This is a genomic window from Luteolibacter rhizosphaerae (assembly GCF_025950095.1).
GTDB lineage: Bacteria > Verrucomicrobiota > Verrucomicrobiia > Verrucomicrobiales > Akkermansiaceae > Haloferula > Haloferula rhizosphaerae.
Map to the genome: position 1 here is coordinate 227,181 of NZ_JAPDDR010000004.1, position 115,343 is coordinate 342,523.

General features: G+C 62.9%; 95 protein-coding genes, 2 tRNA genes and 1 pseudogene (2 of these 98 cut by a window edge). 32 read left to right on the forward strand and 66 right to left on the reverse strand.

Going from position 1 to position 115,343, the window contains the following annotated elements; genetic code table 11:
• Window positions 1-161: the 5' end (the start) of a phosphoglycerate dehydrogenase gene (gene serA / locus OJ996_RS09240; protein WP_264513262.1), read on the reverse strand. Its footprint begins 1,444 nt before the window's first position; 161 of the gene's 1,605 nt are visible here — the first part of the coding sequence; the start codon lies at window positions 159-161; its stop codon lies beyond the left edge, outside the window.
• A gap of 423 nt (window positions 162-584) precedes the next feature.
• Between serA and ilvD the strand changes: the two genes are divergently transcribed.
• Window positions 585-2,285, forward strand: coding sequence for a dihydroxy-acid dehydratase (ilvD, locus tag OJ996_RS09245; protein WP_264513263.1), 1,701 nt, complete (start codon window positions 585-587; stop codon window positions 2,283-2,285).
• 384 nt (window positions 2,286-2,669) lie between these two features.
• On the opposite strand, the gene OJ996_RS09250 is transcribed toward ilvD, so the two are convergent.
• The 11 genes and pseudogenes from OJ996_RS09250 to OJ996_RS09300 form a co-directional block, all read right to left on the reverse strand.
• Window positions 2,670-3,455 carry a DUF3108 domain-containing protein gene (locus OJ996_RS09250; protein ID WP_264513264.1) on the reverse strand — a complete coding sequence of 262 codons (786 nt, stop codon included), beginning with the start codon at window positions 3,453-3,455 and terminating at the stop codon, window positions 2,670-2,672.
• Window positions 3,456-3,919: 464 nt separating this feature from the next.
• Complete coding sequence (gene bioB / locus OJ996_RS09255; protein WP_264513265.1) at window positions 3,920-4,924, reverse strand: biotin synthase BioB; 1,005 nt, start codon at window positions 4,922-4,924, stop codon at window positions 3,920-3,922.
• A 61-nt stretch (window positions 4,925-4,985) separates the two neighbouring features.
• The gene (locus tag OJ996_RS09260; RefSeq protein ID WP_264513266.1) at window positions 4,986-5,666 is read right to left on the reverse strand and encodes a hypothetical protein; all 681 of its coding nucleotides are present in this window, start codon (window positions 5,664-5,666) and stop codon (window positions 4,986-4,988) included.
• Between the two features lie 197 nt (window positions 5,667-5,863).
• The gene (locus OJ996_RS09265; RefSeq protein WP_264513267.1) at window positions 5,864-6,535 is read right to left on the reverse strand and encodes a hypothetical protein; all 672 of its coding nucleotides are present in this window, start codon (window positions 6,533-6,535) and stop codon (window positions 5,864-5,866) included.
• Between the two features lie 102 nt (window positions 6,536-6,637).
• A complete protein-coding gene (locus OJ996_RS09270) occupies window positions 6,638-7,189 on the reverse strand; it encodes a dihydrofolate reductase family protein (protein ID WP_264513268.1) in 552 nt (183 codons plus the stop codon).
• Window positions 7,186-8,325, reverse strand: coding sequence for a MalY/PatB family protein (locus OJ996_RS09275; RefSeq protein ID WP_264513269.1), 1,140 nt, complete (start codon window positions 8,323-8,325; stop codon window positions 7,186-7,188). The genes OJ996_RS09270 and OJ996_RS09275 overlap by 4 nt, the downstream gene beginning before the upstream one ends.
• Window positions 8,326-8,387: 62 nt before the next feature.
• On the reverse strand, window positions 8,388-8,882 hold the full coding sequence (locus OJ996_RS09280; protein WP_264513270.1) for a hypothetical protein: 495 nt from the start codon (window positions 8,880-8,882) through the stop codon (window positions 8,388-8,390).
• 86 nt (window positions 8,883-8,968) lie between these two features.
• Window positions 8,969-10,294 carry a DUF4340 domain-containing protein gene (locus OJ996_RS09285; RefSeq protein WP_264513271.1) on the reverse strand — a complete coding sequence of 442 codons (1,326 nt, stop codon included), beginning with the start codon at window positions 10,292-10,294 and terminating at the stop codon, window positions 8,969-8,971.
• Between the two features lie 31 nt (window positions 10,295-10,325).
• Entirely contained in the window at window positions 10,326-12,260 is a 1,935-nt protein-coding gene (locus OJ996_RS09290; RefSeq protein WP_264513272.1) for a Gldg family protein, read from the reverse strand.
• A 24-nt stretch (window positions 12,261-12,284) separates the two neighbouring features.
• Window positions 12,285-13,016: an ABC transporter permease gene (locus tag OJ996_RS09295; RefSeq protein ID WP_264513273.1), complete on the reverse strand. Its 732-nt coding sequence runs from the start codon at window positions 13,014-13,016 to the stop codon at window positions 12,285-12,287.
• An 85-nt stretch (window positions 13,017-13,101) separates the two neighbouring features.
• Window positions 13,102-13,767, reverse strand: a pseudogene (locus OJ996_RS09300) (ABC transporter ATP-binding protein); the annotation flags it as partial.
• Between the two features lie 170 nt (window positions 13,768-13,937).
• On the opposite strand from OJ996_RS09300, the gene OJ996_RS09305 reads away from it, so the two are divergent.
• From OJ996_RS09305 to ybeY, 3 genes are all read left to right on the forward strand, one after another.
• Window positions 13,938-14,909: a PhoH family protein gene (locus OJ996_RS09305; protein ID WP_264513275.1), complete on the forward strand. Its 972-nt coding sequence runs from the start codon at window positions 13,938-13,940 to the stop codon at window positions 14,907-14,909.
• 188 nt (window positions 14,910-15,097) lie between these two features.
• Window positions 15,098-16,858, forward strand: a complete 1,761-nt coding sequence (locus tag OJ996_RS09310; protein WP_264513276.1) for an HDIG domain-containing metalloprotein — start codon at window positions 15,098-15,100, stop codon at window positions 16,856-16,858.
• A gap of 5 nt (window positions 16,859-16,863) precedes the next feature.
• Window positions 16,864-17,322 (forward strand): rRNA maturation RNase YbeY, encoded by a 459-nt coding sequence (gene ybeY, locus OJ996_RS09315; RefSeq protein WP_264513277.1) that lies wholly within the window; start codon window positions 16,864-16,866, stop codon window positions 17,320-17,322.
• A gap of 73 nt (window positions 17,323-17,395) precedes the next feature.
• Here the strand turns inward: ybeY and OJ996_RS09320 are convergent, their stop codons facing one another.
• The 3 genes from OJ996_RS09320 to ychF all read right to left on the reverse strand — a co-directional run bounded on the left by OJ996_RS09320 (window position 17,396) and on the right by ychF (window position 21,928).
• On the reverse strand, window positions 17,396-18,703 hold the full coding sequence (locus OJ996_RS09320) for a hypothetical protein (protein WP_264513278.1): 1,308 nt from the start codon (window positions 18,701-18,703) through the stop codon (window positions 17,396-17,398).
• Between the two features lie 256 nt (window positions 18,704-18,959).
• Entirely contained in the window at window positions 18,960-20,765 is a 1,806-nt protein-coding gene (locus OJ996_RS09325) for an acyltransferase family protein (protein WP_264513279.1), read from the reverse strand.
• A gap of 41 nt (window positions 20,766-20,806) precedes the next feature.
• Entirely contained in the window at window positions 20,807-21,928 is a 1,122-nt protein-coding gene (gene ychF / locus OJ996_RS09330) for a redox-regulated ATPase YchF (RefSeq protein WP_264513280.1), read from the reverse strand.
• 110 nt (window positions 21,929-22,038) lie between these two features.
• Between ychF and OJ996_RS09335 the strand changes: the two genes are divergently transcribed.
• Complete coding sequence (locus OJ996_RS09335; RefSeq protein WP_264513281.1) at window positions 22,039-24,306, forward strand: hypothetical protein; 2,268 nt, start codon at window positions 22,039-22,041, stop codon at window positions 24,304-24,306.
• 129 nt (window positions 24,307-24,435) lie between these two features.
• Here OJ996_RS09335 and OJ996_RS09340 read toward each other — a convergent pair whose 3' ends face one another.
• From OJ996_RS09340 to OJ996_RS09365, 6 genes are all read right to left on the reverse strand, one after another.
• Entirely contained in the window at window positions 24,436-24,735 is a 300-nt protein-coding gene (locus tag OJ996_RS09340) for a hypothetical protein (RefSeq protein ID WP_264513282.1), read from the reverse strand.
• A 58-nt stretch (window positions 24,736-24,793) separates the two neighbouring features.
• Window positions 24,794-25,399, reverse strand: coding sequence for a hypothetical protein (locus tag OJ996_RS09345; protein WP_264513283.1), 606 nt, complete (start codon window positions 25,397-25,399; stop codon window positions 24,794-24,796).
• 82 nt (window positions 25,400-25,481) lie between these two features.
• Window positions 25,482-25,847 carry a hypothetical protein gene (locus OJ996_RS09350; protein WP_264513284.1) on the reverse strand — a complete coding sequence of 122 codons (366 nt, stop codon included), beginning with the start codon at window positions 25,845-25,847 and terminating at the stop codon, window positions 25,482-25,484.
• 87 nt (window positions 25,848-25,934) lie between these two features.
• Window positions 25,935-26,672, reverse strand: a complete 738-nt coding sequence (locus tag OJ996_RS09355; protein WP_264513285.1) for a phosphodiester glycosidase family protein — start codon at window positions 26,670-26,672, stop codon at window positions 25,935-25,937.
• Between the two features lie 4 nt (window positions 26,673-26,676).
• On the reverse strand, window positions 26,677-27,510 hold the full coding sequence (locus tag OJ996_RS09360; RefSeq protein WP_264513286.1) for a phosphodiester glycosidase family protein: 834 nt from the start codon (window positions 27,508-27,510) through the stop codon (window positions 26,677-26,679).
• Between the two features lie 39 nt (window positions 27,511-27,549).
• Entirely contained in the window at window positions 27,550-28,470 is a 921-nt protein-coding gene (locus OJ996_RS09365; RefSeq protein WP_264513287.1) for an ArsR/SmtB family transcription factor, read from the reverse strand.
• A 57-nt stretch (window positions 28,471-28,527) separates the two neighbouring features.
• On the opposite strand from OJ996_RS09365, the gene metK reads away from it, so the two are divergent.
• The 3 genes from metK (at window position 28,528) to OJ996_RS09380 (ending at window position 32,101) form a co-directional block, all read left to right on the forward strand.
• Window positions 28,528-29,697 (forward strand): methionine adenosyltransferase, encoded by a 1,170-nt coding sequence (gene metK / locus OJ996_RS09370; protein WP_264513288.1) that lies wholly within the window; start codon window positions 28,528-28,530, stop codon window positions 29,695-29,697.
• A gap of 11 nt (window positions 29,698-29,708) precedes the next feature.
• The gene (ahcY, locus tag OJ996_RS09375; protein ID WP_264513289.1) at window positions 29,709-31,127 is read left to right on the forward strand and encodes an adenosylhomocysteinase; all 1,419 of its coding nucleotides are present in this window, start codon (window positions 29,709-29,711) and stop codon (window positions 31,125-31,127) included.
• Window positions 31,128-31,279: 152 nt separating this feature from the next.
• The gene (locus OJ996_RS09380) at window positions 31,280-32,101 is read left to right on the forward strand and encodes a hypothetical protein (RefSeq protein ID WP_264513290.1); all 822 of its coding nucleotides are present in this window, start codon (window positions 31,280-31,282) and stop codon (window positions 32,099-32,101) included.
• A 12-nt stretch (window positions 32,102-32,113) separates the two neighbouring features.
• Here the strand turns inward: OJ996_RS09380 and OJ996_RS09385 are convergent, their stop codons facing one another.
• Together OJ996_RS09385 and OJ996_RS09390 are read right to left on the reverse strand one after the other, a co-directional pair.
• Window positions 32,114-32,617 carry a hypothetical protein gene (locus OJ996_RS09385; RefSeq protein WP_264513291.1) on the reverse strand — a complete coding sequence of 168 codons (504 nt, stop codon included), beginning with the start codon at window positions 32,615-32,617 and terminating at the stop codon, window positions 32,114-32,116.
• A 55-nt stretch (window positions 32,618-32,672) separates the two neighbouring features.
• Window positions 32,673-33,728, reverse strand: a complete 1,056-nt coding sequence (locus OJ996_RS09390; protein ID WP_264513292.1) for a Ca2+-dependent phosphoinositide-specific phospholipase C — start codon at window positions 33,726-33,728, stop codon at window positions 32,673-32,675.
• A 126-nt stretch (window positions 33,729-33,854) separates the two neighbouring features.
• Between OJ996_RS09390 and OJ996_RS09395 the strand changes: the two genes are divergently transcribed.
• Complete coding sequence (locus OJ996_RS09395; RefSeq protein WP_264513293.1) at window positions 33,855-36,425, forward strand: c-type cytochrome; 2,571 nt, start codon at window positions 33,855-33,857, stop codon at window positions 36,423-36,425.
• 6 nt (window positions 36,426-36,431) lie between these two features.
• On the opposite strand, the gene OJ996_RS09400 is transcribed toward OJ996_RS09395, so the two are convergent.
• Window positions 36,432-37,769, reverse strand: coding sequence for a hypothetical protein (locus tag OJ996_RS09400; RefSeq protein ID WP_264513294.1), 1,338 nt, complete (start codon window positions 37,767-37,769; stop codon window positions 36,432-36,434).
• 298 nt (window positions 37,770-38,067) lie between these two features.
• Between OJ996_RS09400 and OJ996_RS09405 the strand changes: the two genes are divergently transcribed.
• Window positions 38,068-39,255, forward strand: a complete 1,188-nt coding sequence (locus OJ996_RS09405; RefSeq protein WP_264513295.1) for an autotransporter outer membrane beta-barrel domain-containing protein — start codon at window positions 38,068-38,070, stop codon at window positions 39,253-39,255.
• Between the two features lie 67 nt (window positions 39,256-39,322).
• Here the strand turns inward: OJ996_RS09405 and OJ996_RS09410 are convergent, their stop codons facing one another.
• From OJ996_RS09410 to OJ996_RS09425, 4 genes are all read right to left on the reverse strand, one after another.
• On the reverse strand, window positions 39,323-41,560 hold the full coding sequence (locus OJ996_RS09410) for a hypothetical protein (RefSeq protein ID WP_264513296.1): 2,238 nt from the start codon (window positions 41,558-41,560) through the stop codon (window positions 39,323-39,325).
• A gap of 127 nt (window positions 41,561-41,687) precedes the next feature.
• Complete coding sequence (locus OJ996_RS09415; protein ID WP_264513297.1) at window positions 41,688-42,920, reverse strand: 4-hydroxy-3-methylbut-2-enyl diphosphate reductase; 1,233 nt, start codon at window positions 42,918-42,920, stop codon at window positions 41,688-41,690.
• Between the two features lie 38 nt (window positions 42,921-42,958).
• Window positions 42,959-43,672, reverse strand: coding sequence for a YwaF family protein (locus OJ996_RS09420; protein WP_264513298.1), 714 nt, complete (start codon window positions 43,670-43,672; stop codon window positions 42,959-42,961).
• A 42-nt stretch (window positions 43,673-43,714) separates the two neighbouring features.
• Window positions 43,715-43,888 (reverse strand): hypothetical protein, encoded by a 174-nt coding sequence (locus OJ996_RS09425; RefSeq protein WP_264513299.1) that lies wholly within the window; start codon window positions 43,886-43,888, stop codon window positions 43,715-43,717.
• A 241-nt stretch (window positions 43,889-44,129) separates the two neighbouring features.
• Between OJ996_RS09425 and OJ996_RS09430 the strand changes: the two genes are divergently transcribed.
• Together OJ996_RS09430 and OJ996_RS09435 are read left to right on the forward strand one after the other, a co-directional pair.
• Window positions 44,130-45,302 carry an aminotransferase class I/II-fold pyridoxal phosphate-dependent enzyme gene (locus OJ996_RS09430; protein ID WP_264513300.1) on the forward strand — a complete coding sequence of 391 codons (1,173 nt, stop codon included), beginning with the start codon at window positions 44,130-44,132 and terminating at the stop codon, window positions 45,300-45,302.
• Between the two features lie 33 nt (window positions 45,303-45,335).
• Window positions 45,336-46,133 (forward strand): CAAX prenyl protease-related protein, encoded by a 798-nt coding sequence (locus OJ996_RS09435; protein ID WP_264513301.1) that lies wholly within the window; start codon window positions 45,336-45,338, stop codon window positions 46,131-46,133.
• A gap of 72 nt (window positions 46,134-46,205) precedes the next feature.
• Here the strand turns inward: OJ996_RS09435 and OJ996_RS09440 are convergent, their stop codons facing one another.
• The 3 genes from OJ996_RS09440 to OJ996_RS09450 all read right to left on the reverse strand — a co-directional run bounded on the left by OJ996_RS09440 (window position 46,206) and on the right by OJ996_RS09450 (window position 54,760).
• Window positions 46,206-49,511 (reverse strand): discoidin domain-containing protein, encoded by a 3,306-nt coding sequence (locus tag OJ996_RS09440; protein ID WP_264513302.1) that lies wholly within the window; start codon window positions 49,509-49,511, stop codon window positions 46,206-46,208.
• Window positions 49,512-50,003: 492 nt separating this feature from the next.
• On the reverse strand, window positions 50,004-53,264 hold the full coding sequence (locus OJ996_RS09445; RefSeq protein WP_264513303.1) for an autotransporter-associated beta strand repeat-containing protein: 3,261 nt from the start codon (window positions 53,262-53,264) through the stop codon (window positions 50,004-50,006).
• A gap of 308 nt (window positions 53,265-53,572) precedes the next feature.
• Window positions 53,573-54,760: a BaiN/RdsA family NAD(P)/FAD-dependent oxidoreductase gene (locus OJ996_RS09450; protein ID WP_264513304.1), complete on the reverse strand. Its 1,188-nt coding sequence runs from the start codon at window positions 54,758-54,760 to the stop codon at window positions 53,573-53,575.
• Between the two features lie 11 nt (window positions 54,761-54,771).
• Here OJ996_RS09450 and OJ996_RS09455 point away from each other — a divergent pair, with 11 nt between their 5' ends.
• Together OJ996_RS09455 and OJ996_RS09460 are read left to right on the forward strand one after the other, a co-directional pair.
• Entirely contained in the window at window positions 54,772-55,020 is a 249-nt protein-coding gene (locus tag OJ996_RS09455; RefSeq protein WP_264513305.1) for a hypothetical protein, read from the forward strand.
• Window positions 55,021-55,086: 66 nt separating this feature from the next.
• Window positions 55,087-55,479, forward strand: coding sequence for a hypothetical protein (locus tag OJ996_RS09460; protein WP_264513306.1), 393 nt, complete (start codon window positions 55,087-55,089; stop codon window positions 55,477-55,479).
• Between the two features lie 12 nt (window positions 55,480-55,491).
• Here OJ996_RS09460 and pyrG read toward each other — a convergent pair whose 3' ends face one another.
• The 4 genes from pyrG to OJ996_RS09480 all read right to left on the reverse strand — a co-directional run bounded on the left by pyrG (window position 55,492) and on the right by OJ996_RS09480 (window position 59,840).
• Window positions 55,492-57,108 carry a CTP synthase gene (gene pyrG / locus OJ996_RS09465; RefSeq protein ID WP_264513307.1) on the reverse strand — a complete coding sequence of 539 codons (1,617 nt, stop codon included), beginning with the start codon at window positions 57,106-57,108 and terminating at the stop codon, window positions 55,492-55,494.
• Window positions 57,105-57,872 carry a 3-deoxy-manno-octulosonate cytidylyltransferase gene (gene kdsB, locus OJ996_RS09470; protein ID WP_264513308.1) on the reverse strand — a complete coding sequence of 256 codons (768 nt, stop codon included), beginning with the start codon at window positions 57,870-57,872 and terminating at the stop codon, window positions 57,105-57,107. Before kdsB ends, pyrG begins: the two co-directional genes overlap by 4 nt.
• Before the next feature lie 112 nt (window positions 57,873-57,984).
• A complete protein-coding gene (locus OJ996_RS09475) occupies window positions 57,985-58,227 on the reverse strand; it encodes a hypothetical protein (protein WP_264513309.1) in 243 nt (80 codons plus the stop codon).
• A gap of 2 nt (window positions 58,228-58,229) precedes the next feature.
• On the reverse strand, window positions 58,230-59,840 hold the full coding sequence (locus OJ996_RS09480) for a sodium:solute symporter (RefSeq protein WP_264513310.1): 1,611 nt from the start codon (window positions 59,838-59,840) through the stop codon (window positions 58,230-58,232).
• Between the two features lie 414 nt (window positions 59,841-60,254).
• Here OJ996_RS09480 and dnaA point away from each other — a divergent pair, with 414 nt between their 5' ends.
• From dnaA to OJ996_RS09495, 3 genes are all read left to right on the forward strand, one after another.
• A complete protein-coding gene (gene dnaA / locus OJ996_RS09485) occupies window positions 60,255-61,691 on the forward strand; it encodes a chromosomal replication initiator protein DnaA (RefSeq protein ID WP_264513311.1) in 1,437 nt (478 codons plus the stop codon).
• Between the two features lie 144 nt (window positions 61,692-61,835).
• Window positions 61,836-62,933: a DNA polymerase III subunit beta gene (gene dnaN / locus OJ996_RS09490; RefSeq protein WP_264513312.1), complete on the forward strand. Its 1,098-nt coding sequence runs from the start codon at window positions 61,836-61,838 to the stop codon at window positions 62,931-62,933.
• A gap of 250 nt (window positions 62,934-63,183) precedes the next feature.
• Window positions 63,184-63,525 (forward strand): hypothetical protein, encoded by a 342-nt coding sequence (locus tag OJ996_RS09495; protein WP_264513313.1) that lies wholly within the window; start codon window positions 63,184-63,186, stop codon window positions 63,523-63,525.
• An 11-nt stretch (window positions 63,526-63,536) separates the two neighbouring features.
• Here OJ996_RS09495 and OJ996_RS09500 read toward each other — a convergent pair whose 3' ends face one another.
• From OJ996_RS09500 to OJ996_RS09510, 3 genes are all read right to left on the reverse strand, one after another.
• Entirely contained in the window at window positions 63,537-64,514 is a 978-nt protein-coding gene (locus tag OJ996_RS09500; RefSeq protein ID WP_264513314.1) for an ABC transporter ATP-binding protein, read from the reverse strand.
• Window positions 64,515-64,612: 98 nt separating this feature from the next.
• A complete protein-coding gene (gene der, locus OJ996_RS09505; protein ID WP_264513315.1) occupies window positions 64,613-66,139 on the reverse strand; it encodes a ribosome biogenesis GTPase Der in 1,527 nt (508 codons plus the stop codon).
• A 40-nt stretch (window positions 66,140-66,179) separates the two neighbouring features.
• Window positions 66,180-66,767 (reverse strand): CDP-alcohol phosphatidyltransferase family protein, encoded by a 588-nt coding sequence (locus OJ996_RS09510; RefSeq protein ID WP_264513317.1) that lies wholly within the window; start codon window positions 66,765-66,767, stop codon window positions 66,180-66,182.
• 105 nt (window positions 66,768-66,872) lie between these two features.
• Between OJ996_RS09510 and OJ996_RS09515 the strand changes: the two genes are divergently transcribed.
• Window positions 66,873-67,631: an endonuclease/exonuclease/phosphatase family protein gene (locus OJ996_RS09515; RefSeq protein ID WP_264513318.1), complete on the forward strand. Its 759-nt coding sequence runs from the start codon at window positions 66,873-66,875 to the stop codon at window positions 67,629-67,631.
• A 220-nt stretch (window positions 67,632-67,851) separates the two neighbouring features.
• On the opposite strand, the gene OJ996_RS09520 is transcribed toward OJ996_RS09515, so the two are convergent.
• Both OJ996_RS09520 and OJ996_RS09525 read right to left on the reverse strand, forming a co-directional pair.
• Entirely contained in the window at window positions 67,852-68,994 is a 1,143-nt protein-coding gene (locus OJ996_RS09520) for an aminotransferase class I/II-fold pyridoxal phosphate-dependent enzyme (protein ID WP_264513319.1), read from the reverse strand.
• Entirely contained in the window at window positions 68,991-69,884 is an 894-nt protein-coding gene (locus OJ996_RS09525; RefSeq protein ID WP_264513320.1) for a D-alanyl-D-alanine carboxypeptidase family protein, read from the reverse strand. The genes OJ996_RS09520 and OJ996_RS09525 overlap by 4 nt, the downstream gene beginning before the upstream one ends.
• Window positions 69,885-69,998: 114 nt before the next feature.
• On the opposite strand from OJ996_RS09525, the gene lexA reads away from it, so the two are divergent.
• Window positions 69,999-70,613: a transcriptional repressor LexA gene (gene lexA, locus OJ996_RS09530; protein WP_264513322.1), complete on the forward strand. Its 615-nt coding sequence runs from the start codon at window positions 69,999-70,001 to the stop codon at window positions 70,611-70,613.
• A gap of 78 nt (window positions 70,614-70,691) precedes the next feature.
• Here the strand turns inward: lexA and OJ996_RS09535 are convergent, their stop codons facing one another.
• The gene (locus OJ996_RS09535) at window positions 70,692-71,432 is read right to left on the reverse strand and encodes a hypothetical protein (RefSeq protein WP_264513323.1); all 741 of its coding nucleotides are present in this window, start codon (window positions 71,430-71,432) and stop codon (window positions 70,692-70,694) included.
• A gap of 94 nt (window positions 71,433-71,526) precedes the next feature.
• Between OJ996_RS09535 and tsaA the strand changes: the two genes are divergently transcribed.
• The 3 genes from tsaA to OJ996_RS09550 are packed head-to-tail and all read left to right on the forward strand — an operon-like array spanning window position 71,527 to window position 74,163.
• Window positions 71,527-72,222, forward strand: coding sequence for a tRNA (N6-threonylcarbamoyladenosine(37)-N6)-methyltransferase TrmO (gene tsaA / locus OJ996_RS09540; RefSeq protein ID WP_345783780.1), 696 nt, complete (start codon window positions 71,527-71,529; stop codon window positions 72,220-72,222).
• A gap of 24 nt (window positions 72,223-72,246) precedes the next feature.
• Window positions 72,247-73,692, forward strand: a complete 1,446-nt coding sequence (locus OJ996_RS09545; RefSeq protein WP_264513325.1) for an ankyrin repeat domain-containing protein — start codon at window positions 72,247-72,249, stop codon at window positions 73,690-73,692.
• Between the two features lie 15 nt (window positions 73,693-73,707).
• Window positions 73,708-74,163 (forward strand): ACT domain-containing protein, encoded by a 456-nt coding sequence (locus OJ996_RS09550; protein ID WP_264513326.1) that lies wholly within the window; start codon window positions 73,708-73,710, stop codon window positions 74,161-74,163.
• Here OJ996_RS09550 and OJ996_RS09555 read toward each other — a convergent pair.
• Both OJ996_RS09555 and OJ996_RS09560 read right to left on the reverse strand, forming a co-directional pair.
• Window positions 74,160-75,086: a glycoside hydrolase N-terminal domain-containing protein gene (locus OJ996_RS09555; protein WP_264513327.1), complete on the reverse strand. Its 927-nt coding sequence runs from the start codon at window positions 75,084-75,086 to the stop codon at window positions 74,160-74,162. The genes OJ996_RS09550 and OJ996_RS09555 overlap by 4 nt on opposite strands.
• A gap of 43 nt (window positions 75,087-75,129) precedes the next feature.
• A complete protein-coding gene (locus OJ996_RS09560) occupies window positions 75,130-75,597 on the reverse strand; it encodes a hypothetical protein (protein WP_264513328.1) in 468 nt (155 codons plus the stop codon).
• Between the two features lie 172 nt (window positions 75,598-75,769).
• Between OJ996_RS09560 and OJ996_RS09565 the strand changes: the two genes are divergently transcribed.
• The 3 genes from OJ996_RS09565 (at window position 75,770) to OJ996_RS09575 (ending at window position 83,137) form a co-directional block, all read left to right on the forward strand.
• Window positions 75,770-76,639, forward strand: coding sequence for a phosphoenolpyruvate hydrolase family protein (locus tag OJ996_RS09565; RefSeq protein WP_264513329.1), 870 nt, complete (start codon window positions 75,770-75,772; stop codon window positions 76,637-76,639).
• Window positions 76,640-76,702: 63 nt separating this feature from the next.
• Window positions 76,703-77,902, forward strand: coding sequence for a Tm-1-like ATP-binding domain-containing protein (locus OJ996_RS09570; protein WP_264513330.1), 1,200 nt, complete (start codon window positions 76,703-76,705; stop codon window positions 77,900-77,902).
• 93 nt (window positions 77,903-77,995) lie between these two features.
• Window positions 77,996-83,137, forward strand: a complete 5,142-nt coding sequence (locus OJ996_RS09575) for a PVC-type heme-binding CxxCH protein (protein WP_264513331.1) — start codon at window positions 77,996-77,998, stop codon at window positions 83,135-83,137.
• 347 nt (window positions 83,138-83,484) lie between these two features.
• Here OJ996_RS09575 and OJ996_RS09580 read toward each other — a convergent pair whose 3' ends face one another.
• A complete protein-coding gene (locus tag OJ996_RS09580) occupies window positions 83,485-85,356 on the reverse strand; it encodes a SulP family inorganic anion transporter (RefSeq protein WP_264513332.1) in 1,872 nt (623 codons plus the stop codon).
• Window positions 85,357-85,372: 16 nt separating this feature from the next.
• Complete coding sequence (locus OJ996_RS09585; protein ID WP_264513333.1) at window positions 85,373-86,482, reverse strand: LptF/LptG family permease; 1,110 nt, start codon at window positions 86,480-86,482, stop codon at window positions 85,373-85,375.
• A gap of 244 nt (window positions 86,483-86,726) precedes the next feature.
• Between OJ996_RS09585 and OJ996_RS09590 the strand changes: the two genes are divergently transcribed.
• Window positions 86,727-87,413, forward strand: a complete 687-nt coding sequence (locus tag OJ996_RS09590) for a D-Ala-D-Ala carboxypeptidase family metallohydrolase (protein WP_264513334.1) — start codon at window positions 86,727-86,729, stop codon at window positions 87,411-87,413.
• A 48-nt stretch (window positions 87,414-87,461) separates the two neighbouring features.
• On the opposite strand, the gene OJ996_RS09595 is transcribed toward OJ996_RS09590, so the two are convergent.
• From OJ996_RS09595 to OJ996_RS09635, 9 genes are all read right to left on the reverse strand, one after another.
• Window positions 87,462-88,700 (reverse strand): hypothetical protein, encoded by a 1,239-nt coding sequence (locus OJ996_RS09595; protein WP_264513335.1) that lies wholly within the window; start codon window positions 88,698-88,700, stop codon window positions 87,462-87,464.
• Window positions 88,697-89,713: a hypothetical protein gene (locus OJ996_RS09600; protein WP_264513336.1), complete on the reverse strand. Its 1,017-nt coding sequence runs from the start codon at window positions 89,711-89,713 to the stop codon at window positions 88,697-88,699. The genes OJ996_RS09595 and OJ996_RS09600 overlap by 4 nt, the downstream gene beginning before the upstream one ends.
• Before the next feature lie 53 nt (window positions 89,714-89,766).
• Window positions 89,767-90,498 (reverse strand): esterase/lipase family protein, encoded by a 732-nt coding sequence (locus tag OJ996_RS09605; RefSeq protein ID WP_264513337.1) that lies wholly within the window; start codon window positions 90,496-90,498, stop codon window positions 89,767-89,769.
• Between the two features lie 43 nt (window positions 90,499-90,541).
• Window positions 90,542-90,886: a histidine triad nucleotide-binding protein gene (locus OJ996_RS09610; protein ID WP_264513338.1), complete on the reverse strand. Its 345-nt coding sequence runs from the start codon at window positions 90,884-90,886 to the stop codon at window positions 90,542-90,544.
• A 17-nt stretch (window positions 90,887-90,903) separates the two neighbouring features.
• Window positions 90,904-91,476 (reverse strand): hypothetical protein, encoded by a 573-nt coding sequence (locus OJ996_RS09615; RefSeq protein ID WP_264513339.1) that lies wholly within the window; start codon window positions 91,474-91,476, stop codon window positions 90,904-90,906.
• A gap of 79 nt (window positions 91,477-91,555) precedes the next feature.
• On the reverse strand, window positions 91,556-92,047 hold the full coding sequence (gene nrdR / locus OJ996_RS09620) for a transcriptional regulator NrdR (RefSeq protein WP_035616205.1): 492 nt from the start codon (window positions 92,045-92,047) through the stop codon (window positions 91,556-91,558).
• A gap of 219 nt (window positions 92,048-92,266) precedes the next feature.
• On the reverse strand, window positions 92,267-93,247 hold the full coding sequence (locus OJ996_RS09625) for a ThuA domain-containing protein (protein WP_264513340.1): 981 nt from the start codon (window positions 93,245-93,247) through the stop codon (window positions 92,267-92,269).
• A 96-nt stretch (window positions 93,248-93,343) separates the two neighbouring features.
• Entirely contained in the window at window positions 93,344-94,201 is an 858-nt protein-coding gene (locus tag OJ996_RS09630) for an endonuclease/exonuclease/phosphatase family protein (RefSeq protein ID WP_264513341.1), read from the reverse strand.
• A 187-nt stretch (window positions 94,202-94,388) separates the two neighbouring features.
• The gene (locus tag OJ996_RS09635) at window positions 94,389-95,594 is read right to left on the reverse strand and encodes a L,D-transpeptidase (RefSeq protein ID WP_264513342.1); all 1,206 of its coding nucleotides are present in this window, start codon (window positions 95,592-95,594) and stop codon (window positions 94,389-94,391) included.
• A gap of 192 nt (window positions 95,595-95,786) precedes the next feature.
• On the opposite strand from OJ996_RS09635, the gene OJ996_RS09640 reads away from it, so the two are divergent.
• From OJ996_RS09640 to OJ996_RS09650, 3 genes are all read left to right on the forward strand, one after another.
• Window positions 95,787-95,857, forward strand: a tRNA-Gln gene (locus tag OJ996_RS09640).
• Window positions 95,858-95,886: 29 nt separating this feature from the next.
• Window positions 95,887-95,960: transfer RNA gene (locus tag OJ996_RS09645), tRNA-Gln, on the forward strand.
• Window positions 95,961-96,130: 170 nt separating this feature from the next.
• The gene (locus tag OJ996_RS09650) at window positions 96,131-96,547 is read left to right on the forward strand and encodes a hypothetical protein (protein ID WP_264513343.1); all 417 of its coding nucleotides are present in this window, start codon (window positions 96,131-96,133) and stop codon (window positions 96,545-96,547) included.
• Between the two features lie 42 nt (window positions 96,548-96,589).
• Here the strand turns inward: OJ996_RS09650 and OJ996_RS09655 are convergent, their stop codons facing one another.
• Window positions 96,590-97,099, reverse strand: coding sequence for a hypothetical protein (locus OJ996_RS09655; RefSeq protein WP_264513344.1), 510 nt, complete (start codon window positions 97,097-97,099; stop codon window positions 96,590-96,592).
• Between the two features lie 804 nt (window positions 97,100-97,903).
• On the opposite strand from OJ996_RS09655, the gene OJ996_RS09660 reads away from it, so the two are divergent.
• Complete coding sequence (locus OJ996_RS09660; RefSeq protein ID WP_264513345.1) at window positions 97,904-98,320, forward strand: DUF4431 domain-containing protein; 417 nt, start codon at window positions 97,904-97,906, stop codon at window positions 98,318-98,320.
• Between the two features lie 221 nt (window positions 98,321-98,541).
• Here the strand turns inward: OJ996_RS09660 and OJ996_RS09665 are convergent, their stop codons facing one another.
• From OJ996_RS09665 to OJ996_RS09715, 11 genes are all read right to left on the reverse strand, one after another.
• Window positions 98,542-99,972: a type IV pilus twitching motility protein PilT gene (locus OJ996_RS09665; protein WP_264513346.1), complete on the reverse strand. Its 1,431-nt coding sequence runs from the start codon at window positions 99,970-99,972 to the stop codon at window positions 98,542-98,544.
• 61 nt (window positions 99,973-100,033) lie between these two features.
• A complete protein-coding gene (locus tag OJ996_RS09670; protein ID WP_264513347.1) occupies window positions 100,034-101,203 on the reverse strand; it encodes a GAF domain-containing sensor histidine kinase in 1,170 nt (389 codons plus the stop codon).
• Between the two features lie 139 nt (window positions 101,204-101,342).
• Window positions 101,343-104,525 carry a preprotein translocase subunit SecA gene (secA, locus tag OJ996_RS09675; RefSeq protein ID WP_264513348.1) on the reverse strand — a complete coding sequence of 1,061 codons (3,183 nt, stop codon included), beginning with the start codon at window positions 104,523-104,525 and terminating at the stop codon, window positions 101,343-101,345.
• Between the two features lie 326 nt (window positions 104,526-104,851).
• A complete protein-coding gene (locus tag OJ996_RS09680; RefSeq protein ID WP_264513349.1) occupies window positions 104,852-105,448 on the reverse strand; it encodes a hypothetical protein in 597 nt (198 codons plus the stop codon).
• A 95-nt stretch (window positions 105,449-105,543) separates the two neighbouring features.
• Window positions 105,544-106,332 carry an SDR family oxidoreductase gene (locus OJ996_RS09685; protein WP_264513350.1) on the reverse strand — a complete coding sequence of 263 codons (789 nt, stop codon included), beginning with the start codon at window positions 106,330-106,332 and terminating at the stop codon, window positions 105,544-105,546.
• A 59-nt stretch (window positions 106,333-106,391) separates the two neighbouring features.
• On the reverse strand, window positions 106,392-107,255 hold the full coding sequence (locus OJ996_RS09690; RefSeq protein WP_264513351.1) for a metal ABC transporter permease: 864 nt from the start codon (window positions 107,253-107,255) through the stop codon (window positions 106,392-106,394).
• Window positions 107,252-108,115 carry a metal ABC transporter permease gene (locus OJ996_RS09695; RefSeq protein ID WP_264513352.1) on the reverse strand — a complete coding sequence of 288 codons (864 nt, stop codon included), beginning with the start codon at window positions 108,113-108,115 and terminating at the stop codon, window positions 107,252-107,254. Before OJ996_RS09695 ends, OJ996_RS09690 begins: the two co-directional genes overlap by 4 nt.
• Entirely contained in the window at window positions 108,108-109,025 is a 918-nt protein-coding gene (locus tag OJ996_RS09700) for a metal ABC transporter ATP-binding protein (protein ID WP_319800686.1), read from the reverse strand. Before OJ996_RS09700 ends, OJ996_RS09695 begins: the two co-directional genes overlap by 8 nt.
• The gene (locus OJ996_RS09705) at window positions 109,022-109,948 is read right to left on the reverse strand and encodes a metal ABC transporter substrate-binding protein (protein WP_425605555.1); all 927 of its coding nucleotides are present in this window, start codon (window positions 109,946-109,948) and stop codon (window positions 109,022-109,024) included. The genes OJ996_RS09700 and OJ996_RS09705 overlap by 4 nt, the downstream gene beginning before the upstream one ends.
• Before the next feature lie 42 nt (window positions 109,949-109,990).
• Complete coding sequence (locus tag OJ996_RS09710) at window positions 109,991-110,749, reverse strand: transporter (RefSeq protein WP_264513353.1); 759 nt, start codon at window positions 110,747-110,749, stop codon at window positions 109,991-109,993.
• A gap of 504 nt (window positions 110,750-111,253) precedes the next feature.
• Window positions 111,254-113,539, reverse strand: coding sequence for a thrombospondin type 3 repeat-containing protein (locus tag OJ996_RS09715; protein ID WP_264513354.1), 2,286 nt, complete (start codon window positions 113,537-113,539; stop codon window positions 111,254-111,256).
• 180 nt (window positions 113,540-113,719) lie between these two features.
• On the opposite strand from OJ996_RS09715, the gene OJ996_RS09720 reads away from it, so the two are divergent.
• Both OJ996_RS09720 and OJ996_RS09725 read left to right on the forward strand, forming a co-directional pair.
• On the forward strand, window positions 113,720-114,295 hold the full coding sequence (locus OJ996_RS09720; protein WP_264513355.1) for a sigma-70 family RNA polymerase sigma factor: 576 nt from the start codon (window positions 113,720-113,722) through the stop codon (window positions 114,293-114,295).
• Window positions 114,296-114,337: 42 nt separating this feature from the next.
• Window positions 114,338-115,343: the 5' portion of a FecR domain-containing protein gene (locus tag OJ996_RS09725; RefSeq protein WP_264513356.1), read on the forward strand. It continues 542 nt past the right edge of the window; only the first 1,006 of its 1,548 coding nucleotides appear in the window; it begins with the start codon at window positions 114,338-114,340; the stop codon falls past the right edge of the window.

A 115,343-nucleotide genomic window follows, 5' to 3' on the forward strand; every position in this document is an offset into this window, starting at 1 on the left:
TCGGATCGCACGACGAGACCGTGGTAATCTCCGATGATTGCGATGAGTTCGTCCGGCTTGAGGCCGGTTTTCACATCGACGGAGATTTCCGGGGCGGCAGCGAGGGCTTCGACGCCTTTATCCGAGATCGGATCCGAAACGAGCACGCGGTAAGTGGCCATGTCGAGAGCCCCATAGGGTCGGAGGCCGGGGCTGGCAAGAGCGGGAGGGACTCTTTCGCGTCACCATCGGGAAAGTCCCGTAAATCAAGGGATTGGTAGCGATTGCCCGCCCTTGCCGGCCGCTCTCCCTTCCGGTGCATTTTGGGTTTGCGCCGGCGCCTCTGGGTTCAGAAGACGACCGGCAAGTCCGGGAGGAAAGCGACGCGGCAAGAGCAGCAACCTGCAATTAACGCGGTATTTACATCCGATACAAATTGCGGTCACGGCAAGAGATTTTTGCGACTTACGGAAAAAAATCGGCAAAAATCGGGAATAAGGACTAAACCAAGTTGATGGCTTAAACCTAGGAATGGATTCCCAAGGAAAATGGCCTTTCATTCCGCTCTTGGCTGCGGGGGATTCGCTCCCTAAATTCTCCGCCCCATGTCCGACCCAAGCCGTCCTTATTCCTCCTTGATGCTCGATGGTCCCGACCGCGCGCCTTCCCGCGCGATGCTTTACGCGGTCGGCTTCCAGAAGGAGGACTTTTCCAAGCCGCACATCGGTATCGCCTCCACCTGGTCGCAGGTCACGCCCTGCAACATCCACATCGACCGTCTGGCCAAGGAGTCGGCGAAGGGTGCGGATGCGGCCGGGGGCAAGGCGGTCATCTTCAATACCATCACGATCTCGGACGGGATCTCGATGGGCACCGAGGGGATGAAGTACTCGCTGGTGTCCCGCGAGGTGATCGCGGACTCGATCGAAACCGTGGTCGGCTGCGAGGGCATGGACGGCTTCGTGGCGATCGGGGGCTGTGACAAGAACATGCCGGCCTGCGTGATGGCGATGGCACGGATGAACCGCCCGTCCGTCTTCGTTTACGGCGGCACGATCCTGCCCGGCTGCGCGACGATCAAGGGCGAGCTGAAGGACCTGGATATCGTTTCGGTCTTCGAAGCCGTGGGCAAGCACGCCTCGGGCGAGTATTCGGACGAGGAGTTGGAGACGGTGGAGGCCTGCGCGATTCCCGGAGAAGGATCCTGCGGCGGGATGTACACCGCGAACACCATGGCCTCCGCGATCGAGGCGCTGGGGATGTCGCTGCCGAACTCCTCCGCGCAGGCGGCGGTGTCCGAGGATAAGATGCGCGACTGCTTCGACGCCGGAGCGGCGGTGCTGAACATGATCAATCTGGGCATCAAGCCGCGCGACATCATGACCCGGAAGGCCTTCGAGAACGCCATCACAGTGGTGATCGCGCTCGGCGGTTCGACCAACGCGGTGCTGCACCTGCTGGCGATGGCCCACGCGGCGGAAGTGGAACTCTCGATCAACGACTTCACCGAGATCGGCAAGCGGGTGCCGCTGCTGGCGGACCTCAAGCCTTCCGGCAAGTATTCGATGGCCGCGCTGGTGAAGATCGGCGGCACGGTGCCGCTGCTGCGCATCCTGCTGGAAGCAGGCCTGCTGCACGGCGACTGCCTGACCGTGACCGGCAAGACGCTGGCCGAGAACCTGGCGAACTCGAAGATCTTCTACCCCGCCGGGCAGGACATCATCCGCCCGCTGGACAACCCGATCAAGAAGGACAGCCACCTGCGCATCCTCTACGGCAACCTCGCCCCCGGCGGTGCGGTGGCCAAGATCACCGGCAAGGAAGGCGAGCTCTTCACCGGTCCGGCCCGCGTGTTCGATTCCGAAGACGAGGCGATGAAGGCGATCCTGGATGGCAAGATCGTGGACGGCGACGTGATCGTGATCCGCCGGGAAGGACCGAAGGGCGGCCCCGGGATGCGGGAGATGCTCGGGCCGACCAGCGCGATCATGGGGCGCGGGCTCGGCAAGACCGTGGCGCTGATCACGGACGGCCGTTTCTCCGGCGGTAGCCACGGGTTCGTGGTCGGCCATATCACCCCGGAAGCCCACGACGGCGGCCCGATCGGCCTGCTGGTGGAAGGGGACATCATCACGATCGACGCGAAGAACAACCTGATCTCCGTGGACCTCGACGATGAGGCGCTCAAGGCGCGTCGTGAGAATTGGACGCAGCCAGCGCCCCGTTATACCCGTGGCGTGCTGGCCAAGTATGCCAAGCTCACTACCTCTGCGAGCGAAGGCGGCGTGACAGATAAATATCTCTGATCGATTTCGGCTTAGGGACTTCCGGGCTCAATTCTCCGAGCCCGGGGGTCTTGCGGACTGTCCCTCCAGAACAGCCAAGCGCTGGTTGAGGTCCTGCATGCAGGTAAAAAGTCCGCGCAAAAGGGTGCAAAGCCGTTCTGCTCCCTCGGCACCGAGGGTATCCAGTTCGGACGCCAAGGCGTACATCAACTCATCCTGATTCTTCGACGACATTCCTAGGGCTGGGGGTGGGGTGCGCGTTATTGCAAAAGAATGCAAAATGCAAACTTCAGAAACGTTGACTTATCATTCCCAAAATCCGCCGTTTTGGCAAGCCGGGGTTTTACGCAGCCGTTTTCGGGACGGTACAATGTTCGCTACTTAAACCCGGACGGGCATGCTGTATTACAGACGTTTTGCGCCAGCCAAGGTCATGCGTACGTCACCGATGAAGACCTCCGAGCGAAGCTCTACGGGGATGCGGTTGGCGTCATCCGATAGCCACAGGGTCGCGCTCTTCAGTTTCTTGTAGGGAAGAAGCGCCTTGGTGTTCGGATCGATCTTCTGGAGGCCGACTGATAACTTGATGGTATCCCGGCCTGCGAACTTCTCGCGGCCTTGGACATGGACTCGCAAAAGATAGGGGCGGTTGAAGGGTTGGAGCGGGAGCACCAAGGTATCGCCATCATCCAGCTTATGGCTGCGGACATGGAGCATAGCGGAGCAGACGTCATGAACCGGCGTGAACTTGAATTCACTGCCGACGGTGGCGGTCTTGCCGTTCTTGGTGATCGTGATCGTTTGCTCCGACTTCACGACCGGCCCGGACCAGGTGGTGCGGGTGGTATTCACTTCATCGCCTTCGTCCTGCACGCCGACGCAGACGCGCGGGCGCAGGGTGGCGGGATCGAGGCGGGAGAAGACTGCGACCTTGTTCTTGTAGAGCTTGGAGGCGATGCCGGTGCTGCCACCGCTGACGCGCACGGCGTAGTCGGAAGGGAACTTGGGATCCCGCTTGCCGAAGGTGAAGGTGAGCTTGCCCGCATCGACCATGCCTTTCCATGAAAGGCGGTATTCGAACTCTTGGGGAACGAGCTTGGGATGGGAGCCGAGCTTGGCCGGCGTGACCTCGTTTTTCCAATCCGCCATGGCGGTGGAGGCGAGCGCGAGGAGCATGATGAGGGTTTTCATCGCTCCTAAGACTCCGCGCAAAGGGGGAAGCATTCAAGGTGATTTCGGATAGAAATCGGGGAGCGGTGGGTTTTCCGAAAAGCCGTTCAACCGCAGATGAACGGGATGAACGCAGATGAAGAGGATTGAGGACCGGGATGGATCCGATGGATAAGATAAGATGGGAATGAGGGATACGCCGGATCAGGGATGCCGAGTGGCGCAGACTCCGGAGATTCCGGACCTTCGGGTCGCCACGAAGCCAAGAGCCAAGAGCCAAGAGCCAAGAGCCAAGAGCCAAGAGCCAAGAGCCAAGAGCCAAGAGCCAAGAGGGCCATGGAGTGGCGAAGCCACGCATGCGCCGACCCGGGGGGCTCAATTGGGATCGCCCGTGCTCCGCAGCAGGCTGCGTTCGCGAAAGCGGCAGCAGGCTGCACGCAGTCCAAGGAGCCTGCGGCTCGAGATGGATGCGTGAGGCTCGCGGCTTAGTCGCAGCCGCAGCAGGCGGGGCTGAGGGGGCGCTCTTCTTCCGTTTCCGGGGCGGAGAGGTCCGGGTTGGGGGCGAGGGTGCCGAGGCCGAGCTTGGCGAGCAGGGCGCGGTCCTTCTCGACCGCGGGATTCTTCGCGGTGAGCAGCTTGTCGCCGTAGAAGATCGAGTTCGCGCCGGCGAAGTAACAGAGCGCCTGGGTCTCATCCGACATGCGGGTGCGGCCTGCGGAGAGGCGGACCTTGGCCTTGGGGATCGCGATGCGGGTGATGGCGATCATGCGGACGAGGTCGAAGACATCGACGGCATTGGAACCTTCCAGCGGGGTGCCGGGCATCGGCATGAGCGAGTTGATCGGCACGCTCTCCGGCTGCGGGTTGAACTCGGAGATGACCTCAAGCATCTTGAGGCGGTCATCCGTGGTTTCGCCGAGGCCGAGGATGCCGCCGCAGCAGACCGACATGCCGGCATCCTGCACGTTGCGGATCGTGCGGAGACGATCCTCATAGGTGTGCGTGGTGACGATGTTCGGGTAGTGCTCCGGCGAGGTATCGAGATTGTGATTGTAGGCGGTGACGCCGGCTTCCTTGAGCGCCTTGGCCTCGTCCGGGCCGAGTTCGCCGAGGGTGACGCAGACTTCCATGCCGAGGGTGGAGACATCGCGGACGATATCGAGCACTTGCTCGAAGCGCTGGGTGCCACCGCGGACGCCGCGCCATGCGGCACCCATGCAGAAGCGGGTGGAACCGGTGTCACGGGCTGCCTTGGCGCGCTCCATGATGGTGTCCTTGCTCATGAGCCGCTCGATCTCGACGCCAGAGTTGTAGCGGGCGGATTGGGCGCAGTAGGAGCAGTCCTCCGAGCAGCCTCCGGTCTTGATCGAGAGCAGGGTGCAGAGCTGGACCTCATTGGTCTCCCAATTCGCCTGATGGACGGCGCGGGCCTGCTGGAGCAGGTCGAAGAAGGGGAGGGCGTGAAGGCGCTGGAGTTCGGCGAGAAGCATCTTGGGGAAATGACTAATTACTAAGCACTGATTCTTAAACGGCGTGGGTAGGGGATGCGTGTTAGCGCACCCAGCCTTCGCCGACGGGGAGTTGGCCGCGGCCCACGACGGTGTAGTCGGTCTTGCCCATGGCACCTTCGAGCTTCAGGCCGATCTGGCTTTTCCAGACTTTGCTCATGCTCTCGGCGGTGTGGCAGCCCCAGCTCTTGCAGTAGGCGTCCTTGGCGAAGATGGAGCTGCGGATCTTGGAGAGGTCGCGCTCGTGAATCCATGCGGTGCAGGCGGCCATGACGGTGCTGCCGTAGTCGAGCATGAAGCAGTGGCGGTTCGAGTGGCCGAAGTAGTCGAAGGTCTGGACGGAGCCGCGCGGGCGATTGTTGATGGCGGCGATGGTACTGGAGGTGCTGTCGGTCCAGACGAGGGTCACCTTGCGGGCGCGGGCGAGATCGGAGATCCAAGTGGTGTAGGGCTTGCTGTCCTCACGGCCGCGGTCCTGGTAGCCGGGGCGGTAAACGATCCAGACGATCGGGGCGCTTTCGCCGTAGGCCTTGCGGATCTCAACCATGCGGAGGGTGGAGGCGCGGATGAAGTTCGCCCACCAGCGGTCGTGCTGGTCTTGGGGCACGCGGAGGTTCTCCCAATGCCGCAGGGCAGGGCCGCCCGTGAGGATCACGTGCTCCGCCGAGGCGAGCGAGATCAGGGCGAAGAAGGAGAGAAGCGCGAGGCGCAGCGGGCGAAACATGGCGGGATTGTAAGGATCAGCGAAGCGCTGGCAAGGGGTGGTTTGGTTCGTTAGGGGGGAATCCGAGAGGGGGGGATGGGGCGAGGATTTAGCCGCGAAAAGGCGCAGAAGGCGCGAGAATCTGGAAGGGGGATTGTTGGCGCAAGCTTTGTCCGAGACGGATGTCTGGCTCGTCAGAAGGACCTCCGAAGGTACGGTTATTCCGCCGAATTGTAGTTTCCATCCGACAGCTTCCTGCGGTTCAGGTGCTGGAGCAATTCGGTGCTGTCTATCTTGAAATCTGCCAAGTCTGACCAGCTTCTCTTCCGTTCTTTCCGGGCCGGAGATTGGACTAATTTTTTAGTGCTAAGTCTTTGGTCCAGATCGAGGCAGGCAACCACAAAGTTTCCTTCGGGAACTTTCACGAAGAAAACGGCCGAATCGGTGGTGGGAAAACAACGGAAGTGGCCGACTTTTTTGATCTTCCAATCCAAGTCGGTCTCGAAAAGGAAGGTGAATGACTGCTTGGCCGGTAACCCGTCCAAGTAAAAGTGGAAGGTTTTCGGTTGGCCTGTTGGTCGATCAGACGGAGTGAGAGCCTTGGTCCAATCTGCCACTTGGTAGCAGGTTAGGATTTCACAGAAGGCACCAATCCCGGTTTCTTGGACCTCGATCTCGGCGACGAAGCCCTTTGGAGGGAGGGCTTCAGGCTGCTTCTCTTTGATCCAAGGAGTTCCGGCCAGAACTCCATCTTCAGTTAGGGTGATGAAGCGCCGCGTGTCGTCTTCTCCGGGGGAAGCCAGGCTTGAGGAGAACGCAGTAAGAGCGAGGAAGCACATCACTCCGATGGCGCGGAGCCGGGAAAAGTCTCTACGGGCCTGAGGAAGCATCTGGAGCTGGGACTGAATTCAAATCCCAGATTAGAGAAGGAGGAGAGAATTCACAAACTCGAAACCATGGGCGTTGCGGACTAAAGTCCGCGCTCCCGGGGGCTAGCGCTGGACCTGGTAGTGGAGGACGGCGAAGGAGTGGCCGAAGGTTTCGGCGGAGAGGAGCTTGAGGGGCGGGGTGACGATCTCCCGCGGGAGGAGGGGGGCGCCGGAGCCGAGGGTGACGGAGGCGATGGAGACGATGACTTCATCCAGGAAGCCGGCATCGTGGAACTGGCCGACGAGTTCGCCGCCGCCGACGATCCAGATGTTCTTGCTGCCGGCTACGGCGGCCATGTCGCGGTGGACGGGAGTGACATCGCCGCGGACGAAGCGGATGTCCGCGCCCTCCACGGGCGGTAGCTCGCGGGTGGTGAAGACCCAGGTGGGCACCTGATAGGGCCAGGGCTGGTGCATCTTCGACTCCGGGGAGAGGAGGTGCTCCAGGATCCACTCGTAGGTGGTGGAGCCCATGGCGATGGCCCCGACCTCCGCGAGGAAGTTCTGGTAGTGGGACTCATCGACATCCGTGAACTGGAAGAGCCAGTCCAAGGAGTTCTCCGGGGTGGCGATGAAGCCGTCTAAGCTACTAGCCGTGTAGTACTGGGTGCTCATGGCAGGGCGGCGGCCATTTTTTCCAGTCCTTCGAGCATGCGGGCGCGGGTGCAGCCGAAGTTGAAACGGATCCAGCCGGGCCAGCCGAAGAAGGCTCCATCCGAAAGGAAGAGTCCGGCCTTCTGCTCGAAGTATTGGGCGGGGTTCTCGACGCCGAGTCCGCGGGCATCGATCCATGCGAGGTAGGTGGCTTCCCCGGGGACGATCTTGAGCACGGGCATGCGCTCGGCGATGAAGGTGTCCAGCACTTCACGATTGCCGCGCAGGTAGGCGAGCAGTTGCTGACGCCATGGCTCGCCGTCGCGGTAGGCGGACTCTGCGGCGTAGTAGGAGAGCGCGTTGATCTCCGAGAGGGTATGGCCGCGCTGGGCGCAGAACTTGCGGCGCACGCCATCGTCCGGGATGACCGCGAAGGCATAGCCGAGGCCGGCGATGTTCCAAGTCTTGCTGGGCGAGAGCAGGGTGATGGTCTTCTTCCGCAGATCCTCCGGGAGCTGCAGGGCGGAGAAGTGCGGGGTCTTCTCCGCATCCAGCACGAGATCGCAGTGGATCTCATCCGAGACGAGGATGAGGTCGTGCTTCACGCAGAAGCGGGCGAGTTGCTCGACTTCCTCGCGGGTGAAGACGCGGCCGAGAGGGTTCTGCGGATTGCAGAGGATGAAGATCCTGGTTTCCGACGTGACCGCCTGTTCCATGGCCTCCCAATCGAAGGTGTAGAGGCCATCCACCAGCACGTGATCGACGGTGATCAGTTTCGCGGTGCCATCGTGGTGGACATTGATGAAGGGCGGATAGACCGGGGTGCAGGTCATGAGCGCCTCGCCATCCCGGCAGAAGGCGCGGCCCGCGAGCGAGAGGGCGGGGACGAGGCCGCCGAGGTGGACGACCTGCTCGCCGGGGACGGTGACGCCGCGCTGATTCGCGAGGTAGAGGTCGATGGCTTCATTCAACCCGGCATGGGCCTGGGCGTAGCCGAAGACGCCATGATCGATACGGGCATGCAGGGCCTCGATGATCTCCGGGGCGGAGGCGTAGTCCATGTCCGCGACCCAGAATGGATCGAGCTCGGGGCGGCGGTCGAACTTGATGCAGCCGGTGCCTTTCCGGACAATGGGGACGTCGAAGTCGTAGGTCACGCGGGGGAATTAGGCGCATCCGCCCGCGTCAGCAAGTGCGGCTTTCACGCGGCGGTGCCGCCTCAATCCAAAGGATTGGCCTGGTAATTGATATTGAGGATGGCTTCCGAGAGGTGGGCTCCGAAAACGATCAGGGTCAGGCGGGTATCCTTCCGGTCCCAGCTGTCGGAGTTCAATGTCATCACGGCGTTCTTGTCCCTCTTCTGTTCGGTCGGCTTGCCGTGGGTTTTGATGAAACCTGTCCTCAGGGTTTCGAAAAGCGGGAGGATGGCGTCGACGGTGCGATCCTTGTTCTCTAGGGTGAGCATGACCTGATCGAGCTTCTCGCCGAGGAAGTAGAAGTGGGCGGTGAAGGTCTCGCCCTCGATCTTCACATCCGGCAGGTAGAGCTTCTCCTTGGTGCCGGTGGCCAGTTCGCCGGGCTTCCCGGGTTGCTTGAGGCCCGGGATGGCGGTGCGGACCTCGGCCTCGCTCATGCCGGCCTTGGCGCCTTTCCAGAGTTCCTGGGCGGCGAGCGGCTGGAGCATGAGGGCGAGAAGGAGAAGGACAGCTTTCATGGTGAATCGAGGAATTTGGCTGAGGCCCCGGGCATCGCTTGGGAAGCAAAAAGGGCGGCCCGAGGGCCGCCCTTTCGGAGTCAAACTTACTGTCCCTCGCCTTCCTCCAGCGGAGGGATGGCGATCGGCGGGGTGACGGCTTCGACCGGTCGGCGCGGTTGCTGCGGGATGAGGGTGGGGCCACCGGGTGGCATGGCACCGCCGGGGCCGGGATTGCCGGCGGCCGGGGCATCCGGCTTCGCGATCAAATCGGCGCGCTCCTTGATGAGCGGTTGGACGGTGGTGGCGGCGACCTTGAAGGTGCGTCCGGCCAAGGCCTTCTCGGTGGCGAGTCGCTTCTCCAAGGTGGTCTTGCGCTCGGTGAAGGCGGTATCCTTGGCCTTGGCGTCTTCCGGGGTTTCCTTGTCCTCCTTCTTCCGCTCGGCGGGGATCTCGGCACTCACTTCCACGGTCATGAGGAAGGATTCCTCCGGGACCGGAGCTTCGGCGGGGGCACCCGGCTCTTCCTTCTTCGGGAAGGTGGGGGCGAGGGTGATGGTGTAGGTGAAACCTTCGAGGGTCTCGATCTTCACCGTGCGGGCTTCCACGTGATTGCGGATCTCGGCGGCTTCGTCCGCACTCACGACATCGTCGAAGCGGGCGAAGGAGAAGAGGCTCTTCAAGGGAGCGGTGGCGGCGGGATCGACGGCTTCGCCCTCCTTCGCGCCTTCCAGCGTGAACTCGGCATTTTCATCGGCGCGGACCAGTTTCCATGCGACCTCTTCCGGCTTGATGGGCGGGCTGAGGGAGATGCTCTTGATCTTCTCGATTTGGATGAACTGGGGATCGAGCCAGGTCTTCGGCTCGGTGGTCAGGGCGGGGAAGATCTCGCTGATCTTGTAGACCCCGCTGGTGTCCGCGGCATTGCTGACGAAGCGGCCGGAGGTGCCGCCACCCATCATGCTCATCGGATCGCCGGCGGCCTGGACGTTCTTGCCGAAGTTCACCTTGGCGACTTCGGAGCCCGCGTCGTTGGTGAAGACGGCCTGGATGCCGCGATCTTCTTCCTTGGAGGCGGCGGCATCCATGCCGAAGCGTGGCAGGAAAGACGGCTCGCACTCGATGCCCTGGGTCACCTTCACCTCGGTGAGGGTGCGGAGGAACTCTTGCACGGAGGAGAGCTTGGCCGGGTAGTTCTCGCGTTCGGCCACGGACCACTTGCCATCCTTGCGGACGAGGGTGGTGGTGTCCTTCGCGCCCTTGAGCTCGATCTTGGCGACTTGGTCGGCGGGGAATTCCTTGAGGAAGGTTTCACCGTCCGCGCGCTGCATCTTGGTCACGGTGCCGTCTCGATCGCCCATGCGGACGACGATGGCGGCAACGATGAGAAGGATGGCGATGATCCAGAGGACAACGACTTGGCGTTTGTTCATGGCTGGAAGTTTATAAGGTTTGGAATGGGGTTCAGCGGGCGCGGGTGGCGGTGCGGCGTTTCACGAGCAGGCCGATGCCGAAGATGACGACCAGCAGTGGCATGCCGAGGACATTGGCCAAGGTGATGCGACCGGCGATGCCGTCCTTCTCCTTGCGCAGGTCCTTCATCAGCTCGCGCTGCTGCTTCTTGGAATCCACCAGCTCCTGGCGGAACTTGCGGATCTCCGCCTCCTGCTCGGGCGAGAGGAAGAGCTCGGTGCCGGCGGCCTTGGTCTGCTGCATTTCGTTCAGCTTGTTGTTCGCCTCTTGCTCCTTCTTCTTGAGCTCGGCTTCCTTGCCGCGGACCTTGGCGGATGCGGCGGCTTCCAGCTCCTTGATCTTGGTGAAGGGGCGGGAGACGGCGGCGCGGCTGCGGGCGCCGATGAGGTGGGTGGAGGAAGCGGCCTGGTCGACCATGTTCAGCAGCAGGGAGGAGTTCCCGTTCTGCGGGCCGAGGTTCATCATGCGGCCGCCGAAGTTCTGCATGCGGAAGGCGAACTGGTCGAAGAAGGCATCGACATCCGCGATGACGAAGACGTTACCGGGCTTGGTAGCCTCGGTGAGGGAAGCGGGCTTCTCCTCCTTCTTTTCCTCGGGCTTGTCTTCCTTCTTCGCCTCGCCATCGGCGGCGGGCTTCTCTTCTTCCTTCTTCTCCTCGGTGCCGGGCTTGCCCTTCGGGAAGGCGGACTTGAAGTTGCCGGAGAGGTGGACGACGAGGTCGTAGGAGCGATTGCCCTCGAAGCTATCGGCGAGGGCGGGATCGAGACGGGAGGCGCTCATGGCATTGACCAGCCCGGCCTTCGGCGAGGACTTGACCAAGGTGTTCGCCGCGACGCCGCCGCCGGATTTGGTGAGGCCGCCGGGCAGGAAGAAGACCGCGTTGTTCAGGTTCTTCGTGATCACGTTGTCCTTCTGCGGCATGCCTTCCTGGGGGACGGTGAGCACGGCGATGCCTTTGCGGTTGCCGCTCATCTGGGTCTGGTAGTTCTCATCCGCGACGACCTGGGTGTCCATGGTGAGGCCCCATGCGGGGAGCAGGGTGGGGAGAGTGGAGGCCGTCGGAGGACCGCCGCCGCCCATCATCGGATTGCCGCCGCCCATCATCTGTGCGGCCACGGAGAAGGGGTCGACGCAGGCGACCACGGTGCCGCCCTGGAGGACGTATTGGTCGATGGCGAACTCGGCCTCCGGGGTGATATCGGCCGGGTGGATGACCAGCAGGAGGTCGATCTCGGGCTCGATCTTGGCGGGGGTCATGGTGAGGTCGCGGACCTCGTAGAACTGCTGGAGCTGGCGGATGATTTCCCATGCCGGCTGGCCGGGCTGCATCGGGTTCATGCTCGGGCCGCCATTGACGGCAAGGCCTGCCATGAGGCCGATGACCGGCTTGTCGGGGCGGGAGACCTCGGAGATGGAGCGGGAGATCTGGTACTCCAGCATGGTCTCCTGCGCGGGGTCGAGGTAGGGGATGGTGGTGGTGCGCTCGAGGCAGGAGATGGCCAGGCCGAAGAAGAGGTTCTGGTCGTCGAAGCTCTGGCCGCTGATGCCGTCGAGGTTGGCGGAGTCCTCGGCCTCGGTGTCGGGCTGGGGATCGAGCTCGATCACCTGGAGCTTGCCGTTCGAGAGGTTCTTGTACTGGGCCAGCAGGTCGTCCACGCGGCGCATGTGGAGCTTGAGGTGCTCCGGCATGTAGTCGGAACTACGGGTGGCGTAGTAGCGGATGACGACGGGTGCGCCGAGCTCCTTGATGATCTCGCGGGTGCCGTCGGAGAGGGTGTGGACCTTGTCGGCGGTGAAGTCGGCATTGCGGTGGCCGATGCCGAGGCCGGAGACGAGGAGGTTCGAGGCGACGACGATGGCGGCCAGGGCCAGGATCGCGAGAATCGCCCGGGCCATGGGATGTACGGTCTTTGCTTCCGTGCTCATTGGTGTTGGTGATTCGGGATTCGGTTAGGCGCGCTTGGCGGAGACGATGGCGCTGGTGCCGAGGAGGCAGGCGACGATGATGGAGCCGAACCAGACGGCATCCTGGATGCGGAAGGCACCGCGGGCGAGGGAGAGGAAGTGATCCCAGACGCCGAGGGCGGTGATGGCGTTCGAGACTTCCTGCGGCAGGGACTTGGCGAAGACGCGCACGAAGGAATCGAAGGTGCCGAGCACGATCAGGATGCAGATGGCGGAGGAGACGATGAGGCAGATCACCTGGTCCCGCGTGAAGGCGGAGACGAGCAGGGTGATGGCGAGGAAGCAGCAGGCGACGAGGAAGGCGCCGATGTAGCCGCAGAAGATGGTGAGGTTATCGGGGTCGCCGAGCCAGTTCACCGTGATCCAGATGGGGAAGGTGAGGAGGATGGCAACGAGCCAGACGGTGGCGGCGGCGAGGAACTTGCCGAGGATGACGCTCCACATGGAGACGGGCATGGTGCCGAGCAGTTCGATGGTGCCGCTGCGGAGTTCCTCCGACATGAGGCGCATGCCCACGGCGGGGACGAGCACCATCAGCACGAAGGGCAGGTAGGCGAAGAAGGAGTAGGTGAGCGAGGCGTCTCCGACATCGAGGAAGGCCCCGAGGGTGAAGGAGAAGATCATCGAGATGAGCAGGAACACGACGATCACCGCGTAGGCGATCGGGTGGCTGAAGTAGCTGCTCAGCTCCCGCTTGTAGATGGTCCAGGTATTCATTGAGAGGAAAGGGATGCGGGTGGGTTCAGGCGGCGGTATCCAGCGTGGTCACCTTGCGGAAGAGGTCGGTGAGGGAGCCGCTGCCGGACTTGGCAATCAGCTCGGCCGGGGTGCCGTCGACGACGATGCGGCCCTTGTCGACGATGACGGCGCGGGAGCAGGCGGCTTCCACTTCCTCCAGGATGTGGGTGGAGAAAAGGATGGCCTTGGTTTCGCCGAGGCGCTTGATGAGCTGGCGGACCTCGTGTTTCTGGTTCGGGTCGAGGCCGTCGGTGGGCTCGTCGAGGATCAGGACTTCGGGATCGTGGAGGAGCGACTGGGCGAGGCAGGTGCGGTGGCGGTAGCCCTTGGAGAGGGTGTCGATCGACTGGAAGGCGACGCTTTGCAGGAAGCAGGTGTCGATGACGCGGTCGACGGCGTCCTTGCGGGTATTGCCGGTCAGGCCGCGCATCTCGGCGCAGAATTTGAGGAAGCCGGACACCGTCATGTCATTGTAGAGCGGTGCGGATTCGGGCAGGTAGCCTACCTTGCTCTTGGCCTCGGCGGGGCGGTCGATCACGGAGATGCCGCAGATTTTCGCGTCGCCGGAGGTGGGCGGGAGGAAGCCGGTCACCATGCGCATGGTGGTGGATTTGCCGGCGCCGTTGGGCCCGAGGAAGCCGAGCACTTCGCCTTTCCGCACGGAAAACGAGAGGTGATCGACTGCGGTTTTCCTTCCGAACTGTTTGGTCAAGTTCTCGACTTCGATCATGGAGTCTACAGGGTTCTATTCGTCTGCGTGGACGCCTCCGCTAGCGGCGCGGGAGACGGTGCGCGTCTGAAAAAATGACTGTGGCCCGGGTTGGCAAGGGAAAAGGCCCGTCATGAGGAGAGTGGATTTTCAGGCTGACCGGGGGGAGGGAAATGGTTAGACCGGTGGCGATGAGTGTCCCGGAGACCGAGATCAAGCTGGAGTATGAGACGGCTCCCTTCCTGCATTCCCTGTTCGCGAACGACGCGAAGGAGCTGAAGTATCTGGAGGAGAAGCTGGGCGTGCGCACGGTTACGCGGGAGGGATGGATTCTTTTCGCGGGGCCGGAAGCGGAGGTGAAGCGGGCGGCGGCGGTGTTTTCCGATCTGGAGCAGGCACGGCGGCAGGGCTCGGAGATCGCTTCGCGGGACTTCCGGATGGCGGTGGACATGGCGGCGGCGGGGGATGAGGGCTCGGTGAGCGAGCTTTCCGGCGTGCGCCTGCTGGGCCTGCGCGGCCGCAAGCCGGTGGTGCCCAAGACGCCGCGGCAGCTGGAGTATTTGAAGTCGATCGAGAAGAACGACGTGGTTTTCGGGCTCGGGCCTGCGGGCACGGGCAAGACTTACCTGGCGATGGCGATGGCGCTTTCAATGCTGAAGGCCAAGCGGGTGGGGCGGGTCGTGCTGACCCGGCCGGCGGTGGAGGCGGGCGAGGCGCTCGGCTTCCTGCCGGGCGATCTGCGCGAGAAGGTGGCCCCCTACCTGCGGCCGCTCTACGATGCGATCCACGACATGATCGGGCATGAGGAGGGCGAACGCTACCTAGCGGACGGCACGATCGAGATTGCGCCCTTGGCCTTCATGCGGGGGCGGACTTTGGCACGCTCCTTCGTGATTCTGGATGAGGCGCAGAACACGACCCGTGAGCAGATGTTTATGGCGCTCACGCGCTTGGGCGAGGACTCGCGGATGGTGGTGACGGGAGACGGTTCCCAAATCGACCTGAAGCCGAACGTGCCCTCCGGGCTGTTCGAGGCGGAGCGAGCGCTCGGCGGTGTGCCGGGGATTGATTTCGTGAGGTTTAGCGGATCGGACGTGGTCCGGCACCCGGTGGTGGGCCGGATCATTGAGGCCTATGACCGTCATCGGAGTTCTGTCGGTTAACTCGCTGGTAATAAGGATATTTTTTCGATTGAATCGAATGATTTAATCCAATGATTAAGTCTGGTCTGCCGTTACCGGGTATGCCCTACCTAGCGGGTATTTGCGCATTGCAAAAGAGGGGGGGATGGTCTAACCAACTCCCCCGCCGTCGCTGCTGTCGGCCGCGCTAGCAATCCAGTTGCCACACCGTGGGATTCATTGATGCTTTCAAACGCTGGCGTCTGGCACGTCGAGGATTGTCCTCGGGGCGCAAGCGTCGGGTTCATGCCGAGAATGCGGTGGCGATGACCTTGGACAAGAGTCCGTGGGTCCGGCTCTCGCTTTATCTGGTCTTCATCGCTTGGGTGGGTGCCATCGTGCTCCACGTCGGCTCCGAGGTGATGGGAGATCCGAGCGTCGTGGCTCCGGCGGGCGAAAGCTCCTATCCTTCCGCGACCTCGCCTCTGCCGACTCCGTCGACGCTGGGTCTTTTCGGGGTGGTTCTGGCGATCACCGCGGTGTTCGTGCTGCAGACGAATCTGGGCGCGGAGGCCAAGCGGAACGGCCGGATCATCCTGATCCTCGGCGGCTTGGCCGGGCACATGGCGCTGGTGAGAGGAATCTCCGTGATGGTGGATGCCAACTCCATGTCAGGAGACCTGAAGTTCCTGCTGATCCCCTTCGCGCTCACGCCGATGATCCATGCGGTGCTGTTGGGGCGGCCGGTGGGAACCTTTTCGACCATCTATGGGGCGATGTTGGGTTCGCTTGTATTGCCCCTGCATGACCGCCTCCCCTATGTGGCGGTGAGCCTTTGTTGCGGCTTCGCGGCGGTGCAGGCGGTCTACCGGGTCCGCAAGCGGGTGCAACTGCTCCGGGCGGGCGTCTATGCCGGCGTGATCGCGCTGGTGCTCTGCGTGGCCTTCGGCGTGATCGACATCACCCCGGACGCGGGCGACCAGCTCTCTGCCATGAAGCGCGCCGGGCTGAGCTGTCTGGCCGCGCTGGGCATGGGCATCGTGATCGCCCTGCTGGTGAGCGGCATGCTGCCGGTGCTGGAGGGTGCCTTCCAACTGACCACCGACATTTCATGGCTGGAGCTGAGCGACCTGAACCACAAGCTGCTCCGTCGCTTACAGCTCGAGGCGCCGGGAACCTTCCACCACAGCCTGGTGGTCGCCTCGCTGGCGGAGGCCGCCGCGGAAGCGGTCGGAGCGAATGCGGCGATGTGTCGTGTCTCGGCCTACTTCCACGACATCGGGAAGCTGAGCAAACCGGAGTATTTCATCGAGAACCAAGCGGACGGCGCGGACAACCCGCACAGCGCGCTGACTCCCACGATGAGCGCGCTGATCATCATCGCCCACGTGAAGGACGGCGTGGACCTTGCGGTGAAGCACAAGCTGAACCCGAAGGTCATCGACATCATCCAGGAGCATCACGGCGACTCGCTGGTGAGCTACTTCTACCGCCGCGCCCAAGAGCAGAAGAAGGCGGAGTTGGAGAAGGTGGAGAAGGGTTTGGAGAATCCCGAGGACCTGCCGAAGATCGACGAGAAGAACTTCCGCTATCCCGGTCCGCGTCCGCGCAGCCGCGAGAGCGGGATCGTGAGCTTGGCGGACATCGTGGAGAGCGCCTCGCGCAGCCTCAAGAAGCCGACCCCGGCCAAGATCCGGGCGATGGTCGAAGATCTGGTGGATGGTCGGGTCTGTGACGGCCAGTTGTCGAATTGCGTCCTGACCCTGAATGACTTGGCCAAGGTGAAGGACAGCTTCTGCGCGACGCTGCGGAGCATGCTCCACACGCGCATCGACTATCCCAAGGATGACGAGCGCAGCACCTTGGGTCGCAAGAGTTCCTCGGATTTGGAGAAGCGCCATGGCGGTCAACAGGGCTCGAAGACCCAGCCGCTCAAGACGGCCCCGGTCCAGCCCGCTGCCGTGCCCCAGACCCCGAAACCCGCCAACTGAGTCCCATGTGCCCGGAAATCATCGTCGGCAACAATCAGGCCCGCACCGAAATTCCCGAGGCGTGGCTGGTGGCCTTGGAGAAGGGGGGCTCGATGGCGGCGGCGGAGATCCTGGCTAGTCACCTGCATGGTGGCGATGCGCCGCTGCCGGAGCATGAATGCGTGGAGGTGGCGCTGGTGGATGACGAAACCAGTGCGCGCGTTCACGAGCAGTTCATGGGGATCGAGGGTGAGACGGATGTCATCACCTTCCATCACGGCGAGATCGTGATCGGGGTGGAGGTGGCCTTCCGCCAGGCGGCGGAGAACGGCGAGCCGCCTTTGAGAGAGCTTTTCCGTTACATCGTCCATGGCCTGCTGCACCTCGCGGGGCATGAGGACGAGGAAGACGACGATCGCGCGCGGATGGAAGCGGCGCAGGAACCCTTGGTCGCACGGCTATGGCCGGTGGTGGGGGAGGTTTGAGCTTGCTAGGCTTGGTTAGGTTTCGACGGCAAGAAGGGAAGAGTATTGAGGAAAGCTAAACTCCATCCTCAACTTATTTAGTCTCTTCGTGGGGGGCTATATCGGCGTGAACACCTTGGGTTATGTCATCTCTTAACACTGCCTCAGGAACCACACTCTCGATGAATTCCTGCCCATAGACTTCCCTGAAGGTTTCTAAGAACAATGGTTGCTTGATGAGGTCGCGGAATATTGGCCACTGCTGGTAGTTCACCGCCTCGAAATCGGTTGCCGCCTTGAGACGGCGAACCAAGATACAGGCAGTATCGAAGTCGTCGCGTATGAGTAATTCTCCGATCCTCAGGTCGTCAGGCATGGCGGACCAATCCTTGCGGTTGATTACCGCTAAAGCCTTTTCATTCTCTCCCATCCATTTGTAAGCCTGAGCTAGATTGATAACCAAACATCGTTCAAGTCGCTCCAAGAAGACGTTGGGCTTTATAAGGGCGTATTCAATGAGGCGGGCTGCTAGCGAGTGCCGATCGTTTGAAATGAGATCGAATGCCAAGCTGTTTGCGGACTGTCCTGCTAGGTCTTTGTCGCCTTTATAAATCTGAAGCCAAACTCCAAATCCGATTTTCAGTCCTACCGCGTAAACGAGTTCGGCAATTCCAATTAAGTATTCAGACCCGGCATCTAAAGCTGATCCTATCTCGATGCCGTCTGCTAATTTGTATCCGGCTTCTTGGCAATTGGTGATGTAGCGTCGCCCGACCCTTCCGTCATTGTGGACAAAAAGATGTCTGCGTTGTGCTGCTTCCACAAAGCCGGGAAGTTCTTCTTTTAAAAGGTCGGCCGGAAGTCTGTAGGCAGTCTTGAGCTTCTCGATCTGCTCGTAGTGGCTTTTACGCAGGAAATCATCGATATCGTCTTCTATGATTCGCTCTCTGACTGCGGTAAGTCCTCCCATTTTCTCGATGTCCGAGAGGGTGAATGTTTTTCCTGATTGGTCAATTCTGGTGGGGTGGGCAATATATGTTTCTCGTAAGAGCGATGCGATGAAGGCATCGTATTGCGAGATGATTGAGATGAGCAAGCTTCGCTGCATTAGCGATCGGGCTTTAAGTCGCCGAATGTAAAGGCGGTGATGGCGGGAGAAGTTTGGCTTGTCCTCTGGATGGAGCGCGAAGGAGGAAGTCTCTCCTGGATTCTCCGGCATAACCGGCACTAGTCGCTCCATCATCTGATTGATCGGTGCAAAATACTCCTCTGCTTCCCGCTTCATGGCAGTTAAAACAGGGTCGATGGAAACAAGGATTGATTCGACCGACTCAGCGAAGTCCATGATGACCTGCTGGAAATTTCCTTTGTCGTTCTGGTCTTGAGGGGGAGTCACTTGCATGGCGATGTCATTTATCGGAATGAACTATAAGATCAAGACGCCATCACTCAGGATGGGTTGATCCAACTGTTCCCATTCGACACAACAAAAAGGGGCGCGAGACGCGCCCCCTCCTTAGTGTATATTTGCGCACCTCGCGGGACATAAGGACGAGGAAGACGACGATCGCGCGCGGATGGAAGCGGCGCAGGAACCATTGGTCGCACAGCTGTGGCCGGTGGTGGGGGATGCTTGTGCTTGCGCTGACGGGCATCCCTCAGGGACTCTTCTTCAGGGCTTCTGCAAGCAGAGATCTAACCCGTTGCGCGCCGTGGCTGGAGAGGTGGCCGCGATCGTGAAAGAGCAGGTGGCCTTCCGAGTCCCAGAACGGGATCGCTCCGCTCGAGTCGTGGAAGAGGCTCTCCAAATCGATCACGAGAACGCGATCGCTTGCTCGTGCAAGGAGGTCGGCATTCACCACCATGCGCCGGGATTTTTGAACTCCTTCTTCATGGAAGGGTGGTCGTGCACCTTTCCGAATGGCGTCGCGGGTTGCTTCCGGAGGTAGCCTTGGAGGTTGTGTCAGGAGGATGATCCTGCGCGTCAGGGGGCGAAGTTCGTCCAGCGCCCGTTTGAGCCTGATTCCATCGTGATCCAGTTTGCCACTCCACTGGCATGCGATGATGACGAAGTCCGGGGAGTCTTGTCGGACTGCCGCGAGGCTTTGCGACCATAGCGATTCGCCTTCTGGAGTGTCGGCGGAGGCCAAGGGCAGGGGATCTCCGGAAGAAGCGCTCATCACCGTCAGCCGGTATCCCAATTCGTCGGCGAGTTGCTTGGCCATTTGGCCGTACATAGAGCCGTGACTGTCACCCAGTAGCACGACGCTACCCGCACTCCGTGTGCGGTTGAACGTGAGCTTGCCCTTGGAAATGTCCCGGACGTTGAGGTAGTTCCGGTCCCGGATGGCGAGCCCGGTGGGAATGCAGATGGCGAGGCTCGCAACCAGCGCGGCAAGCGCGAACCGGCGTGACGCGGGGCGATTCAATGCTGCTCTGGCCGGACACTCTATGAAGCGGTAGCTCGCAATGGCAAGCGGCACGGTGATTGCGGTTTTGAGGAAAGCCCTGGGAGTCTCTTCAAGCAGGAGAAGCTTGTAGTCCACGAAGGAGAAGACCGGCCAATGCCAAAGATAAAGCGAGTAAGACAGCTTGCCAATCGACACCAGCAAGGGCGCGGCCAAGATCCTCTGGACCCCGCCTCCCCGGGGCATATCCGTGCCTGTGATCACAAGTAGGGTGCCGATCACCGGGAACAGGGCTTGGTAACCCGGAAATCCAGCGGCTTCGCGTATCAGAATGAAAGATGCGACAAGCAAGGCGACCCCGAGCCACGGGAAGAACTTCGAAGCGAGCATCATGCTGGCTCCCGTTTCTTGATGCGAACGTCTCAGGGCGAGAAATCCTCCTGCCAGAAGCTCCCATGCCCGGGTTGGCAAAAGATAGAAAGCCCAAGGGGATCTAAGCGGGGTTATCACCAAGCATGAAGCCAAGCTGACGAGCATCAGGCCGAGTAATCCAATCAGCAGCAATTTGCGGGATCTACGGAGGAGAAGGACCAGCAGAATGGGATAGAACAGATAGAACTGCTCTTCCACGGAGAGCGACCAGCAGTGGAGAAAGGGTTCCGCATCCGGAGAGAGTTCGAAGTAAGCCCCTTGAAGCATCAGCCTCAGGTTGATAACCGAGGCTGCGGCGGTCGCGAGGCTTTCGCCGGTGGACGCGAGATCCTGTGCGGAGTAAATTAGAGCCGCAGCCGCCATGGTCGCGGCAGCCATCACGATGAAGGCGGGGAAAAGTCGCGCGATCCGGCGCTGGTAAAACTTTCCGAGGCTGAAGTTCCCGTGCTGATGTTCAGCCGTGATAACGGCGGTGATCAGGTATCCCGAAAGCACGAAAAACACATCCACCCCGACGAAGCCGCCGGGCAGCCAGGAGGGGTGAAGATGAAAAATAAGGACAGCGAGGATGGCGACCGCCCGCAGCCCGTCGATTGAAGGGCGGTAGGGGAACGAATTCGCCATGATTTTGACGCTTGGCGGGGCGGGAGCCGCAGCAGCGGCACCTATTTGCTCACGTTGAAGCGGAACTCGATGACGTCGCCATCCTTGACGACGTATTCCTTGCCTTCGATGCGGAGCTTGCCGGCTTCCTTGGCGCCGTGCTTGGAGCCGGCGGCGACGAGGTCGTCGTAGTGCACCACTTCCGCGGCGATGAAGCCGCGCTCGAAGTCGGTGTGGATGACACCCGCGGCGGCGGGTGCCTTGTCGCCTTCGTGGATGGTCCAGGCGCGGGTTTCCTGCACGCCGGTGGTGAGGTAGGTGCGCAGGCCGAGGAGGTGATAGACAGCACGGATGAGGGCGGAGACGCCGGAATCCGAGATGCCCATTTCGCCGAGCATTTCAGCGGCTTCCTCGGGAGTGAGGTCGACCAGTTCTTCCTCGATCTTGGCGGAGATGACGACGGCCTCGGCCCCGTGGGCTTCGGCGGCGAACTTGCGGACCTTGGCGACCCAAGGGTGCGAGTCGGGATCGGCCATGGCACCGGCGAGTTCGTCTTCCGCGACGTTGCAGGCGAAGATGGTCTTCTTATCCGAGAGCAGGAAGAAATCCTTCATCAGCTCGCGTTCCGCGTCGGAGAGCGAGAAGGTCAGCGCGGGCTTGCCGTCGTTGAGGTGGGGCAGGAGCTTGTCGATCAGCTCGACCTCCGCCTTCGCTTCCTTATCGCCGCCCTTGCCTTTCTTCTCGCGAGAGACGCGGCGCTTCTCCATCGCGGCGATGTCGGCGAGGATCAGCTCGGCATTGATGATCTCGATATCGCGGATCGGATCGACGGTGCCGAGTTCGTGAATGATGTCGTCGTTCTCGAAGCAGCGCACCACCTGCACGATGGCATCGGTCTCGCGGATGTTCGCGAGGAACTGGTTGCCGAGACCGGCACCTTCCGAGGCACCCTTCACCAGACCGGCGATGTCCACGAACTCGATCGCGGTGGGCACCAGCTTCTGGGAGCCGGAGATCTTCGAAAGCACGGCGAGCCGGGAATCGGGCACGACCACGATGCCGACATTCGGATCGATGGTGCAGAAGGGGTAGTTGGCCGCCTCCGCCTTGCGGGAACGGGTGACGGCGTTGAAGAGAGTGGACTTACCGACATTCGGGAGTCCGACGATTCCGGCTTTCAGCATGGCGGGGGGAGGGTTAGGGCATGCCCCCCGGCTCGCCAAGGGCGGAATTCGCTCCGGGGTGGTGCGGGGAAGAAAAATCAGGTAAAACCGCGGAAGGTGCCGGGGCGATGATGGACAGCGACATCAACTTGGTCTTCCCGAAGGCGGATGTAGCGCACGGGGTGGAGCTTTGGTGCAGCGATGGCACGCCGAAAGGGACGCGGCTGCTGAAGGATATCGTGCCCGGAGAAATGGGATCGCAGCCTCAGGATCCGGTGAGGGTCGGGATCGGTGAGATCGTTTTCCGGGGGCAGGTAAGGGATGCGTTTCAACTGTGGCTTACGGATGGCACGGCAGGAGGCACACGGCACCTCGCGGACCTGCCGTCGGATCTGGAGACGGACACGGCAGTGCAGGTGCTGCGGACGTCGACCGGCTATTTCTATCTGGCAGCGGCCTTGGCGGAGGACAGCCGAGGCGTGTGGTTCACGGATGGCACTCCGGGGAACGAGCGTGAATTGAACCCTCGTGCGGGGGGCTCGGGCGCGCGCGCACCCTTCGGCTCGGTGCGGGAGATCATCAGTGACGGCACGTGGTGCTATATCCTCGCGAATGGCGATCAGGTCTGGCGCAGCGATGGCAGCGAGGCGGGCACCACGCTGTTGCTGGATGCGGGCGAGCTGCTTCCCTATGCCGAGCCCATGCAGCTCGGGATGGCTTCGGAGCTGGATGGCCGCTTGCTGCTCAAGGTAGTGCGGAACTTTTTCGCCCCGGAGTTATGGAGTTTCACCTACCAAGGCACCGAGCCGCGACTCGTGGCGGCGGGCGAGTGGCAGGGAGTCGAAGACTTCGTCTCCAGGTCGGCAGGCGCAGGCAGCTTCTTCAGGGCCCATCAGCCGGGACCACAAGTCATCTGCCGGCTGCACTACACGGATGGCTCGGAAGACTCCGCGGTGGCGCTGCCGCTGGTGCTGGATGCGATCGAGCAGAGCTTCTTCTCAGATGGCGGAGGCGTGATGATGGGCGGGCACTATTACTTCGGCTCGTATGGCAGTGTCGGTGGTGCCTTGTGGCGGAGCGATGGAACGCCGCAGGGGACGGTGATGTTGGCTCTCCTGGGGGATCGTATCATCTCGGCGTGGTTCCCGTCGGCGCAGGGAGAGGGTAAGCTCCACTTTGAGGTGCAGGGGCCCTCGGGCATGGGGATCCAACTGTGGCAGACGGATGGCACAGCGGCAGGCACCGCGGAGGTGAAGACGAAGATCCCGGTCAAAGCGTCCGGATCCGGCTTCAGCACGCAGGCGGGAGGCAGCGAGCTCTTCGTTCAGACAAACTCCGAAGAGGGCGTGGCGCAGTTGTGGAAACTGGGCGAGGGCAAGCGCGGGCCGGTGGCACTGCTGCGGCCGGAGCGGATCACGGCCTCCGCCTACAGCTCGAATATCTTCGACGACTATCCCTACGCCGCGTTGAACGGCAACATCGTGACGATGGTGCAGGGGCGCGGCCGTTCCGATCAGGAGATGTGGAGACTCAGCCAGAAGGGGAAAGCAGCGGCGCTGTGGAAATCACCGCGGGGCAGGGCGCTGGACCAAATCACCTTCCTGGGGGGGATCGGCGGGCGAGCGATCTTCCCGCTCTGGCAAGACACGGGGCGGGTGGACTTCTGGACCACGGATGGCAAGACCGGCGGCACCCGCCTGCTCAAGAAAGGCGACACCGAGGTGGGAACCATCGGAGCGATCGTGCATGCAGGCGGCCGGGCGTACTGGGGCGTGCGGCGGCAGGCGGATTATGAGGCACTGTGGACGAGCGATGGCACGGAGGCCGGAACGCACGCCGTGCGCACGGCGGATGGCATGCTGCCGGTCCCGCTGGGCGCGGAAATGTATGAGCTGAATGGACTGCTCTACTTCATCGGTATGCGGCCCTACGGCATCGGGGCCGGGCTGTGGCGGACAGATGGCTCGCCGGAAGGCACGGTGGAGGTGAAGGGGAACTGGGACGGCATCGCGAGCGCGGAGCCCAACCGGCTGATACGAGTGGGCGATCGGCTCTTCATCTCCGTGTTTGCCCAGAACTATGGCAACCGGCTGTGGACCAGCGACGGAACGACGGCGGGGACGCAGCGGATTCACGGCGAGCCTCTCCCTGCGAGTGCACCGGAGCACTTGGATTACGCCATCCACGACTTGGGCGGCGTGCTGATCTTCAGCGTGGATGGGAAATATCCACAGTGGTGGCGCAGCGATGGCACGGAGGCCGGCACGGTGATGGTGGCGGACTCAAGCGGCGCGGCCCCGCCGCAGATGCCGGACGATCTGAAGGTCATGAACGGGAAGCTGCACTTCACCGCGGAGCGGCGGGATGTGGGACGTGAGCTCTTCGTGGTCGAGGAGTGAGCGAGATCGCGGAGGAATCGATCGCTTCCCTTCTAGGGGATGCGGGAGAAGGAAGCGCATGGCGATTCGTGGCGAGGCTCGCGCTGCCGGAAGCACGAGAGTGCTTCCGCTACGAGAAGAGTGATCCCGCTACGAAGGCGGGCCTTGCTCGTAGTTCTTTGGGTCGCCCAAGGGCGGGGCATCCATGCGAGTGCCCTTGGCTCCCGCCCCTGCGATCGCGAGTTCACTGGCGGCGGCGCGTTCGTCATCGGCCTGGCCAAGATGGCGCTCGCGCCAGGCTTCGAGCCACGCCACGAGATCGATGGAAGCTTCGCCCTGACGGATGGCGTCGTCGATTTCGGCGAGCGGGAAGCGGCCCTGTGCTTCCTCCGCCAAGGCGGCGGGGTTCTGCATTTCCACCAGCGCGAGGAGATCTTCCGGAAGTTGCATCCGGTACCCTCGCGCGGGCGTGAGTGGAGGCAACGGTTTTCGCGTCGCCCACCTCCGGCTACTGTTTCTTGCGGCGAAGCAGGATGATCAGGAAGCCGAGCGAGCCGAGCATGGCCAGCGCGGGCTCGGGAACCACGGTGAAAGTCGCGGTGGCCGCCGAATTGTTGTTGCTGGTCAACACGGAGGTCGAAGCACCGTCCCAATTGTTGTAGGTGTAGCTGACCGAGACGTTCAGCGTGTAGGTGCCGGGGGCGAGGCCATCGAGCAGATTGAGCGGACCGTTGCCGGTATTGTTCCAGAAGTGGTTGTTTCCCGACTGACTGCCGTAGGAAAGAACCTGATCGTCCGAATTGAGGCCGATACTGAGGAGCAGGGTGGCGCTATTGGTATTGTTGATCCAATTGTCGCTGCCGGGGCCGGCGTTGAAGGCGTAGTTCTCGAAGAACCAGTTCGTGAGCTGGAGCGTATCCGTGGAAGGATCGAAGCTGCCGAAGTTGTGCCCGTTAAGATTCGCGTTGCCGGTGCTGCCGGGGACGGGTGAGAGGTAAACGGTCGATGAATTGACCAGAAACTGTCCGGTGGATTCAACCACGCCGGTGGCGGCATGGCCCTGGGACAGGACAAGGGCGGAGAGAGCCGCGATGAGGAGGGAGCTGGGTTTCATCGACACTAGGGTATGTGCCGGGGAAGGCGGGGGTTTAACAAAAAAGTCCCGCAGCGGCGGACCGGTGCGGGACGATCGCGAATCATTCGAGCTTGGTTGGCAGCAACTCGCCCTCCATGAGACCGGTATCCATCGGGAGATCCGGCTCCTCGAAATTCACGGGGCCTTGGAAGAGGCTACCCCAGAAACCGCGCTTCTGGCGGCCCCGCTCGAAGGCGACGGCCTGCTCTTGGCCGGTCGGCTGGTCCTTCAGGGCCTCCGGGCGGACCTGCACCACCGGGATCTTCGGTCCCGGCATGAGGTTGGCGATGCCCTCCTTGGAGACGGCGGAAATTTTCGACACGCCTTGGCCCATTTTGGACACACCGGAAACGGTGGCGGTCTTGATGCTGTTCACTTGGGCGCAGGAAGCCAGCGAGATCGCGGCAAGGACGCAGAAGGATTTCATGTGGCTCGGGGGACTACGGATGCGGCGACCCCCTTTTTGCTAGCACCGAGCCCCTATCTTGTCCAAAGGCATATTTGGAACGCTCTCTCAGCCCTGATTCCTGCGAACTATGACTAGGAAATTGCGGACCTTGGATATTTCACGAAGGTAAAACAATTGGTCGTTCTCCTTCCGAATCCAGAGGCCGCTGGATCCGCCGCCGTCGAGATTGAGGACAGTTTTCAAGGGGAAGTGAGGAAATGCGCCGGGCATGGCCAGCACATTGGCCAAGCCCGCCAGAGTGGCCCCCGGTACATAGGCGATGGCCCATTGCTTGCCGCCATCCGTCATGACGATGGTGCGGCGGGCGAACCTTTTCGCCTCCAGTCCTTTCACGGCGGCGCCGTTCTCGATCAGGAAGGGACCGGCTTGGAGGAGATCCTTGGCCTTGGTGTGGGCGAGATCGAACTGCTTGCTGCGGGCGATGGCGCCCCTTGGCCCATCCGACCAGAGCACGCCGCTGGTCAGCACGCCGGCGAGGGCGGGTGACCCCGTGCTTTTGCCCCCGGCGATCATGAGTCCAAGGGGTTCACCCTCCGGAGTGAAATAGCTGCCATTGACCCCGGCGGTCGCGTTGATGGCGGCGCAGGCGGCCCCGAGGTTGGTGCTGTTCTGCGATGTCAGGCCGCCTTGGTCGATCACGCGGAAGGTCTCCACGTCCGAGTTGAAGACATAGCAGTGGATGGTGGTGGCACGTCCGCCGGGGCCGATCGGCAGATCGATGCGGCGGTGATCGCCTGCGCCTGCGGGGAGGACGAGCGCCAGCATGGCGAGGAGCAATCGCATGGCCTCAGTTACGCGGGATCAGGACGAGGAAGTTGCGCACCGGCTTGTTCCAGAGCGGGCGCTCGCGCAGCGGGCCACCGGCTGCGGAGGAGCCGACCCAGAGGTCGGAGGAGCGGCCACCGTCCAGATTGAGGGCGCTTCTGATTTTCACTCCGCCGAGCTCGGCGCCGGCGAGGGCGGTGCCCAACTGGGAGAGCGAGCAGGAGCCGGTGCGAGCGAGGATCCAGCCGGAGCCGCCATCCCAAGCGATGAAGCTGCGGGCGCTGGAGCTCTGGGGGCTGAGGCCGCCGATGGCGCGGGAATTCTCCACGAGGAAGGGGCCGGATTGGAGGATCTCACCGGAATTGCTGGAGCGCTCGCGGCGGACGAGGGCGGGTGGATTCTCCTCCGCGAACATGCCGGCTCCGAGCGAGGAGGCGCGGTTGATGCTGCCCGATTTTTTGCCGCCCGAGACGACGAGCCCGAGCGGTTTGCCCTCCGGGGTGAAGAAGCCGCCGTTGATCGCGGCGATGCCGCTGTAGGCTCTGGCGGCGGCTTCAGCATCGGGCCACTTGGAGCCGGGTCCGCCGTCTTGATCGGCCACGGCGATGCGATGCGAGCGACTGTCGTAGCTGATACCGCTGATGGAGACGCCGCCGATGGATGTGCGGAAGGCGAGGGGAGCGCGGCGCGGGGAATCCGGGACAGGTGGCGGTGCCGGGGCGGGAGCGGCTGCGACCTCCTGCTTGGCCGGTGCTTCGGGTGACGCGGCGATGGGAATCTGTTCAAGCGGCGAGGGACCCCTTCCGGTGCAGGAGACCAAGCTCAAAAGAACGGCGGCGGCAGGCAAGCGGAGCACGCGCGGACACAACACGACGCAGTTGCATTCCGCAACCGCTCAGGCCGGTTTTCTGGCGACCGCGAGGAGGGTCTGAAAATTCGGCGGCTCGGGCTCGCGATCGACCACGGCGGTCTCGATCTGGGTAAAGCCGGCTTCTTCCAGCATGGCGGCCAGTTCGCCCTCGCCGAAGCCGAGCCAGACATCCGCATAGAGTTCGCGGGCTTCCTCGAAGCTATGCTGGAGGAGATCGAGGACGACGACACGGCCGCCGGGCTTCACGATGCGGAAGGTTTCGGCCAGCGCTTTGGGCGGGCTGCCAGCGTGGTGCAAGGCTTGGCTGAGGAAGGCGAGATCGACGCTGGCGTCCTCCAGCGGGGGCTCCTCGATATCGCCGAGGCGGTATTCAAGGTTGGGCAGGTCGTGGCGGCTGGCCAGTTCGCGGCCGAACTCCACCATCTTCGGCGAGAGGTCCACGGCGATGACCTTGTCCGCCTGGCGGGCGAGCATCTGGGCGAGGGTGCCCTCGCCTGCGCCGAGGTCGGCAACCACGCCTTGGTTGGTGACCTTCAGCAGGGCTTCGGCGAGGCCCTTCCACGAGCGGCCGGGGACGTAATCCTTGCCGAAGCGGCCGGCGAGCTCGTCGAAGTAGGCGCGGGTCTTGTCGCGCCGCTTGTGCTGGAGGTGGCGCAGGGCGGCGGCGTCCTTCTCGGTTTCCGGGACTTCCTTGGCCGCTTCTTGGGCGAGGCGGCAGAGGTCGCGGCTCATTTCCGAGCGGTAGAAGTTGTGCTTCCCGCTGCGTTCATCGCGGACGAGGCCGCCGGATTTGAGCTGGGAGAGCTGGGTGGAGATGCGGCTCTGGCCCATGCCGAGGAGTTCCTGCAGGTCCGCCACGCTCAAGGCTTCTGCATCCAGCAGGAGCAGGATCCGGAGCCGGGTGGGATCGGTCAGGAGCTTCAGGGATTTCAGCATTGACGCCATGGGCGAACCGTTACATCAACCCATCGCGATTTGACGATACGAAATTTGATCTAGCTCATGAGCACTTACATTTTCTCATCCGAGTCCGTCGGCGAAGGCCATCCGGACAAAGTGGCGGACACGATCTCCGATGCGATCCTCGACGCTCTCCTCGCGCAGGATTCGAAAAGCCGCGTCGCCTGCGAGACCTTCGTGAAGTCGAACATCGTGGTCGTCGGTGGCGAAATTACTTCGAAGGCGAAGATCGACTACGAGCAAGTCATCCGGAACGCCGTGCGCGGCATCGGCTACATCAACGGCGATGACATTTTCCACGCGGACACTCTTTTCATCAACAACTACCTGACCGGCCAGTCCCCGGACATCGCGCAGGGCGTGGATGCCAAGAAGGCGAAGGGCAAGAAGACCGCGGAGCAGGGTGCCGGCGACCAAGGCATCATGTTCGGCTACGCCTGCAACGAGACGCCGGAACTCATGCCGGCGCCGGTGATGTATGCGCACCGCTTGGGCCGCGAGCTCACTCGCATCCGCAAGAGCGGCAAGGTGAAGTGGCTGCGCCCGGACGCGAAGTCGCAGGTGTCCGTCGAGTATGTCGACGGTAAGCCGACCCGTATCGTGAACGTGGTGATCTCCACGCAGCACGCTGCCGGTGTGGAGCACGCCGTGATCGAGAAATTCTGCATCGACCAGGTGATCAAGAAGGTCCTGCCGAAGAACATGCTCACCAAGGATACCGAGTATCTGATCAACCCGACCGGTAACTTCGTGATCGGTGGACCTCAGGGCGACTCCGGCCTCACCGGCCGCAAGATCATCGTGGACACCTACGGTGGCATGGGCCGCCACGGTGGCGGTGCCTTCTCCGGCAAGGACCCGTCGAAGGTCGACCGCTCCGCCGCCTATATGGGCCGCTGGGTGGCGAAGAACATCGTCGCAGCCGGCCTTGCCGAGAAGTGCGAGATCCAGTTCGCCTACGCCATCGGCCACCCGCTTCCGGTGAGCGTGCACGTTGATACCTTTGGCACCGGCACCAAGCCCGACGCCGACATTCTCAAGGCTGTCCTGAAGGTCTTCTCCTTCAAGCCCGCCGACATCGTGAAGCAGCTCAACCTGCTCCGCCCGATCTACGGCAAGTCCACCAACTACGGCCACTTCGGCAAGGATGATGCCGATCTAACCTGGGAGCGCACCGACAAGGTCGCGGCGCTGAAGAAAGCCATCAAGTAACCACCACCACCATGTCTACCACCTTCACTGATTACAAAGTCCGCGACATCGCTCTCGCCGAGTTCGGTCGCAAGGAAATCGAGATCGCCGAGCATGAGATGCCCGGCCTGATGGCGACCCGCGCCAAGTACGGTCCTGAGAAGCCGCTCAAGGGCGTCCGCATTATGGGCTCGCTGCACATGACCATCCAGACCGCCGTGCTCATCGAGACGCTGGTCGAGCTCGGTGCCGAAGTGCGCTGGGTGTCCTGCAATATTTTCTCGACGCAGGATCACGCTGCAGCAGCGATCGCTGCTGCCGGTATCCCGGTCTTCGCCTGGAAGGGCGAAACGCTGGAGGAATACTGGTGGTGCACCTGGCAAGCGATCGTGAACCCCGCCGGCCTCGGTCCGGAGCTGATTGTCGATGACGGTGGCGATGCCACGCTGCTCATCCACAAGGGCTACGAAATGGAGAACGGCTCGAACTGGGTCGATACTCCCTCCGGTAACCACGAGGTGAAGGTCATCAAAGACCTGCTCAAGAAGATCGGTGCGGAACAGCCCGGCATCTTCGCGAAGATCGTGAAGGACTGGAAGGGTGTCTCCGAGGAGACCACCACCGGTGTGCACCGCCTCTATCAGATGGCGAAGGAAGGCACCTTGCTCGTCCCGGCGATCAACGTGAACGACTCCGTGACCAAGTCGAAGTTCGACAACCTCTACGGCTGCCGCGAGTCGCTGGTCGACGGCATCAAGCGTGCCACCGACGTGATGATCTCCGGCAAGGTCGGCGTGGTCTGCGGCTACGGCGATGTGGGCAAGGGCTGCGCCCAAGCTCTCCGCGGCCAAGGTGCCCAGGTCGTCGTGACCGAAGTCGATCCGATCTGCGCGCTGCAAGCCGCGATGGAAGGCTTCCGCGTACTGACCGTTGAAGACACCCTCGGCTGGGGCGACATCTACGTCACCACCACCGGCAACTTCGACATCATCCGTCTGGAGCACATGGAGAAGATGAAGGACCAGGCGATCGTCTGTAACATCGGCCACTTCGACAACGAGATCCAGATCGACAAGCTCAACGATGCGAAGGGCGTGACCCGCACGAACATCAAGCCGCAGGTCGACAAGTACACCTTCCCGACCGGCAACAGCATCTACATGCTGGCCGAGGGGCGCCTGGTGAACCTCGGCTGCGCCACCGGCCACCCGAGCTTCGTGATGTCCAACAGCTTCACCAACCAGACGCTCGCGCAGATCGACCTCTGGAAGAACAAGGACACCTACAAGGCCGGCGAAGTGAAGGTCCTCGACAAGAAGCTCGACGAGGAAGTCGCCCGCCTCCACCTCGCCAAGGTGGGAGCCAAGCTGACCGTCCTCACCCAGGAGCAAGCCGACTACATCAGCGTCCCGGTCGAAGGTCCGTATAAGGCGGACCACTACCGCTACTGAGGAAGTTCCAAGTTAGAAGTTCCAAGTCTCAAGCAGAAGGCCCCGCCGGTAGTAAGGCGGGGCCTTTTCGTGTCCGGGTGTGAAGGAATCATGCCTTTGTAGTGGGCAGAGTGGGCTCTTCCTCTAGCATCCGCACCAAGGAAGGATAACCCATGGACTCCTCAACGCTCTTCTCTGTCGCGCCCACGTTCCCAGTGGATGATGCCCGCCTGAGGGAATTGCGCTGGAAGCGGGTCTTGTCCTCGCCGGTGACGATCGGTGCGGTGGTGCTGGCAGGTGCGCTGGGATTCGGGCTCGGTGCGGGCCTGATGGGTTTCATGGCACTCTATGCCGGTGCCGCGCTCGGGATGCGGTCCTATTGGGAGAAGAATCGGAGCAAGTTGGATGCGGCTTGTCTGAAGGAGCTAATTGAGGAGAGCAACGAGGCGCAGGACAACGAGCTGAGGCGGATCATCGGTGAGCTCAATGTTCGCAGCCTGCCCCAGTATGCCGTGTGCTTGAGCCGCTTCCTGATCTTGAAGCAGAAGATCGAGCGGGAGTTGCATGGCGGCCCGCATCTCTCGGCCTTCGCGATGCAGATCGAAAAGGCGGTGGACGGAATCTGCAAGGAAGTCTGCCTGGAGATCACGCGGCTCAAGGATCGCGAGCAGGATCTCGGGGAGGTGCTGACCTCGCGGGAGCCTGCGCGCCTTGAAGCTTTGGAAGCGGCGCGGCGCCAGTCGCAGGCGGCGATCCTCCATGCCTATACCTCGCTCTATCAGACCCACGCCGGCCTCATCGGGCTGGATGCCACGGCAGGTGTCCGCGCCAAGATACCGGTCGCCAAGGAGGCCGCCCCGGGCGAACGGCTCAACCAGATCCTCGGCGATCTGAAGGACGAGGCGGACCTGATCGTACGCACCCGTGCACGGATTCAGGAATCGCTCGGCGAGTCTACCTCCACCGCGTCGCCGCGGATGGCGGAGCATGCATGAGCGCCGGGCCGCTTACTCGACCCGGTCGTGATCGCCCTTGAGGAAGGGGACGAAGGACTTTTCGATTTTCGCGACCCAAGGGTCGTACTTCTTGTTCTCCGCGTGGGGATAGGTGATCAGGAAGGTGGCCCAGTTGCCCTTTTCCACCGCGAACTTGCGGTAGTATTCGGTGCCGTCCTTCTGCACGCCGGAGACCACGAACCAGGTTTCGCCTTTCTTCTTGTAGGTCACCGTGTCCCCGCGTTCGGCCAGTTCCTCCTTCCAGCGCTTGTCGAGGGAGTCGCCATCGTCGATCTGCAGGAAGTGAGCGTAGGCCCGGAGTTCGAACTTCCCGTCCTTGCTCTTGAAGATCTTGCCGTCGCCGTTGTCGGACTCGCGCCCGGCTTCCAGCGTGGCGGGGTAGTCGATCGCGAAACCGAAGCGGGCGTTCGTGTAGGTCTTCCATTCAGGCTCCTTTTCCTGAGCGGAGAGGGAAAGTGTCAGGAAGGGGAGGAACAGCAGATGGCGGCGTTTCATGGCGATGCGCCATCATGGTGCAGGCCGGCACAAAGTCTAAGGGGAAGATAATGCTTCACGGCTCGATCTTCATCTTGGCGTCGCCGGAGACCGGGTTCGCCCGGGTCGTCTTGCCACCGAAGCTGACGCGATCCTTGTGATCCGGGCGGAAGAGGTCGCTGCTCACCCATTGCGCACCGCTTTCGAAGGCGGCCTTGCGCATCTTGTCATCGGGCTTGTTCGTGTCGGAGCGGGTGCGGACCAGGAAGCCCTGCTGCACCAGTTTCCGGATGCGGTCCTGTTCGCGCTCGGGGTCGTTGCACTTGAACCACGCGGCGGCGGGGTGCTCGTCTTGCGGGGCGCTGACGAAGATCAGACGGTCTTCCAAAGTCGGGTTGCCTTCAAGGTAGCGGGCGCGGATCGCGTCGGTGTTATCGAGGCAGAAGAGGAACTTGCCGCGCAGGCTTTCGAGTGTCGGCCAGCCCTTCCTGAGGACGGCTTCGCGCAGGCTTTCCGAGTCGCCGCGGACGTCATCGGGGCGGAGGATGCGGTCCTTCGGGATCGCGGTCAGGATCTCCTCCTCCAAGTCCATCAGAAGCTCGCGGGTCAGCTTCTCCGGCTTGGTTGGCAGGGGCGGCTGCGGCTGGTCCTTGCACTCCAGCAGGATCATCACCGGCAGGTGGCCAGGATGCTTGTCGGACCAAGCCTTCATGTCTTCGAGCGCGCCCTTGAGCGTGGGGGCGTTGCTCCAGCAATCGATATCGGGGACGTGCAGCACCTTGAAGCCCGGGTTGGCGAGCTTGCCCTCGGGATCGAAGGTCAGGTCTTTGGCTCCGGCCATCCGCGCGACTCCCAGCATGCTCGGCTTCGAGAACAGGCCGCCCTTGGTATCGGCGAAGATATCGAGCTCGAACTGTCGAATGCCCATGTCGAGTTGCTCCGGGAGGGGTGGGTGGGTGTAGTCCCACGCTGCAGCGCTTTTGTTAAACTTCGTGATCGTCTCCAAGAGCTCCTTCGGCGGGGCGACATGGTAGGAGTTGTGGCTGCCAATCGCTTGGATCTGGTTCAATCGGGTTTCCTCCGCGGAGGCGAGGGACAGCAGGCCGAGCACAAGGGCGGGGAGCAGGCGCATCGGCACAGGCTAGCGGCCGGGGTGCGGGATTCCAGCAGCGAATCGTGAGCTTTCCGGAAGAATTCGGACGGCTGTGCGTATTTTGCATGCAAATTTTAGAGCCGCATGCTGTCCTTGGAGAACCCAATGTTCCTGTCTCTTCCGAAGCGCCGCACCTGGTGCCGCTGGTTCGCGAGCGCCGCGGCGATGATGTCGATCGCGGCTGCCGCGCCCTTCTTCGATCCCACCATGCCGGTGTATGGATCGCCTTTGGATGGACGCGAGGCGGGTGTGATTCCGCGCGGCCTGCTGATCCGGGCGGGGGAAGACGAGTGGGTCATCTTCGACCAAGACCTGCTGCGGCCCGCACTGTGGACACGGCCGGGAAAGGGGAAGCCGCCGATCGCGCTGGTGACGATGTCGCAGGCCTCCTGGGAGAAGCCGACGCAGAAAGGCGGCATCGTGCCTCCCCCCGCGGATGCGGGTTCGGTACCTCTCGCGCCGCCGCTGCCGGGTGTCGGCCTGAAGCCGGAGGATCTATTCAAGGATCCACGACCGGTTTACGGGACCGAAACGGGTCGCGGAGGATTGGACGCAAGTGGCCGTCGCCTTCTCGGCTATCAGATCGCGGGGAAGTCGGGAGTGCTGCACTACGAATGTGGATCTGTGCTAGTGCGCGAGTGGTATGAGTCGGACCGGAAAGGGCTACGCCGCCATCTCGCCGTGGGGCCGGGTGAGGAACTGCTCTTCACAGTCGCGGCAGGTGAGTTCGAGATTCAGTCTGCCGCAGCCAGCTCGGCGAAGCTGAATCTCGCGGTGAATCATCCCGGCATGAAGCTAGAGGCTCGCGAGGGTATACTCATCGCACGGCTTGCCGCCTCGAAGCAGGAGCGACGCGTCACGCTGAGCTACTCGGACGAGAAGGCCGTGGCGGCAGGTAATACTCCCGCGGTGCCCACGGCGGGCCCGGCGCGCTGGGCAAAGGCAAGCGACGCCGTGATCGATGATTCCACCAGAAGCGGTCCCGGCTGGGTGATCGACAGGATCGGCCTGCCGATGAATCCCTCCGGTCGCCGGGTGCGTCCCGCCGACCTGGTCTTCCTCGGCACGGACAAGGCGGCGGTGGTGACTTTCGAGGGTGATGTCTGGCGCTTGGATCTCTCCGCTAGCCGGGTGCGCTGGACCCGGATTGCCGCGGGTCTCTCGGAGCCCCTGTCGATCGAGCAGGTCGGCGGCGTGGTGCAGGTCTTCACCCGCAATGGCCTCATCCGCCTCCGTGATGCGAACAAGGACGGGGAGACGGATTTCTACGAGAACCATAGTAGCCTGATCCATCATACGGCGGGCATGCGCTGCTATCCGCTCGACATGGAGGTGGACGAGGAGGGCCGCACCTGGTGCTCCACCGGGGGGATCGTCACCGGCGGGAAGCTGCTCACGAACCAAGCCTCCCCGAATCCTCACGCAGGCTCGATCATGATGATCTCCGCGGACGGGAAAAAGCTGGAGATCGTGGGAGCCCATGCGCGGGAACCTTTCTTCGGCAGGGATCCGGTCAGCGGACGCATCGTGATGTCCGAGCAGCAGGGGAACTGGGTGCCCTCTTCCGGCATCTATCCGGTCACGCCGGGTTCGGACTTCGGCTATGGATCCGAGTCTCCGCGGCGGACCTTGCCGGTGGTCTGGATTCCCCATGACCAGGATAGCTCCTCGGCCTCGCCGATGTGGGTGCGCGGCAGCGCCTTCAAGGCGTGGGAAGGCGGCTTGCTGAATCTATCCTACGGGACGGGGCGGCTCTTCATGGTTCGTCCCGCGGAGAGCGGCAGGGAAGGCGCGGTGATTCCGCTCGGGATCGATACCGGGCTGCCGGTGCTGCACGCACGGGTGCACCCCGGCGATGGCTCGATCTGGCTGGCTGGCTTTCGCGTCTATGATTCGCGCGCTGCGGATCTCGAGGGCATCGCCCGTCTACGGCCTTCCCGCGAGTCCTTGGAGGCTCCGGTGGACGCTCATGTCGTGAAAGAAGGGGTGGTGATCTCCTTCGATGCGGAGCTCGATCCCGCAACGGTGAATCCCGATGCGGTGCGTGCCACGGAGTGGCAATACAAGCGCAGCGGTGGCTACGGTTCGCCGCGGCTCAAGCGCGACGGCAGGAACGGCAACGATCCCGTGGCAAGCGGTGCGACCGTGCTCTCGAAGGATCGCAAGCAGGTCTTCATCCATATCCCCGGCTTGAAGGCGACCATGCAATTGGAGATCTCCCATGGCTTCACGATCAAGGGCGCGAAGGTGACCACGGCCTCGGTGTATTTTACCGTGAGTGATCCGCCCGCCGCGGACTGGGCCTCTTTGGGCTTCGAGGTTCCCAAGCTCGATCCATCGCTCGCGGTGGTTCACGGCGCGGTATCCGCCGATGCGAAGCCGAGCGTGGAGTGGGGAAAAGATCTCTCCGCCCGCTACGGCTGCATTGCCTGCCATTCGATCGACGGTGCAAAGGAAGGGCATAGCGGGCCGACATGGAAAGGCCTCTTCGGTTCGCAACGGCGCTTCACGAACGGCAAAAGCGCGGATGCGAACGATGCCTATCTCATCGAGTCGATCCTCGAGCCGGGTAAGGCCATCGTGGAAGGCTACTCGCTCGGCATGGGCAGCTATTCCGGCATCTTGAACGATGCCGAGCTGCAGAGCATCCTGCTCTACATACGCTCGCTGAAATGAAGGGAGCTACTGGCGACGCGGTCCCCAGCCGAAGGCCACGTAGCCGGTGATTTCGATGATCGGCCGGCCATCGTTCGTCTCCTTCTTTTCCAGCGTCAGGACCAGCGGCACCCCTTGATGGGCGAGCATCTCCTCCACGCTGGCCTTATCCAGATTCGGAGTGCCGCCGAAGACGGAACGCATCTTGGCAAGAGCTTCGGAGTCCTTTCGCACCCATGCAAGCTGCTCGCGATCGGGCATGGGGACATTCAGGCGGAAGCGCTGGAAGTGGGATCCGGCTTCGTTCTCGGCAGGGTCCGGCTTCACCAACAACTGGAAGATCCCGCTGCGGCCTGCCGGACCTTCGGCGAATTTGCGGAAGTGGTCGTCATGGAAGCCGATGAACGCCTCCCAATCGACCTTCGGTCCGGTATCCGTGGCTACCAGTGCGACGGGAAACCCCTCGGGGATCTCCTTCGTGCGGACTTTGTAGAGATAGTTCGAGGCTTGGAGATCGTCGAGGGTGATCGTGGTTACGGGGATGGGTCCGTCGCCCGACTCGGTCGCATACTGCTGCATCAGGTCCTGGATCTGATCCGGGACCAGCACGTGCTTGGCGCGGGTCTTCCAGTCCGGTGCTTCGAGGAAGGCTTTGAGCGTGCTGTCGGCATCCAGTCGCGCCGGTTCCGGAGCGGGCGCGGGTGGTGGTGGAGTAGGCGCAGGCTGCGGGGCAGCGGGCTCCGGCTTCGGCGGCGTCTCGGGAGCAGGCTCAGGTGCCGCGGCGGGTGTCGGTGCAGGCGCTGCTGGGGCCGGAGGCTTGGCCAGCGGTCCTGCTCCGGACTGCCGGGCTTGGTCGTAATGATACTTGCCGATGTAGTAGCCGCCCGCGGAGCAAATGGCCAGGCTGGCGAGCCATGCCAAGGCTTTGCCCGCGCTGGCAGGCTTCGCGATCTTGGTCTCGGGAAGGTCCGCTGCCGTGGCTGCCGGAGCCGGGGCGGGAGAGATCGGGGCCTTGGTTTCCGTCTCGGCGGGAGACGGTGAAACCGTGGGCGGTGCGGCCAGCGGAGGCGGCATCGACGCCGGTGCAGGCGCTGGCTCCGGGAGGGGGATGCTGGCCGGTTCAGGAATGGGATCCGGCTCCGGCTCGGCAGCAGGAGCTGGTGGCGGGCTTGGCTCCGGCGGAGGGATCGTCACCGCCGGAAGCATGGGTGGCATGCCGCGGAGCGGATCCGGACTGATGATCTCCTGCCAGCAACGCGGGCACGGGCCCTGAACTCCGGCCGCCGCCGCGGGGACCGTGAGGGTCACGCCGCATGCCGGGCAGTCGAAGGGAAGCGGGGCTGCTGCTGACTCTCCAGAACTCACCGGGCGAGCCTTAGGGAAGCAGACGGGGGCGGTCAAGATTGGCTCCAAGGCCTTATCCGGAGGTTTTCTTAGGGATTCCAGACTTCACGCAATCGCGTAGGGTCACCTGTCGGGAGGCTTGGAGCGAATTGTTAGTATTATTGATTTATCAAGGCCGAGTATGCGTGATGTTTAATATTCTTAATTATCAGGATCCGGCGGATAGGTGATCTTTTCTTGTCCGGATTCCCTTCTTTCCCCATTGTTAGGGGTAACCCCTCGCCGCGTTCCCCGCGTGGCGGTTCACCCCCACCCCCCGATGAATACCCCCGCCGCAAAGTATTTGCGTTTCTATGCCATTGCCATGGCTGCCGGTTCCCTTGCTCACGCGGGTGAGTTCCCGGACCCCTGTTATCCTGATAACCGGTCCCACACATCTTCCGCGATCAATAGTAGCGTGTTGGGCGTGGCATGGGCTTCGAGCCATGATGTCGGTGGTCGTCTCGCCGCGCATCGCGCCGGTATCCGCCCCGCATCCCGCTTGGTCGAAACCCCCTCATACGGGCCGGTCTCCGAAAGCGCCAAGGGTGGCATGTCCGCCAAAGGTGGAGCGAAGGTTTCCTCGATCGCCGTGCCGGTTCCCAACAAGTGGGAGGTCTACGGTTCCCTCTTCTTCTACTCCGAGGACAAGGACGGACAGAGCTTCCGCGGACACGGCAAGAAGAAGTACGAGAAGGACGACAAGAAGTTCGGCTTCGGCCTGGCAGGCGGTTCGGCGGATACCACTCTGGATGTCGTGGGTGGAACCGTCGGTATCGAGCACCACATCAATCGCGAGTGGAGCGTGGGCGTGGGTGTCTCCGCGGCCACGGGCGATCTCAAGATGGGCAGTGCCGGAAGCGCCGATATCGATTCGGTGTCCGTCAGCCCCTACATTTCCTACTACCGTGCGGATGCCTTCGGTTCGGCCGACTTCTGGGCCGACCTGATGTATTCCTACGGCGCGCATTCCTACGATATCCGCCGTAACACGGGCGGAGGCATCGCCACCGGTTCGCCGGATGCCAATACCAACACGATCGAGTTCACCACGGGTGTGAACTTCGGCGAGGAGAACGTGGTGCACGGCCCCTATGCCGGTCTGCGCTACATCACCGGGACGGTGGACGCCTACACGGAGTTCGGCCCCGGAGCGACTTTCTTCGGTGAGCAGGATGTCGATTCGCTTGTATCCATCCTCGGCTACCAGATCTCCTGGAAGATGCGCGGATCGAACGGTTTTTGGGTTCCGCAGATCCGCGCAGCTTGGGAGCACGAGTTTGAAGACGGCGGTAACTCCCTCTTCGGCGTGCCGGTCAACACCCGCGACGAGGACATCGCCGTGGTCGGTGCCAGCATGAGCTACTACTTCGACAACGGCTGGAACCTCGGCTTGGAATACGAAGGCCGCTTCGGCAGCGAGACCGAAGGCCACTACGGTGGTATCAAGGCCGGCAAGGAATTCTGATCCGGAACGATTCAAATCAAGTCCCTCGCCGCATGCCGCGGAGAGGGACTTTTTTGTTGGGGTGAGATCAGCGCGGAGTGTTCGCGTCCGGGGCGAAGATCGGCGTCGTCGTGGTCCAGGAGAGCGTCTCGGTGCGGGTGTCCGAGCGCGCGGTCTTGCTGTCCCCGTTGAAGCGGTAGGCGGGCCCGGTGATGGTCGGGAAGGGCGTCTTGAAGAACAAACCGCTCTCGATGTCTGCCTGCTGGTCGTAGGATTCCGAGCCGCCGTCCCACGTGTAGGTTTCCGTGAAGAGTCCGGTGGCACTGAGGCCGAAGGTGAGGGTGGAGCCGTTTCCGGAGAAGTTTGCCCCGGCGATGATCAGGTTGGGCGGAGCGCTCGAGCCGAGATCCACCGAGACGAGATCCGATCCACCGCTCCAAGTGTAGCTCTCGTCCTCGGATGGACGGTAGCTGCCGGAACCTTTGATCTTCCCGTTGCAGTCGTTGGCCAGGTTCCAGTAACTCTTCCAGATGTATCGGACCTCGCCTTCCGGTTCGTAGCGCTCGCCGTGGATGTCGGCACGCATCTTCACGGTGAAGGTCATGTTCGCATTCAGCGATCCCTGTTCGCGTCGGTCGAAGGTGAAGGGGATGGTCCACTCGGTCATGGGGACCTCATTGCTTTTGCTCTCGAAGTCCTTGTTGATGATCACCTGGAAGTTGCCCTGTGGGACCGGCTTGGGGACACGGATCACGATGCCGTCTTCTTCCTTCCAGCGGACGACTTCGAGCGGCTTGCCGCCCCAGAGCACGGTCCGTTTGCCTACGCCCGGATCGTCGCCGAAGTCGCCTTCGAGGAGATACTTCGGGAAGTTCTCTCCGGGCGATGTTCCCTCTTGGAGGATGCGCATGATCGAGGGCCTCAGCATGTGGGCGGGATTCGTCTGGCGGTGCTTCCAGATCAATACGGCATTTGGCCGCGTCTGGTCGGGGAATCGGGTGCTGGGGTCTTCGTCGTAGCCCTTGCGGTGCATCCAGTTGCTCACCACGTCCACGGTGAAGGAGCGCTCCTTGATGGTGGAGATCGGTGCCTCGGCATTCATGCCCAGCAGTCGGTCGAAGAGCTTCTTGCAGGGCTTGCCGCTTTCCGGTCCGGAGAGCCAGTCCCAGCTCACGTAAGAGCCTGCTCCCGCTTCGGTGAATGCAGTCGCCAGATCGTTGTTTGCACCGAAGCAGGCATCCACGACGACCAAGGAATTCGGAGCAAATCGCATGAAGGATCGGACGAAGGTCCCGGTGATGGTGTAGTAGGGAACCGTCTCGCCGACACCGATGGCCAGCCCCAACTGGCCGGTGCCGCGCATGGTCGCGTAGTCGCCTTGGCTCAGGGCCTCCGAGGCGAACTCGCGGGTCACGAGCATGGTGCTCTCGGTGCCGTTCTTCCGCTTGTAGGGGCAGCCGTGGATTTGCCAGAAGAGCACGCCGATGGGTGTGGCCGCGGTAGACCAGCTCTTGATGGTGAGGACGGGAGTGGAAGCATAGGTGTCCGCCTTGTAGTTGTGGCTTCTCAACCAGCCCGCGATGGTATGGGTCGAGCTGGGGAAGGTGGACTCCAGCGAGAAGGCGGCGATCGCCTGTTTGCTGCCAGGGAGGCTCAGCCCGGTGGCGGTGAAGTTGGATTGGATCGAGGTGTCATCTACTGCCGGAACTTCTACACGTGCCTCGGAGGGCACACGATCAGCCGCGGTGATGTCGCGTCGCGGTTTCGACATGAGCACGCAGATGTCGTCATCCGTGAAGCGGATCGAGATGTTGTCTCCCACGCTCGTAACCGAGGCTTCGGCGACCAGCGGATTGGTCATTGCCCACGCGATCAGGTTTGCTTGGGCCTCCGCCTTTGGCAGCGAGGACCATCCCGTCATCTTGAGGGATGCGTCCTTCAGGAAGTTGATCTTGGTTTGCTCGCCGATCGCGCTGTCGTAGACGACGGTGAAGAGGGATGGATCGATCAACTGGGCAGGGGGCACACTCGTCTCCGGGCCGGCCTTTCCTCTCACGATTGCCTTCGGGCCGTAGTTGGCAGGCAGCCGGAGGATCACGCGGCCCTTCCGTCCATCGAGCGGGCCCGAGACGAGGGTGCGCCATGCGGCGGGCGGGCCTTGGGTGTGAATCTCCAGCGCGGCATGGCGCGAGCCGGCGGGGAACGGAACTTCGACGGTGAAGCGGCCTTCGACATCGAAGGCCGGTTTCGTGATCTCGAGCGCGGCACCGATGGCGGGATGGCGTCCCAAGGCCAGCAGCAGGATCAGCAGGACATGTCGTTTCATGAGATAGGCGTGTCTGTCCGATGGACAGCGCCCGCAGGCTGCCTAACAGGCATGGCCCGGTAAATGGAACCAAAGGAGTAACGACAGGACTCCGGTTCCAGTCTCTAACAGGTGAGCCGGGCGGCGTTCAGATCGCCTTCACCGCCTCGCGTGAGATCCCGCGCATCTCGAAGATCCGGAAGATGGTGTCCTCGATCAAGTTGTTCGGGCAGGAGGCGCCGGCGGTAATGCCGATCACGACCGCCTGCTCGCCTAACAGGATGGAGGGATAGCTACTCGCGATCTCCGACTTCTCGTGCAGATCGAAGTGAACGATCTTCTCAAGGGATTCCAAGCAGGCCGCATTGCGGATGAAGAAGGTCGGCAGGGATTGCTCGCCGATCTCCACCAGGTGGGTGGTGTTCGAGCTATTGTAACCGCCGACCACGAAGAGCATGTCCATCGGGCGGCGCAGCATCTCGAAGAGGGCGTCCTGCCGCTCTTGGGTGGCACCGCAGATGGTGTCGAAGAAGATGAAGTTCTCCGCATTGCCGTCACGCGCTTCAACGGCGGAGCGGACCCGGCGCTGAATCTCCTCGGTCTCGCTCTTGAGCATCGTGGTCTGGTTCGCCACGCCGACTTTGGTCAGGTGAAGGTCCGGATCGAAATCCTGCGAAGCCGCGTGGGCGAAGCGCTTGAGGAAGGCCTCCTTGTCGCCGCCCTCACGGATGTAGCGGCAGACCGCGTCGGTTTCATCCAGGGTGAGAACGATGAGGTAGTGACCTTTGCCGTCGTCGCCCATCGCGCGGGAGGCAGTGGCTTGGGTTTCCTCGTGGCCGGCCTTGCCGTGGATGATGGAGGTGATGCCGTCCTTGGCGTAGCCGCGGACGCGCCGCCAGACCTTCATCACGTCGCCGCAGGTGGTATCCACCACGTAGCAGCCGCGCTCCTCGATCTTCTCCATGAAGTTCGTCGGCGCGCCGAAGGCCGGCACGATCACCACATCCTCCGCATCGAGGCGATCGTAGTCGTCGGTCAGTTCCTTCCACGGCAGGGAGACGATGCCCATGTCCACCAGCTGGCGGTTGACCTCCGGGTTGTGGATGATCTCGCCGATCAGGAAAATGCGCTGGTCCGGGAAGACGCGGCGGGCGGCGTAGGCCAGGTCGATGGCGCGCTCGACCCCGTAGCAGAAGCCGAACTGCTGCGCGAGGCGCACGGTGGTATTGCCGATCGTGATTTCGCCGCCGTTTTCGCGGATCTTTTCCACGATGGACGAGCGATAGTGGCGCTCCACCTCGGCGTTGACCTGGGTCATCACGTCCGGGCGGCGGACGTTCACGCGGGGGCGCTTCTGCTTGTCGGCGGCGGCTTCGCTCATCTGGGGGCGATATAAGGCCGCTTGGCCCCGCGACCAAATCATTTTACCGGGACCGGGGCTGCCGCGGTCCTGCGTCGCAGCACCGGGAGGGCGACCAGGGAGAAGAGGACCGCGGCCAAGACCTGCATCCAGATCAGGTAGACCGGCCACGGTCCCATGTGGTCGAGCAGGCTGGGATTCACCGGTTTCCGGGAAGCGAAGCCGAAGTTTGTTCCCAGCCAGAGGTTTACCAGCATGGCGACGGCCAGATAGGCGTTCGCCAAGAGCAGGGCCCGCAGGGGTTCCCGCCACCAAGGGCGCTCGACCCGCCAACCGAGAACGATGGGGAAGTAGAAGGCCGCGCCCACCACGGCGAAGTGGTGAACGAAGAAGGCGATGAAAGCGGGGTGGGGGTATCCGACCGAGATCGCCGGGGTGGCCAGAGCCTGGATCGTGGCCGCGAGGCCCCAAAAGTAGGTCAGGGTGATCAGCAGCCGCTTACCGGTGATCAGGGCGAAGCCGGCGATGAAGGCGGCCAAGTCACACAGGTGCAGGGGCAGGGAGCTATCCAGATCGTGCTCGATATGCACGGTGGACCAGGCCGCCTGAGTGTAACCGAAGGCGGAAAGACAGAGCAGGGCGAGGATGAAACGGGCGATCCGCTCCTGTTTCTCCCCCCGCCGTCCCAGCACGATCAGCAGGGCGATCCCGGCGAAACCGGCCACAAGCGCCCAGCCGTGCATGGCGGAGAAGGGCGTGAAGACGGGCGGCATGAGGACAGGAAAAGCCGGTTCCGCGGTTCCCGGCAAGGAGGACTACTTCTTGTCCTCGATCTTGATGTCCACCTCGCCGGACTTCTTGTCCTTCTCGATCTGGATGCCGCCGCCGGGGGTGTCCACATCGAGGACCTTTTCTTTCCGGTCACAGGAACTGCTGCCGAGGGCGCAGGCGGCGAGAAGCAGGGCGGAGGCGAGGAATCGGGTTTTCATGGTTAGGCTTTTGGCAGTTCAAAATAGCGGGTCCGGAGCGTCCGGGGCCGCCGCATGGTGGAAAATATACGAGTCCGTGCACTCCGCCACTGCTTGCTGCATCCTCACAACTTTTTCTGCCTGTGGTGGAAACGGCGGATTCCGGGAAAGCCTGACTTTCAACATGTCCGCGTTCCCCGCCGTTGACGTGCGCCCCTTTCCCCCCTGAAATGCGCGCCCCCGGCAGGGTCCGGGTGTGTATATGGACTATTCGCAGAAAATCGCCCGTCAGATCGCCGGCATTCCCCGCTCGGGAATCCGCGATTTCTTCGAGCTCGTCCAAGGCCGGGAGGGCGTGATCTCCCTCGGCGTTGGTGAGCCCGACTTTACGACTCCTTGGCATATTCGCGAAGCCGCCATCTACGCCTTGGAGAAGGGCCACACTTCTTACACCTCCAATCTGGGCCTGCCCGCGCTGCGCAAGGCCATCGCCCGCTACGTTTCCGATTTCTTCCACGTCGAGTACGAGGCCCTCACCGAGGTCCTCGTGACCGTGGGTGTCTCCGAAGCCATCGACATCGCCCTGCGCGCCCTGATCAATCCGGGTGACGAGGTGATCTATCACGAGCCCTGCTACGTCTCGTACTCGCCCTCGATCGTGATGGCCTACGGCACGGCGGTGGGGGTGCATACCCGCAAGCGTGACGGCTTCTCGCTGAAGCCGGAAGAACTGGCCAAGGTGATCACCCCGAAGAGCCGGGTGCTGATGCTGAACTTCCCGACCAATCCGACCGGCGCGACCGCAAGCCGCGAGGATCTGGAAGGCATCGCCAAGCTCTGCATCGAGCACGACCTCTTCGTGCTGACCGACGAGATCTACAGCGAACTCCGCTACGATGCGGATGAGGAGCATGTCTCCATCGCCTCGCTGCCGGGCATGAAGGAGCGCACGGTGCTCCTTCACGGTTTCTCGAAGGCCTTCGCCATGACCGGCTTCCGCCTGGGCTATGCCTGTGCGCCGCAGCCGATCACGGAGGCGATGATGAAGATCCACCAGTACTCCATGCTCTGCGCGCCGATCATGAGCCAGATGGCCGCGATCGAGGCGCTGGAGAACGGAGCCCCGGAAGTGGCGAAGATGCGCGATGCCTATCACCAACGCCGCGATTTCCTGGTGAAGCGCTTGAACCAGATGGGTCTCAGCTGCCACTCGCCGGGCGGTGCCTTCTACGTTTTCCCTGATATCCGCGGGACCGGACTGTCCTCGAAGGAATTCGCCATGCGCCTGCTCGAAGAAGAGGGCGTGGCGGCGGTGCCCGGGAGTGCCTTCGGCGAGTCTGGCGAGGGCTTCCTGCGCTGCTGCTATGCCACCGGCTTCGATGACTTGAAGCTGGCCATGGACAAGATGGAGCGCTTCGTCGGGCGCTTGGCTTGACAGGGGATTTCCTAGCGGAGGGGATATAGGGACATGGCCGAGTCGCCCTATCATCCCCCCCGCAATCTCCCGCCGGGGGGATCCGTCGACTCATGGGTAAGAGCCCAAGTGACGCCCTTTGCGGTGTTCATCGGGCTCACCCTGCTGCTCCAGCTCTTCACCACCTATTTCGGGTGGAAGCATCCGTCCGCCCCTTGGTGGCGGAATTGGCCGGAGCAATGGCTCTATCCACTGCAGACGATCGTCGGCCTGGTGCTGGTGATCCGCTGGTGGAAGTACTATGAATTTCGTTGGTCGCTCAAGTGGTCGTTGATCGGGGCCGTCTTTGGCGCGGTGGGGATCGGCTTCTGGCTGCTGCCAACCATCATGTACGAGCGTCTCGGCCTGAGCGGCGAGGCGGAGGGATGGCTGAAGTGGCTCGGCTTGGCGGAGCGGGAGAAGGGCTTCAATCCCGCCGAGGCATTCGGTGCCGGCACGCCCGCCTACTGGGCGGCGCTGGTGATGCGCTTCCTCCGCGCGGTGGTGGTGGTGGCACTGGTGGAAGAGATCTTCTGGCGTTCCTTCCTGATGCGCTTCGTGAAGGACTGGGAAGGCGACTACTGGAAGCGGCCCTTTGGCGAGGCTTCGTGGAAGTCCTATGCGATCGTGACGCTCTTGTTCATGCTCGCGCACGGGAAGGTCGATTATGCCGGAGCCTTCGTATACGGCTCCCTCACCTACCTGCTCTGCATCTGGAGCAGGAACCTCAGCGCCTGCGTGGTGATGCACGCCGTGGCCAACCTGCTCATGGGCCTCTTCGCCGTGATCCACGGCAAGTATGGCCTGTGGTAAACAGGGAAAGAAAAAGCCGCCACCGGCATGACACCGGCGGCGGCTGACCAATCCAAGCGTATCCCCAGGAAATCAGGGCAGCTCGGCCTTCAGGCGCGCGAAGAGCTTCGTGCCCGGAGCTGCCAGCGAGGCCGGTAGCGTGGCGGTCACCGTGCTCAGCCCGGCGGAGGGAGTGTTCGGCGTGACCACCGCACCCGCGAAGTCTTCCCATTCGCTGACCAGGTCGGTGCTGTACTGCACCGTCGGATTCAGGTAGGCCGCAGCGGACTTCATCACGAAGGTGAAGACCAGATCGCCTTGGGCGTTCGTCGTGGCCGTCGGAAGGTCTTCCGGGCTGGAGACGCCACCGTTCGAATCGAGCACGAACTCGATCAGGTTGGTGATGCCGTCGGCATCGGGATCCGCATCCGGAGCCGGGTCAAGCAGACCCGCGGCCCATGTGTCGTAGGCCGAAGCCGTATTCGACACCAGCGAGACGGCATTCGCTCCGTAGACCACCGTGTATCCGCTTGGCGGGGTGACGGTGAAGGTGCCAGTACGAGCACCGGTGTGGGGCACCAGGGTGTAGAGCGACTCGGTGGCCGTGCCGGTGATCTCCATCGTCGCACCGGTGATGTTGAGCGTGCCATTCACCGCCAACTTGTCGGCCTCGGTCCCTTGGAGATCGATCTTCAGGGTCCCGGTCAAGGTAGTGTTACCCACCGTGAGCGTGCCCGTCGGATTGAAGACATCACCCGGGGCGACAATACCGGCGGAAGTGATCGAGCCCGCTGTCGAGCCCGCACCGGCGAGGGTGGTACCTGCTGCCAAGGTGGTGGCTGCCGTACCGGTACCGCTGCCGCTGAAGTTACCCAAGGTGAGCGATCCGGCCGAGACGGTGAAGGGGCCGCTCATGCCGTTCGCGCCATTCAGCACCAGGCTGCCCGCGCCTTGCTTGATCAAGGGACGAGGGCCGTTAATCGGCCGGGTGATGATCAGATCCTCATCCGCGGCGCCGTTGGCGACGTCGAGCACCAGCGTGGAGTTTTCCGGATTCAGCGTCAGGGATCCCGTGCCGCCGATGATCGAGGAATTCTCGCTCGGCAGGATGGTGAAGGTAGTCGGCGTCAGCGTGCTATTGCCCGCCGGTTCGATCTGGCCGCCGCCGGTGATCGTGCCGCCTTGCATGACGATGCGTCCTTCAGTCCCCACCAGGCCGATGTGGATCCAGTTCAGCCCTGCATTGAACTCGGTTGTGCCGCCGATGATGCGGAGCTGCTCGAGCGAGGTCTGGAAGTTTGCGTAGTCACCGCCGAGGGCGCTATCCACCGACAGGCGGAGAATGCCGAACTCGTTCACCGTGATCGTCAGGTTGTCGCCCGCCACTCCGCCGAAGGGACGGCTGTTGAAGGCCCCGGTGGCTCCGGTGAATTCCACGGCACCTTCGTTGATCACCAGATCGTTCGCGGCGATCGAGGAGCTGCCTTGGTAGCCGTTGAAGCGCAGGAGGCCGTCGCCGTTCTTCGTGAGCGTGCCGAGGAAGTCGACCGGGCCGACCTTGGTGAAGGAGCTGCCGCCTTCGACATTCACGATGCCACCACCGGTGCCGATACGCAGGCGGCGGTCGGTGGTCACGTCCGTCATGACGTGCAGTTCCGCCCCGTCGTTGATCTGCAGGCGGGTGGTGAAGTCGCGGGTGCCGAGTGCTCCCGGATCACCGGCTACGGTCTTGCCGCCTTCGAGGTAGATCGCACCGGTGAAGGTATTCGGGCTGTTGAGTTGCACCTCGCCCGCACCGCGCTTGAAGAAGTCGCCCGGGCCGGTAATCGGGTCACCGCTGAAGGTGTAGACGCCGCTGGTGTTGAGCACCGACACGGAGTTCGGCGCGACCGCGCCCGAGATCGTCACGTCTCGGTTGGTCGCGGCTTCCGGGAAGACGGCCGCCGTGGCGCTCGGCAGGGCGACTGCAGGGGTCGTCGTGCCTGCGGCTACCCAACTGGTGCTGGCGGCATCCCAAGTGCTGGCGGCAGAGCCGGTCCAGTTGTAGGTCGCGATGCCGGAAACCGGGATCGTGCCGCTCTTCGCACGGCGGATCGATGGCGGGGTGTAGTTGTAGACGTTGTCGAGGAGCGACCAGCTTACACCGTCGGAGCTGGTCTCTAGCACCCAGCGGACCGGATCGCGGTCGGCGGCATCGTTGCCCGTAGTGAGCTGATAGCCGTCGAAGGTCTGGGCGCTGCCAAGGTCGAAGACCAATGGCGCATTGTTGTGGTTGAGCCACTTCGTGCGGAAGTTGCCGTCGACGATCTTGTCCGCGGTCTCGTTCGCGTTGTTGTTGGTATTGCCCCCCGGATTACTGGCAGTGATTCCGGTAAGCTTCGTGGCACCGTTGAAGAACTCGAACTCAGCGACCTGCACCAGGTTTGCTCCGCTGCGGAGCGAGGTGGCGGTGAAGCGCACATAGCGGGCGGTGGCGCTGCCACCGGGTACCGCGCGGACCGGGATCGTCAGCGCACCGTTGCCTGCGGCTGTCGTGGCCGTCAGCATGTAAGGCGTGAAGACATCCGGGGTGATCGGCGAGAGCACTTGGGTGCCGGTGAAGGGGACGGTGGGATAGCCGGGGGTAATCGAAGCCGCGGTCGGCGTGGGAGTTCCCGCGATGGCCCAGCTCAAGCTGGTGGAGGGTCCGGCGTTCTTCACGATCGCCGGGAAAGCTTGGTAGACGTCCTGCCCTGCCACGGTGTTGTCCACCACCGAAGCCGTGGTGGCATAGGAGCTGAATACCGGCAGTCCTGCCGCGGCCGGAGGAGTCGTCACCAACAAGGGACGGAAGGTGAAGTAGGAGTTGGGCACGGCATTGTCCGCTCCGGTCCGGTCGTCGAGGGCTACGAAGTTCACGCCGTCATTGCTGCCCGAGAGGGTCCAGCGGTTCGGCGTGCGGTCGAGGAAGTCGTTCGCGGTGGCGAAGCGGTAAGCATCGATCGTCGTCGGCGTGGTGAAATTGAAAGTGACCGGAACCTTGTTGTTGTCGAACCACTTGGTGTTCTTGTCGCCATCGACCAGCTTGCTGACGCCCTCCACACCTGCCGGAGCGTGGGTCACGCCGCCGGTCACATTGCCAGCGGTGGTGAGAGCCGTGTGGTTCACCTTGGTGCCGCGGAGGAAGAACTCGAACTCCGAGATCTGCGTGGCGGTGTAAGCATCGCCACCGCGGTTCTTCGTCGGCGTGAAGCGGTAGTATTGGAAGGTAACTTCAACGGCGGACGATGCAGCCGTGCCGATCAAAGCGGCGGCAACGATTGTGGGGAGAACCCGCAGGCGGCTCGACCGATGGTCTGTTAGGCGGGGATCAAGCGGGGACTTCGACGGGTTATTCGGGTCTTGTTTGGGTCGGGTCATGTTCTCGTTGTGTTCGGGAAAGAACGATGGCGCCTCAGCAGAAAGCGTGGAGATCTCTTCAGGACCTGCATATTTGCGTGGATCTACGCGCATCTGCCAGAGGAGGGGATTCGTGAACGATGATGCCTATGAAGACATCAGGGGTTGTAACGAGAAGGCGGCCCTTTCGGTTTAGCGCTGTCGGGAAATAGAAAACGAAATTGTCGCGATATGCTTCGGGCTCATGGTGCGCATGCGGTTTTGTTTACTATGTCTATCGTACAAAAGGGTTCTTGCGCTAAACGCCCGATAAACAGGGTCCGTGCTTATTTTCCCGTTTCATAAACGTGGAACGGATCTGAATGAGTATCGCTCAGCTGGCGTGTCGGAATGGATGAGTGGGCCTCATGTGGTTTTGCGCTTCCTCCGGGGCTGATCCGCCAGGTGCAAAAAAAGCCGCCACCGGGAACCCGGTGGCGGCATGAGACATGACCTGTGAAACGTGATCCCGGATCAGGGCGTCGCCACGTGGAGACGGGCGAAGATCTTGGTGCCCGGGGTGGCAAGCGATGCCGGCAGCGTCGCCGTCACCGTGTTGAGCCCGGTGGAAGGCACGCCGGTCTGAACCACGGAACCCGAGAAGGTATCCCAGTTCTCCAGGTCCGTGCTGTACTGCACGGTCGGATTCAGGTAGCCTGCGGAGGCCTTGGTCACGAAGGTGAAGACGAGATCGCCTTGGGCGTTCGTGCTGCCTTGTGGCAGGGCTGCCGTGCTCGACACCGTCGCGTCGGAATTCAGGACGAACTCGATCAGGTTGCTCAGGCCATCGCCGTCGATATCGGCATCGGCCGAGGCATCGATCAGTCCCGCTGCCCAGGCCTCGTAGGCAGGAGCGGTATTCGACACCAGCGAGATGGCATTCGCGCCGTAGACCAGCGTGTAGCCGCTCGGGATCGTCACGTTAGCGAAAGTGCCGGTGACCGCGCCGGTATGCGGGATGATCTGGTAGAGTGGCTCGGTGAGCGACCCGGTGACCACCAGCGAGGAGTTGGCTCCGAGCGTCAGCGTGCCGTTCACGAAGATCGAGTCGGCCTGCGCGCCTTCGATATCGAGGCTGGCGGTGCCGTTGATCGTGGTGCTGCCCAGCGCGAGCGAGCCTTGCGGATTGTAGCTATCGCCGGGAGCCACGATGCCCTGGATGGTGACGGTGCCGGCTGCCGAGCCCTCACCCTTCAGGGTGGCGGGTGCCGCGATCAGGACCGGGCTGGCGCCGGTGGCGCTGCCGCTGATGTTGCTCACCACCAAGGTGCCTTCCTCGACGGTGGTGCCGTGAGGACGGTTCATGAAGAGCGCGCCTTCGGTATTGCCGAGGTAGGTGTTCGCAGCCTGGAGGACCATGGTGCCCAAGCCCTTCTTGACGATACCGTAGTTGCCGTTGATGACCTTCGAAACCACCAAGTCTTCCTCCGCGCCGCCGTTTGCCACGGCGAAAACGAAGTGAGCAGGGTTCGCGGTGAGCGCACCGGTGCCCACGATCAGCGAGCTGTCGTCGCTGGCGAGCGTGGTGATGGTCGTTTCGCCCGCGACATTGTTCGCGGATTCCGTCTGGCCGGTGCCACCGTAGGTGCCGCCCTGCAGGACCAGGTCGCCTTCCCCGGCGGTGTCCACGCCGACGTGGATGTAGCTGATGCCGCTGTTGCTCTCGAACAAGCCGCCGATCACGCGGACCTGCTCCAGCGAGGAGATGGCGCTGATGTAGTCACCACCCAGGGCGCTATTGATGGAGAAACGCAGGATGCCTCCCGAGTTCACGATGATCTTCATGTCTTGGAACGGGCGGCTGTTGAAGTAGCCGGTGGCCGCGCCGAATTCGACGATGCCCTCGTTGATGACGAGGTCTTGCGCCGCAGGAGACACGGAGCCGTTATAGCCTTGGAAGCGCAGCGTGCCGTCGCCGTTCTTGGTCAGGGTGCCGTAGAAGTCGGAGTTGCCGATCTTCGTGAAGGTCACACCGCCGTCCACGTTGATCACGCCACCATCGAAGGCGACATGCAGGCGGCGCTGCGTGGTCAGGTCGGCCGCCACGTTCAACTCGGCTCCGTTGGAGATCTCCAAACGGTTGGTTGCCTCGCGCACGCCCAAGGCGGTCCCATCCATGGTCACGGTCTTGCCGCCGAGGAGGTAGACGGAGCCGTCGAAGGTATTCGGGCTGAGAAGCTGGAGCTCGCCGCTGCCGCGCTTGATCAGACCACCTCGGCCGGCGATCGCCGCACCGCTGATGCTGTAGGAGCCGCTGCTGTTGTTCACCGAGGTGAAGGTCGGGCGGACCGTGTCGGCCAGCACCACGTCGCGGTTGGTCGCATCGTCGTCGAAGATCACGGCCACGCCATCGCTGTAGGCCGAGCCGGTCGCGGTGCCGGACTTCACCCAATTCGTGGAGCTGGTATCCCAGTCGCCGCTGGTGCCGGTCCATTCCAAGGTGCTGCCGGAGACAGGCAGGAGGCCGGTCTTGGCGCGGCGGGTGTTTGGCATCGGGTACTCGTTGGCGGCATCGGCCAGAGTCCAGTTGGTGCCATCGGCGCTGACTTCGATGATCCAGCGCACGGGATCGCGGCCGGCGTCGTCATTACCGGTGGTGAGCTGGTAGCTGTCGAAGCTCTGCACCGAGCCGAAATCGAGGATGACGGGACGGTTGTTGTGGTTGAGCCACTTCGTGCGGTAGTTGCCGTCGTGGATGCTGGCCACTGCTTCGGCGGCGTTGTTGCCGTTATCGCCGCCGGGATTGCTCGAGCCGGCGACGGGGACCTTCACGCCGGCATTGAAGAACTCAAGCTCGGCGATCTGGGTCAGGAGGCCACCGCTGCGCAGCGTGGCACCGGTGAAGCGCACGTAGCGACCGGAGCTGCTGCCTCCTGCCACCGAGCGGAATTTCTGCGTGGCGCTGGCGGTGCCGCTGGCGTTGGTCGCGGCGATGGTGAAGGGAGTGAGGGCGTCGACCGGCGGCGTGATCGCCTGTGTTCCGGCTGCGGCTACGGTGGGGAAGCCCGGGGTGAGTGAGGTTCCCGTGACGGTGCCGGTCACGTTCCAGCGTACGCTGGTCGCGATCGAGCCATCGTTCTTCACGATCGCCGGGGTCGCCAGGTGCACGTCCTGGTTGGCCACGGTGTTGTCCACGACGGTGGTCGGGATGTCGTAGGTGGCGATGACCGGAAGCGGGGAGCCGCCACCGATGCCCAGGATTGGGCGGAAGGTGAAGTAGGACGTCGGGGTTGCGTTGTCACCCAGGCTGCGGTTGTCGACCATCACGTAGGTCGTGTTGTCGTTGCTGCCCTCGACGGTCCAGCGGATCGGGGTGCGGTCCAGCGAGTCGTTCGCCGTGGCGAACTGGTAGGAGTCCACCGTGGTGGGGGTGCCGAAGTCGAACACCACCGGGATCTTGGTGGCATTGAACCATTTGGTGGCGGTGTTGCCGTCGATCAGGCTGTTCACGCCTTCCGCGGCGGTCGGGGCGTGGGTCGGCGTGCCGACCGTGCTCATGGTCACCCCGGAGAGGTTCACCTTGCTCCCGCGGTTGTAGAAGAGGAACTCGGAAACCTGCGTCTGGTTCTGCTCCGCGGTCCGGTTCACCGTGGGGGTGAAGCGGTAGTAACGGTAGGTCACCTCCACCGCTTGGGACGCCGCGGTGCCGGCGACCGCGAGCGCGAGAAGAGATGGTAGGAGTCGCAGTCGCATCGGACGGCGATCAATCAGGCGGGGATCGAGTGCTTTGTTCATCTTGTTGGAATCGTGTTTCAATCAACGGCGCCCGAAGGAGTTCGGCACCGGATCGTCAGAGGGATGGGGGAAATTACTGAAGGTGCCTGCCCCGGCGGGGTGCGGCGCAGCGGGGGGAGTGGAACGGAAGGAAGCGGGGGCTTGGTTCCGATTTCAATAAGTCGGGCATTCGGGCGAGTTCACGTGCGTCCGCATGCCGTGGTTTAGCCCTCCAGCCGAATTCGGTGTCGCTTTTGACCGAATCCAACGGAATCTGCGTTAAACTACGAACCTCGTAGTAGTCTAACAGATAGTAGGTCGCCTCCGTATTAAACACGCTGGCTCGCAGCCGCCGCTCCCGCGATCGTCCCCGTCGCGAAACACCCTTGTATCAGGTATCCGCCTGTCGGCGCTTCCCAATCGATCATTTCACCTGCGACGTGAATTCGCGGGAATTTTCTCAGCATTAGATTCTCGTCGAGCTCGGTCCAAGCCACTCCACCGGCGGAGGAAATGGCCTCGTCCAGAGGACGGGGGTGTTTCAATCGCACCCTGCAGCGCTTGGCGCGTGTGGCCAGGGATATCGCGCTCGTGTCTGTTAGATACTCCTTGAGCACGGCGAAGGCGGCCGGACTTAGTTTCCAGCGCTGCATGAGGCTATCGATAGGATACTCGCGGATGTCCTCTATCTTGCGTGCGAGTTCCTGTTCGCTGAATGTCGGTTTGAGATCGATCGCTATTTCTGGCGTGGACATGCCGCGCAGGACTTCTCCGAGCTGATAGATAGCCCCGCCCTCCAGGCCATATCGGGTGATCATCAGTTCACCCTTGGCTTCTTTTCCGCCCGCATGTGCGACGATGTTTTTAAGAGGCTGACCCTCCGCCACTGCCAAAAGCTCCGGCGACCAATCGCATTCCCAGCCGCAGTTCGCCGGGGCCAGCGGGGTGACTTCGATGCCCAGCCCTTTCAGTAATCCGGTCCAGACGCCATCCGAGCCGGTAATCGGCCACGAAGCCCCACCGAGCGCGAGCACCACTGCATCTGCCAGGAACGTACGACGTTCATCGTCGTAAGCGAAAACGAGTTCGTGCGGTGATCCCGGCTTCAGGTCGGCCCAGCGGTGCTTCGTCTTGAATTGCACCCCTTGCGACTTCAATCGCTCCACCCAGCGCCGCAGCAGGGGAGCTGCTTTCATCTCGCGGGGGTAGACGCGGCCGGTGCGCTGTTCGAAGGTCTCGATGCCCAAGCCGGCAGCCCACTCGCGCAGATCGGTGGGAGTGAATCCGGCCAGCGCCCGCCGCCAGAAATCCTGGGGCTGGCCCGGACCGGAGTAGCGGGTGACGAAGTGTTCGAAGTCCTCGCCGTGCGTCAGGTTCAGTCCGCCGCGTCCCGCCACGAGGAGCTTGCGGCCCACCGAGGGCTTGGCCTCGAAGAGCGTGACCTCTGCTCCCTTGCTCGCTGCCACCTCCGCCGCCCGCAGTCCCGCAGGACCGCCCCCGATCACCGCGATCTTCATGATGTGAAAGGATGGATCGCCGTGCTGGTCATCGCCGCCGGAGTGTCGCAGTCTGCCGCATGAAGCTGCAGCAGAACCAGATTTGGAAGAAAGGGAGCGAGTTCATCCGCATCACACGCTTGGAGCGTCTGGAGGTGGCCTACAAGAGCATCACCGATCTGTCCACGAAGGAAGGCACGCATCACGTGATGACCAAGAAGGAATTCTGCCGCATGATCCGGGGCGCGAAGCTGGTCGACGAAAGCCCGGGAGAGCCTTGATTCTCCGTTCTTGCCCCGCTGGCCGGGAATGGGTAGGGGAGAAGCTGCATTTTCCCCTCCTGGCTCATGAATGAGAATCACGAGAAAACCGGTCTGGCTGCCTTCCTTCTCTCCCTTGCCGCGATCATAACGCTTGGGCTGGCAGTGATCCCCGCCCTGATCTGCGCTCTCATCTCGAAGCGGCAGTCGGAGATGGCGGGCAAGCCCACGGATGGCTTCGCGACCGCCTCGATCGTGGTCTGCGGCTTCGTGCTCTTGTTCTGGGCCGTCGTGATCATCGGCGGAGGAGCACTGATGCTCGGCAGCGGTTTTCGCTGGAAGCTGCCCGAGATCGGGATGGGTGAGATCCAAGCCCTGCTCTTCCTCTGCGGCGGTGCGGTTTCGATCACCGCGGTCCTGATGATCGCACATCGCCGCGCCGCCCGCGTGCGGCTTCTGAAGCTCGCGGGTCGGCGCTGAATCCATCCGCGCTTACTGCGCCTGCGCGCGCTCCAGCGAGGCTTTCACGAAGCCTGCGAAGAGCGGATGCGGTTTGTTCGGCTTGGACTGGAATTCCGGGTGGAACTGCGCGCCCACGAAGAAGGGGTGCTGGGGTAGCTCGACGATTTCGACCAAGCCCTCGTCCGCCGAGACGGAGGAGATGACCAGTCCGCATTCCTGCAGCTTGTCCTGGAAGTCGGAGTTGAACTCGTAGCGGTGGCGGTGGCGTTCGTGGATGCGATCCGCGCCGCCGTAGAGATCGGAAGCCTTGGTGCCGGCGAAGACGATGCTCTCGCAGGACCCCAGGCGCATGGTGGCCCCCATGTCCTCCACGCCCTTCTGCTCCTCTTGAAGGCAGATGACCGGGAAGGGCGTGCTCTTGTCGAACTCGGTGGAGTTCGCGTTCTTCAGTTTGCAGACGTTCCGTGCGAATTCGATTGTCGCGATCTGCATGCCCAGACAGATGCCGAAGTAGGGGATGTCGTTCTCGCGGGCATACTGCGCCGCCAGGATCTTACCCTCGATGCCGCGGTCGCCGAAGCCGCCCGGGACGAGGATGCCGTCCACGTCGCCGATCACCGCCTTCGCGCCGTGATCTTCGATCGCCTCAGCTTCCACGCGCACGATGTTCACCTTGGTGTCGTGGTGAGCACCGGCGTGGATCAGCGATTCGTAGATCGATTTGTAAGCGTCCTGCAGCTCGATGTACTTGCCGGCCACCGCGATGGTCACCTTGTTCTTCGGGTGGATCACGCGGCGGACGAAGTGCTCCCAGTCCTCCAGCGCGGGAGCAGGCGTGTGGCCCAGTCCGATGCGATCGACCACGAGGCGGTCGATCTTGTCGCGGCGCAGGTCCAGCGGGCACTCGTAGATCGTGTGGGCCACGTCGCGGAAGGCCACGACGTTCTTCTTCTCCACGTTGCAGAACATCGCGATCTTCTTGCGGTTGTCCTCGTCGAGGTCCGCTTCCGTGCGGCAGATGATGATGTCCGGCTGGATGCCGAGCTCGCGCAGCTTCGCCACCGATTGCTGGGTCGGCTTGGTCTTCACTTCGCCCGCGGCCTTGATGTAGGGCAGCAGGGTCACGTGGATGAAGCAGACGTTCTCCTTGCCCACTTCGAGCGCGAACTGGCGCAGGGCTTCGATGAAGAGCAGGCCCTCCATGTCGCCCACCGTGCCGCCGATCTCGGTGATCAGCACGTTCACGTCCGGGTTGGTTTCGGAGACCTTGTGAATCCGCGATTTGATCTCGTCGGTCACGTGCGGGATGAACTGCACCGTCTTGCCGAGATACTCGCCGCGGCGCTCCTTCTTGATCACCGCGTCGAAGACCTGACCGGAGGTCATGTTGTTCATGCGGGAAAGCACGCCGGAGGTGAAGCGCTCGTAGTGGCCGAGGTCCAGGTCGGTCTCCGCGCCGTCATCCAGCACATACACCTCCCCGTGCTGATACGGGGACATGGTGCCGGGGTCGACGTTGAGATACGGGTCGAACTTCTGCATCAGCGTCTTCAGTCCGCGGTGCTCGAGCAGCGCGCCGATGGAGGCTGCGGCAAGACCTTTGCCGAGGGATGAGACGACGCCGCCGGTGACGAAAATGTACTTCATGGGATCGGAGTGTGGCTGCTGAGGATGGCTTCGACTTGGGCGGCTTGTTCGGGAGTGTCGACACCGGGCGAGGTGTCGTTCGTGGGTAAAACCTTGATCGACGCGCCGTTCTCCAGCGCGCGCAATTGTTCGAGCGATTCGGCGCGCTCCAGCGGAGAGGGAGCCCAGGTTACGAATCGCTCAAGGAAAGTACGACGATATGCGTAGATCCCCTTGTGCCGGTAGACCGGCAGGCCCTCCACCGCATTGCGGAAGTAGGGCAGGGGAGAGCGGGAGAAGTAGAGCGCTCGGCCGTCCAGCGCCATCACCACCTTCACCACGTTCGGGTCCTGCACCGCGGGATCGGCCGGGTCGAGCGGGTTCGCCGCGGTCGCCATGTCCAGCGTCGGATCGGCGGCCATCGTCGCGGCCAGTTCGTCCACCAGTTCGGGGTCGATCAGCGGCTCGTCGCCCTGAATGTTCACGATGTGGGTGGCTGCCGGGATCGCCCGCACCGCCTCCGCGATCCGGTCGGTACCGCTCGGGTGCTCGGCGGAGGTCATCACCACCTTCGCGCCGAAAGCTTCCGCCGCCTTGAAGATCCGTTCGTCGTCCGTGGCGATGTAGAGATCGTCCAGCCGGCTGCAGCGCTTGCATTGCTCCCAGACATGCTGGACCAGCGGTTTTCCTGCGATGAGATGGAGCGGTTTTCCGGGGAAGCGGGTGGACGCCCAGCGCGCTGGGAGAATGCCTACGATATGAATGGGGCTCGCTTCGGAACTCACGGGAATGCTCTGGCGCCGAAAGTAAGGGCCCGGTCCCGCGCCCGGCAAGAGCGGTGTGAAATTTCACGCCCTTGCTTCATTTCCGAAGCCTGTTCATCTGAAGTTCCAGCCCTCAATGGCCCTTCCAGATGCCCTCGGACTCCAGGTAAACGAGCGCTTTATCGAAGGAGCAGCCGGTCAGGAAGTGATCCAGCCGCGCATCGATCTCCGCCTTGTGCGCCTCATGCCAGGCGGTGATCGCCTCGGAGACTTCCTTCAGCGCCGCCAGATGGCCGAAGGTGTCCCGGTCCCGGAACTCGTGGTCGGAGATCACATCGCGGCGGCGGCAGAGGAGTTGGGCCAAGTCTTCGTGCATATTCAGAGCTTTTTGGCAACATAGGCCTCACCTTGGCGCGGGAAACAGATTCCCACAAAGAAGGTAACCAAGGTCCCTGCCATGATCATCCAGGTGAAGGCGATCCGCGGCAGCCAATCCGGCCTTTCATAGATCTTGTTGCCCGCGATCATCCCCCACACGTCGTTCGGCAGATCGCTCAAAATAGCGACGGCAACGAAACCCGCCACCATGGCCACGATGTTTCCGGTGCAGGTGCCCCGCGCCTTGGTCAACATCCCGATCAGGAAAACCCCGAGCAGCGATCCGTAGGTGTAGCCGAAGCTCAGCAGGACGATCGGGATGATTCTCAGGCTGGGATTCTTCAGCTTCACGTAGGCGGTGCCGATGCCGATGAGGGCAAGCAGGATCGCGAAGCCCACCGTGGACCAGCGGGCCGCCAGAAACTGCTGGTGTGAGCTGGCCTCCGGCCGGAAGTAGCCGACATACCAGTCCTTGGTGAAAGTGGTCGCGAGCGCATTGAGCGCCGTGCTGAGCGATCCCATGGCCGTGGAAAAGAGGCCGGCGGCGAGTAGTCCGCGGAGGCCGGGCGACAGGTCGTGAACCATGAACCAGGCAAAGATTCCGGGGTCGTGCTCCGGTGCCCGATCGGCATTCTGCGTGTAGAAGCGATAGAGTAGGATCCCGATGGCGATAAATCCGACCACGATCGGCAGGTCGACCAGGCCGGACACGATCACCGCCCGCTGGCTCTTCTTTTTGTCCGGGGAGGTCAGCATCCGTTGAACCATGTCCTGGTCCGTGCCGTGGGTGGCCATGGTGGTGAAGACCGAGCCCAGGAATGCCGCCCACAGCGTGTATTCCTGCTCCAGGATACCCTTCACATTTCCTCCGAAGGATTTCGCCGGATCGATGCCGGTGTTCACGAAGACCGGGCTCTTCACCGACTCGGCCAAGCCCGACCAGCCTCCGGTCTGTCCCAGCAGCCAGTAGAAGACGTAGCCCGCGGACCCGAACATCACGGTCACTTGGATCAGATCCGTCCAGACCACCGCCTTGATGCCGCCGAGGGTGGTGTAAAGTGCCGTGAGGAAAGTGATCACTACCACCGCGCCCACGTAGATCAAAAGCTCTTGGGTGAATCGTTCGGCCGGAGGCAGTTGCTTGAACTCCGGGTGCCAGACCTCCCAGGCCAGCACCAGCAGGATCGCCGCCACGAAGATGCGCGAACCGCTGGCCAGCGAGCGGGTGAGTAGGAACACGAAAGAGGAGAGCCGCCGGGTGGTCCGCCCGAAGCGGATCTCAAGGAATTCGTAAATGCTGACCACCTTCAGGTCGTAGAAGGGCTTGATGAAGATGCCTGCCACCACCAGCCGCGCGATGATGGTGCCGATGACCAGCTGCGCGTAGAGGAAGTTCTGCTTCGCGTAGCCCTCGCTCGGCGTGCCTAGGAAAGTCCCGGCCGAAATCTCGGAGGCGAGGATCGATGCCAGCACCGCCCACCATGGCATCGAGCGATTGCCCAGAGCATAGGTCTCCATCGTCTTCTGCCCCCGCGCGGCATAGAGGCCGATGCCGATGATCACCACGAGGTAGAGGACGATGATGGCGATATCGAGACCGGCTCCGGACATGCGGCGCAGTGTTTCCGCTCCGGGGCGGTGCGACAAGCGAAAGGCTCGCCTCTTCCGGCACGTTTAGTTGCAAAGATTTGCAGCGCACGAGTGGCGCGTTACGGCTCCGTAACGCTTGTCTCCGCTTGGAAAGCCACTGATTTCAAACGCTTCGCGCTCACGGGTCCGAAATTGGACACTCGGTTATTTCGGGAAATTTAATTAACGGGTCGGTCAAGGGTGATTTTTTTAAAAACGTGGAACCCTTGTGGAAAACGGGAAGCCGCCGAAAGTCTGTTAGAGCACTCAAAAAAGTAGTCCCCATCGACCGCGAAACCCGGGTATGCCTCTCCTCCGCCGCGCCCGCCGAGCAGATCGCCGCTCTTCGGGAAACACGGGGCGGAAAAACCATTTTTTTAGAGACACGTGACAATCATGGACCTGGAGGAGGAGTTTGAGGGAGAAGCCGGGAAACAACCTGGATTGGAGGGGTCGCAGTGGGATGGAGTTTGTGAGACGCTCGGACGACTGGTCAGCAAGGATGCCTATCAACGGTGGTTCCGTACTTCGCGTTTCATGGGTCTGGAAGATGGTAAGGCGGTGGTCGCCGTGCCGAATGAAATTCACCAGCTGTGGATCGAGGCGAACTACATGCCCGAGCTCGCCGCCGCGGTGGCCGAGACCATCGAAGGCGTGCACGGCGTGAAGCTCGTGGTCGAAGACGCGATCACCGAAGCCAAGCCGCAGGCCGCGGATGACAGCGACGTATCCGCGGAAACCAACACCGTGGCCGAAGTCATGAACGCGACCCCCGTGGGCGGTGACATCAGCTTCGAAAAGCGCCTCAAGTCCGCCGGGCTGAATCACAACAACACCTTCTCTTCCTTCGTCGTCGGCGCGAATAGCCAGTTCGCTCATGCCGCCTGCGAAGCCGTGGCGAAGCGCAAGGGCCCAGGCTACAACCCGCTCTTCATCCACGGCGGGTCCGGCCTCGGCAAGACCCACCTCATGCAGGCCATCGGCCACCACTGGCTCAAGGGCGTGCCCGCCTCCCGCGTGGTCTATCTCACTTGCGAGAAGTTCACGAACGAGTTCATCGACTCCGTCCGCAAGGGCGATCTCGAGCGCTTCCGCAAGCGCTACCGCACCGCGGAGGTCATGCTCATCGACGACGTCCAGTTCCTCGGTGGCAAGGAGCGCTCGCAGGAGGAATTCTTCCACACCTTCAATACCCTCCTCGACGGCCGCTGCCAGGTGGTGCTCACCAGCGACAAGCCGGCCAGCGAGATCAAGAACCTCGAACCGCGCCTCATCTCGCGCTTCGAGTGCGGTCTCACCGTGGAGATGCAGCCGCCGGTCTTTGAGACCCGCCTCGCCATCCTCGGCAAGAAGCGCGACGAGTGGAAGGTGAAGGTCGACGAGGGCATCATCCGCTTCCTCGCCGAGCGCATTAAGACCAATGTCCGCCGCTTGGAAGGCGCCCTCATGCGCGTCGCCACCTACGCCTCCCTCGCCGGGGAGCGCGTCACGGAAGATCGCGTGGAGCACCTCCTCCGCGATCTCCTCCGGGAGGAGGCCGGCAAGCAGATCACCATCGATACCATCCAGCGGGTGGTGGCGGACCACTACGACATCCGCCTTGCGGACATGACCGGCAAGCGCCGCCCGGCCAGCATCGCCTTCCCCCGCCAGGTGGCCATGTATCTCAGCCGCACCCTCACCAAGAACTCCCTCATGGAGATCGGCGAGGCCTTCGGCGGCCGCGACCACGGCACCGTCATCCACGCCTGCAAGAAGGTCTCCGGCCAGCTCGAGACCGACCCCTCCATGCGCGACGCGCTGGGGGTGATCGAGGGCAATCTGCGCCGCTGAGGCGGGGAGGGGATTTTTTGAAATTTCCGGGGGCCGCCCGTCCGGGGCGGCCATCCTTGGCATTCCCGATAGAATGGCTTGCCAAGGGTCGGAGATTGCGGAGAGCATTCACGTCAAGCAACGCGTTCTCTTTCGCCCATCCCCATGAAGTTCAGTATCTCCAAAGAAGCCCTGCTGGAAGGTCTCCAGAAGGTCCAGCACGTGGTCAGCACCCGGACCACCCTGCCGATCCTCTCGAACGTGCTGCTGGTGGCCAAGAACGGTCGTCTGACCTTCACCACCACCGACCTCGATGTCGGCATCACCGGCTCGGTGGAAGCCAAGATCGACAAGGAAGGTGCCACCACTCTCCCGGCCAAGCGCCTGGTGAATATCGTCCGCGAGCTCCCCGCCAGCGAGGTGGAGATCTCCGTCGATGCCAAGAACGTCGCCTCCATCCAGAGCGGCCCGTCTTTCTTCAAGATCATCGGCCTCGGTCAGGATGACTTCCCGCCGCTTCCGGACTTCGAGGGCGCGAAGGAATTCCGCATGCCGCAGCCGGTCCTGCGCGATGGCTTGAAGAAGACCTCCTACGCGATCTCCACCGATGAGACGCGCTACGTGCTCAACGGCATCTACACCTCTTTCCGCGAGGGCAAGCTGACCCTCGTCGCCACCGACGGCCGCCGTCTGGCCATGGTCGAGAACGATCTCGACTTCCCCGCCAGCCACGAGACCGACGTGATCGTCCCGACCAAGGCCGTGCAGGAACTGCAGCGCCTCCTCGGTGATTCCGGCGAGGTCCTCATCCGCCTCAGCGATAGCCAGATCTCCTTCTCCATCGGTGACCACCTTCTCATCAGCAAGCTGATCGAGGGGAACTATCCGAACTACCGTCAGGTCATCCCGGGCGACTCCACCGAGCGCGTCGAGCTGCCGCGCGAGTCGGTCTTCGATACCGTCCGCCGCGTCTCGCTCCTGTCCTCGGACAAGTCGAACTCCGTGAAGCTCGTCTTCGGCTCGAACACCGTGGAAGTCACCGCGAACTCGCCGGATGTCGGTGAAGCCCGCGAAACCATGGAAGTCGCCTACACCGGCAAGCCGATGCAGATCGCCTTCAACCCCGAGTTCCTCATGGCCCCGCTCCGCAACCTCGAGAGCGAGACCGTCTACCTCGATCTCATCGACGAGATGAGCCCCGGCGTCATCCGCATCGATGGCAGCTTCCTCTACGTCATCATGCCGATGCGCGTCACCGGCTGACCTGCCGCCGCCTCGTAACTTTCAAGAGCCCGCGTTTCCCCAAAGGAACGCGGGTTTTCTCTTATGTAGCGGAAGGACTCTCGTCCTTCCGGCTGCTCGCGTCCTCCCTCTCAGCGCCATCACCTGAACTCAATCGTCTCTCCCCAGGCAGCGCGGAACCCGCGTTCGCGGAATGAGCCGGCACGAACTAGGGTTCTACATCGGATAGGCTCCAGCCCGCAGAAGCCACGCACCACCCCTCGATCCTTCAATGAGCCATAAACTCCATCTTGCAACCGCATTCCTTGCTGGAGTCGGGCTGACCCTCACCGCTTTAGCGATACTGGAACCCGGCCAAGCCCACGCTCGAGAAGAGACCAAGCAGGCCTTCATGAATCGTCAGCGCGCTATCGAGAGGGGAGACCGTGCAATGCAGACCTATTTCGAGGAGGTCATCGCATGGAATGCCCACACAGCTCTAGATCCTCGCTTCTTCGGCGGCTCCCACACCGTCGACTGGCTGGCCATCGATGTCGAAGAGCCACCCTATCGCAGAATCAAGGACGGCATCTCTTACGCTGAATTGAGGCGGCTGATGCTCGAAGGGGACTAGGCATCCGCCCCTCAGCTCGCCAGGCACCCCGGGCAATCCTGCACGAAATGCTCGTGCCCTTTATCCGCCAGCTGCGGCCGCCGGTCGGTCAGGCACAGCTCCGCATTCCCCAGCGTGTTCCGCGGCCGGAAGGCACAGCCCTTCGGCGGATTCGAGAGATCCGGCGGCAGACCCGGGATCGTGTAAAGCTGCTCTCCCTTCTTCTGGATCGCAGGGATGCTCTTCAGCAGCGAGCGTGTGTAGGAGTGCATCGGGTGGCGGAAGAGTTCCGCCTTCGGCGCGCTCTCCACGATCCGGCCCGCATACATCACGTTCACGTGATCGCAGACCTCGGACACCACCGCCAGATCGTGCGTGATGAAGATTACCGCCGTTCCCAGATCCTTCTGGCGATCGCGGATCAGATCCAGCACCTGCTTCTGCACCGTCACATCCAGCGCGGTCGTCGGCTCGTCGCAGATCAGCAGCTCCGGGCGGGTGATCAGCGCCATCGCGATCATCACGCGCTGCCGCATGCCGCCAGAGAACTCGTGCGGGTAGGACTCGATCCGCTTGGATGCTTCTGAAATCCCCACTTCCTCCAGCGCCTGAATCGCTCGGGAAAGCGCCTTCTGGCCGCTCAGTCCCTCGTGCAACTCCAGCGGCTCGATGAGCTGGTCGCGGACCTTCATGAAGGGATTCAGCGAGGTCATCGGATCCTGGAAGATCATCGAGATCCGCTTCCCGCGGATCTTCCGCAGCTGCTTTTCGCTCGCCTTCAGCAGATCCACCCCGTCGAAGATCGCCGAGCCCGCCTCGATCCGGCCCGGAGGCTGCGGGATCAGTCCCAGCAGCGAGTAGCAGGTCACCGACTTGCCCGAGCCCGACTCGCCTACGATTCCCAGCGTCTCACCGGCTTCGACCGAAAAGGAAACATCCTCCACCGCATGGACGACGCCGTTGCGGGTGTGGAAGCGGGTGGTGAGGTTGCGGACGTCGAGAAGCGGCATGGTGCTGGCAGATTCAAAACAAGGAGCGTCAGGATGACACGGATTTTTCTCTGCGAAGCGAATGGAGTGCCAAGCACCGGAATCGCGGTCGCGCCCGCTTACTTCTTCTTCCGTCCGTGAGGCTTGCTGGCAGGCTTTTTGGCAGCGGGCTTCTTACCGGCAGGCTTCTTACCGGCAGGCTTTCCGGAGTGTTTTTGCGCGGCGGGTTTCCCCGCGGGTTTTTTCCCGGGTCGGCCGCTGGAGGCCGAACGCTCTTCCCACTCCCGCCGGTCGCGCGATCTCACGGAGAACACGATCGGCACGCCGGCCACCGGATTGAATTCCCGCAGGCGGTTCGAGAGATACTGCTCGTAGCTCGCGGGCATCAGGCTCTTGTCGTTCACGAAGAGCACGAAGGTCGGCACCGGGATGGTGCCATACTTCTCGTCCACCGCGGCGGTGCCGTAGTAGAGCTTCAGGCGCTTGGCCGAACGCTTGTCGGTCGGCGGCGGATTGATCTGGAAGGCCTCTTGCAGCATCCGGTTCAGCTTGCCGGTGCTCGGCACCTTCTTCGCCCCCTTCTGAATCTTGAGCACTTCCTTCAGCACGGTTTCCACCGCCTGCCCGTTCTTCGCGGAGACGGTCAGGAAGGGCGCGTAGGAGAGGAAGAAGAGCTCGCGCTTCACATGCTCCTGCGCCTCTTCCTTGCGGGCCTTCATCGGCGCGCCCGGGTGATAGAGGTCGAATTTGTTCAGCACGATCAGGCAGGGCTTCTTCTCCTCCATGATCATCTGCGCGATCTTGCGGTCTTGGGAAGAAATGCCGGCAGCGAGGTCGATCACCAGCACGCACAGGTCCGCACGGCGCACCGAGCGCTCGGTCCGCATCGCGGAAAAAACTTCCACGGAGCTATCCCGCTTCGAGCGCGGGCGTAGGCCGGCGGTGTCGATCAGGGTGAAGCGCTCGCCCGCGTAGTCGCAGGGCAGGTCGATCGCATCCCGCGTGGTGCCCGCGATGTCCGAGACAATCGTGCGCTGGTCCTGCAGGATTGCATTCACCAGCGAGGACTTGCCTGCGTTCGGCTTGCCCACGATCGCCAGCTTGATGCCCGCTTCCTCGGCGGCGGCCACGGCTTCCTCGATCTCGCCAGCCAGTGGCTTGAGAATCTCGTCGATCGCGGCGGTCAGCGTGCTCATGCCGCGGCCGTGCTCGGCGGAGACTCCGATTGCCGCACCGAACCCGAGCCGCGCGAATTCGTCCGCCCCGCGGATGTGCTTGTCGTCGTCCACCTTGTTCGCCACCAGCATTACCGGCGGCTTGGCCTTGCGCAGCTTGGCGCCCAGGTCCTGGTCGATCGGGGTCAGTCCCTCGTGCGCATCCACGATGAAAAGGATCAGGTCCGCCGTCTGCATCGCGATGTCCGCTTCCAGCGTCACCTGCGCGGCGAAGCCGTCGTCAAGCGTGGCGCCGATACCACCGGTGTCGATGATCGTGCAGGGGATGGCCGTGGCCATGCAGGGCGCGGAGATCCGGTCCCGGGTCACGCCCGGCTGATCGTGGACGATCGCGATCTTCCGCTTGGCGAGGCGGTTGAAGAGCGCGGACTTCCCGACATTGGGGCGGCCGACGATGGCAACAGTAGGCATGCGAGGGGCTTAGGCCAGCAGAGCGCCCGCGGCAAGGGCTTTAGGATGGGGCCAGCGGAGCCCGTCGGAGCTGGCGGGAGGCCTCCAAGTAGTAATTCACCGCCGACCACAGCGTGAAAACCGCCGCCACCAGGCAGGGATAGACCGGCGGCAGGTGCCCCACCTTCAGCATCACCCAGCCGATCGCGAACATCTGCGTGACCGTGCACACCTTGCCGGTCCAGTGCGGCGAGTAGTGGACTTCCCGCGCCGAGCGCTTCACCAGGATGATCCCGATCACGATCAGGGTATCGCGCAGGATCACCAGCCAAGCGAACCACGGCGGGATCCGCCAGTCATCCGCTCCCCACGGAAAGGCACTCAGGAAAACGATCGCCGTGATCAGCAGGAACTTGTCTGCCAGCGGATCGATGAAGGCCCCGAACTTCGACTTCTGGTTGAAGTGCCGGGCGATGTAGCCGTCCACCCCGTCCGTCGCCGCGGCGAAGACGAAGAGCCCCAGCGCCGTCCAGCGCAGCGCTTCATCCGGGCTGCCGGCAGATACGCTCATCCCGTAACGCGCCACATACACGGCGAAGACCGGCACCAGAAAGATGCGTCCGAGCGTGATCTTGCTGGCGAGGGTCATCCGCTGGATTAAAGCACGAGTTGCGATCCCGCGCGACTTCGGATTTTATTGTCACGAATGCAATCCATTCGAGAGAGATGCGGACGATTTGCGTATCGATGCGTGATGTCTTTCCCGCGCTGCCTCGTCCTGGCTGTTAGCCTCCTCTCCTTTGCCGCGCCCGCGCATGCCCGCGAGCTGCGGGTTCTGTGCTGGAACCTCCATCACGGGGTGGGGGAGGATAACAAGCTCGACCTCGAACGCATCGCCGCGCTGATCCGCGAGCAGAAGCCGGATCTCGTCGCCCTGCAGGAGATCGATAATAGATGCCGCCGCAGCCAGAGCGTGGACCAAGCTGCCGAGCTCGCCCGCCTCACCGGTCTTCACGGTGCCTTCGGCAAGGCGATGGACCACGACGGCGGCGAATACGGTCAGGCCATCCTCTCGAAGTTTCCAATTGGCGACACCCAAGTCCATCGCCTTCCCGGCGATGGCGAACCCCGCATCGCCTTCGAGGCGGAAGTGAAGATCGAAGGCAAGGCCCTTCGCATGATCACCGTCCATCTCGATCATCAGCAGGACCCCCGCCGCCTCAAGCAGGCCGAGGCCTTGGCCAAGGCCCTCGAGAATCATCACGAACCTATGATCCTCGCCGGCGACTTCAACGACATCCCCGGCTCCGCCCCCCTCAAAGCCTTCGCCGCCCCGTGGACCGCAGTCCCCAAGAAGGAGCCCGCCTTCACCTGTCCCGCCCCCGCCCCCAAGGTCGAGATCGATCACATCCTCCTTCGCGGCCTCGATCCCAAAGAGCCCGCAACAGTCCTCCCCGAAGCCATCGCCTCCGACCACCGCCCCGTCTTCGCCGTTATCAAGCTACCCGAGTAGGGCCTGGGAGCGCGGAACTCCGGCTTTGCGGAGTGGTCCGACAAGAATCCCATCTCTATCTCGGACAACATCCGGCCCGCAGAAGCCACCCTCAGATCTATCTCCACCCCACGGCCTTAAATTGCCTTCCCGCCCCTCCTAACATCCCTGCATTTTCATCCGCGTCATCCGCGATATCCGCGGTCACCTTTTTCACCAGCCCATCCGTGTCCATCGGTGTTCATCCGTGGTTCACTCCCTCTTCTAAAAGTCCGGCAAGGTCCCTGACCACATCCCCCTGATGCGCTGCCGATAGCGAGACTCTCAACCTCGCTCTCCCTCGCGGCACCGTCGGATACCGGATAGCTGGCACCATGAACCCGGCCTCCTCCAGTTCTCTGGCTGCACCCATCGCAGCCTCACTACTCCCGCAGATCACCGGCACGATCGCCGATGGATGGCCGGGCGAAATCACCTCGATATTCTCCCGCAGTTTCAGCCTCAACTCCGCACCCTCCTCCGAACGGATGATCCTCAGGGAAGCCAAGGCCGCGTGCGCCAAAGCGGGTGGGGGAGCCGTTGTATAGATGAACGACCGCGCCCGGTTCACCAGCAGGTCCCGCCAAGCATTCGTGGTCGCGAGATAACCACCGGAAAGTCCTGCCGCCTTGCTGAGCGTGCCCATCTGGAAGTCCACCAGATCCTGCAAGCCCAACGCCTCCGCCAAGCCCATCCCATACGGACCCAGCACCCCGAAGGCGTGCGCCTCATCCAGAAACAACAGCGCGCCGTGACGATCCTTCGCTTCCACGATCTCACGCAGCGGACAAAGATCGCCGTCCATTGAGAACACGGACTCGGTCACCACGATCACCCGCGCCTTCGCATCCTTGTTCCGGATGCTCTCTAACAGCTTCTCCAGCTTCGCCAAATCGTTGTGCGGAAACACCCGGATCGTCGCCCCGGACAATCTCGCACCGTCGATCAGCGAGGCATGGCAGAGCTTGTCGAGGATCAGGAAATCGTCCTTGCCCGCCAAGGCAGGCAAGCTTCCCGCCGCAGTCGCGAATCCAGAGGGAAAGCTCAGCGCGGCTTCGCTCCCTTTGGCCGCGGCCAAGGCTTCTTCCAACTCGCGATGCGGAGGCAGCGTGCCGCAAACCAAACGCGAAGCCGCAGCTCCCGCACCGTAACGCCGCACGCCTTCGATGAAGGCCTCGCCCAAGGCCGGATGCGCGGCCAGCCCGAGGTAATCGTTCGAAGCGAAGTTCCAGAGCTCGCGGCCCTCGCGGATCACCTTCGGCCCTGCACCGGATTCAAGCGGACGCAGGCTTCGGAGGAGACCGGCTTCGGTCAGTTCCTCCAGTTCGCGTGCCGGCCCTTTCACTGGGCTGCCGGACGCTCCAGCGCCCAGCGCAGGAGTTTCTCCGAGTCGTTCCACACGTTGGCCGAGTTGCTCTTCAGCACCACCACGATGGCGGAACGGCCGTTGAGCGTGCCGGAGGAGACCAGGCAGCGACCGGCCAGATTGGTGGTGCCGGTCTTCAGTCCGTCGCAGTAGGGCACGCGCTTCAGCAGCTTGTTGGTGTTCTCCAGCGTCTTCACCCGGCCGTCGTTGTGGCGGAAGGTCATCGCCTTGGTGGCGGTGAAGGAGCGGATCGTCTGGCTGCGCCATGCCGCGCGGGAAGCGATCGCGATGTCGCGCGCGGTGGAGAACTGGTTCGGGTCGGGCAGGCCGTGCGGATTGCAGAAGTGCGAGTTCCGCATGCCCAGCGAGGCTGCCTTGCGGTTCATCATGTCGGCGAAGCCTTCTTGGCTACCGCCCACGTCGCGGGCGAGCGCGCGGCCCACGTCGTTCGCGCTCTTCACCATCAGCACGCGCAGCAGGTCGCGGCGGCTGTGAACTTCGCCCGGCTTCAGGTAAAGCTTGGTCGGCTCGCAGTTGGCGTCGTCCTGCGTGATCGTCACCGGCTTGTCGATATTGCCGGAATCCATCACGACCAGCGCGGTCAGCAGCTTCTGGGTGGAGGCGATCGGGCGATGCGCGTCCGCGTTCTTCGCGAACAGGACTTTGCCGCTGATCGGCTCGATGACGATCGCGCTCTCGGCGGCCACCGGCGGCGGCGCGGTCAGGGGAATCGTCGCGGTGCGGACCGGTTCATCGTAAGGAACCGCAGGAGTGGCCCGGCGGGGCGGCGGGGTATCGACGCCGCAGGCGGGAAGCAGGGAGAATAGGGCGAGGAGCGCGATCGCGCGCAAACTGGCTCGGCGAAACATTGCGGCGGATCATCCGGGCTAAAGGCCCCTCCCTCAAGGCGGGAAATCCGGAATTTCCGCTTGCCGTGGTTTCGCGGACGTGGTTTGTTCCTAAGAACACTGTTCACATAAGCCATGCAGGAAGGGTTGACCCAGCGCCAGAGGGAGATCGTGGAATACCTGAAGTCCGCCCAGCGGAAGACGGGAGTGATGCCCTCTACCCGTGAACTTCAGCACTATTTCGGCTTCGCCAGCCAGACCGCCGCGATGAGCCATCTGCGTGCTCTGGAGCGCAAGGGCGTGATCCAGCGTTTGCCGGGCAAGGCCCGCGCTGTGGTTTTCCCGGAAGAGCTGGACCGCGAGGAGATCGTGGACATCCCGGTCTACGGTCAGATCGCCGCCGGTATGGCGGGCGAGGTGGAGCAGGAACGCCAAGGCTGTGTCTCGATCGACATTGCTTCGATCGGCATCCCCCGCAGCGCCCGCACCTTCGCCTTGAAAGTCCGCGGTGATTCCATGATCGATGCCCACATCTGTCATGGCGATACCGTGATCCTCGAGTTCCGCGAGCCGCGTGACGGCGACGTGGTGGCCGCGCTCATCGACGGTGATACCACTCTCAAGCGTTTCGTGGTGAACAAGGGCAAGCCCTTCCTCCACGCCGAGAACGAACAATTTCCCGACCTTATCCCTGCCCGCGAACTGATCATCCAAGGCGTTATGGTCGCCTTGCTCAGGAAAGCGGCCTGACCAGATTTCCCCCCGGACTCAGCGTGCTGGACCGGCGAGCGCCTCCCCCTCGCCGGATCCAGTCGCCGCAGGGATCCTTTAATCCCGGATCCCCCGATAGCGCCAAGGCACGTAGCCGCGCTCTAACAAATACGCCACCGGGATCTCCGCGGCATTCACCCGCCAGACCGGATAGGGCCCGGCCTCGTAGACATAGACCGACTTGCCCGGTTTCGACCATTTGGCGAATAGCACCACATGTTGGTGATTGAGCAAGATGTCGCCTGCCTTCAGCTCATCCCAAGAGCCCAACCGGTCACAAATCCCCGGCAGCTCCTTGGTCGAGTAGGGCTTCGCCAGCCGCCAGCAGCGCGAGACGAAGCCGGAGCAATCGATCCCGCAGGCCTGCTTGCTCGTCCCCGCATCTCCCAGTCGCCGCTTCTCCGCCGTCGAGATATCGCCCGCCACCTCGCCCTTCGCCAAGGAGGCGAGGAACTCCTTCGGAGTATCGAAGCCACCCCATTGATAGGCCACACCCTTCGCCTGTCGTCCCGTCTGCCACCAGCCGTTTGCGAATCCATGGCTCGAGAGCGTCGCATCCGGCGTATGCACCGTGATCCCGTTCCTATCCTTGCCATGCAGCACATGCCGCTGCTCGGGCATCCAGCTCACCTGACTATAGGTGTAGGCCGTGGCGATCGCATCCATCCGCCGCACCGTCTTCGCCGGTCCTCGGATGGACAGGTCCGCAGGCGCTTGGGGCGCGCAGTGGCAGAGAAGGAGACCGGATGACAAGAGGATCAGTCGCTGAAGCACCCCGCCAGCATGGAGCTGGATCACTTCCTTCTGCTAGTTTTGAAAACGACAGACATTTCCTGACCTCGTCCCGCACTTGGCAAGGCCCGCAATCCTCTCCCAAGCTCCGCGCGTGGAGATTCGACCCATCGGCATCGTGCGTTCCTGCTTCGGCGGGAAATTCGCCGTGCCGCGCCAGCCCGGGCTCTGCCCCAGTGCTTGGGGCGAACTCATCTTTGAGCCGGAGTTCCGTCAGGCGGAAGCCCTGCGCGGGATCGAGGGCTTCTCCCATCTCTGGCTCATCTTCGGCTTCCACCTCACTGCGGACGCAGGCTGGAGTCCTACCGTCCGCCCGCCACGTCTTGGCGGGAACGAGCGGGTCGGTGTCTTCGCCTCGCGTTCCACCTTCCGCCCGAATGGACTCGGCCTCTCCTTGGTCCGCTTGGATGGCATCGAGACCCGTTCAGGCTCCGGCAATGTCCTGCTGCTCGGCGGAATCGATCTGGCGGACGGAACCCCTGTCTTCGATATCAAGCCCTACCTGCCCTATGCCGAGTCGATGCCGGACGCCCGCGCCGGCTTCGCGCCCGATCCACCGCAGCGCTTGGAAGTCGATACCACTCCGGCAAAGAGCTTCGAAGCCCTTCCGGAGCGATCCCGCCGCCTGATCGTGGAGGCCTTGTCACTCGATGCCCGTCCTCCTGCAGGCCGGGATGAGCCGGGAAGGATCTACGGAGCGCCGCTCTGCGGACTCGAAGTGAAATTTACCGTGGAGGAGGGGATCTGCCGCTTGGTTTCAGTCGAGCCCGCCGACGGTTCGGGATTGAAAGGTTAAGCAAACCAAACTATTCTCCCGCCCATGTGCGGGAAACCCATCCTGATCCTCTTCGCCGGCGCTTCGCTGGTTTGTCTTACGAGCTGCAAGGATCGCAAGGAGTCGGCGAAGGAGGAGCTGAAGGAAAAGGGCTATGATCTGACCCCGGAAGCTTTCTTCCGTGCCGCGGAAAGTGATGACACCGCGATGCTGGGCGAACTGGTGAAAGCGGGCATGGCGCTGGATACTCGGAATGCCAAGGGCGATACCGCCCTCCACGCTGCCGCCGTGGCCGGAATGAAGAAGTCGGTGGTCTATCTCCTTGAGAAAGGACTGCCGGTCGATGTCATCGGGGCGGAAGAGCGGACTCCCCTGATGGCGACGATTCTGAACGGTAATCCCGAGATGGCCCGTTACCTTCTCACCCGCAGGGCTGATCACCGGAAGAAGGACGCCAAGGGGTTCACCCCGCTCATGCTGGCCGTTACCGAGGGCAAGCCGGGGATGGTGGCGGAGCTGGCCCCCTATGATCGCGAGAATCTCGACTCAGCCTTGTTGATTGCAGCTCTGGAAGGCCGGTCCGCGGCGATCGACGAACTTACCAAGTATGGGGCCTCGATTTATGCCCGGATGGGTGATGGTCGCACGCCACTGATGATGGCTGCGGAGAATGGCAATGTGGAGGCGGTGGAACTTCTATTGGAAATCGGGGCCAATCGTTTCTCGATGGATGACCAAGGTAGGATCGCAGCGGATCTGGCGCGCGAGGCCGGCCATGAGGAGCTGGCGCTGCGATTGGCCGAGGCTCCTGCCGAAGAGGAATTCGGCCTGGAAGAGCCAGCAGATCTGGGTACCGAGATGATGGCGCTCTTGGCAGCTGCCGATGAGAAAGCCGGGTTAACCGGGAGTGGGGAGCCAGCCTCCACAGACACCGGTGGCTCGCGCGGAGCCCAGCCTTTGGAGGGCAGTGTGCTGCAACCTGTGAAGCACACTGCGACGCCGGTTTCCGCAGGAGCTGCGACCGTTCCCTTGGTGATGCGTGCCTATCGGCAGAAGGAACTGCCGCTGCGGGTGGAATCCGTCTCCGGCGGCTCGGCCAAGGTCCGTGTTGCGGGCGGAGGTGTGGCGGAACTTGGCGAGGGAGCACGGATTCCGGGATCGAAGCTTTCGGTGGTGCGGGTGCAGCGGCGCATGCAGCAGTTGAAGGATAGCCCGGCCGGTCCGGTGGAGGTGGCGGTGATCGAGGTGGAAGACACGGCATCGGGTCGCCGCCGGGAGCTGGTTTCAGGACTCGCTCCCACCGCGCAGGATCCGGTGGCTTTGGTCGAGGACGGCTCCGGTAATCGCTTTGTGGCGCGGGCAGGCCAGAAGTTCACTTCCGCGGAGGGAGAAGAATTCACCGTCATCGACGTCCGACCCAATCAAATGGTGATTGAGAATCGTAGCAAAGCTGAGGTAATAACGGTCCCGCTCCGCGGTCCGCGGGGCTGAGATCCATCTCCTGACATGCCCGCCAAGACGATCGCACCGGGGAATCCGGTGAAGCAATTCTCCGTGCTGCTTCCGAACCGTGCCGGAGCCCTCGCGTCGCTGGTCAAACTCTTGCGAGCTGCGGCGATCGAGGTGGTGGGAATTAGCGTTCAGGATTCGCGGGATGCGACGATCGCGCGGTTGGTGGTGACGGATCCTGACACCGCAGAGCACATTTTCCTCGAAAAAGGGATTCCGCACACAACTTGCGACCTGGTGGTGATTTCGTTGCGGGAGTCGGGGCCCGAGCTGCTGCCGGTATTGGATACGCTGATGGTGGCGGAGACGAACATCGATTTCGCGTATGCGCTGATGCCGTCGCCGCAGGGGCACACCTTGCTGGCGCTGCATGTGGAGGACTACGATTTCGCGGTCGGCGTGCTGAACAGCGCGGGCTTCAAGCTCCTGTATCAGGAGGAGCTGAGCCGCTAACGCTTGTTGGGCAGGATCTCGTCGGCCGGCGGCTGGTCCTCGGGATTCTCCGGGGGCAGTTCGATCTCGCCTTCGGGCAGGGGTGCGAGGTCGGCGGTCTTCGCCACGGCCAGCTTGAGGTAGCGGGAGAAGGCGGCGGATTTGCTTTCGACGCCTTCCATTGCCTTGGCATGGGCCGCCTTCTGGCGCTCCAACAGACCGTGCCAGACTTGGAAGACGTCGGGGTGTTCGTCGCCACCGAAGCCGAGGGGTTTCAGCCGCTCGGGGAGGGTCTTGATCTCCTCGGTATCACGGCTGGCCGCGAGCAAGATGATGGCCTCGCCCTCGCCGCGCACGGTGATCTCATCGGTGCCGGGAGTGACCTCGGACTCCATCGGGTAGACCCAAGCACGGGCCTCGAAGGGCTTGCCCGCGGACTTGCCGGTCAGGATCAGGATCCGCCGGTCTTCCACGCGGAGCCTGGAGTCGTGCTCGGTGGGAAGCGTGACGCGGAAGCTCAATGCGCCGGGTTTGTCGGTGCGCAGATGGTTCACGATCACCTTGTCCTCACGGGAGGCGAAGGTGGTCCAGGTGAAGCCCGCGCCGCCGCGGTTGAAGGTGGTGACCACGGTGCCGTCGGTGAGATTCAGCACCCGCTTGTAGTTGGTCACCGGCTTGTCCTTGTCGCCGAGCCATTCGAGCGAGAAGTGGAACCAGGCGGGACCGCAGAAGGCATTGCCGGGAACCGCGGTGGTCGCGGGGTGCTTGCCGCCGGGCGGGTAGATCGCCATCGGCTCGATGCCGGTGCGACCCTTGACCTTGGCACGCAACTCGCCATTGCCGATCGGGAAGGCGAGCTCCGCCTTCTTGGCGGGCTGCTCGAAGACGATCTCCTCTCCCCGCGCGAGCGCGAGGGAAAGCAGGAGAAGCGGAAGCCATTTCATGGCCTCCATGAACTCACGAAAGCCGGGAAATTCAAGCGCGGGCTCAGGACAGCGCCGCGATTGCGTATTGGCGGTGGAGCGCGCGGCGGGCCAAGCGGAGGTTGCGAACGGAGAGGGCAATCGAGGCGATCGCGGTCGCAAAGGCCAAGATCACGATCCATGTGATGAGGAAGGCCGGATCGCTTTCCTCCGAAAGCCAGTAGAGGCAGCCGGGGATGGCGGTCACGCCGAAGAGCAAGACCAGCCGCCAGGTCACCAGATGCCAGGACGGGTAGGCGGGACGCATGAGCAAAAGCCCGAGGGCGATCCATGCGGCCACGCCGGTCGCGCTCGGGACACCGGCGGCGATCAGCATGGTGGATTCGAGGAAGGACGCCCTGCCGGCCAACTCGGCCACTACCACGAAAACGAAGCCAGCGGGCAGGGCGAAAAGGGTGGCGATGATGAACATCGTGAAATGACCGATCTTCGTTCTACGGGCCAGATCGGGGTCGGGAACCGGTGAGGTCATGCCGCGGATCAAGCCGCGGCTGTGTGAGACTTTTAGGAACCGGATGTGAAATCCGGCGGGACTTCCGGTGAACGTGCGTGCGGGGGCATGTGCGCTGCGGATAGCTGGAAGTGGAGGGTGCAGTCGCGCCCGGCGCTAGACGCACGCGGCGCGCTTCGTCATAGACTGAGCCATGCCGAACCCTTGGACAGGAAAAGGAAATCCCTACACCCGTACGGAAGTTTTGGAGCGTCTCCACGACACGCTCTCGAAAGGTCAGCCGATCATCGCCGCCGGTGCGGGCACCGGGATCAGCGCGAAGTTCATCGAGAAGGGTGGAGCGGATCTCATCATCATCTACAATTCCGGCCGCTTCCGCATGGCCGGTCACGGCTCGACCGCGGGCCTGATGGCCTACGGCGACGCGAATGCCGTGGCGATGGAGATCGGCGAGTATGAAGTACTCCCGATCGTGGAAGAAACGCCGGTGATCTGCGGCGTGCATGCCACCGACCCGCGCCGCCGCATGTGGCACTGGCTGGGCAAGGTGAAGGACATGGGCTTCAGCGGCGTGAACAATTTCCCGACCCACTGCATCATCGACGGCAAGTTCCGCCACATCCTGGAAGAGACCGGGATGAGCGTGAAGAAGGAGTTCGAGATGGTCGCGCTGGCGCGGAAGATGGACATGTTCAGCATCGTGTATGTGGACGCACCGGAAGAAGCGAAGGCGATGGCCGAAGCGGGTGCCGACGTGATCATCGCGCACGTGGGAACCACCGTGGGTGGCTCCGTGGGCGTGGTGGAAGCGACGATGTCGCTGGAAGAAGCGGCGAAGCGCACCCAGATCATCATCGATGCCGGACGCAGCGTGCGCGACGACGTGCTCTACCTGAGCCACGGCGGCCCGATCAACACGCCGGAAGATGCGGCCTATATCAACGAGCGCACCGATGCGGTGGGCTTCGTGGGTGCATCCTCGCTGGAGCGCATGGCGGTGGAGGTTTCGCTCACCGAACTGACGCGGGAGTTCAAGTCGATCCCGGTGAAGCGGAAGCATTGAGGAGAATGACGAATGAAGAATTCCCGAATGACGAATGAAGTGTGATTCGGGAGGCTTTCTCTTATGGCTACCATCGCGGTTCTCGGCACGCTGGATTCGAAAGGGGAGGAGCATGCTTACGTGGCCCGGATCATCCGGGAGCGCGGGCATGAGCCTCTGCTGATCGATGTGGGTAGCGGCGACGAACCGCTGGTGAAGCCGGACATCACGCGGGAGGAAGTGGCTGCGGCGGCGGGGCTGGACCTCGCGCCGCTGATCGCGAAGCACGACCGCGGCGAGTGCGTGGTGGCGATGTCGCAAGCGGCCCCGGTGATGCTGGCGAAGCTGGCCGCCGAAGGCCGGATCGAGGGTGTGATCTCGCTCGGTGGCGGCGGTGGTACCGCGATCGCCACGGCGGCGATGCGCGCGCTGCCGATCGGCTTCCCGAAGCTGATGGTTTCCACGCTCGCGAGCGGCAACACGGGTCACTACCTCGGCACGAAGGACATCGTCATGATGCCGAGCATCGTCGATGTGGCCGGCTTGAACCGGCTCTCGCGCTTGATCTTCGCGAGAGCGGCGGGAGCGATCTGCGGGATGGTGGAAACCCGTGTCGACGAGAGTTCCGGCAAGCCGCTGGTGGTGGCCAGCATGTTCGGCAACACCACCGCGTGCGTGACGGAAGCGAAACGGATCATCGAGGAGGCGGGCTACGAGGTGCTCGTCTTCGCCGCGACCGGAGCCGGTGGGCGGGCCATGGAGTCACTGATCGAGAGCGGCATGGTCGCGGGTATCCTGGACATCACCACCACGGAATGGGCGGACGAACTGGTGGGCGGATCGCTGACCGCAGGGCCCGAGCGCATGGACGCCGCCGCCAAGGCAAAGGTGCCGGTGGTGGTCGCCCCGGGCTGCCTGGACATGGTGAACTTCGGCGAGCGTGCCGCGGTTCCCGAGAAGTTCGCCGGGAGGACCTTTTACATTCACAATCCGCAGGTGACCCTGATGCGCACAACTCCTGCGGAATGCGCGGAGCTGGGCCGGATCCTAGCGGAGAAGGCCAATGCCTACACGGCTCCGGCGGCGATCCTGATCCCGCGCAAAGCGATCAGCGTGATCAGTGCGGAGGGCCAGCCCTTCCATGATGCCGCCGCCGATGAAGCATTGCGGAATGCGATCGTGGAGAACTCCCGCCAGCCGGTAGAAGAGTTCGAGCTCGAGATCAACGATCCGGCTTTTGCCCGCGCCTGTGCGGAGCGTTTGCTGAGCATGATGGGGCGCTGAGCGCGTTTTCGGCGGGAAGCCGTGATTTGGTGCAAGCGTGCCGCAATTTCGGTGCTGCTTTCCACGTTATCACGTTTCACTGTGATTCCTGCCATGCGCTTCAAAATCCAAGGCATCCTCCTTCTCGCGTTTGCGTGCAGCCCGCTTTCCGCAGCGCCCAAGCGAATCCTCTTCCTGGCCGGGCATGATACCCATGCGTGGGGTCAGCACCGGCATGGCGCGGGCAGCCGCCTGCTCTGCGATTCGCTGAAAGAGGGCGGGGACGTGGAGGCGGAGGTCATCACCGAATGGCCCTCCGCCGAGGCGCTGGCGAAGGCGGATGCGCTGGTGATCTACGCGGATGGATGGGATGCGCATCCCGCCAATGACAAGCTGGCCGAGGTGGAGGCCTTCATGAATGCGGGCAAGGGGCTGGTGGCGCTGCACTGGGCCACGGGCATCCAAGCGGCGGACCCGGCCAGCAAGAACCAGAAGGACGACCCGCGGCGGATCAAGTGGCGGGAGCTGATGGGAGCGGACTTCGAGGCCTACTATTCGATCAGTAATTTCTGGGAAATGAAGTCCAGCGAGCACGCCGATCACCCGGTGATGCGCGGAGTGAAGCCCTTCGCGCTCTACGACGAGTGCTACTTCCTGCTGCGCGAGTGCGATCACGATCATGGCAAGGTGCTGCCGATGTTCCGGGTGCACCCGGCGAAGGATCTGGTGGAGCCGGGCCTGAGCCCCTACCGCGGCAATGATGCGGCACGGGCCGCAATGGAATCGGACACGACGCATTGGGATGCCTGGGCCTTTCCGCGGGCGAAGGGCGGTCGCGCCTTCGGATTCACGGGCGGACATTTCCTCTGGAACTGGGCAAACGACGAGGCACGAAAGATGGTGCTGAACGGCATCCTGTGGAGTGCGGGGGCCGAAGTGCCCGCGGAGGGCAAAGGATCCAAGACACCGGATGCGAAGCGCTTTTTAGCGGGGCAGGAGAAGGAGAATCCCGGGTGGACCGAGGAAGCGCTGCAATACCATCTGGATCGCGCCGCGAAAGGCGAGATCGTGGAGTGGGGGAACTACTCGAACAAGCCGCTGCCCGCGCCGCCGGTCTCGCTCTTCGATGGTAAATCGCTAGAGGGTTGGGAGCTGCGACCCGGCGAGGAAAAGTGGTGGAAGGTCGAGGACGGCATGATCACCGGCGGCTCGCTGGAAGTCGAAGTGCCGCATAACACCTTCCTCGCGAGCAAGAAGCGCTACGCGAACTTCGAGCTGCGGCTGAAGGTGAAGCTGAGCAAGGGCAGCGGCTTCATGAACTCCGGGGTGCAGATCCGCAGCGTGCGGCTGCCGGATAATCCGGAGATGTCCGGCTACCAAGTGGATGCAGGCATCGATTGGTGGGGCAAGATGTACGATGAATCCCGTAGAAACAAGGTCGTCGGCGAACCGTTGGATGCCGCCGCGATCAAGGCGGCGGCGAAGGACTGGGACTGGAACGACTACGTGATCCGCTGCGAGGGCCGCCGGATCCGGAGCTGGATCAACGGCGTGCCGGCACTGGACTACACCGAGCCGGATGCGGCGATTCCGCAGGAAGGCTTGATCGGGCTCCAGACGCATGGCGGGGGGAAGCTGCTGGCGCAGTTCAAGGATATCACCATCGAGGAACTACCCGCCACACCGGGGATGCCGAAGTGGGAGGATGCCTCCAACCGTTCGCCGGAAAGTGAGATGGCTTCGTTCAAGCTGCCGGAAGGCTTCGAGGTCGAACTGGTCGCCTCCGAGAAGGAGGGCGTGGGGAAGCCGATCACGATGGCTTGGGACCATGCGGGGCGGATGTGGACGATGACGGCGCTGGAGTATCCGGTGGATGCGAACGAGAGCCAAGCCGCGGCCGAGGCCCTGTATGAGGAAGGTGGGAAGGACAAGGTGCTGGTCTTCGACGAACCCTGGAAAGCCGGGCCGCAGACGCCGCGGGTATTCGCGGACAAGCTGGCGATCCCGCTGGGGATCCTGCCGTGGAAGGATGGCGTGCTGGTGCAGCACGGCACGGAGATCCGCCGCTATGTCGACGAGGACAAGGACGGCAAGGCGGACAAGCACGAGGTGGTGCTGAAGGGCTTCGGGATCCAGGACTCCCACCTCTTCCCGCATCAATTCGAGCGCAGTCCGGGCGGCTGGTTCTATCTCGCGCAGGGGCTCTTCAATTACTCCAAGGTAGTGCGGCCGGATGGCTCGGCCTTCAGCAGCGGCGAGACCGAGGTGCCGCTGAACCAATGCAAGCTGGCGCGGGCCAAGCTGGATGGCTCGGACTTCGGTCTGCTCACGGCAGGGCCGAACAACATCTGGGGCTTCGCGATCGGGAAGGATGGTCGCGAGTTCCTGCAGGAGGCGAACGACCTCGGGCATCCGGTCTCGGAGTTCATCGATGGCAGCCACTACCCGACCGGATCGCCGGAGAAGCTGAAGCCCTATGCGCCGCAGGTGCCTGCCAGCACGCCGGGGCAACCGATGGGAGGCACGGGCCTAAGCGGCCTGATTCTGGCGGACGATACGGACAGCGCCTTCGCCGCGAAATGGCCGGGGCAGCGGGTCTTCTACATCGCCAACCCGATCACCAACCGGATCCAGATCGTCACGCTGGTAGAGAACGAGAAGGGCGAGCCGGTCTATAAGAAGCAGGAGGACTTCCTAGTTTCCACGGACGATTGGTTCCGGCCGGTATCGATCCAATTCGGACCGGACGGCTGCCTCTACATCGCGGATTGGTACAACAAGATCATCTCACACAACGAGGTGCCGCGGAATCATCCGGAGCGCGACAAGACGCGGGGCCGGATCTGGCGGGTGAAGGCGAAGGGCTTCCAAGCGGAGCCGGCGCCGGACCTGACCAAGCTGCCTTCCGACAAGTTGCTGGGGCTGCTCGGCGCGCCTAACAACCGGATCGGACGGATGGCTTGGGAAGAGATCGGGGATCGTGCGGAAGCGGGCCTGCTGCCGCAACTGAGTGCGATTGCGACGGACGAAGCGCAGCCGCTGCCGCGACGCATGGGTGCGCTGTGGGCGGTGCGGGAGATGCGGGCGCTGAACCGGGACGTGCTGCTGAAGCTGGCCTCCGACAAAAGCCCGGACCTGCGCCGCGAGGTGGTGGAGGCGGCTGCGGATGCGCGCCTCCTAGGTGGGAATCTATTCCTGCGGATGATCCATCACGCGACCGAGGCGGATCGGGACTTCGGTGTCGATTGTGCGCTGGCGAATGCGCTCTACTATCATCAGGAGCCCACCACCGCGATGGTCTCTGCAATCGCAGCGCTGGCGCCTGCTCCCGCCGAGGGAAACGATCGGAGCGCGTATGAGGCGAACTTCCTGCGCTATCTGGTGCGCCGCGCCTTGGAGGCGCATCCCGGGGTGACCTGGACGGCCTTCGGCAATCCAAGCATGGAGTCGGAAGAGGCGAAGCGGATCTGTGTTCTGGCTTCCGCGCCCGATGACGGGGCGCTGGCATTGGTGAAGCTCCTGCCGAAGATCACGCGCCCGCTTGATTCCGATGAGGTGGCCTTGCTCGGTTCGCGTTTGGCGCAGCCCGCGGTGGCAAAAGCCTTCGGCCAGGAGCTTGAGCGGAAGTCGAGCCGGGAGGGATTGTTGCGGGCGTTGCTGAGCTTGGATCCGGTGGCGGCATCGAATGTGGCGCTTCGCCATGCGGTGACGGCGGCAACGGAGCAGATGCTGAAGGAATCGCCAGACAAGCTGAGGCTGGCAATGGATCTGGCGCGGCGCTTCCGGATCAGCACGCTGGCTCCGTCGTTCCAGGCGCTGGCATCGAAGGAGGAACGACCGGCGGAGCTGGCGGGTTTGCTTCGCACCTTGAACGAGATCCAAGCTGCAGATGCGGCGATGTGTAAGCTGCACCTGGATCATGCCGATCCCGCCGTGGCGCGTGAGGCGATGGTGGGATACGCGAGTGCCGGTGGCACTGCGGCGGTGGAGGAGATCGCGAAACGCTGGGCGGATCTCTCCGGTGCGATGCGTCAGTTCGCGGTGAGCGGGATGGTCTCTAACAAGGAGTCGGCACGAGCTTTCGCGAGGGCGGTAGCACAGGGTGGATTCGCGGGCTTCGATCCTTCCGCACTTGAGAAGCTGGCGGCGGTGCTGGGCCGTGGGCATGCGGATTTCGAGAAGCTGCTGACGAGCGTGGAAGGGATCATGCTGCCCGCGCTGAAGTTCCCGGGGCGGCAGGATGCGGTGTTTCAGGGCGGCTTCGATCTGACCGGTCCTTTCACGGTGGAGAGCTGGGTGAACTTGGAGGCGGGGATCGACAATCGCGATGGCCTGCTGGGCACGCGCGGCGGTGGTCCGGATATCAATTTCTACGATGCACGGCTGCGGCTCTACAGCGGGAGCGCGGACATCGTGATCGCGGACCGGCCGATGGAAGCGGGCAAGTGGACCCACTGCGCGGTGACTCGCGATGATGCAGGTAAGGTGGCGCTGTACTTGGATGGCGAAGTCGTGGGGAACTCGGCGGGGAGCTTCACGGCGGCGATTCCGAGGGTGGATATTGGTCGGGCCAATCAGCCCGGCGGGACCTCCGGGAGTTTCCTCGAGTATCGGATTTGGAATGTGGCGAGGACGCCGGCGGAGATCTTGCAGAACTACCGGACGCGACTGCCGCAGGAGGCGAAGCCCGCGGGGCTGGTGATGAAGGTGACCGGCGAGAAGCCGGGGCCGGGACCGGCCGGTGGTGCAGCGATGGAATGGACTGCCGACTTCCCCGAGCTGCTCACTCCGGAGGAAGCGCAGGTGCTGGCCGGGAAGTTCGAGCGGGTGCGGGGGCTGGCGGCGAGTCCGGGCGATGCGGCGGCGGGCAAGCAGCTTTTTCAAGCGACCTGCATGATCTGCCATCAGGTGCAGGGGCAGGGAATTGCGATCGGGCCGGATCTGAGCGGTGCGGGGGCGATGGGGACGGAGAGCCTGCTAAGGAATATCCTGACGCCGAATGCGCAGTTGGAGAGCGGCTACTACCGGCATGATGTGGCGCTGAACGACGGGAGTCTGGTGAGCGGGTTCCTGGCTTCGGAGAATCAGGAGATGCTGGTGCTGCGGCAAATCGGGGCGGATGAGCGGGCGATCCCGAAGGCGCAGGTGAAGGACCATACGGTGTCGAAGCGGTCCTTGATGCCGGTGGGTTTGATCGATGGGTTCACGGACCGGCAGGTGGCAGATTTGTTTTCGTATCTGGCGGGGTTGAGGTGAGGGGGACGATTATCAATCTTCCGATCATCTAGCGGAGTGCGCGTTGGCGCGCGGTGGGTGTGGGAGGAAGTTTGCTAGTTTTCAGTGTTCAGTTGGAAGGAAAGGCAGGTGCCGAGTGATCAGTGGAGAGAGAGGAGATGAGGCCCTTGGGAGGGAAAAGATAAGAGCTTGTGAACGGCATGGTTGCGCGGGAGCTCCTTGTGCCCCTTCAGGGCACCGGTCCTTTGTCGGGTGACACCCAGGGTTGCGTCGCGATGCTCCTTACTCTGGGCTTTCTTCTTGTCGCCCCTTTGGGGCTCTGGAGGGGCCGGGGCTTACCCTTGTTGAAGGGGGCTTCAGGTGAAAGCTCACTTCTTGGCCGGGTCGTAGAAGATCCGGATGTCGGCCTTCTCGCCGCCCATGAGTTGTTGGGCGCGCTTGAGGGCGTCGCGGGTGGAGATGTTCGGGTTGCTGGGGCGATTGAGGAAGATGTTGCTCTCGCCGCCCTTGCGGTTCGCGCCTTCTTGGACGGTGTTGAGCACGCCGGAGTTTTTGAGTACGCGATAGACTTCGCGGGTGGCTCCGGAGATGAGGACGTGGCGGTCGTTCGCGCGCATGAACTTGATGAGGTCCTCCAGCGCGAGCACGGAGGTGGCATCGAGATGGCGGGCGTTCTTGAGGCGCAGGATGAGGATCTTGAGAGAGGGATCCGCGGCGGTGCGCTGGATCTGGGTGCGGAAGAGTTCCGCGGCGCCGAAGAAGAGGTCGCCCTCCACGTGAACGATCGAGATGGCGGGATTCGGGCGCTGGCGTTTCTCGCCCATCTGGCGAAGTTCGCCCGCATCGTTGAACTCGTACTCGACGAGGTGAGGGCGGCTGGCCTTGCGCAGGAAGAGGGTGATGGAGACGGCCACGCCGATGAAGATGGCGACGTGCAGCGGCGCGATGAGCGTGGAGAGGAAGGTGATGACGAGCACCGCGGCATCATCCGGGGTGGAGCGGGCGCAGATGCGGATGTTGTGGCGGTTGATCAGGGCCAGGGCGATGCCGATGACCAAGGCAGCCAGCGCGGCCTTCGGCACGTAATCGATAAGGGAGATGCCGAAGGTGGGCAGCCATGCGATCAAGAGCGCGGCGGAGAGCACGAGGACGCCCGAGTAGACCGATGACATCCGGGTGAGCGCGCCGGAGCTGAAGTTCAGGGTCGAGCGGAGCAGGGAGCCGGAGGCGGGCATGCCACCGGCGATGGCCGAGGCCATGTTTGCCATGCCGACGGCGAACATGTCCTGGTTCACATCCGCGCGGTCGCCGGAGCGGGAGGCGATGGTCTTCGCCATCAAGGTATTCTCCAGACAGGCGAGGAAGGCGATGGCGAGGGCGACGCCGAGTAGGGCGGAGATGTCCTCAAAGATGCCGCTGCGGGTGAGCTGCGGGAAAGCGGGTATGAGGTCCTGCGGGGTGAAGGTCTTGAAGCGGGCGACATTCGCGAAGGGTTCGACGCCCTGCTGGATGAGGGTGCCGAAGACCGCGGAGACGAGGATGAGGATGATCGCGAGATTCGGCCAGCGGGGCTTCCAGCGCTTCATGATCATGAAGGCGGCGAAGGTGACCGCACCGATGATGACGGGCCCCCAATCGGCATGATGCAGCGAGCGGAGCAGGGCCTCGACCAAGCCGACGAAGGTGCGCGGGCGTTGTTCATCCACCTCGTAGGCGATACCTAACAGGTGCTTGAACTGATTGGTCATGATCAGCACCGCGGCACCGGAGACGTAGCCCACCAGCACCGAGCGCGAGATGTATTGGAGCAGGTCCGCCACGCGCAGGATGGCGCCGAGGACGCAGAAGATGCCGACCATCATGACCAGCAGGGAAACGAGCTGGGTCTCGCGGACGGCCAGCATGGGCTCCACGGCGAAGAAGCCGAAGAGCATGAAGGCGGTGGCATTCGTGGGGCCGAGGATCGTGTGGCGTGATCCGGCGAAGAGCGGGGCGATGATGGAGGCGGCGGCCGAGCAGGCGATGCCGAAGACGATGGGCAGCTCGGCGATGGCGGCGTAGGCGATGCCCTGCGGGATATCCAGCAGGGAGACATTCAGGGCGGCCTTGCCGTCGGCGCGGAACTTGTCCTTGGTGTAGTTCCGCAGGGTCTGGCGGATCGGCAGGCCGTCGAGCTTGCCGCCGCGGAAGAATTCCACGAGGCGTCGGAAGATGCGGCGCGGGTGGAAGTGGTGGCTCATGAGTTCGCCCCTCGCTTCAGCGGAACCGGGCGCGCCTCAGCAGATAGAGGCCTAACAAGATACACACGATGTTCGGTCCCCACAAGCCCGCGAGCACCGCTTCTTTCGTGGTGCCGCCGCCCATGCCGCAGATGAAGTAGGCGGCGCCGATCAGGAGGCTGAGGATCAGGCCGGTGGAGGTGTCCTTGCGGCGGGCCTTGATGCCGAGCGGAACCCCGATAAAGGCGAAGGCGAGGCAAGCGAAGGAAGAGGAGTAACGGCGCTGGGCCTCCGCCCAGTAGCGGCCGATGGCGTAGCGGGGAGGGAGGCGGCGATTGTCGAGATAGGTGTAGATCTCGTCGTTGGTCATCGCGGAGGGCTTGTCCTTGCGGGCCCGGAGCTCGAAGGGCACGACGGCGGGAACGGCCTCGCTGGAAACGGCGATCTCCGGCTTGCCGTCATCCTTGGTGGACTCGAAGTAGGCGTCGAAGAGGTGGAAGCGGAACTCCTTCTTCACGTCATCGACCACGGCTTGGGCGCGCATGGCGTGGACGTAGCGGGCGGGGCCGGGTTTCTCGGCGTTGGGGTCCGGGATGACGAAGAGATGTAGTCCCTTGAGGTTGGTGCCATCGGACTCGTCCAGGTAGACGCGTGCGTTCTTCGCGCTCTCCTCGAGGCGGTCGAGACCATCCTCCTCGGCAGCGGCGCGGAGCATGCTGCGGGGGTCCATGAAGAAGGCGCGGATGAGGATGTCATCGGCGAACTTGTTGGACTTGGGGGCGACCTCGACATTCAGCCAGAGGCAGAGGGCGGAGAGGGCCGCGCCGATGACGAAGACCGGGGCGGAGAGGCGGGTGAGGCTGATGCCGGCGACGCGGAAGCCGGTGAGCTCGTGATCCGAGGACATGCGGCCGAAGACCAGCAGGACCGCGGAGAGGAAGGCCCAAGGGATGGTGTAGATCAGCGAGAAGGGGATGACGCTGATGAGGAAGTCCCAGATGATCGAGATGGGTGCGCCGAATTCCACCAGCAGCGGGCGGATCTTTTGGAACACGCTTCCCATGATCAGGATCGTGCTCAGCAAGAGGATGGCGAAGACCGTCCCCATGAGGACCTGACGGCCGATGTAGCGGTCGGAAAGACGCATGCGGTGGCGGGATACTGTCGCCCGCCGGGGGGGCTGTCCAGAGGGGAGTCAGGGGGGGGAGGGCTGCGGGCGATGCCACTAACGGTTAGCGAATGTGGTCAAAAATCCTTGCGGTGGCGGACGAGGCTGCTTTCCTGCCGGTCGAATTTGTCGGGGACGCTGTTTCCGCCGGGTTCGAATACCTCCTCACGGCGGCACGGAGCCTGCTCCTGCCGCTATTCCCAGCCAGCCCGAACTCTCACACATGTCCCTACCGACCGATTCCGGGGATTCCCGGTCACCTCTCAGTCCGTCCCGTCGCGGCGTGCTTGGCACCCTCGGCTTCGGAGCATTCACCTTTCTCGGCTCCAATACGCCGGCTTCCGCGCTTTTCTCTCGGAAAAACGACGCGCCGAAGGTGACGGTGAATTCGTCGTCCACGAACAATCGCGGGACGACCGCTGTCCGCGCCGCCGCGCTGGACCTTTCCGCGCTGCCGCCCGAGTGGGTGGCTCGCCAAGGGGGCGAACTGAAGGTTTACGCCGCCTATTTGACCTCCGTCCGCTTGCAGCGCCTGACGCCGCAGCAGGTGATCGAGGCGCACGCCAAGAAGCACGGTCAAGTCTGGAACAGCCTGCCGCCGCGTAGCCTGTGGCGCCAGATGGTGCCGACGCTGCGGGTGCTCGACCGCGTGGCGATGGAGCTGGGTCAGCCGGTGGATGAGGTGGTTTCCGCCTATCGCTCACCGATTTACAACGCGACCTGCTCGGGAGCCCGCCGCGGTTCCTGGCACCAGGCGAATGTGGCGGTGGATGTGAAGTTCTCGGCCTCTCCGTCCACGGTGGCGGGTGCGGCGCGTTCGCTGCGTTCGCGCGGACTCTTCCGTGGTGGTGTGGGCCGCTACGGCACCTTCACCCACATCGATACCCGCGGGCAGAACGTGGATTGGTGATCCGCGGCGCGGATGCCGGACAGAAAAGCTTTTGAAGGGGCTTGGGGTTTACTTTCCCAAGCCCTTTTTCACGAGGTCTTCCTTCCACGCCAGGTCGCCGTCTTTCTCATCCTGGAGGTAGACTTGATAAGCCTGGCGGAGCTCGGTGATGCGTGACTCGACATTCTCCGGGGTGAGCCGGGTGCCGTATCCGGAGAGCTTCGGGTCCTTGATCTCCCAAGCCATGAGTTGGGAGAGCATGGCTTCGCCGACGTCCTTGGTGAAGTGCTCGAGGTCGCGCCAGTGGACGAGCTCGGAGGGCTGGCCTTCGATGGGGCGGACGCGTTCGCGGTTGTAGGGGTGGTAGGAGTAGAAGTCCCAGAGCTCCACTTCCGGGCCGTTGCCGGTGGAATTGACACGATGCACCATCTCGACGAGGGCACGGCGGTCGGTCTCGAAGGGAACCTCGGCGTTCCCGATATCGGCCGACTTGGCTTGGAGCAGGACGTGATTGGGGTGGAGGAAGAGGATGAGGCGGGCGCCTTTTTCCCGTGCGTGGCGCATCATGGCTTCGAGAGGCTCGGCCTTCTTCGGGAAGACCTTGGTGCCTTCGCCCGGCTTCTTGGGGACACGGGCGTCGTCGACAAAGCGGTTCTTGATAAAGTTCAACTGGCCCTTGCCGGGGCTGGCCGCGCCGCCGCCACCGGTTCCGCCGGGGCGATCGCGGAAGCCGCGGGAGTTGTATTCCGCCGGAGTCTTCTTCCACTGCAGGCCCAGGGTTTCGAGCGAGGTCTCGAGGGTGGACATGCCGAAGATGTAGCGCAACTCGCGGTCCAGCACGCCGTCCGGATTGAGCGGGGAGGAGACGAAGTCGACCATCGGGCGGGTGTCGATCGAGTTCGTCAGGTCGCCCGGGTCGATCCCGAACACGAGGATCTCGGCCGGCTGCTTCGCGAGGAAGTATTCCGCCATCGCGATGTTCTCGTAGAGGAAGGCTCCGGGCATGCCGAGATTCACGGCCTTCTTGCCGGCCCAGCCCGGGGCATCCGGATCGAGCGAACTGATCACGCGGGAGGAGCCGAAGATGCCGACCTGCCAGTCGGCATGCGAGCGGATCAGGCCAGCCTTGCCGGTGCGGGTGCTGGCGGAGATATCGCGGTAGGAATCCGCCCCGGCGCTGGCCCATGGCGCGCCCGTGGTACGGAAGGGATCGACGCGGGTGTTGATCGCGGCTGCGATCAGGCTGGCGGCAACCAGGGTGGCCAGCATCACCATCGCGTAGCGGCGGGTATGACGGGTCGCTCTCATTTCGCCGCTTTCTTGATTCCGAAGAGGTTGCGGAGCCAGCGCTTGAAGGCTTTCTTCCGGTAGCGGCCGACCTCGCCCAGCATGTGATCCGCGTAGAGGCGGTTGATGGCGGGGGACTCTTCCACCTTGGCCGGATAGACGAGCGGGAAGCTCAAGGCCGCGGTCCGGGCCCGGGCCACAAAGCTGGAGGAATCGGTGGTGTGGGTGGCATCATCGCCGAAGCCGAGATTCGAGATCTGGTTCACGGCGGTGGAGATGCAGAGACCGCGCTGCTTCATCACGGCAAACTGCCACTGATAGTCCCACACGTCATGGTGATGATGCTTGATGGTGGAGACCACGCGATCGCGATGGGCTTCATGACGGACCTTCTCCACGCCGGCGGTGGCGAAGGTCGAGGCGGGTTCGTCATGGACGCCCTTCACATCGTAATCGAAGTGCTGCCATGCGCGGGCCCACGAGGCCCAGCCCCATGCCTGGGCATAGCGTCCGAAGCCAAAACTATCTCCGCCGTAGATGGCGCGCGCTCCCGCGGGCGCGAAGTTGTTGCCATTGATGTGCATCACCCGAGCGTCATCCGCGTAGCTGGCGAGCATCTCGGCGCAGAAGGGGAAGAAGCTGGGTTCGGGCAGGCAATCGTCCTCCAGGATGATACCGGCTTCCTCCTGGGAGAAGAACCAAGTGATCGCATTGCTCGGGCCGCGGCCGCAGCCTTGGTTCACTTCCGAGAAGCGCGTCTTGAGTTCGCAGGGCCAATCGACCTTCGTCGCGAGCTCGCGGCAGCGGGCGGTGAGTTCGGCATCCGTGGGGCGGGAATCGCGGGCACCATCCACTGCCAGGTAGAGCCGGGCGGGGCGGGCCTGCCGCACCCGCTCGAAGACCTGCTCCGCGAGATGCGGGCGATTGAAGAGGATCATCAGTACCGGCGGGCACGGCTTTCCCGCATACCCGGAGGGCGTGGCGGGATCGGGATCGTGCTCGGGCATAAAAGGCTGCCCTTTGGAATCGCGCATGCCCCGCGAGTGCAACGAAAATCGCCCGCTGTGGGTGCCGGATGGCGGAGGAATCAGCGCTGGGCTGCCCGGTAGCTGACTTGCTGCCGGGTCTTCTTCACGGCGATCCCGCGGGCCATGGCGGCAGGTGTTTGCAGGCGGCTGACGATGTCCTTCCGCACATTCGGGTCGCAGGACATCAGGGCATGGATCGGGCAAGAGACGGTGATGTTCATGGCACGCTCCCAGTTGCAGCTCTGGGAGGGCACGATCATCATGTCCGCACAGGTGCGATAGGTGACGGCGGGGATGCCATCAAGGCGGTTCTCGGTGGCAGCGAGGCGGGTGAGAAACTCGCTGCCGGGGCGCATCTGGTGGGCACCCTCGCCATACCACATCCAAGCCATCTTGGTGCCGTAGTGCGGGGTGGCCACGGTGAAGATCCCGTCGCAGCGCTCGGCACCGTCAAGCTCCTGAAGATAATGGCGCCCGATCAGGCCGCCCATGCTGAAGCCGACGAGGACGAAGCGCTCGTTGTTCTTCCACTTCGCGTCCACGGCATTCTTGAGCTGTTGCGCGAGCAGGGGCAGGCCATCGCGGGCATCCGCAGGCTTCAGGGAGGGGCAGATGCACTCCACCCCATTGGCTTCCAATTCGCGACGCAGGCGGCCGAAGCAGCGCCACTCATTCTGGAAAATGCCGTGCACCATCACGACCCGGCGGGTCGGGATCGGCTGGGTGTCCGCGGCGAAGGCGGAACTGGCGAAAGAAAGGAGGGCGAAAAGACAGGCCAAGGCTTTCGTCATCGGCCGGATGAAAGCAGAGATCGCACCATGCGCAATCTAACGATCAGCCCGGAGGCCAATCGAGCTCCCGGCCCCCCAAGATATGGATGTGGAGATGGGGCACGGTCTCGCCGCCATCGGAGCCATTGTTGATGACCAAGCGGAAGCCGGTTTCGCCCAAGCCCTGCTCCAAGGCGACCCTGCGGGCGGTGAGAAGCAGGTGTCCGAGCAGTTCCTGATCGCCATCTTGTGCCTCCGCGATGCGCGGGATGAGCCGCTTCGGCACGAGCAGGAGATGCACCGGTGCGCCCGGATTGATATCCCGGAAGCAGGCGCAGAGATCGTCCTCGTAGAGGAAGTCCCCGGGGATCTCGCGGGCGATGATCTTCTCGAAAATGGTCTTGGACATGCGGAAAGCTAGGGTCTTCAGCGCTCGGCATCCAGCCTGAGTCGCATCGGCCTGCGCATGGGATGGCGATCGCGGTCGATCTCATCGAGGAAGCTGCGCAGATCGGCAAGCAGGACATCGCAGCGCTGGTCCCACTTCTCCACCGAGCAGAGGATGAGCGCGGCCTCCTTCAGGCCGGTGAAGCGGATCTCCTCCGCGCCGGCATTCCGCAGTTCGTTGAGCTCGTCCCGCAGCAGGCCGTAGAAGGCCAGCTCGAAGCCATTACCCGCATCCTTCGCCAGCTTCACCAGCGAGAGCGGCACGGGTGGTGCCAGCGGTTCGAGCTTCTCCGCGATGCTCTCGCAGCCGATCCGCACCAGCATGTGGCGCATCCGGTCGAACAGGTCCGGGAGCGGCAGGAGATTCAGCGGGCATTTCGTCTCCAAGTACTTCTCGATGCCCATCCGGATTTCATCGACGAATGGGAAGTCGTGGCGTTCGGCCGCGAGGGCGGCACGACGCAGGGCCACCGCCAGCCAGGCGGTGTCGTAGTTCATCACTTGATGGCGCCCCACCTGGATGGCGGGGCGGGAGCCGATAAGGGAGATCACGTCAGGGTGGTTCGGATCAAGGTGGGGCGGGTGTGGGCGGGGTTCGGGGTTGCAACAGCAGGGCGATAAGGGAAAGGGGTCAGTCCTTGAACAGGCGGCGCTGCATCGGATCGCGCGATGGTCGGCGCTCCAGTGCCTGGATCTCGCGGATGAATTCGCCAACATCCTCGAACTGCCGGTAAACGGAGACGTAGCGGACGTAGGCCACCGGATCGATCTGATGGAGCTTCTCCATCACCTTCGCTCCGATGTTCGAGGAGGGGACTTCGGACAGGTGGTCCTGATGGAGTTCCGTGAGGATCTCTTCCACGGCGCGATCGAGGCGATCCATGGAGACCGGGCGCTTCTCGCAGGCCTTGATCATGCCGCCGATGATCTTCTCGCGATGAATGGCTTCGCGGGTTCCATCCCGCTTCACCACGCGCAGTTCGGTGCGTTCGATCTGCTCGTAAGTGGTGTAGCGGTAGGTGCAGCCCAGGCATTCGCGGCGTCGGCGGATCGTGGTGCCGTCCTTCGACATCCGCGAGTCGAGCACCTTGTCCTTGAATGAACCGCATTGAACGCACCGCATGAATCCCCGAAAAAGCTGACGCGCAGACTAAATACCACCCATGGCATGGTCAACGTGAAAACTACGCAATATTTAGTAGATGGCCGCCGATGTTCGGGGAAGCTTTAACGATATTTCAAGAATCTTCCGGCATCGGTAAGCAAGCATGTGCCGAATTGCAAAAATGCCCGCTACCATGGGTAGCGGGCATTTTCGTAAAGAGAATGATGGCGTCGGATCTTACTTCAGATCGGCAGGCTTCACGCCCTTCTTGAAGCCATCGAAGCCGAAATTGGTCGGCTCGTACTTGCCGACCGGCGCGGTATCGAGCTTGGCCGGAACCTTCAGGCCGGTGCCCCAGTAGACCGAGTTCGTGACGAAGCGGGCGAGACCGGGCGAAATGAAGTCGGTGGCGGCACCCATGGTGGTGCAGATGACCTTCTGGGTCTTGCCGCCGTCGAGCTTGCGCTCACGTACCCAAGCGACGGGCATCATCGGTTCGTTCTTCTTGCCCTCCACCGCCTTATCCTCCGGCTTCATGCCGGCGATGACCTGACCGCGCAGGAGCACGGTGGCGTCATCGGGCAGCTTGGTCACGCCGTAGACATCGGTGGGGCCCCAGACATCTTCCACGCAGGTGAGCAGGGGATGGCTCTTGTTAGACTCCTCGATCACGCCGCGGGTGCTCTGGGAACCGTGGTCGCCGTGGTGATTGATCCATGTCTCGCCGAGCACCTTCTTACCGAAGCCGCCATCGGAATTGAAGGACCAGGAGGCGTAGGGGCTGTCCTTCTTGCGGGTGTAGTTGAAGGCATGGGTGGAGGTGCGCATGCCGAGCAGCGGCTTGCCCGCTTCCACGTAGTCCACGATGTGCTTCATGTCCGCATCCGGGAGCTCGCGGAAGCGCAGGCCGAAGACGAGGAAGTCCGCGGAATCGATCGCGGCGAGGCCGGGGATATTCGTCTGCTCCTTCGGATTGATCTCACCGGAAGCCGGATCGATCGGGAAGAGCACGGTGCATTTGAAGCCGTGCTTTTCTGCCAGCATCTTGCCGAGCATCGGCAGTGCTTCCTCGGAGCGGTATTCTTCATCGCCGCTTACCAGTACCACGTGCTTGCCCTTGCCGGGGCCCTTGGAGCCCTCGAAGACCAGCCATGGATCATCGGCGAGAGCGGTGAGCGTGAGGGCAAGCGGAAGGAGTGTGCGGAACGCGGTCTTCATCGGTTTTCGGAATACCGCGCAGCCAAGCGCCTTCTTGCCACGGACGCAAGGTCTCCGCAGGAAAACGCAGAAAAGACCGAAAAACCAAACAGGTTCTCAAGGCCAACTGACCGTCGCCCACACCGGGAAATGATCGGAGGGACGCTCCTCGATCCGGGGGGCGCGCTGGATGCCGGTGGCCTCCACCTTGGCACCATGCGAGACCAGGATGTGATCGATGCGCGGCCACGCCTCCTGTAGCTCCCGCCAGAGATGCAGGGTCTGCTGGCTGCGGCCGCCGGGCGGCACCTTCACGCGGAAGACATCGGTGAGCGGGCTCTGCAGCGGCTGCACCGCGGCACCGGAGAGACTCACCTTCCTGCCGGTGAAATAGCCGAAGGCCGGGTTCGCATCGGCGGCATTGAAGTCACCCAAAAGGACGACAGGGTCATCCGTGAACTGGCGCGCATTGATGCGCTGCGAGATCAGCACCGCGGCGCGCTCGCGGGAGGGTTGGTTGCGGTGGTCCCAGTGCGTGTTGAAGACGTAGAAGGCCTTCGAGCTGGCGCGATCGATCAAGCGCATCCAGGTGACCACGCGCGGGTAGCTATTCCCCCAGTTCATGGAGCCCGGCTTGTCCGGAGTATCGGAGAGCCAGAAGGTGCCTTGTTCGGTGATGTCCGGCTCGAAGCGATCGCGGCGGTAGAAGATGGCGGCATACTCGCCCTTGCGATCGCCATCATCCCGACCCACGCCGTAGAAGCCGTAATCGGTGAGCGAGGCCTGGAGATCGGCGCACTGGCCATGCAGGGCCTCCTGCACGCCCATCACATCCGCATTCATGCCGCGGATGGTCTTCGTGACGCGGCCGATGCGATTCGGCCAGGCACGCCAGCCGATGTCGCTATCGCCCTCGTAGCGGATGTTGAAGGTGGCGAGGGTGAGGCGGAGTTGGCCGCTTTCTTCCACACTCACGGCCCTGCGCGGTGCTTCTCTCCGGCAGCCGGGAAGGAGCAGGAGGCAGAGGCCTCCGAGCAGTGTGGCAATGGCTTTGGTGGTCCCCCTCATGTGGCGTCGTCTCGATCCCGCTACAGCATTGCGGCGCTTCGTGTGAGAAGCGCCGCAGCGAAGTCTGCTTGTGTGTCCTTGTCGCGGCTCTCGCTTAGCGCACCTCGACTGTGGCACCCGGACGGATCAGGGTGGGGATACGGATGGCATCCCAATTCGCGAGGCGGATGCAACCGGCGCTGCGGGCGCGGCCGATCGTCTCCGGATCCGAGGTGCCGTGGAGGCCGATGCCGGGGCGGCTGAGACCATTCCAGATGATACCCACCGGGCTATTCGGGCCGGGCGGGATGTTGAGCGCGTTGTTGCTGCGCTTGCCGGTTTCGAGCAGGGACTTGTCGAAGCGCCAGACCGGGAGCTCCACGCTGTTGTTGAGCTTCCAAGTGCCGTAGTGGATGAACTGCGGCTTGCCCGGGGTGATGGGGAAAGAGGCGACCAAGGCGCGGTTCGCGATCGGCTTGGGCTTCACCAGCACGGGCTTGTCGGAGACGACTTCCTCCTCCTCGACGAGCAGGGCCGGCGGTGCGCCTTCGAAGATTCGGACTTGGTTCTTCTTGGTATCCACCACGGCGTGGCGCTCGGACATGACCGGATCCGCCTCGTAGCGCTTGCCGGTGATCTCCTCGATGCGGAAGGGCTTCACGTTCGGCACGATGAGGGTCTGGCCGGGCTTCACGCCCCAGGTGTTCTTGCTGCCATTGATCTCCAGCACGAACTCGACATCCGTGTGGAAGCGCTCGGACATGAACTCGGCGATGCTGCGGTAGCTCATGCGCTTCGCCTGCGCCTGCGCGGCGCGGTTGTGGGAGAGGCCGGTATTGACCCACTTCGGCGCGACTTCCGGCACGATGGCGGTGGCGAAGGGGTGCGGCACGGCCTTGCGCGCGGCTTCCATGATCGGGCCGAGATCGCCGGTGGAGTGACCGTGCACTTCGTTCCAAGAATCCACCGCCTGAACGGTGAAGCGGCCGGGCTTCCCGTCGATCACGCCGGGGCCGAAATTCGATTGATCGAGGAAGATCTGGAGGCGGACGGCGTCCTCGCCGGTGGGCAGGTTCGCGATGTCCGCCGGGGCGTCGGTCTTCACGTTCGTCTTCGGCAGCGGGACCTTCACCGAGCCGAGGGGCAGGGGAGTGATCTCCGCGGCAGGAGCGGGGGGCGTGACCGGGGCGGTAGGCAGGGCCTCCGTCTTTTCCGGGGTGATCTCAGAGGGATCCACGGGCAATGCGCGAAGAGCCTGCTCTTCGGCAAGGACGGGGCATGCGGCGGCAATGAAAGCGAGGGCGAGCGATTTCCGGAACATCTTCGGTATTTCTGAAGGTCGGGACGCGGGGACTATTCCAGAAACCCCCGAATTGTCACGCCGGGAAGCCTAACGGTTTTCAACGGCTTGCAGCCGCCCGGGGGGTGATGCGGGGCCCGGATGAAAAAGCTCTCAAATTCCGCATTGCCAAACCAAAATCCGGACCCTAGCGTCCGCGCTCCGACGCCGAAGAGCCCCTTGGTGTAATGGTAACACTACGGATTTTGATTCCGTCTTTCCAGGTTCGAGTCCTGGGGGGGCTGCTCTTCTGAAGAGAGCATGGCTGGCCAACAGTCCTGTAGTGTAACGGTAGCACAACAGATTCTGACTCTGTTCGTCTTGGTTCGAATCCAGGCAGGACTGCCACTCGCTTCATTCACTTAGATGAATTGCGGCCGCACGAGAGGAAGGGCATTGGGTCCCTCAGCTTTATTTTGGGAGCGGCTTCCTTGTTTGCTGGGATACTGATTGGCTTAAACGCGTTTCTAGGCGAGGGCCCCAAGTTCTCTACCCTAGGCGCGGACCCGAAATTCTTGATGAAGGTCAGCTATTCACCGGGTCACGAGGATTCCTCCAACATCCATTCGATCGAGATTCTTCGCAATGGAGATGCCAGGCTGCAGCGCTACGACAAACAGACCCGCCAGGTGGAAGTGGTGTTGCTCAAGCCAAAGAATGCAGAGGCAATTCGCCGCTACTGTGAGTTGATGAGCCACGGGGATTCGGAGGTGGTTGGTGTAGCCATCGGCTTCCCCCACATCTCCGTTTGGATATCTTCTCATGGAGTACATCCTACGAGAACCCTTCAATTTTCGACCGCCGTCAGCGAGGCACCTTTCCTATGGGTGGATCGGCATGCGCGACGTCAGGTAGGGGATGACTTTTTCAAGACTCAGGCCTTTGAAGTCGAATTCGCGAAGCAACTCGGGGCGCTCTTGAAGGAGTATGAGTAGGAGGCGAGCTTGCTTGGCGATTGCTGCGGTCCGGGGCCGTTATCAGGTCTGAGTGCTGCCACGAAGGAGAGGTGTTGTCTCCGCGGCCTTGTTTCTTCGTTTCGCTCGCCAGAGCAGCAGGATGGACCATAACAGAGCGAAGGCAAGAAGGTGGAGCCAGAAAGGAATGCTGAGCAGCCAGTCACGGTCCGTCCGGTACATCATGTTCATCGCATCTGATTCCCGCGGCGTCATGGGGGCTCCGTCGGATTTGGTTGCGTAGGATTGCCGCGTTTTGGGATCGGCGTGCTCGATGCCGCCCCGGATGAAATGGGGAGCCGGGAACAGTCGAGAGATCGGTCTGCTGTAATCGTTCCGGAAGAACTCCCAGCCAGGACGGCGCCCTGAAGGACGATAGGTAAAGCTCAGCGCACCGCCTTGGCTCTCCATCATGCAGGACCCCCACATCGGTTGGGTCGTAGACTTCAACGAGTCCCACCATGCCCAGCAGATGAATACCATCATGAGGATGCCGGACCAGAAGGTGATGGAGCGGTGCAGGGCGAGCTTCACGAGACGAGATTCGGGGGTCTGCAAGAGATCGCGGCAAGGATCATCCTCCGAGGATGTGCCAACAAGAGTATCGAGATCGGGTTGCTCAGAACGCTGGGGCCCTTGCGGACGCCGCTGGACAGCACACCCCGATCCCGATGGCAAAAGAGTAACTACGCGAGAGAATGGCGGGCAACAAAAGACCCGCTGCTTCCCGTCGGAGCGGGTTCACTTTGCGATACTTGTCGCCCTTTTCCTCCGTTTCGCCCGCCAGAGCAGGAGGGCGGACCATGGGAGGGCTACGGATAGAAGGACGAGCCAATGGGGAATAAAAACAGCGCAATCAAAGCCTGTCCTCGTTCCGGTGGAGAAGTTCGTCGTGCCAGTTGGCCACTGCCATGGGGAAGGAATGCGGGGAAGATGTAGTTCCTTTGGAGTAGCAAAATAGATATCCCATCTTACCGGGCGCATCTCAACCAACTGCCACTCTTTCTGGACTAGGGTGAACCCTTTTCGACTCCTCGCGCTCCAGTCCTTCTCCGCCGCATTGTATCTTAAGATGACTCCGGTCCCGCCATGCTCTCCGCGAATACGCCCAAGGCATAAGGTGCCGTTGTTCGTCATCGAATGCCACCAACCCCAAGCGATAAACCCCATGAGGAGTACGCCGGACCAGAAGGTGATGGAACGGTGTAGGGCGAGCTTCACGGCGAAGTTATGGCAGCGCTCGAAGGAAAGAGAAGCTCCGCCTCACTACGGGGATGGATGGCACAAGTGCGCGAGTTGAGGAGTTGATGTCGGCGGCTATTCATGATCGGATGAGGGATGAAGCGTTTCCTCCCCTTGTTCCTGATCCTGCTGGCGAGTGCCTTCTCGGCCGAGATCTTCACCGCGACGCCGGCGAAGGCTTCCGACAAGGAGAACACCACGCTGCGCGGGGTGATCAACGAGTTCTCCTTTCCGGTGCCCGACGAGGTCGAACTGGGCACGACCCAGAGTGCCTGGGTGCTGGCAACACCCAATGAGGTGGAGTGCGAAGGAAAGATCGCGGATGAAGATGAAGCGGTGAAAGCAAAGCTCGATCTGTTCCATCTCGTGGTGTCCGAGGAGTTGCAGGGGAAGATCGCCAAGTTCCGCGGGAAGCCGGTGGAGATCACGGGCCGGATCATCCCGGCGCACACGCGGCATCACCGCACGGCCTTTCTCTTCCATGTCGAGGGCGTTAAGGAGCTGGGCAAGTGAGGGGTAGCTGCGTGTGGTTCGTGCAGAGTCACTTCTAACACGGGATCACGTAGCTGTCGTAAATCTACGAAGTGTTAGGGTGTGGTCCTCATGACTCGCGATCTCCCTCCAGTAACCCGCGTCGAGAAGGTCTGTGTGGCCTTGCTCGCGCTCGTCTCCGTCTCCGCGCTCATCGCCTCCGGCTGGCACATGATGGTCCATTGATTGGCTGGTAATGGATCTCACTCCAAAAGGTGCGCGAGCGCCTGGGGATCCATCGCATGCCGGGTGGCGGTATCCAGATCGATGGTGCCTTTCTTCACCAAAGCGGCGAGGGATCGTTCTAGGGTGATCATGCCTTCCTCGGTGCCGGTCAGCATGGCATTGCGCAGGTAGTGGTCCTGGCCCTCGCGGATGCCGGTGGCGACGGCGGGGGTGACGATGAGTTTCTCGATGGCGGGGATCATGCCCTTGCTGCGGGTGGGCACGAGGCGCTGCGAGACGGCGGCGCGGAGCGAGGAGGCGAGCTGGATGCGGACGAGGCGCTGTTGGTGGCCGGGAAAGACGTCGACGATGCGATTCACCGCGGAGCTGGCGCTGCCGGAGTGAAGGGTGGCGAGGACGAGATGGCCGGTCTCCGCCGCGGTGAGAGCGGCGGTGATGGTGGGCAGGTCGCGGAGTTCACCTAACAGGATGACATCCGGATTCTCGCGGAGGGAGGCGCGGAGACCTTCGCTGAAGCTCTCCACATCCGATCCCACTTCGCGCTGGTGGATCAGGCACTGGGCCTCGCGATGCTCGAATTCGATCGGGTCCTCGATGGTGATGACGTGGCGCGGGCGGCTGCGGTTCAGGTGATCGACGAGGGCGGCGAGGGTGGTCGATTTCCCCGAGCCCGAGGTGCCCGTGACCAGGACGAGGCCGCTGGGGTAGGCGACGAGATCGAGCAGGGAGTCCGGGAGATTGAGCTCCGCCAAGGAGGGGATCCGTTGTCGGATGGGGCGGAGCGCGGCGGCCACACCATCGATGTGGCGGAAAACATTCACGCGGAAGCGCCGGACGCCGTCCGAGAGATTGTAGCGGAGGGCGAAATCCACATGGCCGAGGCGTTCGAACTCCTGACGAGCGGAATCGTCCGGGATCAGCTGGAGGATCTGGGCGGCTTCCGGAACGGGGGCGTCGATACGGGCGATCAGGCCGCGGCGGCGGACGCGTGGCGGCTTGCCGGAGGAGAGGAAGATATCGGAGGTCTCCGCGGTGGTGGCCTGGTCGATCAGGGAGAGCAGATCCGGGGCGCTGGCGAGGACCGGGGAAGGGGAGGACGGCGGATTGATCAGGCCTTCTAACAGCTCGTCCGCCTTGCTGGGCTCGGGCGGCGGCGGTGCTCCTAGGGCGTGGATCTCGATGCGGAACTCCGCGCCGGAGGAATGGATGTGGTAGCCGAACTCGGTCTCGTCCGCGGAGGTGAAGCGGCCTTCCTGCCGGGCGGCCCCGGGTTCTGTCCCCGTGATCTCGCCGGCCATGCGCTGGAGGATCTCCGTGCGCAGGGAGGGCATTGAGAGCTCGATGGTCTCGCCTTGCTTCAGAAGATAGGGGACGGCATCCGAGACGAGGATCAAGCGCTCGGCGCGCTTCTCCAGCATCAGCTTCAGGAAGGTATCGATGAGCGCCATGGCGGAGGAAAGGAATCGCTCCCTTCCAATGCCGCAAGTGCCGGGATTTGTCGGGAGCGCTTCAGCGCAGGGACAGGCCGAGCGGGAAGCTGACCTTGAAGCGGGCTCCTTCGCCCGGCTTGCTGAGGAGCGTGACGCTGCCGCCCGCGCGATCGGCGAGGCGCTTCACGATCGACAGGCCGAGGCCGGTGGAAATCTCGTTGCCGGTGGGCAGGGCGCTGAGGCGGGCGTAGCGCTTGAAGAGCCGGGGGTAGTCGTCGGCTTGGAAGCCGGGGCCGTTGTCCTCGATGGTGAAGAAGCCGGAGGGGCCTTCGCTACCGATGGTCACGCGGATCTCGCCGCCGCGGGGGGTGAACTTCACGGCGTTGCCCAGCAGGTTCTCCGCGATCTGCCCGATCACCCATTCGGCCGTGGCGATGGGCAGGGGGTAGGCGGTGTATTCGCGGCGCAGCGAGAGGCCTTTCTCCAAGGCGGTGTCGCCGATCTCGTTCATGTGAGAGTCGAGCAGGCGTCCGAGATCGCGGCAGCCGCCGGCCTCATCGCGGTGCAGGTCTTCCACGGCGCGGAGAAGGTGAGCGATGCGCTCTGCGGAATCCGTGAGCGTGCCGCCGAGTGCCTGCAGGCGATCGGCGGGGATCTTCTGCTCGGTGAGCAGTCCGGAGATCAGCCGGATGCTGGACAGCGGTGAGCGGAGATCGTGGATGAGCACGTCGGTAATGGTCCGCTCGCGGCGTTTCGCCACGTGGAGCTCGATCTGCTCGGCCACGATGGCGGTAAAGTCACGGATCAGGGCGATCTCTTCCTCGGTCCACTCGCGGGGCTTCACATCGATCACGCAGAAGGCACCGTAGATATGGTGATCCGGTGCGACGAGGGGGAAACCGAGATACGCATTTACCCCCAGTTCCGTCACCGCCGGGTTCGACATGACGAAGGGGTCGGTGCGCGCATCGGTGATCACCAAGGGACGGCGCAGGGTCACCACGTGCTTGCAGAAGGAGTGGCTGAGAGGGGTCTCGCGCTTCTCGGCGTAAGCCTCTGGTATTCCGCAGGCTCCAGCGAACACCTGTCGATCATGGTCTACCAGTGTGACAAGGCATGCCGGGACTTTGAGCATGCGCGCGGCGAGCGCGGTGACGCGATCGAAGTCCATGTCCGTCTTGCCGCTCAGCAGTCCCGAGCTGGTCAAGGAATCAAGGCGGGCTTGGTCGGACGAGGAATGATTGAACATGCGGCAACGCGGTGCACTTATCTTTTTATTAGCGATGCTGCAAGTTCCGCTTTCAGGCTCTTTTGCAGGTTAGGCCGGAAAGGAAAAGGCGAAGGATGGCTCCTTCGCCTTTCATGATCTGTTTGTAACGGGAAAGGGCTCAGCCTTCCTTGCCGCAGCACTGCTTGTACTTCTTGCCGGAGCCGCACGGGCAGGGGGCATTGCGGCCCATCTGGTCGATGTCGAAGCTCGGCGGGCGGCGCTTGGGCAGGTTCAGCTTCACCTCGCCGCTGCTGTCATCCACGAGGGCATTGCCGGAGTTCGAGGTGGAGGCGACATTGGCGCGACCGATCGGCTGGGAAACCTCCGCGCTCTGGAGCTGCTGCGGCATGCCGTGGAGCTGGCGCAGGATGGCTTCCAGATTGCCGGCGGAGCGGAAGAGGTTCTGGAGTGCTTCCCCTTCGATGCTGGCCATCAGTTGGGAGAAGAGCTCGTAGGCCTCGTTCTTGTATTCCACCAGCGGATCCTTCTGGCCTTGGGCACGCAGGTGCACGCCCTCGCGCAGGGCATCCATGTTGTAGAGGTGCGCTTGCCACTGGCGGTCAATCGCGGCGAGCATCATGCGGCGCTCTTCCGCATCGAGGATCTCGGGCGGCAAGCCGTCCACGCGGAGTTGATAGGTCTCCTTGACGCGCTGGATGAGGAACTCGGCGATCTCCTCGGCGGACTTGGATTCCACGCTCAGGTCTTCCGGGGTCACGCGGATCGGCAGGGTGGTGTTCACCCAGTGCATCAGCTCGTTGTAGTCCGGATTGGCCTCGTCGCGGTCGGCCAAGAACTCCTGAACCTTGCCCGGGATGACCTTCTCGATGATCTCGTTGACCAAGTCGCGCGGCTCCTCGGTGGTGAGCACCTCGTTGCGGTAGCCGTAGACGACCTCGCGCTGCTTGTTCATCACGTCGTCGAACTCGAGCACCCGCTTGCGCCAGGTGTAGTTGCGCTGTTCGACGCGCTTCTGGGCGGTTTCGACCGATTTGTTCAGCCAAGCGTGCTCGAGGGCTTCGCCCTCCTGCATGCCGAAGCGCTCCATCATCGCCGTCATGCGGTCGGCGGCGGCGAAGTTACGCATCAGGTCGTCTTCGAAGGAGATGAAGAACTGGCTCAGGCCCGGATCGCCCTGGCGGGCGCAACGGCCGCGGAGCTGGCGGTCGACACGGCGGGACTCGTAGCGCTCCGTGCCGATGACGAAAAGGCCGCCGAGTTCGGAGACGCCGGCGCCGAGTTTGATGTCGGTGCCGCGGCCGGCCATGTTGGTGGAGACGGTCACCGCGCCCTTCTGGCCGGCATTCGACACGATCTCGGCCTCCTGCATGTGGTACTTCGCGTTCAGCACCGTGTGCGGGATCTTGCTGCGCTTGAGCATGCGCGAGACCGTCTCGGAAGCTTCCACGGAGGCCGTTCCGACGAGGATCGGCTGGCCCTTTCCGTGGGCTTCCTCGATCGTTTTGATCACCGCGTTGTACTTCTCGCGGCGGGTCTTGAAGACTTGGTCGTTGCGGTCCTTGCGCTGGTTCGGCCGGTTGGTCGGGATCGGCAGCACGTCCAGCTTGTAGATATCGGAGAACTCCGCGGCTTCCGTTTCGGCGGTGCCGGTCATGCCGCCCAGCTTTTCGTAAAGGCGGAAGTAGTTCTGGATGGTGATGGTGGCGAAAGTCTGGGTCTCCTTCTCGATCGCCACGTTTTCCTTCGCTTCCACGGCTTGGTGGAGGCCGTCGGACCAGCGGCGGCCGGGCATTTCGCGGCCGGTGTTTTCGTCGACGATGATCACCTTGCCTTCCTTCACCACGTACTGCACGTCCTTCTCGTAGACGCAGTAGGCCTTCAGGAGCTGGGAGATGTTATGCATCTTCTCCGCCTGCGAATCGAGCTTCTGCTGGAGTTGCTCCTTGGCTTCGGCGCGCTGCTCGTCGTTGAGCTTCACATTCGAGTCGATATCCGCGTAGAGCGTGCCGATATCGGGCAGGGTGAAGGAATCCGGATCATCCGGGGAGAGGAAGCTGCGGCCCTTCTCCATGAGGTCGGAGTCGTGGCTCTTCTCGTCGATGGTGAAGAAGAGTTCTTCCTTCAGGTCGAAGAGTTCCTTCTTCTGCGCATCCTGGTAGAAGGACAGCTCGGTCTTCTCAAGCAGGCGACGGATGTCCGGCTCCTGCATCATGCGCATCAGCTGGCGGTTGCGCGGCTGGCCGAGCTTGACCTTGAACAGCGCGCGACCGGCTTCGCCCATTTCGCCGGCTTCTTGGAACTTCTTGGCCTCCACGATCAGGTCGTTGCAGAGCAGGGTCTGCTGGCGGACGATCTGTTCGACGAGCGGCTTGTACTTGTCGAACTGGTGGCTGGAGACGGAGGAGGGGCCGGAGATGATCAGCGGCGTGCGGGCCTCGTCGATCAGGATCGAGTCCACTTCGTCGATCACCGCGAAGTAGTGGCCGCGCTGCACCTGCTCATCGCGGGTGGAGGCCATGCCGTTGTCGCGCAGGTAGTCGAAGCCGAACTCCGAGTTGGTCCCGTAGGTGATGTCGCAGGCGTAGTGCTGGCGGCGGTCCCAAGGCGGCATCTGGTTCTGGATACAGCCGACGGTCAGGCCGAGATACTTGTAGAGCGAACCCATCCACTCCGAGTCGCGTCGGGCGAGGTAGTCGTTCACGGTGATGACGTGAACGCCGAGGCCGGTGAGCGCGTTCAGGTAGGTCGGGATGGTGGCGACGAGGGTCTTGCCCTCACCGGTCATCATTTCCGCGATCATCCCGCGGTGCAGGGCGATACCGCCGATGAGCTGCACGTCGAAGTGGACCATCTCCCATTTCAGGTCGTGTTCGCAGACATTGATGGTGCTGCCACACATGCGGCGGGCGCCGTTCTTCACCACGGCGGCGGCTTCCGGCAGGATCTGCTCCAGATATTTGGCGCGGAGCTTGATGAAATCGCCCTCGATCTCGTGGAAGGCAGTCTTGGCCGCTTCGATCGAGGCCACGGTGGCATCCACCTTGGCGGGCAGGCTCGGAAAATCGTCGCGCAGGCGCTGCAGGCGGCCGTTCATGTAGACGGCGGCTTCTTCCAAGCCGGCCTTCCCCATGCGCTCCAACTGCGGCTTGGTGGCCACCTCAAGCGCGTGGTAGCGGGAAAGGGATTCCTTCCACTTGGCGGTCATTTCCCGCAGTTTTTCCTCGGGTTCCCGCTGCAGGGCCTCCTCGATTTCCTTGATTCGCTCGACGGTCGGGCGGATCCGGCGGATTTCACGCTGGTTCTTCGAGCCGACGATTTTCTGAAGGATCCACTTGATCATTTGTTGGGCAGGTAGGGCACCGGAGTTGCTGCCGGGGCGCACGCAATACACGTGGAAGGGCTGCTGTGCAAGCGGCGTGGAAGGGTGCTTTTGCACCGGATTGTAGCGGCTGTGGGGGAAAGCATTACCTCATGTGTCATCGGCCCGGCTGAAAACGGCATGAGGCTTGCCCAAAAATAGTAACCCGAGGCTCTGGCGATAAGCAGATTCGGCCGGATTTCTTTGGAGATTCGGCCGCATTTCCTTGGAAATGAACCGTGAACTTTGATCTGGGCCACGCAATCTCGGGATCAAGAGGCTGAAGCTGCGGGATCCCCGGTTCGCGACTACCAGCCACCGTAGTGCCACGCATACCAACCACCGCCGAGGTTTTCCTGATCGTGATAGTGCCTGCTTTCAACAGCAGCACCGCTGAAGCTGTAGTAGAGGCCGCGCTTGCCCCACGGGAATTCCGATTTCTGAAAGGTGAGTTCAAGATGTCCATTCTCGGCGATCACGGACTCGAAGCAGAATAGGCCGATCCATAAGGGTTCCTTCGCCTTCTGCCCGCCAGCGGATGCCCGGGCTAAGCTGTCGAGGCTGGGGCGGCTGAGGGCCAGTGCCGCCTTGAAGGGCAGCCCGTAGAACCCGAGGACAACTAGCAGAACGAAGGTGTAGAGGAGGCGGATCCAGACGATCGCGCCCTCGAAGGGCCGGGGCAGGCCGGGCTTTTTCTTCCACGTGAAGACAGCGCGGACGATGACCCGGGTGATGATGAAGAGCGCGGCGACCAGGAAGACGACGGTAGCAGCAGCCAGAAAGCCAAGGTCGAAGCCGGGTAATCTGAGTCCCCAGAGGGCAAGCGCAACTCCCAGGATAAGGGTAAGGGCAAAATAAAGAAGCCGATTGTTCCGGGAGACAACATAGCAGCTAGCTGCGTTCATGGGAGAAAGAGGATGTCAGATCCTCTCCCGGTCTCCGAATCGATTGTCTCTGCTTGAACATCGATTCAGGCGATGTTCAAGCAATGCGTGTCTTCTTAGATCTTCATCGCGTTGAAGCCGCCGTCGACCACCATCTCGCTGCCGGTGATGAAGCCGCCGGCCTTGTTCGAGGCGAGCAGGAGGGTGGCACCGATGAGGTCGTCCGGGCTGCCGAAGCGGCTCATCGGGGTCTGGCGGAGGATGTCGAGCACGCGGCTCTCGTCCAGCACCTTGCGGTTCTGCTCGGCGGGGAAGAAGCCCGGGACGAGGGTGTTCACGCGGATCGAATACTCGGCCCATTCGCGGGCAAGGTTCTTGGAAAGATTGTGCACCGCCGCCTTGCTGGCGGAGTAGGTGAAGACCCGGGACAGGGGCACCAGGCCGGACATGGAGCCCAGATTGATGATCGAGGCCGGGATGCCCTCGTTGATGAAGTATTTCCCGAAGACCTGACAGGTCCGGAAGACAGCGGTCAGGTTGGTGTCGATGATGCGCTGGAACTCCTCCTCCTCGATATCGAGGAAGGGGGTGGGGGCATTGATGCCCGCGCCGTTGACCAGGATGCTGGCCTTGCCGGAGCGCTCCACCACCTGATTGACGAGCTCCTGGAGGGAGTCGCGGGAGGTAACGTCGGCGGGCAGGAAGTAGCCCTTGCCGCCGAATTCCTCCATCTCCGCGAGCAGGCGCTCGGCCTTCTCGCGGATGCGGCCGACGAGGACCACTTCCGCGCCGGCGTGGGCGAGTCCTTGGGCCATGCAGCCGCAGAGTTCCCCGGTGCCACCGATGACGACAGCGGTTTGGCCCTCAAGGCCGAAAAGATCTTTGAAGAATGCGGCGGTCTGCATGCCCGGAGATTTTGTTGGAAACGCCAGCGGGGCAAGTGGAATGAGCGTCGGCAGCGTCCTCAATCGCGTTTGAGTCCCCCGCTGCCGCCATTGCCGATCCGGGCCCTGCCAAGGATGCCGTATTTCGGCGCGAAAAGCAGGGAGAGGAAGAAAAGGCAGCCTTGGGTGAGGACGATGCAGCCGCCGGTGGACGCGTCGAAGTGGTAGCTCGCGAAAATCCCGGCCACCGTGGAGCCCACGGCGGAGAGCGTGGCAATCCCGAGCATGCGGTCGAAGCGGTCGGTCCAGAGCTGGGCGATGCTGCCTGGGGTGACGAGCATGGCTACCACGAGGATGATGCCGACAGCTTGGATCGCGACGACGATGGCTCCTGCCAGCAAGGACAAGAGCAGGTAGTTCAGAAAGCTATCCCGCAGGGCCAGCACCCGGGCTTGAACGGGGTCGAAGCAAATGAGCAGCAGGTCCCGTCGCAGGACCAGCGTTACCGACAGGACCACGATGCCGAGCCCGAGACTCTGGACCATCTCGCTTTTGCCGATGCCCAGAATGTTTCCCAAGAGAATGTGATCCAGATGCTTGTCCGGAGTCGTGCGACTGAAGAGCACCAGGCCGAAAGCGAATAGGCCGGTGAACACCACCCCCATGACGGTGTCCTCTTTCAGTCGACTGTTTCGCTTGATGAATCCGGTTCCCGCCGCACACACGAGCCCGGCCGCGAAGGCACCGAGCTGCAATGGTAGCCCCGCAATATAGGCAACCACGATCCCCGGTAACACCGCATGCGAGATAGCGTCGCCCATAAGCGACCAGCCTTTGAGCACGAGGAAACAAGATAGCACCGCGCACATCGCTCCGATCACGCAACCCAGCAAAAGGGCATCGCGCATGAAGGCGAATTGCAGAGGTTCAAAGAATTCGCTCATGGCTGCCCTGGGGTAGCAACCCGTCGACGGGCAGCGAGTATGCCGTGCTTGGGCGCAAAGATGAAGACACCAAGGAACACCAGAGTCTGGAGTGTTACGATGCAGCCCCCTGTCGCCCCGTTCAGGAAGTAGCTGGCATAGGCTCCAGCGAGGGATGTGCCCACCCCCAATCCGGAGGAAAGCAGGATCATCTTCCCGAATCGATCCGTGAGCAGGTAGGCGGTGGCTCCCGGCGTCACGAGCATGGCCACGACGAGGCAGGCACCGACCGCCTGCAGGGCGGCGACGGACGTGGCGGCGAGCAGGGTGAGCAGGATGATGTGCAGCAGGCCGGTGGGCAGGCCGATGGTGCGGGCCTGGTTCGGGTCGAAGCAGAAGAGCATCAGGTCCTTCCACTTCAGGCCGAGGACCAGCAGGGTGATCGCGCTGATCACCATCACCTGGATGATATCCGGATCCGAGATGCCGAGAATATTGCCGAGGATGATCGCCTTCAGGTCCACCTGTGCCGGATAGAGGCTGATCAGCACCAGCCCGAGCGCGAAGTAGGTGGTGAAGACGATGCCGATCGTCGCGTCCTCGCGGATGCGGCTCTGGGCCTTGATGAAGGCCATGGTGCCGGCTGAGAGGAGCCCGGCGATGAAAGCACCCAAGGCGAAGGGCCAACCGCCGATGTAGGCGATGGCGACCCCCGGGACTACCGCATGAGAGAGGGCATCGCCCATGAGCGACCAGCCTTTCAGGGTGATGAAGGCGGAGAGGAAGCCGCAGACGCCACCGATCAGCGCGCTCACGCCGATGGCTTTCAGCATGTAGTCGTAGTGGAAGGGCGTGAGCAGGGATTGGAGGAACTCAGTCATGCTCCTCCGATCGTTTCCGCAGCAGCTCCTCATGCTGGCCGCGGTCCTTGTATTCGAGGTGGCCATCCTTACCGAAGACCAGGGGGCGTTCGTCATCGGACAAGACGCGCACGGCGCGGCCATCGTGATCCTGGATGGTGGATTCCTCGAAGTGGAACTGCCGCAGCACTCCGCCGAAGGCCTTGGTCAGGTTGTCCTCGGTGAAGACATCGCAGGTGGGCCCGTAGGCCAGCACCGTGCGATTGATCAGGACCACCTGGTCACAGAATTCCGGCACGCTGCCGAGATTGTGGGTGGAGACGAGGATGATGCAGCCCTCCCGGCGCAGTTCGCGCAGTAGGGCGATGATCTCTTCCTCTGTCTTCACGTCGACGCCCGTGAACGGCTCGTCGAGCAGGATCACGCGTCCGCCTTGGGCGAGGGCGCGGGCGAGAAAGACGCGCTTCTTCTGGCCGCCGCTGAGCTCGCCGATCTGGCGATCACGGAAGTCCCACATCGAGACGCGCTTCAGGCTTTCCTCCACCTTCGCCTTATCGGCGGCGCGGGGGATGCGCAGGAAGTTCATCGCACCGTAGCGGCCCATCATCGCCACATCCCACACGCTCACGGGGAACTGCCAGTCGACTTCCTCCGCCTGCGGAACGTAGGCGACGAGATTGCGCTTCAGCACCTCCTTCACCGGCATGCCGCTGATGCTCACGCGTCCCGCCTTCGGCTTCAGGAAGCCCATGATGCTCTTGAAGAGCGTGGACTTGCCGCTGCCATTCACGCCGACCAGAGCGCAGATGGTGCCGCTATCGAGATGGAAGCTGGCATCGTGGAGGGCGAGATGGCCGTTGGCATAGACCATCGATACCCCCTCCACATCGAGGCGGGGCATGAACATCTGCGCTGGTTCGCGGGAACTCATGGATGGGGAAGGAATCCCTTCACGATCGTGTCGGCATTCGCTTCGAGCAGCTTGAGGTAAGAAGGAGCCGGGCCATTCTCATCGGTTAGAGAGTCCACGTAGAGGACACCGCCGTAGCGGGAACCGGTTTCCTGCGCGACCTGCTGGGCAGGCTTGTCGCTCACGGTGCTCTCCGAGAAGATCACGGGAATCTTGTTGGCGCGCACACCGTCGATGACCTTGCGCACCTGCTGCGGGGTGCCTTGGGCATCGGCATTGATCGGCCAGAGGTAGAGCTGCTTGAGGCCGTAGTTCGCGCAGAGGTAGGAGAAGGCGCCCTCGCTGCTGACCAGCCAGCGTTGTTCTTCCGGGATGGCGGCGAGCTTCTGGCGCACGGGTTCATCGAGCGCCTTGATCTTGGCGACGTAAGCGGCGGCGTTGGCATTGTAGGTCGCCTCATTGGCCGGATCCATTTGCACCAGTGCCTTGCGGATGTTCTCCACATAGATCGCGGCATTGGCCGGAGACATCCACGCGTGCGGGTTGGGCTTGCCGGTGTAGGGACCCTCGGTGATGCCCATGGGCGTGACGCCTTCCGTGAGAACCGCGCTGGGGACGTCCTTCAAGTTCTGGAAGAACTTCTCGAACCAGAGTTCGAGGTTCATGCCGTTCCAAAGCACGAGGTCGGCCTGCTGGGCTTTCACGATGTCCTTCGGGGTCGGGTCGTAGCCGTGGATTTCCGTCCCCGGCTTGGTGATCGATTCGACGATCGCGGCATCGCCGGCGACTTCACGGGCCATGTCAGCGATGATGGTAAAGCTGGTCACCACACGCTTCTTGCCGGAGTCGGCGGCCTTCTTGCCGTCCCCGCAGCCACAAAGGGCCAGGGCGGCGAGGGCGGTCAGGAGCCAAGACTTCACGGGGGTTAAACTGGATGAATTCATTTTCGGTGCAACGTAGAATCTTAGTGTGGGCTAAATTTCAGATCAAAACTTTGTGCTGAGGCCGAGGAAAGGGGTGAAATCCGTAGCGGAATCGGTGAGGCCGAGCCGCACGCCACCGTCGAGCTGCCAAGTCGGGGTCAGGGCCCATGTCATGCCGGTATTGAAGTAGGCTTCCCAATCGGCCCCAGACTCCGCGCTGAGGACACTGACGAGTTCGAAGAAGACGGCGGTGTTCTCGGTGAGGTCGTGGCTGGTGGTGGCGGAGGTCACGGCGGTGAAGTGGTGACCGCTGCCATCCTCGTCGGCCTCGATATTGCCTTGGGCCATGATGGCGCAGGACCAGCCGGCGGGGCCGTCGAAGGCGAAGGGGACGATCAGACCGCCTTCGAACTCGCCGTTGCCCAGGTTGTTCTGAGCGGTGGGAAGCTTGATGAAGGGCATCAGCGCAAGGGCGGTGGAGCCTTCGTCATTGCCCCAGAGGTTCCGCTTCAGGCGGATCTCGATATCGCCGAAGCCTTCGTCGCCACCACGGACATGGGTGTAGGTGGGAATGACGAACTGAAGATCGGTGGAGGGGTCGAGGCCGATCTTGGCGTTGAGTTCGCCGAGGGTGAGTTCCCGCTCGCGGCCATCCTTGGCCCATGCGGCGAGCTCCAGCTCGAATTGGAAGTGACCGGCATCAACCGTGTAAGGGCTCTCCGTGGTGTCCGGACGGTCGGTGCTGAGAGGGCGGAGTTCTTCCGCGCAGGCCGCGGGGATCATGGCTGCGACGAGGGCGGATCGGGTTAGCGGGGTAGGCATGGGTCAAAATTAGCCTAGGCTAATTTTAATTGGGAAGGATAATTTTTGGGCGCTGCGAAACCGGTGAGATGTCGGGCGGGATGAATCAGGCAACCCTGAGCCAAGCGCGGACGGTGGTGGCCCCTTCAGTCAGCTCCACCAGACTGAATTCAAAGGGCGGGCCGGGGAGTCCTGCGGCCAAGCTACGGAAAGTGTGATCCTCCGAGGAGCATCGCCATGAGGGGACTTCCGGGTGTTCTACCCAATCGCCGACTTGGCAGTCGTCACGCCGGTTTTTCCGGGAGCCGAGGGTTCTGTTGATCGCCATCTGTTTTCGGGGTTTCTGTCCCTATAACGATGGCCGATTTTGCGTCTTGTCGAAAACACGCGATCGCGTGGGGTGGCGATGGCCTGGATCCGCTGCGTGTGAGCGGAGATGGCAAGGGGGCTTCCCGGCAAGGAAGCCCCCGACCATGCCCGCCGGAGAAACCCAAATCCCGGCGGGGCTATCCTGGAAAACCGCGCTTAGGGGCGGTCCGCCCGGAGGCGGGCGAAAACCTTCGTGGCGGGGCCTCCGGTGATGGTGAGTGTGACTTCGACCTCATCCGTTTCCGGTGCGGTGCGGTCTTCGATCACCGTTCGGGTGATCGTGGCACTGGTGCCGGCGGTATTGGTTCCGCCGGAGGCATGCCAGTTCTCCAAGTCGGATGACCACTCGTAGGCGGAGCTGACATCAGAGGCGGGCACATTGGTGAGCGAATGGCGGAAGCGGAAGGAGCCGGGGGCGAGCGGAAGGAGTTCGCGAAGGCCTTGGCCGGGAACAGAGGGGTTGCTGCCCAGCACCTGCTCGATGCCGTTTGCCAAGCCATCGTGATCCGGGTCCGCGTCGAAACCGGTTTTGGTTCCGACCGGGAAGCCCGCGATCCATGCGGCATAGTCGTCATCCGCCGGGATCACACCGGGGAACACCGAGAGGGAGGACCACTGGCGGGCGACGACGGCATTGTCCCACTCCGTGCTGTCCGTACCGCCGGAGCCGAGGCGCATGGCGGTGGTCCAGTTCGTCTGGGTAAATGGCGTGGTGAGGGTAGGCGCGGACTCCGGGGCGGAGAGATCCGGATTCACCCAGAAGCTGATCAAGTCCAGTTCGTAGTCGAGCTTCAGGATCAGGGTGTAATCCCGTCCGGCGATCGGGACGATGCCGCTGTAGACCGGGGTGGCGGCGGGGGCTCCGATGCTGAATTCGCGCTGACCTGAGACGGGGTTGGGTGCGGTCACGACGCCGGCGAAGACGCGCTCGGTGCCGAAGTCGAAGGCGGAGATGCCGCTCCAGGTGCTGGCGGCGCCGCGCTTCATATCGGCACGGAGATAGACGACGCGCCCGACGGTATTGACCTCTTGGTTGACTGCGCCGAGGTGCTCGTCGCTGCCGGCGACATTGCCTTCGCCGGGGCCGTTGAACTCGCGCTTGGCACCGCTGTCCATGGTTCGGAGCTTACCGCCGACAACGTCGGAGACACCGAAGACATCATCCCAATCCGAGGTGCCGGTAGTGGTGTGGCCGACGAAGAAGTTGTTCGTCCTACTATTCTCATAGTCGAAACCGCTGCCGCCTTGGAGTCCCGCGACGAGGCCGTCATCATACGAGAAGTTGTCGCTGCCGACCAAGGTGAGGTCGCCGGTGGGAGGGGTGGATGAAGCAGAATTCGGATTGGAGCCCTGAGTCACCTCGTAAGAGTCTTCGTAGCCATCGCCATCCGTATCGAGGAGGTTCGGATTGGTGCCGGGGTTGGTGGTGCTCACGAAGGTACCGCTGTTGTTCTCCTCACCGTCGAGGAAGCCGTCGCCATCGGTATCGACGAGGGTGGGATTGGTGCCGGTATTGGTGGCGCTGACGAAGATGCCTGTGCCGCTTTCTTCCTTGTCGCCGATGCCGTCGCCATCGGTGTCAGAGTTGTTAGGGTCGGTGCTGCGCTGGTATTCCTCGAGGTTGGTCGAGCCGTCCCCGTCCGCGTCTCCGCCCCCATCGTTGACGCCGACGACGAGACCGTTGGCAAGTTCCCAGGCATCGAGCATGCCGTCGTTATCGCTATCGGAGGCGACGACATCGGCCAGCTCGTCCCCGGCGGTCACGGCATCGAAAGCCCATGATTCCGCGGTCACCGCGGCATCTCCCTCGCCGGAGCGGATGCGCAGGGTGTCGAAGGAAAGATCGGCATCCGTGCGGGTGATCTGTGGTGCTCCGAGGGCAGCGACGCTGCTGGTATCAGCGGGATTGAGCCAGACATCGAGGGTGTCGTTCGCACCGTCCACCATCGTGATGCGGGCAACGATTTTGGTAAGCGCGAGAGTCGACACGGGAACCGCGGGACCGACGAGCGCGGCACCTGCGCCAGCCTTCCACTGGTAGTCACCGGGCCATGACTTGCCGATGAGGAGTTGCTCCGTGCCGCCGCGGTAGAGTCCCAGACCGCCGTAGCTGCTGGTGGAAGTGGTGCCGGCGACATTCGTGGTCTGCTGGCCTTCGAAGGAAACCCACACGGTCTTGGATCCGCCCACGGGTGGTTCCTGTAGGGATGAGATGAGACGGGATGCCTGCTGGTTGGCCACCGCGCTGACGGTGCCCTTGCCGCCGGCGACGGTAGGGGTGCCGCCGGCGTTGGCCCAAGGGGACATCCAGCCGAGTCCGCCGTTGCTGGAGGCGAGGGGTCCATCGACGTAGTTGAAGTCCTCACGGGCGAAGATGTCCGCGAAGGCGGGCGATGCCGAGGCGAGGAGGCAGGAGGTAAGGCAGAGGTGTCCTAGGTTCATGGCGGGTTTTCGTGAAGCTCGCGCGGGGGTTCTCCGGCGGGCAAGACGAGGGCTTACGCCCGACCCCGCACCAGGTTACGGGGTGATGTGAAAATATTGTCCCAAGCGGGGAGTTCGCGATGATTCGCTCAGGTCCTGGTTGAACTCCTCGGGGAATTGCCGCATGGCTTTGATTCCCCGATGAGAGGCGACGGTCCCCTCAATCCGCTGCCGGAAGATGCGGCTGCCCATGACTTCGAGACCCTGCTGATCTCCCATCAGCACCGCATTTACTTCTTCATCCGCACGATGGTGTTCAACCCGGACGATGCGCGGGATGTGCTGCAGGATGTGAACGCGGTGATCATCCGGAAGCGGGGGCAGTTCATGCCGGGAAGCGATTTCAAGTCGTGGTCCTTCGCGATCGCCCGCTTCGAATGCCTGACCTACCTGCGGCGACACGAGGCGAAGCGAGCGGCGAGCGCGAGCGAGGAATTCCTCATGCATCTGGCGGAAGGTGCGGAGACCAAGGCTGACGAGAGCGAAGGCTGGCTGGAAGCACTGGCGGAGTGCCGCAAGCTGCTGCCCGAGGAGAGCGCCCGGCTGCTGCAACTGCGCTACCAGGCGAGGGTGCCGCTGGAGGAAATCGCGCCGCGCTGGCAGACCACTGAAGGTGCATTGAAGCAGAAGCTTTTCCGGATCCGGGCCCAACTGAAGAACTGCATCCTGAAGCGGCGCTCCGCGGCGGAGGGAGACAAAGAAACGTTTGAAGTGTGACCTGAAGCCGATTTCCAAGTAAGCCTCCTACAAACCCTCTTGATGAACCCCGACTGGGACAACTGGATCGAGCGCCTGAAGTCAGCCGACCTCACGGAGGCCGAGTTGCGCGAGTTCGAAGAATCCGTGCGCAAGGATCCCGCGAACCGGGATGCCTATCTCGCGGCGTTGCTGGCGGAGACGAGTCTGGAGATGGAGAGCCTGCCGCATCCCTTCGCGAAGGGTAATCCGAAGGTGATTCCTCTCCCGCGCTGGCCGCGGCTCGCGGGCATCGCTGCGGGTGTGGCGCTGCTGGCGACGGCTTCGTATCTGGCGGGGCTACGTCTGGGTGGGAAGACGGGCCCGACACCGGTAGGCGGCCATCTGGCCACGATCACGGATGCGGATAGGCCGGCCGAGGATGCGGGATTGAGGATCGGGCAGCCGCTTGAGAAAGGCGCTCTGAAGATCCCGGACGGGTCCGAAGTGGGGATTGCCATGCGCGGCGGAGCGAGGCTGAAGGTGCGGGGGCCGGCGGAATTGCAGATCGATGGTCCGGACAAGATCCGGCTGGAGAAGGGCCGGATCAGCACCTACGCGCCGACCTACGCGCATGGTTTCACCGTGGATACGGTGGACGGGAAGGTGGTGGATCTGGGAACCCGCTTCGTAACGGCGACCGATGCCCAGACGGGAACCGAGGTGCACGTGCTGGAAGGACTGGTCGAGGCGCGAGCGGGGGCTGCGACACCCTTCCAGAGCTTGAAGGGCGAGAACGCGGCGGTGCTGAAAGGCGGGAAGCTGGAGGCGACCGAGTTCCTGGCGCAGCGACTGCTGGTGCCGCTGAACCCGGTGCTGGAGGATCGGGATGGGGACGGATTCCCGGATGCGGTGGAGAGCTACTATGGAACTCGTAGCGACGAGGCGGCCTCCAAACCCGAGACGCTGAGGTTCGAGGAAAGTTTCAGCGGCTATGCGGCCGGAGGAATCTACGGAGTGAAGGCACGTGCGCTGGGGACACCAGCGGGCCGGGCGTGGGAGGGAGCGGGAACATTTCAGGACGAGGGGC

Coding starts and splice junctions, on each gene's coding strand:
- ilvD (WP_264513263.1), top strand. CDS start 585: ATGTCCGACCCAAGCCGTCCTTATTCCTCCTTGATGCTCGATGGTCCC.
- OJ996_RS09250 (WP_264513264.1), bottom strand. CDS start 3,455: ATGAAAACCCTCATCATGCTCCTCGCGCTCGCCTCCACCGCCATGGCG.
- bioB (WP_264513265.1), bottom strand. CDS start 4,924: ATGCTTCTCGCCGAACTCCAGCGCCTTCACGCCCTCCCCTTCTTCGAC.
- OJ996_RS09260 (WP_264513266.1), bottom strand. CDS start 5,666: ATGTTTCGCCCGCTGCGCCTCGCGCTTCTCTCCTTCTTCGCCCTGATC.
- OJ996_RS09265 (WP_264513267.1), bottom strand. CDS start 6,535: ATGCTTCCTCAGGCCCGTAGAGACTTTTCCCGGCTCCGCGCCATCGGA.
- OJ996_RS09270 (WP_264513268.1), bottom strand. CDS start 7,189: ATGAGCACCCAGTACTACACGGCTAGTAGCTTAGACGGCTTCATCGCC.
- OJ996_RS09280 (WP_264513270.1), bottom strand. CDS start 8,882: ATGAAAGCTGTCCTTCTCCTTCTCGCCCTCATGCTCCAGCCGCTCGCC.
- OJ996_RS09285 (WP_264513271.1), bottom strand. CDS start 10,294: ATGAACAAACGCCAAGTCGTTGTCCTCTGGATCATCGCCATCCTTCTC.
- OJ996_RS09290 (WP_264513272.1), bottom strand. CDS start 12,260: ATGAGCACGGAAGCAAAGACCGTACATCCCATGGCCCGGGCGATTCTC.
- OJ996_RS09295 (WP_264513273.1), bottom strand. CDS start 13,016: ATGAATACCTGGACCATCTACAAGCGGGAGCTGAGCAGCTACTTCAGC.
- OJ996_RS09305 (WP_264513275.1), top strand. CDS start 13,938: ATGAGTGTCCCGGAGACCGAGATCAAGCTGGAGTATGAGACGGCTCCC.
- ybeY (WP_264513277.1), top strand. CDS start 16,864: ATGTGCCCGGAAATCATCGTCGGCAACAATCAGGCCCGCACCGAAATT.
- OJ996_RS09320 (WP_264513278.1), bottom strand. CDS start 18,703: ATGCAAGTGACTCCCCCTCAAGACCAGAACGACAAAGGAAATTTCCAG.
- OJ996_RS09325 (WP_264513279.1), bottom strand. CDS start 20,765: ATGGCGAATTCGTTCCCCTACCGCCCTTCAATCGACGGGCTGCGGGCG.
- ychF (WP_264513280.1), bottom strand. CDS start 21,928: ATGCTGAAAGCCGGAATCGTCGGACTCCCGAATGTCGGTAAGTCCACT.
- OJ996_RS09335 (WP_264513281.1), top strand. CDS start 22,039: ATGGACAGCGACATCAACTTGGTCTTCCCGAAGGCGGATGTAGCGCAC.
- OJ996_RS09340 (WP_264513282.1), bottom strand. CDS start 24,735: ATGCAACTTCCGGAAGATCTCCTCGCGCTGGTGGAAATGCAGAACCCC.
- OJ996_RS09345 (WP_264513283.1), bottom strand. CDS start 25,399: ATGAAACCCAGCTCCCTCCTCATCGCGGCTCTCTCCGCCCTTGTCCTG.
- OJ996_RS09350 (WP_264513284.1), bottom strand. CDS start 25,847: ATGAAATCCTTCTGCGTCCTTGCCGCGATCTCGCTGGCTTCCTGCGCC.
- OJ996_RS09355 (WP_264513285.1), bottom strand. CDS start 26,672: ATGCGATTGCTCCTCGCCATGCTGGCGCTCGTCCTCCCCGCAGGCGCA.
- OJ996_RS09365 (WP_264513287.1), bottom strand. CDS start 28,470: ATGGCGTCAATGCTGAAATCCCTGAAGCTCCTGACCGATCCCACCCGG.
- metK (WP_264513288.1), top strand. CDS start 28,528: ATGAGCACTTACATTTTCTCATCCGAGTCCGTCGGCGAAGGCCATCCG.
- ahcY (WP_264513289.1), top strand. CDS start 29,709: ATGTCTACCACCTTCACTGATTACAAAGTCCGCGACATCGCTCTCGCC.
- OJ996_RS09380 (WP_264513290.1), top strand. CDS start 31,280: ATGGACTCCTCAACGCTCTTCTCTGTCGCGCCCACGTTCCCAGTGGAT.
- OJ996_RS09385 (WP_264513291.1), bottom strand. CDS start 32,617: ATGAAACGCCGCCATCTGCTGTTCCTCCCCTTCCTGACACTTTCCCTC.
- OJ996_RS09390 (WP_264513292.1), bottom strand. CDS start 33,728: ATGCGCCTGCTCCCCGCCCTTGTGCTCGGCCTGCTGTCCCTCGCCTCC.
- OJ996_RS09395 (WP_264513293.1), top strand. CDS start 33,855: ATGTTCCTGTCTCTTCCGAAGCGCCGCACCTGGTGCCGCTGGTTCGCG.
- OJ996_RS09405 (WP_264513295.1), top strand. CDS start 38,068: ATGAATACCCCCGCCGCAAAGTATTTGCGTTTCTATGCCATTGCCATG.
- OJ996_RS09410 (WP_264513296.1), bottom strand. CDS start 41,560: ATGAAACGACATGTCCTGCTGATCCTGCTGCTGGCCTTGGGACGCCAT.
- OJ996_RS09415 (WP_264513297.1), bottom strand. CDS start 42,920: ATGAGCGAAGCCGCCGCCGACAAGCAGAAGCGCCCCCGCGTGAACGTC.
- OJ996_RS09420 (WP_264513298.1), bottom strand. CDS start 43,672: ATGCCGCCCGTCTTCACGCCCTTCTCCGCCATGCACGGCTGGGCGCTT.
- OJ996_RS09425 (WP_264513299.1), bottom strand. CDS start 43,888: ATGAAAACCCGATTCCTCGCCTCCGCCCTGCTTCTCGCCGCCTGCGCC.
- OJ996_RS09430 (WP_264513300.1), top strand. CDS start 44,130: ATGGACTATTCGCAGAAAATCGCCCGTCAGATCGCCGGCATTCCCCGC.
- OJ996_RS09435 (WP_264513301.1), top strand. CDS start 45,336: ATGGCCGAGTCGCCCTATCATCCCCCCCGCAATCTCCCGCCGGGGGGA.
- OJ996_RS09440 (WP_264513302.1), bottom strand. CDS start 49,511: ATGACCCGACCCAAACAAGACCCGAATAACCCGTCGAAGTCCCCGCTT.
- OJ996_RS09445 (WP_264513303.1), bottom strand. CDS start 53,264: ATGAACAAAGCACTCGATCCCCGCCTGATTGATCGCCGTCCGATGCGA.
- OJ996_RS09450 (WP_264513304.1), bottom strand. CDS start 54,760: ATGAAGATCGCGGTGATCGGGGGCGGTCCTGCGGGACTGCGGGCGGCG.
- OJ996_RS09455 (WP_264513305.1), top strand. CDS start 54,772: ATGGATCGCCGTGCTGGTCATCGCCGCCGGAGTGTCGCAGTCTGCCGC.
- OJ996_RS09460 (WP_264513306.1), top strand. CDS start 55,087: ATGAATGAGAATCACGAGAAAACCGGTCTGGCTGCCTTCCTTCTCTCC.
- pyrG (WP_264513307.1), bottom strand. CDS start 57,108: ATGAAGTACATTTTCGTCACCGGCGGCGTCGTCTCATCCCTCGGCAAA.
- OJ996_RS09475 (WP_264513309.1), bottom strand. CDS start 58,227: ATGCACGAAGACTTGGCCCAACTCCTCTGCCGCCGCCGCGATGTGATC.
- OJ996_RS09480 (WP_264513310.1), bottom strand. CDS start 59,840: ATGTCCGGAGCCGGTCTCGATATCGCCATCATCGTCCTCTACCTCGTG.
- dnaA (WP_264513311.1), top strand. CDS start 60,255: ATGGACCTGGAGGAGGAGTTTGAGGGAGAAGCCGGGAAACAACCTGGA.
- dnaN (WP_264513312.1), top strand. CDS start 61,836: ATGAAGTTCAGTATCTCCAAAGAAGCCCTGCTGGAAGGTCTCCAGAAG.
- OJ996_RS09495 (WP_264513313.1), top strand. CDS start 63,184: ATGAGCCATAAACTCCATCTTGCAACCGCATTCCTTGCTGGAGTCGGG.
- OJ996_RS09500 (WP_264513314.1), bottom strand. CDS start 64,514: ATGCCGCTTCTCGACGTCCGCAACCTCACCACCCGCTTCCACACCCGC.
- der (WP_264513315.1), bottom strand. CDS start 66,139: ATGCCTACTGTTGCCATCGTCGGCCGCCCCAATGTCGGGAAGTCCGCG.
- OJ996_RS09510 (WP_264513317.1), bottom strand. CDS start 66,767: ATGACCCTCGCCAGCAAGATCACGCTCGGACGCATCTTTCTGGTGCCG.
- OJ996_RS09515 (WP_264513318.1), top strand. CDS start 66,873: ATGTCTTTCCCGCGCTGCCTCGTCCTGGCTGTTAGCCTCCTCTCCTTT.
- OJ996_RS09525 (WP_264513320.1), bottom strand. CDS start 69,884: ATGTTTCGCCGAGCCAGTTTGCGCGCGATCGCGCTCCTCGCCCTATTC.
- lexA (WP_264513322.1), top strand. CDS start 69,999: ATGCAGGAAGGGTTGACCCAGCGCCAGAGGGAGATCGTGGAATACCTG.
- OJ996_RS09545 (WP_264513325.1), top strand. CDS start 72,247: ATGTGCGGGAAACCCATCCTGATCCTCTTCGCCGGCGCTTCGCTGGTT.
- OJ996_RS09550 (WP_264513326.1), top strand. CDS start 73,708: ATGCCCGCCAAGACGATCGCACCGGGGAATCCGGTGAAGCAATTCTCC.
- OJ996_RS09555 (WP_264513327.1), bottom strand. CDS start 75,086: ATGAAATGGCTTCCGCTTCTCCTGCTTTCCCTCGCGCTCGCGCGGGGA.
- OJ996_RS09560 (WP_264513328.1), bottom strand. CDS start 75,597: ATGACCTCACCGGTTCCCGACCCCGATCTGGCCCGTAGAACGAAGATC.
- OJ996_RS09565 (WP_264513329.1), top strand. CDS start 75,770: ATGCCGAACCCTTGGACAGGAAAAGGAAATCCCTACACCCGTACGGAA.
- OJ996_RS09570 (WP_264513330.1), top strand. CDS start 76,703: ATGGCTACCATCGCGGTTCTCGGCACGCTGGATTCGAAAGGGGAGGAG.
- OJ996_RS09575 (WP_264513331.1), top strand. CDS start 77,996: ATGCGCTTCAAAATCCAAGGCATCCTCCTTCTCGCGTTTGCGTGCAGC.
- OJ996_RS09580 (WP_264513332.1), bottom strand. CDS start 85,356: ATGAGCCACCACTTCCACCCGCGCCGCATCTTCCGACGCCTCGTGGAA.
- OJ996_RS09585 (WP_264513333.1), bottom strand. CDS start 86,482: ATGCGTCTTTCCGACCGCTACATCGGCCGTCAGGTCCTCATGGGGACG.
- OJ996_RS09590 (WP_264513334.1), top strand. CDS start 86,727: ATGTCCCTACCGACCGATTCCGGGGATTCCCGGTCACCTCTCAGTCCG.
- OJ996_RS09595 (WP_264513335.1), bottom strand. CDS start 88,700: ATGAGAGCGACCCGTCATACCCGCCGCTACGCGATGGTGATGCTGGCC.
- OJ996_RS09600 (WP_264513336.1), bottom strand. CDS start 89,713: ATGCGCGATTCCAAAGGGCAGCCTTTTATGCCCGAGCACGATCCCGAT.
- OJ996_RS09605 (WP_264513337.1), bottom strand. CDS start 90,498: ATGACGAAAGCCTTGGCCTGTCTTTTCGCCCTCCTTTCTTTCGCCAGT.
- OJ996_RS09610 (WP_264513338.1), bottom strand. CDS start 90,886: ATGTCCAAGACCATTTTCGAGAAGATCATCGCCCGCGAGATCCCCGGG.
- nrdR (WP_035616205.1), bottom strand. CDS start 92,047: ATGCGGTGCGTTCAATGCGGTTCATTCAAGGACAAGGTGCTCGACTCG.
- OJ996_RS09625 (WP_264513340.1), bottom strand. CDS start 93,247: ATGAAGACCGCGTTCCGCACACTCCTTCCGCTTGCCCTCACGCTCACC.
- OJ996_RS09635 (WP_264513342.1), bottom strand. CDS start 95,594: ATGTTCCGGAAATCGCTCGCCCTCGCTTTCATTGCCGCCGCATGCCCC.
- OJ996_RS09650 (WP_264513343.1), top strand. CDS start 96,131: ATGAAGGTCAGCTATTCACCGGGTCACGAGGATTCCTCCAACATCCAT.
- OJ996_RS09660 (WP_264513345.1), top strand. CDS start 97,904: ATGAAGCGTTTCCTCCCCTTGTTCCTGATCCTGCTGGCGAGTGCCTTC.
- OJ996_RS09665 (WP_264513346.1), bottom strand. CDS start 99,972: ATGGCGCTCATCGATACCTTCCTGAAGCTGATGCTGGAGAAGCGCGCC.
- OJ996_RS09670 (WP_264513347.1), bottom strand. CDS start 101,203: ATGTTCAATCATTCCTCGTCCGACCAAGCCCGCCTTGATTCCTTGACC.
- secA (WP_264513348.1), bottom strand. CDS start 104,525: ATGATCAAGTGGATCCTTCAGAAAATCGTCGGCTCGAAGAACCAGCGT.
- OJ996_RS09680 (WP_264513349.1), bottom strand. CDS start 105,448: ATGAACGCAGCTAGCTGCTATGTTGTCTCCCGGAACAATCGGCTTCTT.
- OJ996_RS09685 (WP_264513350.1), bottom strand. CDS start 106,332: ATGCAGACCGCCGCATTCTTCAAAGATCTTTTCGGCCTTGAGGGCCAA.
- OJ996_RS09690 (WP_264513351.1), bottom strand. CDS start 107,255: ATGAGCGAATTCTTTGAACCTCTGCAATTCGCCTTCATGCGCGATGCC.
- OJ996_RS09695 (WP_264513352.1), bottom strand. CDS start 108,115: ATGACTGAGTTCCTCCAATCCCTGCTCACGCCCTTCCACTACGACTAC.
- OJ996_RS09700 (WP_319800686.1), bottom strand. CDS start 109,025: ATGAGTTCCCGCGAACCAGCGCAGATGTTCATGCCCCGCCTCGATGTG.
- OJ996_RS09705 (WP_425605555.1), bottom strand. CDS start 109,948: ATGAATTCATCCAGTTTAACCCCCGTGAAGTCTTGGCTCCTGACCGCC.
- OJ996_RS09710 (WP_264513353.1), bottom strand. CDS start 110,749: ATGCCTACCCCGCTAACCCGATCCGCCCTCGTCGCAGCCATGATCCCC.
- OJ996_RS09715 (WP_264513354.1), bottom strand. CDS start 113,539: ATGAACCTAGGACACCTCTGCCTTACCTCCTGCCTCCTCGCCTCGGCA.
- OJ996_RS09720 (WP_264513355.1), top strand. CDS start 113,720: ATGAGAGGCGACGGTCCCCTCAATCCGCTGCCGGAAGATGCGGCTGCC.